This window comes from Pseudomonas sp. KBW05 (assembly GCF_003852405.1).
Classification (GTDB): domain Bacteria; phylum Pseudomonadota; class Gammaproteobacteria; order Pseudomonadales; family Pseudomonadaceae; genus Aquipseudomonas.
Window position 1 is genome coordinate 114,138 of record NZ_QAJM01000007.1, and the last position, 115,343, is coordinate 229,480.

The 115,343-nt window shown below is 62.3% G+C and carries 93 protein-coding genes (2 of these 93 cut by a window edge); 46 read left to right on the forward strand and 47 right to left on the reverse strand.

Features of this window, described 5'->3' with window-relative positions:
* From hslU to DBR46_RS06325, 5 genes are all read right to left on the reverse strand, one after another.
* On the reverse strand, positions 1 to 1,016 hold the 5' portion of the coding sequence (hslU, locus tag DBR46_RS06305; RefSeq protein WP_017738856.1) for an ATP-dependent protease ATPase subunit HslU. The gene continues 322 nt to the left of window position 1, outside the view; only the first 1,016 of its 1,338 coding nucleotides appear in the window; the start codon lies at positions 1,014 to 1,016; the stop codon falls past the left edge of the window.
* Positions 1,017 to 1,053: 37 nt separating this feature from the next.
* On the reverse strand, positions 1,054 to 1,584 hold the full coding sequence (gene hslV / locus DBR46_RS06310; protein WP_017738857.1) for an ATP-dependent protease subunit HslV: 531 nt from the start codon (positions 1,582 to 1,584) through the stop codon (positions 1,054 to 1,056).
* A gap of 257 nt (positions 1,585 to 1,841) precedes the next feature.
* A complete protein-coding gene (locus tag DBR46_RS06315; protein WP_017738858.1) occupies positions 1,842 to 2,543 on the reverse strand; it encodes an SPOR domain-containing protein in 702 nt (233 codons plus the stop codon).
* A 1-nt stretch (position 2,544) separates the two neighbouring features.
* Positions 2,545 to 4,281: an arginine--tRNA ligase gene (gene argS, locus DBR46_RS06320; protein ID WP_124525448.1), complete on the reverse strand. Its 1,737-nt coding sequence runs from the start codon at positions 4,279 to 4,281 to the stop codon at positions 2,545 to 2,547.
* A gap of 178 nt (positions 4,282 to 4,459) precedes the next feature.
* Positions 4,460 to 6,679, reverse strand: a complete 2,220-nt coding sequence (locus DBR46_RS06325) for a primosomal protein N' (RefSeq protein ID WP_124525449.1) — start codon at positions 6,677 to 6,679, stop codon at positions 4,460 to 4,462.
* Between the two features lie 218 nt (positions 6,680 to 6,897).
* Between DBR46_RS06325 and rpmE the strand changes: the two genes are divergently transcribed.
* Together rpmE and DBR46_RS06335 are read left to right on the forward strand one after the other, a co-directional pair.
* A complete protein-coding gene (gene rpmE / locus DBR46_RS06330) occupies positions 6,898 to 7,128 on the forward strand; it encodes a 50S ribosomal protein L31 (RefSeq protein ID WP_124525450.1) in 231 nt (76 codons plus the stop codon).
* 287 nt (positions 7,129 to 7,415) lie between these two features.
* The gene (locus DBR46_RS06335; protein ID WP_017738862.1) at positions 7,416 to 8,684 is read left to right on the forward strand and encodes a malic enzyme-like NAD(P)-binding protein; all 1,269 of its coding nucleotides are present in this window, start codon (positions 7,416 to 7,418) and stop codon (positions 8,682 to 8,684) included.
* A 286-nt stretch (positions 8,685 to 8,970) separates the two neighbouring features.
* On the opposite strand, the gene DBR46_RS06340 is transcribed toward DBR46_RS06335, so the two are convergent.
* Entirely contained in the window at positions 8,971 to 11,436 is a 2,466-nt protein-coding gene (locus DBR46_RS06340; protein WP_124525451.1) for a penicillin-binding protein 1A, read from the reverse strand.
* A 203-nt stretch (positions 11,437 to 11,639) separates the two neighbouring features.
* On the opposite strand from DBR46_RS06340, the gene pilM reads away from it, so the two are divergent.
* The 10 genes from pilM (at position 11,640) to hemE (ending at position 26,087) form a co-directional block, all read left to right on the forward strand.
* The gene (pilM, locus tag DBR46_RS06345) at positions 11,640 to 12,293 is read left to right on the forward strand and encodes a type IV pilus biogenesis protein PilM (protein WP_124525452.1); all 654 of its coding nucleotides are present in this window, start codon (positions 11,640 to 11,642) and stop codon (positions 12,291 to 12,293) included.
* Complete coding sequence (locus tag DBR46_RS06350) at positions 12,293 to 12,844, forward strand: PilN domain-containing protein (RefSeq protein ID WP_124525453.1); 552 nt, start codon at positions 12,293 to 12,295, stop codon at positions 12,842 to 12,844. The genes pilM and DBR46_RS06350 overlap by 1 nt, the downstream gene beginning before the upstream one ends.
* Positions 12,841 to 13,812, forward strand: a complete 972-nt coding sequence (locus DBR46_RS06355) for a pilus assembly protein PilP (protein WP_124525454.1) — start codon at positions 12,841 to 12,843, stop codon at positions 13,810 to 13,812. The genes DBR46_RS06350 and DBR46_RS06355 overlap by 4 nt, the downstream gene beginning before the upstream one ends.
* Positions 13,813 to 13,882: 70 nt before the next feature.
* On the forward strand, positions 13,883 to 15,193 hold the full coding sequence (locus tag DBR46_RS06360; protein WP_124525664.1) for a type IV pilus secretin PilQ: 1,311 nt from the start codon (positions 13,883 to 13,885) through the stop codon (positions 15,191 to 15,193).
* A 4-nt stretch (positions 15,194 to 15,197) separates the two neighbouring features.
* Entirely contained in the window at positions 15,198 to 15,716 is a 519-nt protein-coding gene (gene aroK, locus DBR46_RS06365; RefSeq protein ID WP_016979191.1) for a shikimate kinase AroK, read from the forward strand.
* A gap of 125 nt (positions 15,717 to 15,841) precedes the next feature.
* Positions 15,842 to 16,942 (forward strand): 3-dehydroquinate synthase, encoded by a 1,101-nt coding sequence (gene aroB, locus DBR46_RS06370; protein ID WP_017738869.1) that lies wholly within the window; start codon positions 15,842 to 15,844, stop codon positions 16,940 to 16,942.
* A 10-nt stretch (positions 16,943 to 16,952) separates the two neighbouring features.
* Positions 16,953 to 18,527 (forward strand): SPOR domain-containing protein, encoded by a 1,575-nt coding sequence (locus DBR46_RS06375; RefSeq protein ID WP_124525455.1) that lies wholly within the window; start codon positions 16,953 to 16,955, stop codon positions 18,525 to 18,527.
* 351 nt (positions 18,528 to 18,878) lie between these two features.
* Entirely contained in the window at positions 18,879 to 23,324 is a 4,446-nt protein-coding gene (gene gltB, locus DBR46_RS06385) for a glutamate synthase large subunit (protein WP_124525456.1), read from the forward strand.
* 32 nt (positions 23,325 to 23,356) lie between these two features.
* A complete protein-coding gene (locus DBR46_RS06390; RefSeq protein WP_088423072.1) occupies positions 23,357 to 24,775 on the forward strand; it encodes an FAD-dependent oxidoreductase in 1,419 nt (472 codons plus the stop codon).
* A gap of 244 nt (positions 24,776 to 25,019) precedes the next feature.
* Positions 25,020 to 26,087, forward strand: coding sequence for a uroporphyrinogen decarboxylase (gene hemE, locus DBR46_RS06395; RefSeq protein WP_124525457.1), 1,068 nt, complete (start codon positions 25,020 to 25,022; stop codon positions 26,085 to 26,087).
* A gap of 139 nt (positions 26,088 to 26,226) precedes the next feature.
* Here hemE and DBR46_RS06400 read toward each other — a convergent pair whose 3' ends face one another.
* Positions 26,227 to 27,501 (reverse strand): MFS transporter, encoded by a 1,275-nt coding sequence (locus DBR46_RS06400; protein WP_124525458.1) that lies wholly within the window; start codon positions 27,499 to 27,501, stop codon positions 26,227 to 26,229.
* A gap of 124 nt (positions 27,502 to 27,625) precedes the next feature.
* Between DBR46_RS06400 and DBR46_RS06405 the strand changes: the two genes are divergently transcribed.
* Complete coding sequence (locus DBR46_RS06405) at positions 27,626 to 28,519, forward strand: LysR family transcriptional regulator (RefSeq protein WP_124525459.1); 894 nt, start codon at positions 27,626 to 27,628, stop codon at positions 28,517 to 28,519.
* Positions 28,520 to 28,810: 291 nt separating this feature from the next.
* On the opposite strand, the gene DBR46_RS06410 is transcribed toward DBR46_RS06405, so the two are convergent.
* From DBR46_RS06410 to DBR46_RS06505, 20 genes are read right to left on the reverse strand one after another with little or no spacing between them, the layout of a single operon-like run.
* Positions 28,811 to 29,254 (reverse strand): hypothetical protein, encoded by a 444-nt coding sequence (locus tag DBR46_RS06410; RefSeq protein WP_124525460.1) that lies wholly within the window; start codon positions 29,252 to 29,254, stop codon positions 28,811 to 28,813.
* 27 nt (positions 29,255 to 29,281) lie between these two features.
* Positions 29,282 to 30,508, reverse strand: coding sequence for a beta-ketoacyl-ACP synthase (locus DBR46_RS06415; protein ID WP_124525461.1), 1,227 nt, complete (start codon positions 30,506 to 30,508; stop codon positions 29,282 to 29,284).
* Positions 30,508 to 31,236 carry a 3-oxoacyl-ACP reductase FabG gene (fabG, locus tag DBR46_RS06420; protein ID WP_124525462.1) on the reverse strand — a complete coding sequence of 243 codons (729 nt, stop codon included), beginning with the start codon at positions 31,234 to 31,236 and terminating at the stop codon, positions 30,508 to 30,510. The genes DBR46_RS06415 and fabG overlap by 1 nt, the downstream gene beginning before the upstream one ends.
* Positions 31,233 to 31,694, reverse strand: a complete 462-nt coding sequence (locus tag DBR46_RS06425) for a hotdog family protein (protein ID WP_124525463.1) — start codon at positions 31,692 to 31,694, stop codon at positions 31,233 to 31,235. Before DBR46_RS06425 ends, fabG begins: the two co-directional genes overlap by 4 nt.
* Positions 31,691 to 32,857 (reverse strand): beta-ketoacyl-[acyl-carrier-protein] synthase family protein, encoded by a 1,167-nt coding sequence (locus tag DBR46_RS06430; protein WP_124525464.1) that lies wholly within the window; start codon positions 32,855 to 32,857, stop codon positions 31,691 to 31,693. The genes DBR46_RS06425 and DBR46_RS06430 overlap by 4 nt, the downstream gene beginning before the upstream one ends.
* Positions 32,854 to 33,336 carry a hypothetical protein gene (locus tag DBR46_RS06435; RefSeq protein WP_124525465.1) on the reverse strand — a complete coding sequence of 161 codons (483 nt, stop codon included), beginning with the start codon at positions 33,334 to 33,336 and terminating at the stop codon, positions 32,854 to 32,856. Before DBR46_RS06435 ends, DBR46_RS06430 begins: the two co-directional genes overlap by 4 nt.
* Entirely contained in the window at positions 33,333 to 34,067 is a 735-nt protein-coding gene (locus DBR46_RS06440) for a class I SAM-dependent methyltransferase (protein ID WP_124525466.1), read from the reverse strand. Before DBR46_RS06440 ends, DBR46_RS06435 begins: the two co-directional genes overlap by 4 nt.
* Positions 34,064 to 35,311 (reverse strand): NAD(P)/FAD-dependent oxidoreductase, encoded by a 1,248-nt coding sequence (locus tag DBR46_RS06445; RefSeq protein WP_256659241.1) that lies wholly within the window; start codon positions 35,309 to 35,311, stop codon positions 34,064 to 34,066. The genes DBR46_RS06440 and DBR46_RS06445 overlap by 4 nt, the downstream gene beginning before the upstream one ends.
* Before the next feature lie 33 nt (positions 35,312 to 35,344).
* Positions 35,345 to 37,657, reverse strand: coding sequence for an MMPL family transporter (locus DBR46_RS06450; protein WP_124525467.1), 2,313 nt, complete (start codon positions 37,655 to 37,657; stop codon positions 35,345 to 35,347).
* Complete coding sequence (locus DBR46_RS06455) at positions 37,647 to 38,342, reverse strand: outer membrane lipoprotein carrier protein LolA (RefSeq protein WP_124525468.1); 696 nt, start codon at positions 38,340 to 38,342, stop codon at positions 37,647 to 37,649. The genes DBR46_RS06450 and DBR46_RS06455 overlap by 11 nt, the downstream gene beginning before the upstream one ends.
* Positions 38,339 to 38,764: a thioesterase family protein gene (locus tag DBR46_RS06460; protein ID WP_124525469.1), complete on the reverse strand. Its 426-nt coding sequence runs from the start codon at positions 38,762 to 38,764 to the stop codon at positions 38,339 to 38,341. The genes DBR46_RS06455 and DBR46_RS06460 overlap by 4 nt, the downstream gene beginning before the upstream one ends.
* Positions 38,757 to 40,298: a histidine ammonia-lyase gene (hutH, locus tag DBR46_RS06465; protein WP_124525470.1), complete on the reverse strand. Its 1,542-nt coding sequence runs from the start codon at positions 40,296 to 40,298 to the stop codon at positions 38,757 to 38,759. The genes DBR46_RS06460 and hutH overlap by 8 nt, the downstream gene beginning before the upstream one ends.
* Positions 40,282 to 41,217: a glycosyl transferase gene (locus DBR46_RS06470; protein ID WP_124525471.1), complete on the reverse strand. Its 936-nt coding sequence runs from the start codon at positions 41,215 to 41,217 to the stop codon at positions 40,282 to 40,284. The genes hutH and DBR46_RS06470 overlap by 17 nt, the downstream gene beginning before the upstream one ends.
* Positions 41,214 to 41,948 carry a glycosyltransferase family 2 protein gene (locus DBR46_RS06475; protein ID WP_124525472.1) on the reverse strand — a complete coding sequence of 245 codons (735 nt, stop codon included), beginning with the start codon at positions 41,946 to 41,948 and terminating at the stop codon, positions 41,214 to 41,216. The genes DBR46_RS06470 and DBR46_RS06475 overlap by 4 nt, the downstream gene beginning before the upstream one ends.
* Positions 41,941 to 43,611, reverse strand: coding sequence for an acyl-CoA synthetase family protein (locus DBR46_RS06480; RefSeq protein ID WP_124525473.1), 1,671 nt, complete (start codon positions 43,609 to 43,611; stop codon positions 41,941 to 41,943). Before DBR46_RS06480 ends, DBR46_RS06475 begins: the two co-directional genes overlap by 8 nt.
* Positions 43,608 to 44,153, reverse strand: a complete 546-nt coding sequence (locus tag DBR46_RS06485) for a hypothetical protein (RefSeq protein ID WP_124525474.1) — start codon at positions 44,151 to 44,153, stop codon at positions 43,608 to 43,610. The genes DBR46_RS06480 and DBR46_RS06485 overlap by 4 nt, the downstream gene beginning before the upstream one ends.
* Positions 44,150 to 44,404 (reverse strand): acyl carrier protein, encoded by a 255-nt coding sequence (locus DBR46_RS06490; RefSeq protein ID WP_017738894.1) that lies wholly within the window; start codon positions 44,402 to 44,404, stop codon positions 44,150 to 44,152. The genes DBR46_RS06485 and DBR46_RS06490 overlap by 4 nt, the downstream gene beginning before the upstream one ends.
* Positions 44,405 to 44,413: 9 nt before the next feature.
* Positions 44,414 to 44,683, reverse strand: a complete 270-nt coding sequence (locus tag DBR46_RS06495) for a phosphopantetheine-binding protein (protein WP_017738895.1) — start codon at positions 44,681 to 44,683, stop codon at positions 44,414 to 44,416.
* On the reverse strand, positions 44,661 to 45,473 hold the full coding sequence (locus DBR46_RS06500) for a 1-acyl-sn-glycerol-3-phosphate acyltransferase (RefSeq protein WP_124525475.1): 813 nt from the start codon (positions 45,471 to 45,473) through the stop codon (positions 44,661 to 44,663). Before DBR46_RS06500 ends, DBR46_RS06495 begins: the two co-directional genes overlap by 23 nt.
* A complete protein-coding gene (locus tag DBR46_RS06505; protein WP_124525476.1) occupies positions 45,452 to 46,168 on the reverse strand; it encodes a beta-ketoacyl synthase chain length factor in 717 nt (238 codons plus the stop codon). The genes DBR46_RS06500 and DBR46_RS06505 overlap by 22 nt, the downstream gene beginning before the upstream one ends.
* A 348-nt stretch (positions 46,169 to 46,516) precedes the next feature.
* Between DBR46_RS06505 and DBR46_RS06510 the strand changes: the two genes are divergently transcribed.
* Together DBR46_RS06510 and DBR46_RS06515 are read left to right on the forward strand one after the other, a co-directional pair.
* Complete coding sequence (locus DBR46_RS06510; protein WP_124525477.1) at positions 46,517 to 47,287, forward strand: ParA family protein; 771 nt, start codon at positions 46,517 to 46,519, stop codon at positions 47,285 to 47,287.
* A 465-nt stretch (positions 47,288 to 47,752) separates the two neighbouring features.
* Positions 47,753 to 47,962 carry a DUF6124 family protein gene (locus DBR46_RS06515; RefSeq protein ID WP_124525478.1) on the forward strand — a complete coding sequence of 70 codons (210 nt, stop codon included), beginning with the start codon at positions 47,753 to 47,755 and terminating at the stop codon, positions 47,960 to 47,962.
* 99 nt (positions 47,963 to 48,061) lie between these two features.
* Here the strand turns inward: DBR46_RS06515 and trxC are convergent, their stop codons facing one another.
* From trxC to DBR46_RS06540, 5 genes are all read right to left on the reverse strand, one after another.
* A complete protein-coding gene (trxC, locus tag DBR46_RS06520; protein ID WP_124525479.1) occupies positions 48,062 to 48,496 on the reverse strand; it encodes a thioredoxin TrxC in 435 nt (144 codons plus the stop codon).
* Between the two features lie 25 nt (positions 48,497 to 48,521).
* The gene (gene selO / locus DBR46_RS06525; RefSeq protein WP_124525480.1) at positions 48,522 to 49,985 is read right to left on the reverse strand and encodes a protein adenylyltransferase SelO; all 1,464 of its coding nucleotides are present in this window, start codon (positions 49,983 to 49,985) and stop codon (positions 48,522 to 48,524) included.
* A gap of 48 nt (positions 49,986 to 50,033) precedes the next feature.
* A complete protein-coding gene (gene mscK / locus DBR46_RS06530; protein ID WP_124525481.1) occupies positions 50,034 to 53,372 on the reverse strand; it encodes a mechanosensitive channel MscK in 3,339 nt (1,112 codons plus the stop codon).
* A gap of 49 nt (positions 53,373 to 53,421) precedes the next feature.
* Positions 53,422 to 55,164, reverse strand: coding sequence for a potassium/proton antiporter (locus DBR46_RS06535; RefSeq protein WP_124525482.1), 1,743 nt, complete (start codon positions 55,162 to 55,164; stop codon positions 53,422 to 53,424).
* A 234-nt stretch (positions 55,165 to 55,398) separates the two neighbouring features.
* Positions 55,399 to 57,024 (reverse strand): methyl-accepting chemotaxis protein, encoded by a 1,626-nt coding sequence (locus DBR46_RS06540; RefSeq protein WP_124525483.1) that lies wholly within the window; start codon positions 57,022 to 57,024, stop codon positions 55,399 to 55,401.
* Positions 57,025 to 57,290: 266 nt separating this feature from the next.
* Here DBR46_RS06540 and DBR46_RS06545 point away from each other — a divergent pair, with 266 nt between their 5' ends.
* Together DBR46_RS06545 and DBR46_RS06550 are read left to right on the forward strand one after the other, a co-directional pair.
* A complete protein-coding gene (locus tag DBR46_RS06545) occupies positions 57,291 to 57,521 on the forward strand; it encodes a hypothetical protein (RefSeq protein ID WP_124525484.1) in 231 nt (76 codons plus the stop codon).
* The gene (locus DBR46_RS06550) at positions 57,518 to 57,811 is read left to right on the forward strand and encodes a cell division protein ZapA (RefSeq protein ID WP_124525485.1); all 294 of its coding nucleotides are present in this window, start codon (positions 57,518 to 57,520) and stop codon (positions 57,809 to 57,811) included. The genes DBR46_RS06545 and DBR46_RS06550 overlap by 4 nt, the downstream gene beginning before the upstream one ends.
* On the opposite strand, the gene DBR46_RS06555 is transcribed toward DBR46_RS06550, so the two are convergent.
* Together DBR46_RS06555 and putA are read right to left on the reverse strand one after the other, a co-directional pair.
* A complete protein-coding gene (locus DBR46_RS06555; RefSeq protein ID WP_124525486.1) occupies positions 57,808 to 59,610 on the reverse strand; it encodes an acyl-CoA dehydrogenase in 1,803 nt (600 codons plus the stop codon). The genes DBR46_RS06550 and DBR46_RS06555 overlap by 4 nt on opposite strands.
* Positions 59,611 to 59,840: 230 nt before the next feature.
* Positions 59,841 to 63,794, reverse strand: coding sequence for a trifunctional transcriptional regulator/proline dehydrogenase/L-glutamate gamma-semialdehyde dehydrogenase (gene putA / locus DBR46_RS06560; RefSeq protein ID WP_124525487.1), 3,954 nt, complete (start codon positions 63,792 to 63,794; stop codon positions 59,841 to 59,843).
* A gap of 120 nt (positions 63,795 to 63,914) precedes the next feature.
* On the opposite strand from putA, the gene DBR46_RS06565 reads away from it, so the two are divergent.
* Together DBR46_RS06565 and putP are read left to right on the forward strand one after the other, a co-directional pair.
* Positions 63,915 to 64,133, forward strand: a complete 219-nt coding sequence (locus DBR46_RS06565; RefSeq protein WP_124525488.1) for a hypothetical protein — start codon at positions 63,915 to 63,917, stop codon at positions 64,131 to 64,133.
* 121 nt (positions 64,134 to 64,254) lie between these two features.
* The gene (gene putP, locus DBR46_RS06570; RefSeq protein WP_124525489.1) at positions 64,255 to 65,739 is read left to right on the forward strand and encodes a sodium/proline symporter PutP; all 1,485 of its coding nucleotides are present in this window, start codon (positions 64,255 to 64,257) and stop codon (positions 65,737 to 65,739) included.
* 91 nt (positions 65,740 to 65,830) lie between these two features.
* Here putP and DBR46_RS06575 read toward each other — a convergent pair whose 3' ends face one another.
* Positions 65,831 to 66,220: a hypothetical protein gene (locus DBR46_RS06575; protein WP_124525490.1), complete on the reverse strand. Its 390-nt coding sequence runs from the start codon at positions 66,218 to 66,220 to the stop codon at positions 65,831 to 65,833.
* The gene (locus DBR46_RS06580; protein ID WP_124525491.1) at positions 66,210 to 67,157 is read right to left on the reverse strand and encodes a hypothetical protein; all 948 of its coding nucleotides are present in this window, start codon (positions 67,155 to 67,157) and stop codon (positions 66,210 to 66,212) included. The genes DBR46_RS06575 and DBR46_RS06580 overlap by 11 nt, the downstream gene beginning before the upstream one ends.
* 334 nt (positions 67,158 to 67,491) lie before the next feature.
* On the opposite strand from DBR46_RS06580, the gene DBR46_RS06585 reads away from it, so the two are divergent.
* Entirely contained in the window at positions 67,492 to 69,495 is a 2,004-nt protein-coding gene (locus DBR46_RS06585) for a type VI secretion system tip protein VgrG (protein WP_124525492.1), read from the forward strand.
* Positions 69,496 to 69,500: 5 nt separating this feature from the next.
* Positions 69,501 to 70,184: a DUF4123 domain-containing protein gene (locus DBR46_RS06590; RefSeq protein ID WP_124525493.1), complete on the forward strand. Its 684-nt coding sequence runs from the start codon at positions 69,501 to 69,503 to the stop codon at positions 70,182 to 70,184.
* On the opposite strand, the gene DBR46_RS06595 is transcribed toward DBR46_RS06590, so the two are convergent.
* Positions 70,170 to 71,447: an O-acetylhomoserine aminocarboxypropyltransferase/cysteine synthase family protein gene (locus tag DBR46_RS06595; protein WP_124525494.1), complete on the reverse strand. Its 1,278-nt coding sequence runs from the start codon at positions 71,445 to 71,447 to the stop codon at positions 70,170 to 70,172. The two genes, DBR46_RS06590 and DBR46_RS06595, sit on opposite strands and share 15 nt — an antisense overlap.
* Positions 71,448 to 71,667: 220 nt before the next feature.
* Between DBR46_RS06595 and DBR46_RS06600 the strand changes: the two genes are divergently transcribed.
* Complete coding sequence (locus DBR46_RS06600) at positions 71,668 to 72,504, forward strand: 23S rRNA (adenine(2030)-N(6))-methyltransferase RlmJ (RefSeq protein ID WP_124525495.1); 837 nt, start codon at positions 71,668 to 71,670, stop codon at positions 72,502 to 72,504.
* Between the two features lie 136 nt (positions 72,505 to 72,640).
* On the opposite strand, the gene msrA is transcribed toward DBR46_RS06600, so the two are convergent.
* From msrA to aceE, 4 genes are all read right to left on the reverse strand, one after another.
* Positions 72,641 to 73,288 (reverse strand): peptide-methionine (S)-S-oxide reductase MsrA, encoded by a 648-nt coding sequence (msrA, locus tag DBR46_RS06610; protein WP_124525496.1) that lies wholly within the window; start codon positions 73,286 to 73,288, stop codon positions 72,641 to 72,643.
* 73 nt (positions 73,289 to 73,361) lie between these two features.
* Positions 73,362 to 76,055 (reverse strand): bifunctional diguanylate cyclase/phosphodiesterase, encoded by a 2,694-nt coding sequence (locus DBR46_RS06615; RefSeq protein WP_124525497.1) that lies wholly within the window; start codon positions 76,053 to 76,055, stop codon positions 73,362 to 73,364.
* 318 nt (positions 76,056 to 76,373) lie between these two features.
* Positions 76,374 to 78,014 carry a dihydrolipoyllysine-residue acetyltransferase gene (aceF, locus tag DBR46_RS06620; RefSeq protein ID WP_124525498.1) on the reverse strand — a complete coding sequence of 547 codons (1,641 nt, stop codon included), beginning with the start codon at positions 78,012 to 78,014 and terminating at the stop codon, positions 76,374 to 76,376.
* A gap of 11 nt (positions 78,015 to 78,025) precedes the next feature.
* On the reverse strand, positions 78,026 to 80,671 hold the full coding sequence (aceE, locus tag DBR46_RS06625; RefSeq protein WP_124525499.1) for a pyruvate dehydrogenase (acetyl-transferring), homodimeric type: 2,646 nt from the start codon (positions 80,669 to 80,671) through the stop codon (positions 78,026 to 78,028).
* 383 nt (positions 80,672 to 81,054) lie between these two features.
* On the opposite strand from aceE, the gene glnE reads away from it, so the two are divergent.
* From glnE to DBR46_RS06670, 8 genes are all read left to right on the forward strand, one after another.
* Entirely contained in the window at positions 81,055 to 83,994 is a 2,940-nt protein-coding gene (gene glnE / locus DBR46_RS06630; protein ID WP_124525500.1) for a bifunctional [glutamate--ammonia ligase]-adenylyl-L-tyrosine phosphorylase/[glutamate--ammonia-ligase] adenylyltransferase, read from the forward strand.
* Between the two features lie 197 nt (positions 83,995 to 84,191).
* A complete protein-coding gene (gene waaF, locus DBR46_RS06640) occupies positions 84,192 to 85,226 on the forward strand; it encodes a lipopolysaccharide heptosyltransferase II (RefSeq protein ID WP_124525502.1) in 1,035 nt (344 codons plus the stop codon).
* A 1-nt stretch (position 85,227) separates the two neighbouring features.
* On the forward strand, positions 85,228 to 86,289 hold the full coding sequence (waaC, locus tag DBR46_RS06645) for a lipopolysaccharide heptosyltransferase I (protein ID WP_124525503.1): 1,062 nt from the start codon (positions 85,228 to 85,230) through the stop codon (positions 86,287 to 86,289).
* Positions 86,289 to 87,413: a glycosyltransferase family 4 protein gene (locus DBR46_RS06650; RefSeq protein WP_124525504.1), complete on the forward strand. Its 1,125-nt coding sequence runs from the start codon at positions 86,289 to 86,291 to the stop codon at positions 87,411 to 87,413. Before waaC ends, DBR46_RS06650 begins: the two co-directional genes overlap by 1 nt.
* Complete coding sequence (rfaP, locus tag DBR46_RS06655; RefSeq protein ID WP_124525505.1) at positions 87,410 to 88,216, forward strand: lipopolysaccharide core heptose(I) kinase RfaP; 807 nt, start codon at positions 87,410 to 87,412, stop codon at positions 88,214 to 88,216. Before DBR46_RS06650 ends, rfaP begins: the two co-directional genes overlap by 4 nt.
* Positions 88,216 to 88,950 (forward strand): lipopolysaccharide kinase InaA family protein, encoded by a 735-nt coding sequence (locus DBR46_RS06660; protein ID WP_124525506.1) that lies wholly within the window; start codon positions 88,216 to 88,218, stop codon positions 88,948 to 88,950. The genes rfaP and DBR46_RS06660 overlap by 1 nt, the downstream gene beginning before the upstream one ends.
* Positions 88,947 to 89,699: a lipopolysaccharide kinase InaA family protein gene (locus tag DBR46_RS06665; RefSeq protein WP_124525507.1), complete on the forward strand. Its 753-nt coding sequence runs from the start codon at positions 88,947 to 88,949 to the stop codon at positions 89,697 to 89,699. Before DBR46_RS06660 ends, DBR46_RS06665 begins: the two co-directional genes overlap by 4 nt.
* On the forward strand, positions 89,699 to 91,138 hold the full coding sequence (locus DBR46_RS06670) for a lipopolysaccharide kinase InaA family protein (protein WP_124525508.1): 1,440 nt from the start codon (positions 89,699 to 89,701) through the stop codon (positions 91,136 to 91,138). The genes DBR46_RS06665 and DBR46_RS06670 overlap by 1 nt, the downstream gene beginning before the upstream one ends.
* Before the next feature lie 128 nt (positions 91,139 to 91,266).
* Here DBR46_RS06670 and DBR46_RS06675 read toward each other — a convergent pair whose 3' ends face one another.
* Complete coding sequence (locus DBR46_RS06675; protein WP_124525509.1) at positions 91,267 to 93,372, reverse strand: TonB-dependent receptor; 2,106 nt, start codon at positions 93,370 to 93,372, stop codon at positions 91,267 to 91,269.
* Between the two features lie 196 nt (positions 93,373 to 93,568).
* On the opposite strand from DBR46_RS06675, the gene DBR46_RS06680 reads away from it, so the two are divergent.
* The 8 genes from DBR46_RS06680 to DBR46_RS06715 all read left to right on the forward strand — a co-directional run bounded on the left by DBR46_RS06680 (position 93,569) and on the right by DBR46_RS06715 (position 102,120).
* The gene (locus tag DBR46_RS06680; RefSeq protein ID WP_124525510.1) at positions 93,569 to 93,925 is read left to right on the forward strand and encodes a YceK/YidQ family lipoprotein; all 357 of its coding nucleotides are present in this window, start codon (positions 93,569 to 93,571) and stop codon (positions 93,923 to 93,925) included.
* Positions 93,926 to 94,067: 142 nt separating this feature from the next.
* Positions 94,068 to 95,825: a carbamoyltransferase gene (locus tag DBR46_RS06685; RefSeq protein ID WP_124525511.1), complete on the forward strand. Its 1,758-nt coding sequence runs from the start codon at positions 94,068 to 94,070 to the stop codon at positions 95,823 to 95,825.
* Entirely contained in the window at positions 95,809 to 96,939 is a 1,131-nt protein-coding gene (locus DBR46_RS06690) for a glycosyltransferase (RefSeq protein WP_124525512.1), read from the forward strand. The genes DBR46_RS06685 and DBR46_RS06690 overlap by 17 nt, the downstream gene beginning before the upstream one ends.
* Positions 96,939 to 97,835, forward strand: a complete 897-nt coding sequence (locus DBR46_RS06695; RefSeq protein WP_124525513.1) for a GNAT family N-acetyltransferase — start codon at positions 96,939 to 96,941, stop codon at positions 97,833 to 97,835. Before DBR46_RS06690 ends, DBR46_RS06695 begins: the two co-directional genes overlap by 1 nt.
* Positions 97,832 to 99,205 (forward strand): PIG-L deacetylase family protein, encoded by a 1,374-nt coding sequence (locus DBR46_RS06700; RefSeq protein WP_124525514.1) that lies wholly within the window; start codon positions 97,832 to 97,834, stop codon positions 99,203 to 99,205. The genes DBR46_RS06695 and DBR46_RS06700 overlap by 4 nt, the downstream gene beginning before the upstream one ends.
* Positions 99,206 to 99,222: 17 nt before the next feature.
* Positions 99,223 to 100,179: a glycosyltransferase gene (locus tag DBR46_RS06705; protein ID WP_124525515.1), complete on the forward strand. Its 957-nt coding sequence runs from the start codon at positions 99,223 to 99,225 to the stop codon at positions 100,177 to 100,179.
* A 46-nt stretch (positions 100,180 to 100,225) separates the two neighbouring features.
* Entirely contained in the window at positions 100,226 to 100,987 is a 762-nt protein-coding gene (locus tag DBR46_RS06710; protein WP_124525516.1) for a glycosyltransferase family 2 protein, read from the forward strand.
* A 47-nt stretch (positions 100,988 to 101,034) separates the two neighbouring features.
* Positions 101,035 to 102,120 carry a glycosyltransferase gene (locus DBR46_RS06715; protein ID WP_124525517.1) on the forward strand — a complete coding sequence of 362 codons (1,086 nt, stop codon included), beginning with the start codon at positions 101,035 to 101,037 and terminating at the stop codon, positions 102,118 to 102,120.
* On the opposite strand, the gene DBR46_RS06720 is transcribed toward DBR46_RS06715, so the two are convergent.
* The gene (locus tag DBR46_RS06720; RefSeq protein WP_177414004.1) at positions 102,109 to 102,675 is read right to left on the reverse strand and encodes a toluene tolerance protein; all 567 of its coding nucleotides are present in this window, start codon (positions 102,673 to 102,675) and stop codon (positions 102,109 to 102,111) included. The two genes, DBR46_RS06715 and DBR46_RS06720, sit on opposite strands and share 12 nt — an antisense overlap.
* A gap of 146 nt (positions 102,676 to 102,821) precedes the next feature.
* Here DBR46_RS06720 and DBR46_RS06725 point away from each other — a divergent pair, with 146 nt between their 5' ends.
* The 6 genes from DBR46_RS06725 to DBR46_RS06750 all read left to right on the forward strand — a co-directional run bounded on the left by DBR46_RS06725 (position 102,822) and on the right by DBR46_RS06750 (position 109,721).
* On the forward strand, positions 102,822 to 104,000 hold the full coding sequence (locus DBR46_RS06725) for an O-antigen ligase family protein (protein ID WP_124525519.1): 1,179 nt from the start codon (positions 102,822 to 102,824) through the stop codon (positions 103,998 to 104,000).
* 8 nt (positions 104,001 to 104,008) lie between these two features.
* The gene (gene msbA / locus DBR46_RS06730) at positions 104,009 to 105,817 is read left to right on the forward strand and encodes a lipid A export permease/ATP-binding protein MsbA (protein WP_124525520.1); all 1,809 of its coding nucleotides are present in this window, start codon (positions 104,009 to 104,011) and stop codon (positions 105,815 to 105,817) included.
* Between the two features lie 151 nt (positions 105,818 to 105,968).
* Positions 105,969 to 106,673 carry a sulfotransferase family 2 domain-containing protein gene (locus DBR46_RS06735; protein WP_124525521.1) on the forward strand — a complete coding sequence of 235 codons (705 nt, stop codon included), beginning with the start codon at positions 105,969 to 105,971 and terminating at the stop codon, positions 106,671 to 106,673.
* The gene (cysC, locus tag DBR46_RS06740; RefSeq protein WP_124525522.1) at positions 106,666 to 107,274 is read left to right on the forward strand and encodes an adenylyl-sulfate kinase; all 609 of its coding nucleotides are present in this window, start codon (positions 106,666 to 106,668) and stop codon (positions 107,272 to 107,274) included. Before DBR46_RS06735 ends, cysC begins: the two co-directional genes overlap by 8 nt.
* A 103-nt stretch (positions 107,275 to 107,377) precedes the next feature.
* On the forward strand, positions 107,378 to 108,802 hold the full coding sequence (gene hldE / locus DBR46_RS06745) for a bifunctional D-glycero-beta-D-manno-heptose-7-phosphate kinase/D-glycero-beta-D-manno-heptose 1-phosphate adenylyltransferase HldE (protein ID WP_124525523.1): 1,425 nt from the start codon (positions 107,378 to 107,380) through the stop codon (positions 108,800 to 108,802).
* The gene (locus tag DBR46_RS06750) at positions 108,795 to 109,721 is read left to right on the forward strand and encodes an NAD-dependent epimerase/dehydratase family protein (protein ID WP_124525524.1); all 927 of its coding nucleotides are present in this window, start codon (positions 108,795 to 108,797) and stop codon (positions 109,719 to 109,721) included. Before hldE ends, DBR46_RS06750 begins: the two co-directional genes overlap by 8 nt.
* Before the next feature lie 140 nt (positions 109,722 to 109,861).
* Here DBR46_RS06750 and DBR46_RS06755 read toward each other — a convergent pair whose 3' ends face one another.
* From DBR46_RS06755 to DBR46_RS06770, 4 genes are read right to left on the reverse strand one after another with little or no spacing between them, the layout of a single operon-like run.
* Entirely contained in the window at positions 109,862 to 110,821 is a 960-nt protein-coding gene (locus DBR46_RS06755; protein ID WP_124525525.1) for a metal ABC transporter ATPase, read from the reverse strand.
* A 41-nt stretch (positions 110,822 to 110,862) separates the two neighbouring features.
* Positions 110,863 to 111,675, reverse strand: a complete 813-nt coding sequence (locus DBR46_RS06760; RefSeq protein WP_124525526.1) for an aldo/keto reductase — start codon at positions 111,673 to 111,675, stop codon at positions 110,863 to 110,865.
* Positions 111,672 to 112,847, reverse strand: a complete 1,176-nt coding sequence (locus DBR46_RS06765) for an FAD-binding oxidoreductase (protein ID WP_124525527.1) — start codon at positions 112,845 to 112,847, stop codon at positions 111,672 to 111,674. The genes DBR46_RS06760 and DBR46_RS06765 overlap by 4 nt, the downstream gene beginning before the upstream one ends.
* A gap of 55 nt (positions 112,848 to 112,902) precedes the next feature.
* Positions 112,903 to 113,238: a multidrug efflux SMR transporter gene (locus DBR46_RS06770; RefSeq protein ID WP_017734929.1), complete on the reverse strand. Its 336-nt coding sequence runs from the start codon at positions 113,236 to 113,238 to the stop codon at positions 112,903 to 112,905.
* 103 nt (positions 113,239 to 113,341) lie between these two features.
* Here DBR46_RS06770 and DBR46_RS06775 point away from each other — a divergent pair, with 103 nt between their 5' ends.
* Both DBR46_RS06775 and waaA read left to right on the forward strand, forming a co-directional pair.
* Positions 113,342 to 114,232, forward strand: a complete 891-nt coding sequence (locus DBR46_RS06775) for a LysR family transcriptional regulator (RefSeq protein WP_124525528.1) — start codon at positions 113,342 to 113,344, stop codon at positions 114,230 to 114,232.
* A gap of 23 nt (positions 114,233 to 114,255) precedes the next feature.
* Positions 114,256 to 115,343, forward strand: partial view of a lipid IV(A) 3-deoxy-D-manno-octulosonic acid transferase gene (gene waaA / locus DBR46_RS06780; RefSeq protein WP_124525529.1) — the 5' portion only. 190 nt of this gene lie beyond the right edge of the window; 1,088 of the gene's 1,278 nt are visible here — the first part of the coding sequence; its start codon is at positions 114,256 to 114,258; the stop codon falls past the right edge of the window.

Here is a 115,343-nt window from a genome sequence, read left to right on the forward strand (position 1 = left end):
TCGAAGTCGCCCGGGGTCAGCGCCTTGAGCTCCACACGAATCGGCAGGCGGCCTTGCAGCTCCGGCACCAGGTCGCTTGGCTTGCTCAGGTGGAACGCACCCGAGGCGATAAACAGGATGTGGTCGGTCTTGACCATGCCCAGCTTGGTGTTCACGGTGCAGCCTTCGATCAGCGGCAGCAGGTCGCGCTGTACGCCTTCGCGGGAGACATCGACGCCACCGGAGTTGCCGCGCTTGGCCACCTTGTCGATCTCATCGATAAACACGATACCGTGCTGCTCGACGGCTTCCAGGGCCTTGGCCTTGAGCTCTTCCTCATTCACCAGGCGCCCGGCTTCTTCGTCGCGCACCAGTTTCAGCGCTTCCTTCACCTTGAGCTTGCGGCTTTTCTTCTTGCCCTTGCCCATGTTGGCGAACAGGTTCTGCAACTGGCTGGTCATTTCTTCCATGCCAGGCGGCGCAGAGATATCGACGCCGGAGACTTCGGCGACTTCGATCTCGATTTCCTTGTCGTCCAACTGGCCTTCACGCAGGCGCTTGCGGAACAGCTGACGGGTGTTGGAATCCGAGCTCGGCGCCGGGTCTTCGTTGAAACCCATGCGCGCTGGCGGCAGCAGGGCGTCGAGGATGCGTTCTTCAGCGGCGTCTTCGGCGCGGTGGCTGACCTTGGTCATTTCCTGTTCGCGCAGCAGTTTCAGCGCAGCGTCGGCGAGGTCACGAATGATCGACTCAACGTCGCGGCCCACATAGCCCACTTCGGTGAACTTGGTGGCTTCGACCTTGATGAACGGCGCGTTGGCCAGCTTGGCCAGGCGACGGGCGATTTCGGTTTTACCGACGCCGGTAGGACCGATCATCAGGATGTTCTTTGGCGTTACTTCAACGCGCAGTTCTTCGGGCAGTTGCATCCGGCGCCAGCGGTTACGCAGCGCGATGGCAACGGCGCGCTTGGCATCGTCCTGGCCGATGATATGGCGGTTGAGTTCGTGGACGATTTCGCGGGGAGTCATGGACATAGTGTTTGGCGGCCTCAAGCGGGAATAAGCCTAGGGCTTATTCGGCGAGGTCCTGCTCCTCAATGGTCAGGTTGTGGTTGGTGAACACGCAGATATCGCCGGCGATGCCCAAGGCGGTCTCGACGATTTCACGGGCCGACAGGTCGGTTTTCTTCAACAGTGCGCTGGCCGCAGCCTGGGCGTAGCCGCCACCGGAGCCCATGGCGATCAAGCCGTTTTCTGGCTCGACCACGTCACCGTTGCCGGTGATGATCAGCGATGCGTCTTTGTTGGCAACGGCCAGCATGGCTTCCAGGCGGCTGAGGGAGCGGTCGGTGCGCCATTCTTTGGCGAGTTCGACCGCAGCGCGCACGAGGTGGCCCTGGTGTTTTTCCAGCTGGCCTTCGAAACGTTCGAACAGGGTGAAGGCGTCGGCGGTGGCACCGGCAAAACCGGCGAGCACTTGGCCGTGGTACAGGCGGCGCACTTTCTTGGCGTTGCCTTTCATCACGGTGTTGCCGAGGGAAACCTGGCCGTCGCCGCCCATGACGACTTTGCCGTGGCGACGTACTGAAACGATGGTGGTCAAGGGGAGAGTCTCCACGCAGCGGGGCGAAAATGCCCTGGTGAAAACTGATATGGGGATGGTGGGGGGGATTTCAACCGTGGGGGCGGTGTGCGGACGAGTGGTGTCTATTGGTCTGACACACTCTTGAGAACGCTATAGATCAAATGTGGGAGCGGGCTTGCTCGCGAAAGCGGTGTGTCAGTCGCCGAAAATACTGACTGATCTACCGCATTCGCGAGCAAGCCCGCTCCCACATGGGGCCAGCTGTGTTCTTGGGGTCAGCGGCTCTGGCGTTGTTGTAACAACAGGTTGCTAAACCCTGCGCCGGCCAGTTGCTTCTGTGCCACGGTCAGCTGTTCACGGTTGCTGAACGGCCCCACCAGCACGCGATACCAGGTCGCATCCTTCACCGTGCCTGATTCCACCGTCACTGCCTGGCCCAGCAGAATGATCTGTGCCCGTACACGATCCGCATCCGCCTGCTTGGGGAACGAGCCCGCTTGCAGGAAGAACTTGGTCACCGGCGCTGCCTTGGTTTCGGCAACCGGCGGCGGTGGCGGCGGGGTGATCCCGGCCAAGGCGGCCTGGGCGCGCGCCGTGTCGATTTTCGCCGCTTCCGCTGGCGTCACCGGAGTGGTCGGTACTTGAGGCGTCGGCAGGGTTTTCTCCGGCACGGCGTCAGGCGGCACGATCACTTCCGATTCCGGCAGCAGCGTGTAGAAGTCGTACTTCGGCTTCACCGGTGCCGTAGGGCTCGGCGCAGTCTTGTTGGCTTCGGCCATTTTCGTGGCCTTCTGCTGTTCCTGCTTGACCCGTTTGACGTCGTCGCCCTTGCCCGGGTCCAGTTTCATCAGGAACACGATAAACGCGCCCACCGTAAGACCGATGGCCATCCACAGCCAGCCCGGAATCGGCTTCTTCGCCGGGGCCTGGTAGCGGCTGGCGCCGCGCTTGGGTGCAGGTTTTTTCTTGGCAGCCAACTTACATGCGCTCCAGGGTTTCCAGGCCCAACAGCTCCAGGCCTTGCTTGAGGGTGCGTCCAGCCAGGGCGGCGAGGCGCAGGCGGCTTTGCTTCTGGGCTTCGTCGTCGGCGCTGAGGATCGGGCAGTTCTCGTAGAAGCTGGAGAACAGGCCGGCGACTTCGTACAGATAGGTGCAGAGGATGTGCGGTGTGCCTTTCTCGCCGACGCTGTTCAGCACTTCGCCGAATTGTGCCAGCTTGGCCGCCAGCTCCTGTTCGTGCGGGGCATCCAGCACGATCTGGCCTTCAACTTCGCTGAAATCCTTGCCCAGCTTGCGGAACACGCCGGCAACGCGGGTGTAGGCGTAAAGCAGGTACGGCGCGGTGTTGCCTTCGAAGTTGAGCATCAGCTCGAAGTTGAAGCTGTAGTCGCTGGTGCGGTGCTTGGACAGGTCGGCGTATTTCACCGCGCCAATGCCCACCACGCGGGCGATGTTGCGCAGGTCGGCCTCGGCCAGCTCCGGGTTCTTTTCCTTCACCAGGTTGTAGGCGCGTTCCTGGGCTTCGTTGAGCAGGTCGATCAGCTTCACGGTGCCGCCGTCGCGGGTCTTGAACGGGCGGCCATCGGCGCCGTTCATGGTGCCAAAACCCATGTGTTCCATGTGCATCGGGTGCGTCACGAAGCCTGCGCGACGCGCCACTTCGAACACCTGCTGGAAGTGCAGGGCCTGGCGCTGGTCGACGAAGTACAGGGCACGATCAGCCTTGAGCACGCCGCTGCGGTAGCGCACGGCCGCCAGGTCAGTGGTGGCATACAGATAGCCGCCATCGGCCTTGACGATGATCACCGGCAGCGGCTCGCCTTCGGCGGTCTTGAATTCTTCAAGGAACACGCACTGCGCGCCGTTGCTTTCCACCAGCAGGCCCTTGGCCTTGAGGTCGTTGACCACGTTGATCAGGTCGTCGTTGTAGGCGCTTTCGCCCATCACGTCGGCCATGGTCAGTTTGACGTTGAGCAGCTCGTAGATTTCCTGGCAGTGGGACAGGGAAATCTCACGGAAGCGGCCCCACAGCTCCAGGCATTCCGGGTCGCCGGCTTGCAGCTTGACCACCAGGCCACGGGCGCGGTCGGCGAACTCTTCGGATTCGTCGAAGCGCTTCTTCGCGGCGCGGTAGAAGTTTTCCAGGTCCGACAGCTCGTTGCTGGTGATCGGGTTTTCTTGCAGGTACGCCATCAGCATGCCGAACTGGGTGCCCCAGTCGCCCACGTGGTTCTGGCGGATCACGGTGTCGCCGAGGAACTCCAGCACCCGTGCCACGCCGTCACCGATGATGGTGGAGCGCAGGTGGCCCACGTGCATCTCTTTGGCCAGGTTCGGTGCCGACAGGTCGATGGCCACGCGTTGCAGCGGGCCAGCCTTGCGCACGCCGATCTTGGCGTCGGCCAGGGCGGCGTCCAGGCGCGAAGCCAGGGCCTGGGTGTTCTGGAAGAAGTTGATAAAGCCCGGGCCGGCGATTTCGGCCTTGGTCACGCTTTCGTCGGCCGGCAGGGCGGCGATGATCTTTTCCGCGAGGTCGCGCGGCTTCATGCCTGCGGGCTTGGACAGCATCATCGCGATGTTGCTGGCGAAGTCGCCGTGGGTCTTGTCGCGGGTGTTTTCCACCTGGATCGCCGGCGTCAGGCCTTCAGGCAACACACCTTCGTTGACGAGTTGGGTGAGGGCTTGTTGGATCAGCTGGCGAATGGTGTCTTTCATGGTGTTCTCTTTGTGCCGCAAGCGACAGCGCGCGATGCGCGGGTGGAAAAACTGGGCATTATCCGTGGGGAGGGCGGGCTTGCCAACCGTTCAGACGGGTTGGCGGACCTGCGGGCCTCATCGCGGGCAAGCCCGCTCCCACATTTAAGGGGGTTCACAATTCAAACTGTGGAGTGGATCAATACAAATCCACGGGGTCCACATCCATCGACCATCGCACTTGCCGGCCGCTGGGCATTTGCTCCAGGGCAAGCAACAGGCTACTTAACAGCCGATGCAGGGGCGCGCGGGACGTTGCCTGCAAGAGTAGCTGAGCGCGATAACGCCCGGCTCGGCGCTCCATGGGCGCAGGCACCGGGCCGAGCAGTTCGATGCCGGTCAGACCCAGTTCGCCGAGCAAACGTTCGGCGGCGCTGCATGCTTCGTCGAGGAAACCTTCGGCCTGCCCCGGTTTATGCGCTTCGGCGCGCAGCAGGGCCAAATGGGAAAACGGCGGCAGGCCGGCGGAGCGGCGTTCGCTCAGCGCCTGCTCGGCGAAGGCAAAGTAGCCTTGTTCTGTCAGCTGGATCAGCAGCGGGTGGTCGGCCAGGTGGGTCTGGATAATCACTCTACCGGGCTCTTCAGCGCGGCCCGCACGGCCCGCGACCTGCACGATCAGTTGCGCCATGCGCTCGCTGGCGCGGAAGTCGCCGGAGAACAGGCCGCCGTCGGCGTCCAGGATCGACACCAGCGTCACCCGTGGAAAGTGGTGCCCTTTGGCTAGCATCTGCGTGCCGATCAGGATGCACGGCTGGCCTTTCTGGATGGTGGCGAACAGCTGGTTCATCGCGTCTTTGCGCGAGGTGCTGTCGCGGTCGACCCGCAGCACCGGGAAGTCCGGGAACAGAATGCCCAGGCGTTCCTCGGCGCGCTCGGTGCCCGCGCCGACCGGGCGCAGGTCCACTTTGCCGCACTGCGGGCAGTGGCGCGGCACCCGTTCCACATGGCCGCAGTGGTGGCAGCGCAACTCACCGTGGCGCTGGTGCACGGTCATGCGCGCGTCGCAACGCTCGCACTCGGACATCCAGCCGCAGTCATGGCACAACAGCGTCGGCGCAAAGCCGCGACGGTTCAGGAACACCAGCACTTGCTGGCCGGCGGCGAGGGTCTGGCCGATGGCTTGTTGCATCGGCCCGGAAATCCCACTGTCCAGCGGGCGGCTTTTTACATCCAGGCGCAGGAAACGTGGCTGTTTGGCGCCACCCGCGCGCTCGTTGAGGCGTAGGAGGCCGTAACGACCGGTGTAGGCGTTGTGCAAACTCTCCAGGGATGGCGTGGCCGAGCCGAGCACAATCGGGATGTCTTCCTGGCGTGCGCGCACCAGCGCCAGGTCGCGGGCGTGGTAGCGCAGGCCTTCTTGCTGTTTATAGGAGCCGTCGTGCTCTTCGTCGATGATGATCAGCCCGGGGTTTTTCATCGGGGTGAACAGCGCCGAACGGGTGCCGATAATAATGTCGGCCTCGCCATCCCGCGCCGCCAGCCACGACTCCAGGCGCTCGCGGTCATTGACCGCCGAGTGCACCAGGGCGATGCGTGCGTTGAAGCGTTGTTCGAAACGCGCCAGGGTCTGCGGGCCGAGGTTGATCTCCGGGATCAACACCAGCGCCTGTTTGCCGGCTTGCAGGGTTTCGCGGATCAGTTGCAAATACACTTCGGTCTTGCCGCTACCGGTGACGCCGGCCAGCAGGAACGCGTGGAAGCTGTCGAAGCCTGCGCGGATCGCCTCGTAGGCGGCGCGCTGTTCGGGGTTCAGCGGCAATTCCGGCTGGGCCAGCCAGTGTTCGTGGCGCGGATCGGGGGCGTGCTTGCGGATTTCCACCTGCACCAGATCCTTGGCGAGCAGCAGGTCGAGACTGTCTTTGCTCAGCATCAGCTTGCTTAACAGTTGATGCGCCACGCCGTGGGGATGTTGGGCCAGGGTTGCCAGGGCTTCACGCTGGCGCGGGGCGCGGGCGATGCGTGGGTCGTCGAGGCGCGCGCCGGGTGCCGCCGACCAGAAGCGTTCCTGGCGTGCTTCGGCCAGTTCGCCCTGGCGCAGCAATACCGGCAGCGCCCAGCTCAGGGTGTCGCCCAGGCTGTGTTGGTAATACTGGGCGGTCCACAGGCACAGCTTGAACAGGGCGGGCGGCAGCGGCGGCGTGGCGTCGAGGATCGCCAAGGCGGGCTTGAGCTTTTCGGCGGGCACTTCGCTGTGGTCGGCGACTTCCACCAGGATGCCGATCATTTCCCGCCGGCCAAACGGCACGCGCACGCGCATGCCCGGCTGCAACTGCGCCCGCAGCACGCCGGCCGGGGCACGATAATCGAACAGGCGGCGCAGGGGCGAGGGCAGGGCGAGGCGCAAAATGGCGTCGGGCACGCGGGGGTCTCATCTATAAAGGCAGGCGGTGGCGCAAGGGGCGGGAGCCTAGCAGACAGGGGAGGGCTTGGGGTAGCCGATGGTTTTCTGATGAAAGGGAGTTTCATGCCCTCAGCGCCGCTTGCGCGATTAAAAAGGTCTGGTAGAATCCGCGGCCTAATTACGTGCGGTATTCGACAATAGTGTCGAGTGGCGGCACGCTAGCCCGAGGAAGTGCCATGAAAGCCGATATCCATCCAGCGTACGAAACCATCGCAGTAACTTGCAGCTGCGGCAACAAGTTCGAAACTCGTTCGAACCTGTGCAAGCCACTGGGTACTGACGTATGCAACGAGTGCCACCCGTTCTACACCGGTAAGCAGAAGACTCTGGACACCGGCGGCCGCGTACAGCGCTTTGCTGACCGTTTCGGCGCTTTCGGCAAGAAGCCTGCTGCTGCAGCAGAGTAAGCCTGAAAAATCCCTTGGGTTTTTCCCGCTGAAAAAAGAGGCGTCCCCAGTGGACGCCTTTTTTGTGCCTGAAATTTGATAAAAACCGCTTGAAAGGACTTTTTAATAAAAAATTGTAGACATTTTTTTATTCGATTGTGAACAGTTGAGCCCTTGTATCCCGTGGCCTTAGACCAAAGTACGGCGCTCTGGGGCCTTGACACCGGTGACTACCCAGTCTTGTAGGGACTTTACGACACGCGTATCCTCGGCGGTCCGTCGACCAACAGTAAAAGCGGAATGCCGATATGTCTGATTTGAAAACTGCCGCTCTCGAATATCATGCCAATCCTCGTCCAGGAAAGCTGAGTGTAGAGCTCACCAAAGCCACCGCCACCGCCCGCGACCTGTCGCTGGCCTACAGCCCTGGCGTGGCCGAGCCCGTACGTGAAATCGCCCGCGATCCTGAGTTGGCGTACAAGTACACCGGCAAGGGCAACCTGGTTGCAGTGATTTCCGATGGCACCGCGATTCTGGGCCTGGGTAACCTCGGCCCATTGGCTTCCAAGCCAGTCATGGAAGGTAAAGGCGTGCTGTTCAAGCGCTTCGCCGGCATTGACGTTTTCGACATCGAAGTCGATTCCGAGAGCCCACAGGCTTTCATCGACACCGTAAAGCGCATTTCCATCACCTTCGGTGGCATCAACCTGGAAGACATCAAGGCACCTGAGTGCTTCGAGATCGAAAAGGCCCTGATCGAACAGTGCGACATCCCGGTATTCCACGATGACCAGCACGGCACCGCGATCGTTACCGCGGCTGGCATGATCAACGCCCTGGAAATCGCTGGCAAAACCCTGGCTGACGCGAAGATCGTCTGCCTGGGCGCTGGTGCAGCGGCTATCTCGTGCATGAAGCTGATCGTGAGCATGGGCGCCAAGCTGGAAAACATCTACATGGTCGACAGCAAGGGCGTGATCCAGTCCGAGCGCACCGACCTGAACCAGTACAAGGCGATGTTTGCCCACCCGTCCTCCAAGCGCACCCTGGCTGACGCCCTTGACGGTGCAGACGTGTTCGTTGGCCTGTCCGGCCCGAACCTGCTGAGCGCTGAAGGCCTGAAGTCCATGGCAGCCAACCCGATCGTGTTCGCCTGCTCCAACCCGGACCCGGAGATCTCGCCAGAGCTGGCTCACGCCACTCGTAACGACGTGATCATGGCCACCGGCCGTTCGGACTACCCGAACCAGGTCAACAACGTGCTGGGCTTCCCGTTCATCTTCCGTGGTGCCCTGGACGTTCGCGCCAAGCGCATCAACGAAGAAATGAAAGTAGCCGCCGCCAACGCCCTGCGTGAACTGGCCAAGCTGCCTGTGCCTCAGGACGTGTGCGACGCCTACGGTGGTGCCAAGCTGGAATTCGGCCGTGAGTACATCATTCCGAAGCCAATGGACAAGCGCCTGATCACCCTGATCTCCGATGCCGTGGCCAAAGCCGCGATCGAGACCGGTGTGGCCACCCTGCCGTATCCGAAGAACTACCCGCTGCAAAGCGTGGATGATGTGTTCAACGGCTAAGCCGTTGTAGCGCACCAACAAAAAGCCCCGGCTCGTGAGAGTCGGGGCTTTTTGCTGTGTGGCGCTTAACTTGAGCCTTGCACAGAACCAAGTGTGGGGCTTGGCTTCTGTGGGAGCTGGCTTGCCTGCGATAGCATCACCGCAGTGTCACTGGAAGACCGAGTTGCCTGCATCGCAGGCAAGCCAGCTCCCACACAAGCCAGCTCCCACACAAGCCAGCTCCCACACAAGCCAGCTCCCACACAAGCCAGCTCTCACAGAAGCCAGGCCCCGCACTGGATCTGCATCAGAACAGATCGATTGGCGCCGCCTCATCCGCCGGTAGCGGGCTACCCGGTGCCACACCATTGCCCAGCTCGTTGACCGACGGCGGCGTGTCTTCGCTCTTGAACAGTTCGAAGTAGGCATTCGGCGTGCTTGGCGATGCTACGCGGCCACTCACCGGGTCGATCCGCAGGCTGAGGATGCCTTCCGGTTCCGGTTGGGTGTGCAGAGGCTTGTCCTTCAAGGCAGCGCCCATGTAGCTCATCCAGATCGGCAGCGCGACGGTGCCACCGAACTCACGACGGCCCAGGCTTTCCGGCTGGTCATAGCCGGTCCACACGGTAGTCACGTAGTCGCCGTTGTAACCAGAGAACCAGGCGTCCTTGGAGTCGTTGGTGGTACCGGTCTTGCCGGCGATGTCGGCGCGGCCGAGGGCCAGGGCGCGACGGCCGGTGCCTTTCTTGATCACGTCTTGCAGGATGCTGTTGAGGATGTAGGTGGTGCGGCCATCCACAATGCGCTCGGCAACGGCAGGCGCCTGCGGCTCGGTGGGCGTAGCGGCGTTCGCAGCGGGCGCGGCGCCTGGGGTCGGCTCGATGGTGATGCCGCCGTTGCTCGGGGCTGCCAGGCCATCGGTAGCGGCCACGCCGTTGACCACGTCACCCGGCACACGCGGTGGGTTGGCAGTGAACAGGGTGTCGCCATTGCGGCTTTCGATCTTGTCGATCAGGTACGGCGCGATCTTGTAGCCGCCGTTGGCAAAGGTGCTCCAGCCGGTGGCGATTTCCATCGGCGTGAGGGTCGCAGTGCCCAGGGCCAGGGACAGGTTCGGCGGCAGGTCCGACTTGTTGAAGCCGAAGCGCGTCATGTAGTCGATGGTCTTGCCCACGCCCATCGCCTGCAACAGGCGGATCGACACCAGGTTGCGCGACTTGTACAGCGCCTCGCGGATACGGATAGGGCCAAGGAAGGTATTGGTGTCGTTTTTCGGACGCCAGACCTTGTCCAGGTATTCGTCGACAAACACGATCGGTGCATCGTTGACCAGGCTGGCAGCGGTATAGCCGTTATCCAGCGCGGCGCTGTAGATGAAGGGCTTGAAGCTTGAACCCGGCTGGCGCTTGGCCTGCACGGCACGATTGTAGTTGCTCTGCTCGAAGGCGAACCCACCCACCAGGGCGCGGATGGCACCGTTCTGCGGGTCGAGGGAAACCAGGGCGCCCTGGGCCAGCGGCACCTGGCTGAATTTGAGGCTGTCATCCTTCTGGCGTTGCACGCGGATCAGGTCACCCACCTGCGCCACATCGGACGGCTGCTTGGGCATCGGGCCCATGCTATTGGTGTTCAGGAAGGGGCGCGCCCACTTCATGCTGTCCCAGGCCACATGGGCTTCGCCGGTGCGGGTCAGCACCTGTACGCCGTCTTTTTGCACCTGGGTCACGATGGCCGGTTCCAGGCCGCTGATGGCGCGCTGCTTGCCCAGTTCGGTGGTCCAGGCGCTGAGGGTCTTGCCCGGCAGGCGCGACTCAGGCCCACGGTAGCCGTGGCGCTGGTCGTAGGTAATCAGCCCGGAATGCACCGCGTTGTTGGCGATTTCCTGGGTGTCGCTAGGCACCGTCGTGGTCACACGGAAACCTTCGGTGTAGGCCTCGCTGCCATAACGACCGACCATCTCGGCGCGGGCCATTTCAGCGATATACGGTGCGTTCACTTCTGGCGTAGGCACGTGGTAACTGGCGTTCAACGGCTCGGCCACCGCGCTTTCATAGGCGGCCTGGTCGATCTTGCCCAGCTTGTACATGCGCCCCAGGATCCAGTCGCGACGCTCTTTGCTGCGCGCCGGATTGGCCAGTGGGTTGAAGCGCGACGGCGCCTTGGGCAGGCCGGCGATCATCGCCATCTGCGCCAGGCTCGCGTCACGGATCGACTTGCCGTAGTAGACCTGCGATGCCGCCTCGATGCCGTAGGCACGGTTGCCCAGGTAGATCTTGTTGACGTACAGCTCAAGGATCTCGTCCTTGGTCAGCTGGCGTTCAATCTGCAGTGCCAGCAGGATCTCGGTGGCCTTGCGCGAAAAGCTGCGCTCGCTGGTGAGGAAGAAGTTCTTCGCCACCTGCATCGTGATGGTGCTGCCGCCGGATTGAATGTGTCCGCTTTTTACCAATTGCGTGGCGGCACGTACCAGGCTGCTGGGGTCAACGCCGTAGTGGTTGGCGAAATTATCGTCTTCGGCCGACAGCAATGCACTGATGAAATTGGGTGGAATATCGGCGAAACGGATCGGGGTGCGGCGCATTTCGCCGAACTCCGCGATCAGTTTTTCATCGCTGCTGTAGACCCGCAAAGGAATCTGCAACTGGATACTTCTGAGGGCCTCTACGGAGGGCAAACCCGGACTAAGGTAGAGGTAGGCCCCGCTGAGTACGAGCAGCAGCCCGCAGACGATCGCGACAATGGAGTACCCGAAAAACTTCAGCAGACGAATCAAGGCTTTTGGATTTCCAGAGAAAAGAATGGGTTAGGCGTCGGGGCATGCATGGCTAACGATGGATCGACCCGGGCTGTAGGTAAATAGCGGGGAAAAACGCTGGGCATTAAAGCATTTTTCGGCTTGGGGCGTCATTCGCGCCTGCTCAGCGGCCAACCGGCGGTAGGACCGCCGTTATGACAGGGAAAGTTTTGGGGAGTTTTATGAGAAAGGGATTTTTCAGGCGAAAAGTTGATGCCGTCCTCGGCGTCGATATCAGCGACACGGCGATCCGGCTGGTCGAACTGGGCCATTCAAGCAGCGGTTACACCGTCAGAGGCTACGCCACACAGGCGCTGCCGTTGCGTGCGGTGGTTGATGGCAACTTGCTAGACCTTGAGTCGGTAGGGCTTGCACTGCAGCAGGCAGTGGCCCGATTGCACACGTCAGCCAGGTACGCGGCAATTGCTGTGGCAGGCCCGTCGGTCATTACCCAGGTGATCGACATGGAGGCCGGGCTCAGCGACGAAGAGGTGGGCTGGCGGATTCAGATGGAGGCCGACCAATACATTCCCTATCCATTGGATGACGTGGCCATCGACTATCAAGTGCAGGGCCCATGCGCCCAGGACCCGGCGCGGGTCGAGGTGTTGTTGGCGGCCTGTCTCAGGGAACAGGTCGAGGCGCGTGAGGCCGTTTTGGCCCAGGCCGGGCTGGTGGCGCGGGTGGTGGATGTCGAAGGGTTTGCATTGGCGCGTGCTTGCAGTCAGGATTTCGCCAGCTTCACGCCGGGCCGTCGAGTCGATGGCGCACAATGGGCCGTGGATGCCCAGGGAATGGGAGTTGCTTGCGGGTTGGCCCTGAGGAGTTTCGCTTGATGACACGAATCAATCTTTTACCTTGGCGTCAGGCGCTGGCAGAACGGCGGCGCAAGTTTTTCCTGATGTTGCTGCTGGCGTTCGCCGGTGTGGCGCTCGCCGCAGTATGGCTGGCGGACCAAGTGATCGACCAGGCGATCGATCGGCAAGTCACGCGCAACAACCACCTGGATAAGGACGTCGCCGTCCTCGATTCACGCATCAAGACCATCGACGACCTGCACGTGCAAAGCCAGCAATTGGCGCAGCGCATGAAGGTCGTCGAGGACTTGCACGATGGGCGTTCGGCCGGTGCCCAGCTGCTGGATCAGTTGGCGCGCGCCGTGCCGGATGGGGTGCACCTGCATGAAGTGGTGGCCAAGGGCGATACGGTGAGCATTCGCGGCAGTGCTGAATCCAGCCAGGACATCGCCCAGTTGATGCGTCGCCTGGAGGCTACTGAAGGCGCCCATGCCGCTCGTTTGCAGCATGTGCGAACGGAAGGCGCGCGCGGCGCCAATGAATTTCAGTTGATGGTGCGCCAGGGAGAATCCGGCGAGGTGCAACCTTGAGCCTGCCCAGGCTCGATCTTTCTGCGCTCACTCACAACGCTGCACATTGGCCCCTGCCTGGCAAAGTCTTGCTGGGTGGCGCGTTGACAGGCCTGTTGTTTGTAGTGGGTGACCTTGTGTACCTGAGCCCTGCGCGGGAACGGTTGCACCAGACCGAGGTGCAGGAAGTGGTCCTGAAACAGCAAATTGCGCAAAAAACTGCCTTGGCTGCCGGTCTGGAGGGGCGGGCCCGTCAGATGGAACTGATGCAGGTGAAGGTTGATCGGCTTTTTCAAGCGCTGCCCGCTGAATCCGAAATGGCCGGCCTGCTGGAAGACATTGCGCGGTTGGCATTGGCCAATGGCTTGTTGATTGAAAGCGTCACGCCGCTGGATGAGCAGCCACAGGCTTTTTATGTCGAGCAACCGGTGGCGGTTGGCGTCAGTGGCGCCTATCACGACCTGGCGATGTTCGTCAGCGCATTGGGTGGCCTGTCCCGATTCGCCACGGCCCATGAGGTTGCCCTGCGCCCGGAGGGCAGGCTGCTGCGTCTTGAGCTGCTGGTGAAGAGCTATTGGCGTATGCCTGCGGGCGGCCGGCAGGCTGGGGTCACCACGCCGGACGCGCGCTTTGTCTATGATTCATCCGGCCTGCGCGACCCGTTCGCGCCACTTGCCGTTCAGACTGACCACGCGCGTGGGCGGCCGGCCCGGGCGCCGGACCTCACGCGCCCGCGTGGTGCCCTGGAAGCGTATGCGGTCGACCAGTTCGAAATGGTCGGCACCCTGTCTCGTGGCGTGCAGGCTTTCGTTCTGCTGCGCATGGCCTCTACGGTGCACCGGCTGGCGGTCGGTGATTACCTGGGGCCGGATCACGGTCGGGTCACCGCCATTTACGCTGGGCATGTCGAGCTGGTCGAGTTGTTCCCCGATGAACAGGGTGCATGGCTGGAACGCCCGCGAACCCTCGTGTTAAACGTCAACTCATAACGGAATCAACCCAATGAAAAGGACTTTCTTGTCCTTCGGTGTGGCGCTATGGATAGCGTTCACGGCACCGATGGCTGCTGCTGTGCCCAATCGCGTCGACCTGATCCAACTGCCGCCGCCGCAGGCGTTGGCAGGGGACAGGCTCAACCTCAACTTCCAGAACATCGAATTGCGCGCCGTGTTGCAGCAAATCGCCGACGTGGCCGGCCTCAATCTGGTGGCCAGCGACGATGTGCAAGGCTCGATCACCCTGCGTCTCAAGGATGTGCCCTGGGACCAGGCGCTCGACCTGGTGCTGCAAGCCAAGGGCCTGGATAAGCGGATCAAGGCCGGTGTATTGCTGGTGGCGCCTGCCGAGGAGTTGGCCGCCCGCGAACTGCTTGTGCTGGAATCCCGCCGGCAAATGGCCGAGCTGGCGCCGCTGCGTCGCGAGCTGTTGCAGGTCAATTACGCCAAGGCGGCGGACCTGGCCAAGCTCTTCCAATCGGTGACGGGCCTGGAAGGCAGCACCGATGAGCGCGGCTCGGTGGCGGTGGATGACCGCACCAACAACATCATTGCCTACCAGACCGGCGAGCGGCTGGAGGAGCTGCGGCGGATCGTGGCGCAACTGGATATCCCGGTGCGCCAGGTGATGATCGAGGCGCGGATTGTCGAGGCCAATGTGGATTACGACAAAAGCCTGGGCGCGCGCTGGGGTGGGCGGCTCAATCGCGGGAACTGGGGCGCTGGCGGAATCCCCAAACCGTTAGCGGAGGGCGCAGAACCGCCGGAAAATCCGCCCAGCTCGCCGTTTGTCGATTTGGGGGCGATTACCGGCACGTCGGGCCTGGGCATCGCCTATATCACCGACAACCTGCTGCTGGACCTGGAACTGACCGCCATGGAGAAAACCGGTAACGGTGAAATCGTCTCACAGCCCAAGGTGGTCACGTCCGACAAGGAAACTGCACGTATCCTCAAGGGCACCGAGATCCCCTACCAGGAATCCAGCTCCAGCGGCGCCACCTCGGTGTCGTTCAAGGAGGCCTCGCTGTCCCTGGAAGTCACCCCGCAAATAACCCCCGACGGCCACGTGATCATGGAGGTCAAGGTCACCAAGGACGAGCCCGACTACCTGAACAAGCTCAACGACGTGCCGCCGATCAAGAAGAACGAAGTCAACGCCAAGGTGCTGGTCAAGGATGGCGAGACCATCGTTATCGGCGGGGTTTTCTCCAATACCCAAAGCAAAGTGGTAGATAAAGTGCCATTTTTGGGCGATGTGCCGTATCTTGGCCGCCTTTTCCGGCGCGATGTGCTGGCGGAGAAAAAATCCGAGCTGCTGGTATTCCTGACTCCGCGTATTATGAATAACCAGGCGATTGCTGTGAGTCGTTGATTCTGTGCGAAATTTGATTCTTGTAGGACCGATGGGGGCTGGAAAAAGCACCATCGGCCGTTTGCTGGCCAAAGAGCTGCGCCTGCCATTCAAAGATTCCGACAAGGAAATTGAATTGCGCACGGGTGCCAATATCCCATGGATCTTCGATAAGGAAGGCGAGCTGGGCTTTCGTGACCGCGAGCAGGCGATGATCGCCGAGCTGTGCGGCCTCGATGGCGTGGTATTGGCCACCGGCGGCGGCGCAGTCATGCGCGAAGAAAACCGTCGGGCGCTGCATGCCGGTGGTCGGGTGGTCTATCTGCATGCCTCGGTCGAGCAGCAGGTGGGCCGTACCGCCCGCGATCGCAATCGCCCGCTGCTGCGCACGGCCAACCCGGAGAAAACCTTGCGGGACCTGCTCACGCTGCGCGACCCGCTGTATCGGGAAATCGCCGATCTGGTGGTGGAAACCGATGAGCGGCCGCCGCGGATGGTGGTTCTCGATATTCTTGAGCGCCTGCAACGGCTGCCACCCCGTTAAAGCCAGGCCCGAAATGCGCTATTCTCGGCGGCGCGCCATCACCTACTGAGGTGTGGCGTAGAGCCATCAGGCAATGCCCTATCTCGACGTTGCCGGTCGTCACACCATCTCTAACGCGGGGACACATGCAGACACTTAAGGTCGATCTAGGCGAGCGCAGCTACCCGATCCATATTGGCGAGGGTCTGCTGGACCAGCCCGAGTTGCTCGCCCCGCACATTGCTGGGCGGCAAGTGGCGATCATCTCCAACGAAACGGTCGCGCCGCTGTATCTAGAGCGTCTGAGCCGCAGCCTTGCGGCGTATTCGGTGATCTCGGTGATCCTGCCAGACGGCGAAGCCCACAAAAACTGGGAAACCCTGCAACTGATCTTTGATGGCCTGCTGACTGCACGCCATGACCGCCGCACCACCGTGATCGCCCTTGGCGGCGGTGTGATCGGCGACATGGCCGGCTTTGCGGCGGCCTGCTACCAGCGTGGCGTGGACTTTATCCAGGTGCCGACCACCTTGCTGTCCCAGGTCGATTCGTCGGTGGGCGGCAAGACCGGTATCAACCACCCGTTGGGCAAGAACATGGTCGGCGCGTTCTACCAGCCTCAGGCTGTACTGATCGACACCGCCACACTCAATACCTTGCCACCGCGCGAGTTGTCGGCGGGCCTGGCGGAAGTCATCAAGTACGGGCTGATCTGCGACGAGCCGTTCCTGGCCTGGCTGGAAGAACACGTCGACGCCTTGCGCAACCTTGACCAGGTGGCACTCACCGAAGCGATTTCCCGCTCCTGCGCCGCCAAGGCGCTGGTGGTGAATGCCGACGAACGGGAGTCCGGCGTACGGGCCACCTTGAACCTCGGCCACACCTTCGGCCATGCGATCGAAACGCACATGGGCTATGGTGTGTGGTTGCATGGGGAGGCCGTAGCGGCTGGCACAGTGATGGCATTGGAGATGTCGCAACGCCTGGGCTGGATCAGCGCCCAAGAGCGTGATCGTGGTATCCGCCTGTTCCAGCGCGCCGGTTTGCCGGTCATCCCGCCTGAAGAGATGACCGAGGCGGACTTCCTCGAACATATGGCGATAGACAAGAAAGTGATCGACGGTCGACTGCGACTGGTGCTGCTGCGCCACATGGGCGAAGCCGTGGTAACCGACGATTATCCAAAAGAGATTTTACAAGCCACGCTGGGAGCGGATTACCGCGCCCTGGCTCAGCTGAAAGGTTAATCAGATCCCGATGACTAGTTTGCATGCCGACGAGGCGTTCCTCGGCCATTACCAGTTAAGCCACGACCCTTTTGCTCCACGGGTGCCTGGTTTCAAATTCTTCCCGGCCCAGCGCAAGCCAGTGCTGGGGCAACTGCACCATCTGGCGCGCTACAGCCAGTTGCTGCTGGTGGTGACCGGCCCGTTGGGCAGCGGCAAGACCTTGCTGCGCCAGGCGTTGGTGGCGAGCACCAACAAGCAATCGGTACAGAGCGTGGTGGTCTCCGCTCGCGGTGCCGGTGATGCGGCTGGCGTGCTGCGCCAGGTGGCCCAGGCGCTGGACGTGTCCACGGCCGAGCCGAACGCGATCCTCAAGCAAGTGGTGCAACTGGGCCTGACCGGTCAGGAAGTCTATTTGCTGGTGGATGACGCCGAGCAGCTCGACGAATCCGCTCTTGAGGCGCTGCTGGCGCTGGCCGCCGGTACGCCGGAAGGCCGCCCGCATGTGTTCCTGTTTGGTGAGTCGTCGTTGATCGCCGATCTGGAGCAGATCAGCGGTGATCAAGAGCTGTTCCACGTGATCGAATTGCAGCCGTACGAAGAAGAAGAAACCCGCGAATACCTGGCTCAACGCCTGGAAGGCGCAGGCGCTGGTATCGAACTTTTCACGGCAAATCAGATCTCTGATATTCACGAAAGCTCCGACGGCTGGCCTGGCACCATCAACCAGGTTGCCCGCGATGCGATGATCGAAGCCATGATTGCCAGCCGCTCTGCGGTCAAGCGTCCAAAGATGGGGTTCACTATGCCTAAGAAGCACGTATTGGCTATTTCCGCAGTTGTTGTGGTTGCTGTTGCCGCCGCCTGGTTGATCCCGGGTCGCAGCAAGGCACCGACCACTGCCGGCGCGCCAACCGAACAGGCGCAGTTGCCACTGGGCAAGCCTACTCCGAACGTTGAATTCGCCAACTCCGGCCAGCCGACCAACCTGCCGATGGTCGGTCAGCCGGTGATGCGCGGCCCGCTCGCTGAAGAAGCCGGTGGCATCTCCGAAGGCGACGACGGCGTGCCGGTGGAAGGCTCCAGCGCCACACCGCCAACCGTCACCACCACCGCGCCACCTGCAGGCGTGCCAGCAGGCCAGCCAGCCGCAGTGGCCAAGCCGACGCCGACGCCGGCACCGACTGTCGCCACTGCCAAGCCGGCGCCAGTGACCAAGCCGGTTGTCGCCGCGCCTGCGCCTGCTGCCAAGCCAGCCCCGGTTCCGGCCGCCAAGCCGGCTGAAAAGCCTGTCACCGTCGCTAAAGCGGGCGCTGCGGGCAGCGGTTGGTACGGCAGCCAGCCTGCCAGCAACTTCGTCGTGCAGATCCTCGGCACCAGCTCCGAAGCCAACGCCCAGGCGTTCGTGAAAGAGCAGGGCGGCGAGTACCGTTATTTCAAGAAAGTGCTCAACGGCAAGCCTCTCTACGTGATCACCTACGGCAACTTCTCCAGCCGTGCAGCCGCTGATTCTGCGATCAAATCCTTGCCAGCGAAGGTCCAGGCTGGTAAACCTTGGCCTCGCACTGTCGCCAGCGTTCAACAAGAACTGGCAGCAACTCGCTGAAGATCCGGCGGCCTTACCCAGGCCGCCCTCCCGGCACCTCAAAAAAAATCGCATGGCGTGCAGTCTCTAGAGACCGCGCGCTTTGTGGTGTCTGCGTCACAGTGGCTTTTGAGTCGTAGCGGTCAGAATTAAAAAAGTTTTGACTAGCACAGCATATCGCTTTAAACCTTTCATAAATGCGACATAGATTTGCGACATTTCGTCGCTAAATTTGTGAGCGTCTGTGTCGGTGTGTACAATGACCTCCCTTTTGCCCCCGCTAAGCCGGCGTACGTTCGGCGTGGAAGGTAACCGGTTGAATTGAAAAGAAATTTGCCTCGATATAAGAGGCAGCCTGGTGAGAAAGTGTCTATGAAAGCAGGTCTGTACCAACCCGATGAATTCAAGGATAACTGCGGTTTCGGCCTGATAGCCCATATGCAGGGCGAGCCCAGTCATACCCTTTTGCAAACGGCCATCGAGGCCCTGACCTGCATGACCCACCGCGGTGGGATCAACGCCGACGGCAAGACCGGTGACGGTTGTGGCTTGCTGATTCAAAAGCCCGACCTGTTCCTGCGCGCTGTCGCCAAAGAGCAATTTGCGGTCGACCTGTCCAAGCAATACGCCGTGGGCATGGTGTTCTTCAACCAGGACCCGGTCAAAGCCCAAGCCGCTCGCGAAAACATGAACCGCGAAATCGTCGCCGCCGGCCTGCAACTCGTCGGCTGGCGCAAAGTGCCGATCGACACCAGCGTCCTCGGCCGCCTCGCGCTTGAGCGCCTGCCGCAGATCGAACAAGTGTTCATCGCCGGTGATGGCCTGAGCGACCAGGACATGGCGATCAAGCTGTTCACCTCCCGCCGTCGTTCGTCGGTTGCCAACGCCGCCGACACCGAGCACTACATCTGCAGCTTTTCCCACAAGACCATCATTTACAAAGGCCTGATGATGCCGGCGGACCTCACCGCCTTCTATCCAGACCTGAGCGATGAGCGCCTGCAAACCGCAATCTGCGTGTTCCACCAGCGCTTCTCCACCAACACCCTGCCGAAATGGCCGCTGGCCCAGCCATTCCGCTTCCTCGCCCACAACGGCGAGATCAACACCATCACCGGCAACCGCAACTGGGCCGTGGCCCGTCGCACCAAGTTCGCCAACGACTTGATGGACCTGGAAGAGCTCGGCCCGCTGGTCAACCGCGTCGGCTCCGACTCCTCCAGCATGGACAACATGCTCGAACTAATGGTCACCGGCGGCATCGACCTGTTCCGTGGCGTGCGCATGATCATTCCGCCAGCGTGGCAGAACGTCGAAACCATGGACCCGGACCTGCGTGCATTCTACGAGTACAACTCGATGCACATGGAACCGTGGGACGGCCCGGCCGGCGTGGTAATGACCGACGGCCGCTACGCGGTGTGCCTGCTTGACCGTAACGGCCTGCGCCCGGCGCGTTGGGTGACCACCACCAACGGTTTCATCACCCTCGCGTCGGAAATCGGCGTGTGGAACTACCAGCCCGAAGACGTGATTGCCAAAGGCCGCGTCGGCCCTGGGCAGATCCTCGCCGTGGACACCGAAACCGGGCAGATCCTCGACACCGACGCGATCGACAACCGCTTGAAGTCCCGTCACCCGTACAAGCAATGGCTGCGCAAGAACGCCCTGCGCATCCAGGCGACCATGGAAGACAACGACCACGGTTCGGCGTTCTATGACGTCGACCAGCTCAAGCAATACATGAAGATGTACCAGGTCACGTTCGAAGAGCGTGACCAGGTGCTGCGTCCGCTCGGCGAGCAAGGCTACGAAGCCGTGGGCTCGATGGGCGATGACACGCCGATGGCCGTGCTGTCCCAGCGCGTGCGCACGCCGTACGACTATTTCCGCCAGCAGTTCGCCCAGGTGACCAACCCGCCGATCGATCCGCTGCGCGAAGCCATCGTGATGTCGCTGGAAGTGTGCCTCGGTGCCGAGCGCAACATCTTCCAGGAATCCCCTGAGCACGCCTCCCGCGTGATCCTCAGCTCGCCAGTGATTTCCCCGGCCAAATGGCGTTCGTTGATGACCCTGGACCGCCCAGGCTTTGATCGCCAGATCATCGACCTGAACTACGACGAGAGCCTCGGCCTTGAAGCCGCTGTGCGCAACGTCGCCGACCAGGCCGAAGAAGCCGTGCGCGCCGGTCGTACCCAGATCGTGCTGACCGACCGTCACATCGCTCCGGGCAAGCTGCCGATCCACGCATCCCTGGCCACTGGCGCGGTGCACCACCGCCTGACCGAAAAAGGCCTGCGCTGCGACTCCAACATCCTCGTCGAAACCGCCACCGCCCGCGACCCGCATCACTTTGCGGTGTTGATCGGCTTCGGCGCATCGGCGGTGTATCCGTTCCTTGCGTACGAAGTACTCGGCGACCTGATCCGTACCGGTGAAGTGCTGGGCGACCTCTACGAGGTGTTCAAGAACTACCGTAAAGGCATCACCAAGGGCCTGCTGAAGATCCTGTCGAAGATGGGCATCTCCACCGTCACGTCCTATCGCGGTGCGCAACTGTTCGAAGCCATCGGCCTGTCCGAAGAGGTGTGCGACCTGAGCTTCCGTGGCGTGCCAAGCCGCATCAAGGGTGCGCGTTTCGTCGACATCGAAGCCGAGCAGAAAGCCCTGGCAGCCGAAGCCTGGAGCGCGCGCAAGCCGATCCAGCAAGGTGGCCTGCTGAAGTTCGTACACGGTGGCGAATACCACGCGTACAACCCGGACGTGGTCAACACCCTGCAAGCCGCCGTGCAGCAGGGCGACTACGCCAAGTTCAAGGAATACACGAGCCTGGTGGACAACCGCCCGGTGTCGATGATCCGCGACCTGTTCAAGGTGAAGACCCTGGACACGCCGATGGACATCAGCGAAGTCGAGCCGCTGGAATCGATCCTCAAGCGCTTCGACTCCGCCGGTATCTCCCTGGGCGCCTTGTCGCCTGAGGCCCACGAAGCCCTGGCCGAAGCCATGAACCGCCTGGGTGCGCGTTCCAACTCCGGCGAAGGCGGCGAAGACCCGGCGCGCTACGGCACCATCAAGAGCTCGAAAATCAAGCAGGTGGCCACTGGCCGTTTTGGCGTGACCCCGGAATACCTGGTCAACGCCGAAGTGCTGCAGATCAAGGTAGCCCAAGGCGCCAAGCCTGGCGAAGGCGGCCAACTGCCAGGCGGCAAGGTCAACGGCCTGATCGCCAAGCTGCGTTACGCTGTGCCGGGCGTGACCTTGATCTCGCCACCGCCGCACCACGACATCTACTCGATTGAAGACTTGTCGCAGCTGATTTTCGACTTGAAACAAGTCAACCCGCAGGCCCTGGTCTCGGTGAAGCTGGTGGCAGAAGCCGGCGTGGGCACCATCGCCGCTGGCGTGGCCAAGGCCTATGCCGACCTGATCACCATCTCCGGCTACGACGGCGGCACCGGCGCTTCGCCGCTGACCTCCATCAAGTACGCCGGTGCACCGTGGGAACTGGGCCTGGCTGAAACCCACCAGACCCTGCGCGGCAACGACCTGCGCGGCAAGGTCCGTGTGCAAACCGACGGCGGCCTGAAAACCGGCCTCGACGTGATCAAGGCCGCGATCCTCGGCGCCGAAAGCTTCGGCTTCGGCACCGCGCCAATGATCGCCCTGGGCTGCAAATACCTGCGCATCTGCCACTTGAACAACTGCGCCACCGGCGTCGCTACTCAGAACGAGAAGCTGCGCAAGGATCACTACATCGGCACCGTCGACATGGTGGTGAACTTCTTCACCTACGTTGCCGAAGAAACCCGTGAGTGGCTGGCCAAGCTGGGCGTGCGCTCCCTTGAAGAGCTGATCGGTCGCACCGATCTGCTGGAAATCCTCGAAGGTCAGACCGCCAAGCAACATCACCTGGACCTGACGCCGCTGTTGGGCAGCGATCACATTCCGGCCGACAAACCGCAGTTCTGCGGCGTCGAGCGCAACCCGCCCTTCGACAAAGGCCTGCTGGCCGAGAAGATGGTGGAAATCGCCGGTTCGTCGATCAACGACGCCAGCGGTGGCGACTTCGCCCTGGATATCTGCAACTGCGACCGTTCCATCGGCGCGCGCATCTCCGGCGAAATCGCGCGCAAGCACGGCAACCAGGGCATGGCGAAAGCGCCGATCACCTTCCGCTTCAAAGGCACTGCGGGCCAGAGCTTCGGCGTGTGGAACGCCGGTGGCCTGCACATGTACCTGGAAGGCGACGCCAACGACTACGTGGGCAAGGGCATGACCGGCGGCAAGCTGGTGATCGTTCCGCCGAAAGGCAGCGTCTACAAGACCCAGGACAGTGCCATCATCGGCAACACCTGCTTGTACGGCGCCACCGGTGGCAAGCTGTTCGCCGCCGGTACTGCCGGTGAGCGTTTCGCCGTGCGCAACTCCGGTGCCCACACCGTGGTGGAAGGCACTGGCGATCACTGCTGCGAGTACATGACCGGGGGCTTTGTCGCGGTACTGGGCAAGACCGGTTACAACTTCGGCTCGGGCATGACCGGCGGTTTCGCCTACGTGCTCGACCAGGACAACACCTTCGTCGACAAGGTCAACCACGAGTTGGTCGAGATCCAGCGGATCAGCGGCGAAGCCATGGAGTCCTACCGGAACCACTTGCAGCACGTGCTGGACGAGTACGTCGAGGAGACCGGCAGCGAATGGGGCCGCAACCTCGCCGAAAACCTCGATGATTACCTGCGTCGTTTCTGGCTGGTCAAGCCCAAGGCTGCCAACCTGAAATCGTTGCTTTCCAGCATCCGTGCCAACCCGCAGTGATATGCGCCTGAAGAGTTTGATGAGGTTTTAACATGGCTGAACGTCTGAATAACGACTTCCAGTTCATCGATGTCGGGCGCAAAGATCCGAAGAAGAAACTGTTGCGTCAACGCAAGAAAGAGTTCGTGGAAATCTACGAGCCCTTCAAACCCCAGCACTCGGCCGACCAGGCCCACCGCTGCCTGGGTTGTGGTAACCCGTATTGCGAATGGAAGTGCCCGGTGCACAACTTCATTCCCAACTGGCTGAAGCTGGTGGCCGAGGGCAACATCCTCGCCGCCGCCGAACTGTCGCACCAGACCAACACCCTGCCGGAAGTGTGCGGCCGGGTGTGCCCGCAGGATCGTCTGTGCGAGGGTGCGTGCACCCTCAACGACGGCTTCGGCGCGGTGACCATCGGCTCGGTGGAGAAGTACATCACCGACACCGCGTTCGCCATGGGCTGGCGCCCGGACATGTCCAAGGTCAAGCCGACCGGCAAGCGCGTCGCCATCATCGGCGCCGGCCCTGCCGGCCTGGGCTGCGCCGACGTATTGGTGCGTGGCGGTGTGACCCCGGTGGTGTTCGACAAGAACCCGGAAATCGGCGGCCTGCTGACCTTCGGCATCCCCGAGTTCAAGCTGGAAAAAACCGTACTGAGCCACCGTCGTGAAGTGTTCACCGGCATGGGCATCGAGTTCCGCCTGAACACCGAGATCGGCAAAGACGTGACCATGGAGCAACTGCTCGAAGAATACGATGCCGTGTTCATGGGCATGGGCACCTACACCTACATGAAAGGTGGCTTTGCCGGTGAGGACCTGCCAGGCGTTTACGACGCGTTGGACTTCCTGATCGCCAACGTCAATCGCAACCTGGGCTTTGAAAAGTCGCCGGAAGATTTCGTCGACATGAAAGGCAAGAAGGTCGTGGTGCTCGGCGGTGGTGACACCGCGATGGACTGCAACCGTACGTCGATCCGCCAGGGCGCCAAGTCGGTGACCTGTGCTTATCGCCGTGACGAAGCCAACATGCCCGGCTCGCGCAAAGAGGTGAAGAACGCCAAGGAAGAAGGCGTGAAGTTCCTCTACAACCGCCAGCCGATTGCGATTGTTGGTGAAGACCGCGTTGAAGGCGTGAAGGTGGTCGAGACCCGTCTCGGCGAACCGGACGCCCGTGGCCGTCGCAGCCCTGAGCCGATCCCGGGTTCCGAAGAAATCATCCCGGCCGACGCCGTGGTCATCGCTTTCGGTTTCCGTCCAAGCCCGGCGCCGTGGTTCGAACAGTTCCAGATCCAGACCGACAGCCAGGGCCGCGTTGTTGCCCCGGAACAAGGCCAGTACAAGCACCAGACCAGCAACCCGAAGATCTTCGCCGGTGGCGATATGGTGCGTGGCTCTGACCTGGTGGTAACCGCGATCTTCGAAGGCCGCAATGCCGCCGAAGGGATCCTGGATTACCTGCAAGTCTGACCCCTGATCCCGAGCTGAAATGGGCTCAAACTGTGGGAGCGGGCTTGCTCGCGAATGCGGAGTATCAGTCACCAAATGTGTCGACTGACCCACCGCTTTCGCGAGCAAGCCCGCTCCCACATTTGGTTTCAGCGTGTTCAAGACATTGCTTCAAATCAACCCGATAGACAAAAGGCACGGCGCACTCCGTGCCTTTTGCGTCCGGCTCTGAGAAAATGCCCGCACTTTTTTTGCGGATGCCGACATGACTGCCCTCAAGAACGACCGTTTCCTTCGTGCCCTGCTCAAGCAACCCGTGGACGTCACCCCTGTGTGGATGATGCGCCAGGCTGGTCGCTACCTGCCGGAATACCGCGCCAGCCGCGCCAACGCCGGCGACTTCATGAGCCTGTGCATGAACCCGGAGTTCGCCTGCGAAGTCACCCTGCAGCCGCTGGACCGCTACCCGCAACTGGACGCGGCCATCCTCTTCTCCGACATCCTCACCATTCCTGATGCCATGGGCCAAGGCCTGTACTTCGAAACCGGCGAAGGCCCGCGTTTCAAGAAAGTCGTCAGCACCCTGGCCGACATCGAAGCCCTGCCGATCCCTGATCCGCACAAGGACCTCGGCTACGTGATGGACGCCGTCAGCACCATCCGCCGCGAGCTCAACGGCCGCGTGCCGCTGATCGGCTTCTCCGGTAGCCCCTGGACCCTGGCCACCTACATGGTCGAAGGCGGCTCGTCGAAAGACTTCCGCAAGACCAAGGCCATGCTCTACGACAACCCGCAAGCCATGCACCTGCTGCTGGACAAGCTGGCCCAGTCGGTCACCTCCTACCTCAACGCGCAGATCATGGCCGGCGCGCAAGCCGTGCAGATCTTCGACACCTGGGGCGGCAACCTGTCGGCGGCGGCGTACCAGGAATTCTCCCTGGCCTACATGCGCAAGATCGTCAGCGGCCTGATCCGTGAACACGAAGGCCGCAAAGTGCCGGTGATCATGTTCACCAAAGGCGGCGGCCTGTGGCTGGAAAGTATCGCCGACGCCGGTGCCGACGCACTCGGCCTGGACTGGACCTGCGACCTCGGCGAAGCCCGCCAGCGCGTGGGCAACCGCGTCGCGCTGCAAGGCAACATGGACCCGACCGTGCTGTACGCCAAGCCGGAAGCGATCCGCACCGAAGTCGGCCGCATCCTCGCCAGCTACGGCAAGGGCAGTGGGCATGTGTTCAACCTGGGGCATGGCATTACGCCGGAAGTGAACCCGGAGCATGCGGGTGCGTTCTTGCGGGCGGTGCATGAACTGTCCGCGCAGTACCACGAATAAAAAAAGCCCGGTTTGATACCGGGCTTTTTCATGGCTGAACACAAGTCAAAATGTGGGAGCTGGCTTGCCTGCAATGACGGCGTTGGATTCACCACCGCCATCGCAGGCAAGCCAGCTCCCACATAAAAGCAGAACCGCTTCAGGTCTTCGCTGCCCCCAACGGCGGCAACTTCGCCAGCTTCAACGCCACCAGCAACGCCCCAATCAACAACGCCACGATAAACCCACCAATCCCATTCCACTCGGCGTAATGCCAGAAGAACCCGCCCGCCGTCCCCGCCACACTCGACCCCGCGTAATAGCAGAACAGATACAACGACGACGCCTGCCCCTTGGCCTTCACCGCGCGGCGGCCGATCCAGCTGCTGGCCACCGAGTGCGCGCCGAAGAAGCCGAAGGTGAAGATCAGCATGCCCGGCACCACCAGCCACAGCGGGGTGAACAGGGTCAGGGCGATGCCGGCGAGCATCAACACGATGGTGGCCCACAGCACGCGGCGGCGGCCGAGGCGGTCGGCGAGGGAGCCGATTTTCGCCGAGCTGTAGATGCCCGAGAGGTACACCAGCGACAACAGGCCGACCACGGCCTGGCTGAGGTCATACGGATCGCCCAGCAGGCGATAGCCGATGTAGTTGAACATCGTCACGAACGCGCCCATCAGCAGGAAGGCTTCGAGGAACAGCCACGGCAGGCCGGCGTCCTTGAAGTGCATGACAAACCCATCCAGCAGGCTGCGCGGCTTGAGGCTGCTGGCGCGGAAGTTGCGCGATTCGGGGAGGATTTTCCAGAACACCGTGGCGGCGATCAGCGCCAGGGCACCGATGATCAAGGTGGCGGTGTGCCAACTGACGAAATCGATCAGCACGCCCATGATCAAGCGCCCGCTCATGCCGCCAATCGCGTTGCCACCGATGTACAAGCCCATGGCCAGGCCGATGTGTTGCGGGTGGATTTCCTCGCTCAAGTAGGTCATCGCTACGGCGGCCAGGCCGCTCAATGACAAGCCCACCAACGCACGCATCATCAGAATCCCTTCCCACGTCGGCATCAACCCACTGGCAATGGTTGCCAGCGCGGCGCAGAACAGGGCTGACACCATGACCGGCTTGCGGCCCAAGCGGTCGGAAATCGGCCCGGTGATCAGCAGGCCACAGGCGAGCATTGCGGTGGCGACCGACAAGATCAGGCTGCTTTGCGCCGCATTGATGGAAAACTCGTGGGACAGTGCCGGCATCATCGGCTGTACGCAATACAGCAGGGCAAAGGTGGCAAAACCGCCGGAGAACAGCGCCAGCACCGTGCGCATGAACATCGGCGTGCCTTTTTCGATGTACGCGTCATTGAGCTGGGCCACCACCTCATCCAGGGCAGTGGGCGGGACTTCTTGAGCGAGTGGAGCGACAGCAGAATTCACGGGGACCTCGGGGAGGGAAAGCGTGCCAGGACCGGCCATGCAAAAAAGAATATAGCTGGCTAATGATTCTTTCCAATATATTGTTCGACCTGTTTGAGAGCTTTTACGACCTAATGAGGCTGGCATGGAATTACGACATCTGCGGTACTTCATCGCCGTCGCCGAAGAACTGCATTTCGGCCGCGCCGCGCAGGTGCTGGGCATCTCGCAACCGCCGCTGAGCCAGCAGATCCAGGCGCTGGAGCAGGAGGTGGGGGCGCGCTTGTTCGAACGTACCAATCGTCGGGTCGAGCTGAGCGAAGCGGGGCGCTTGTTCCTGCATGAGGCGCGGTTGGTGCTGGCCCAGGTGGACAAGGCGGCGGACGTGGCACGCCGCGCGCAGTTGGGTGAGCTGGGGGAACTGAAGATCGGTTTCACCTCGTCGGCGCCCTTCAACGCCAGCATTCCCCAGGCGATCTTTGCGTTTCGCCAGGCGTTCCCGGCGGTTCACCTCAACTTGCAGGAGATGAGCAGCACCCAGGTGGCCGAGTCGCTGGTGGACGAGTCGATCCAGGTCGGCCTGATGCGCCCGCTGCCGTTGCCGGACTCGTTGAGTGTGGTCGAGTTGATGCGCGAACCGCTGGTGGCCGTGTTGAACGCCGACCACCCGTTGGTGGACGGCAGCGAGCGTGGTTTGCACCTGGCGCAATTGGCCGAGGAACCGTTCGTGTTTTTCCCGCGCAGCTACGGCAGTGGGCTCTATGCGCAGTTGATCAACCTGGCCCGTGACGCCGGTTTCAGCCCGCACTTCGCCCAGGAAGCGGGGGAGGCGATGACCATCATCGGCCTGGTGGCAGCGGGGTTGGGCGTGTCGGTGCTGCCAGCGTCTTACCAGCGGATTCGCATTGATGGCGTGGTCTATCGCACGTTGTTGGATGAGGAAGCGGTGACGGCGGTGTGGCTGGTGCAACGCAAGGGCGTGCAAACGCCGATGGCGGAGGGGTTTGTGGAGTTGTTGACGCGTAAGGCCGTTCAGTAAGAAAAACGCACTTCAAAACGAAGCAGATCCAGGTGGGAGCTGGCTTGCCTGCGATGGCGGCGGCACAGGCGACATCTTAGTTGCCAGACCCACCGCCTTCGCAGCCTCGCTAAAGCTCGACAGCTCCCACAGGGGACTGGGTTTGCAGGTTGTGTCAGGCGTACACCGTTCAAAATGTGGGAGCTGGCTTGCCTGCGAAGACGGCGGCACAGGCGAAATCTCTATTGCCAGCCCCACCACCATCGCAGCCTCGATAAAGTTCGACAGCTCCACAAGGGAGCAGCCCCGGTTTTACTTGGTAGTGCCCGTCTGCTCAAACAACTGCGCCGCCGAGCCGGCCTCGTTTGCGCCATTGCTGCGCAGCCCGGCCATGATGTCGCTGTCCAGGTTGTTCACCCAACGGTTGTAGTTGCGGTGGATCTTGCCGTCCTTGTAGCCCAGGTCGCGGCTGTCGCGGTAGGTGATGGCGTAGCTGTTGCGGGTGTAGCGGATGTCGATGGCGGCGTAATACTGGTTACGTATGGTGATCTCGGCCTGGACCAGTTGCGGGCTCAGGCGCTGCACGTTCCACTCGCGCTTTTTCAGGGCGTTGACGATGATCTGCTTCATTTTCTCTTCGCCCACCTGAACATCGGCCGGTATTTCGTGCTGTGGGTTAAGCACGGGCTTGTTGGTGCAGCCAGCGGTGGTCAGCAGGGCCAGGGTGATCAGGGTGGCGCGTAGCAAGGAAGACATTCCGTATTCTCCAATCGATTAAAAAAGTCAGGACCAGCGGCGGAAGATCAGCGACGTGTTGACGCCGCCAAAGGCAAAGTTGTTGTTCATCACGTAGTCGTGGTGCATCTCGCGGAACTCACCTTGCAGGTAATCCAGCTCGCCGCATTGCGGGTCGACGGCGTCCAGGTTGAAGGTGTGCACATACTGGTTGCGGTTCATCATCTCGATGCTGAACCACGACTCCAGCGCGCCGCACGCACCCAGGGTGTGACCGAGGAAGCTCTTCTGTGAACTGATGGGCATGCGGCTGCCGAACAGGGCGTGGGTGGCCAGGGTTTCGGCGACGTCACCTTGATCGGTGGCGGTGCCATGGCCGTTGACGTAGCCGATGGCGGACGGCTCCAGGCCTGCATCCTCAAGCGCTAGCTCCATCGCACGGCGCATGGTTTTCTGCTCCGGGCGCGTGGTGTGCTGGCCGTCGGCGTTGCTGCCGAAGCCGACCAGTTCCGCGTGGATATGCGCACCGCGCGCCAACGCATGTTCCAGTTCTTCCAGCACCAGCATCCCGCCGCCTTCGCCGATCACCAGGCCATCGCGGCCGCTGTCGTAGGGCCGTGGGCTGGTCTGCGGCGCATCGTTTTTCAGGCTGGTGGCGTAGAGCGCGTCGAACACCATGGCCTCGGTGGGGCACAGCTCTTCGGCGCCGCCGGCGAGCATCAACGGCAGGCGGCCGAACTTGATCGCCTCATAGGCATAGCCGATGCCCTGGCTGCCGCTGGTGCAGGCGCTGGACGTGGGGATCAGCCGCCCGGTCAGGCCAAAGAAGATGCTGATATTCGCCGCCGTGGTGTGGGGCATCATGCGCACATAGGAGTTGGCATTCAGCCCCTCGGCCACCGAGTTCAGCAGCATATTGCCGAACGCCTTGATCTCGTCGGTGCTGCCGGTGGACGAACCACAGGCCACGCCCATGCGCCCATCCTTGATCGACTCGTCACCCAGCAAGCCGGCGTCCTGCAACGCCTGCTCCGCCGCCCACACGGCCAGGCGCGAGACGCGGCCCATGCTGCGCAGTTGCTTGCGCGTCCAGTGGGCCGGCACGACGAAATCGTCAATCGGCCCGGCCAGGCGCGTGTTCAGTTCGGTGAACCGGTCCCACTCGTCCATGCGCCGGATACCGCTGCGGTTGGCGCGGAAGTTGGCCGAGATGGTGGCCCAATCGCCGCCCAGGGAGGTCATGCCGGCCATGCCGGTGACGACGACGCGCTTCATCAGCACAGGCCTCCATTCACGGCCAGGACCTGGCGGGTGATATAGCCGGCTTCGGCCGACATCAGGAAATTCACCGCGCCGGCCACCTCTTCCGGGGTGCCCATGCGTTGCGCCGGGATCATTTTCATCAGCTCTTCTACCGGTACGTTTTCATCCAGCATCGCGGTGTCGATCAACCCCGGCGCGACGCAGTTGACGGTAATCTTGCGCTTGCCCAGCTCAATCGCCAAGGCTTTGGCCGCACCGATCAGGCCGGCTTTCGAGGCGCTGTAATTGACCTGGCCACGGTTGCCGATCAACCCCGACACCGAGGTAATGCACACGATACGCCCGGCGGCGCGACGACGAATCATCGGCATCATCACCGGGTGCAGCACGTTGTAGAAACCGTCCAGGTTGGTGCGTATCACCACGTCCCAATCGTCTTCCGACAACGCCGGAAACGCGCCGTCGCGGGTCAGGCCGGCATTGAGCACCACGCCGTAATAGGCACCATGCTGCTCCACATCGGCTTCGAGGATTTCCTTGCACGCAGCCCGGTCCGCCACATCGAATTGCAGCACGCGCGCCTTGCGGCCCAACGCTTCGATTTCGACCTGCACCGCGTCGGCTTCGGCTCGCCCGCTGCGGCAGTGCAGCACGAGGTCATGCCCGGCCTGGGCCAGGCGCAGGGCGATGGCGCGGCCGATGCCACGGCTGGAGCCGGTGACCAGTACGGATTCAGTCATGGCGTTACGTCCTTCGATTCATCTAAATAGGTGGCCGCCTGGGGCGGTCGGAATACGTTCAAGCGCGCACTGGCCTGGATGCCCTCGCCGGTGAGGTGGCATTCGAACACACCCATGCCGTTGTCGTCTTCCAGGGAGCGCAGGCCGTGGATGGTCAACTCGGCGCCGGCCGGGAAGTGCTCCACGTTGCACTCGAATTTACGTGTGCCCAACAGGAAGCCCAGTTCCACCGCTTCGCCTTTGTGGCGCGCACGGCAACCGGCGTAGGCGGCGACGCTTTGCGCCATCAATTCAATGCCGACCCACGCCGGCAGGCTGCCGTCGGGGCGGTTGAACAGGCCGCCGGGGGTGACGGTGACGCGGGTGCGAATCTGCTCTTCATCGTACGACAGCACCTGGTCGATCAGGATCATGTCGCCGGCATGGGGCAGCAGTTCGGCGAGTGGCCAAGGGGTCATGGGGCCTCTCCGATAATCAGGCTGACGTTGTTGCCGCCGAAGGCAAACGAGTTGCTCATCAGGCAGCGTTTTTCCAGGGTGTCGCCGCGCCGTGCCCAGTGCAAGGCTGGCAGCGCCGGATCAGCCACGCCGTCCCAGACGTGGGGCGGCAGTTGGCCGTGGGTCAGGCTCAACCAACAGAAGGCGGCTTCCAGCGCGCCAGCCGCACCGAGGGTGTGGCCGCTCATGGGCTTGGTCGATGAGCAGGCCACGCCGTGCGGGAACAGGTTGGCGACGGCCAGGCTTTCCATGGCGTCGTTGTGCTGGGTGGCGGTGCCGTGCAGGTTCAGGTAACCGATCTGCCCGGGCTGCAATTTTGCGCTGGCCAACGCCTTGCGCATCGACTGCAACGCGCCTTTGCCGCTGGGTTCGGGCGCGGAGATATGGTGCGCGTCGCAACTGGCGCCGCTGCCCAGCAGGGCGATGGGCGCCGGTGCCTTGCTCATCACAAACAGCACTGCCGCCTCACCGATATTGATGCCGTTGCGGTTCACCGAAAACGGGTTGCAGCGCTCGTTCGACACCGCTTCCAACGAGCTGAAGCCGTTGAGCGTGAGCTTGCATAAGCTGTCCACGCCACCACAGATCACCGCATCGCAGACGCCCAGGTCCAGCAGGCGCTGGGCACTCATCAGCGCGCGGGCACTGGAGGTGCAGGCGGTGGAAATCACATAGGCCGGGCCGCTCAGTTGCAGCCAGTCGGCGAGGAAGTTCGCCGGGGCGCTGAGTTCCTGCTGCTGGTAGTCATAATCGCCGGGGAACTGGTTTTCCCGCAGGAAATGGGCGATGCCACGACTGGCCTCGTCGATGCCGGAAGTGCTGGTGCCCAGCACAACGCCGACCCGCGACGCGCCGTAGGTGCGGATCGCCTGGCGAATCTCGCCCTCGATCTGCAACGCCGCTTCCAGCAGCAGCTGGTTATTGCGGCTGCTCTGCTGGCCGAGTTCCGCGGGGATAGTCGCCAGCTCGCCGTGCACAGCGCCTACCGGCAACACACGCTCCGGCACCCAACCGCTTTCGGCGGCCATGCCCGAGCAGTCGCCGGCAAACAGGCTGCGGCTGACCTCGGCCTGGCCACGGCCGAGGGCGCAGATCACGCCGAGGGCGTTGAGGTAGGCCGTCATTGCGCGGCCCCCAGCGGCGTGATGCGGTAGCTCAGGGGCTGGCCGCTGATGTTCACGCTGAACACCTCGGACGACTGATACACAATCTGCCAATGGCCCGGCAGGGTGCGCGTCAGGTCCATCGCCTGGGCGCTTGGATACAGCGCGCGCAGATCATCGGCCGAGGTCAGCGCAAACAGCAGCGCGGCAAACAGCTCGCGCGCCTGGGGATTGGGCGGCAGCAAGCCGTCGGCCTGCCACTGTCCATCGATCAGCTTTTGCCGGGCCTGGGGAATGCCCAGCGGGTCCATCATCGACCAGCGAATGCCGTTGCCTTCGCGTTGGATCACCAGCAGCCAGTCCTGGCTTTGGCCGTCGGCCAGGCGTTGCACGTGCAATTGCAGGGGCAACGCCAGGCTCGGGGTTTTCTCCGGCAACGGTGGCTGGCTGGCGCAGGCGCTCAGCAACAACAGGCAGCCGATCAGCAACACACGGATCATGTGGCCGCGCTCGCCAGGGGCTTGCGTGCCACGCAGTTGACCAGGGTTTCTTCGCGCTGCCCCACTGGCGGCGCCTTGCGCAGGCCCCAGCGTTCCAGCAGGCCGAAATCGCTGGAACGGCTCCACCACAGATACGGGTACGAGACGTTCTGCGGGCCGAATTCAAAGCCCTGTTCGCGGATCATCTCCAAGTATTGCTCGGCGCTTTTCTGCACGTGCATCGGGTGGCGGAACAGCCAGCGGATCACCCAGGTGTCGATATAGGCTTCGGTGGACTCGGCAAACAGCAGATACCCGCCCGGCTTGAGCACGCGGTAGAACTCTTTCAGCGCGCGATGCTGTTCGACCAAGTGATGGAAGGTCTGGTGGCAGAACAGGATATCGACGCTTTCATCCGGCACATCGAGCGTGGCGCAATCGCTGCCGATCAGCTCCACGGCCATGCCCTGGCGCGCCGCTTCAGCCTGGCTCAGTGTCAGGCTGTGGGGATCGGCGTCGAGGCCGATCAGGCGTGCGGGGGCGAACACCTGCCGCAGGTATTGGAACGACTTGCCCTGGCCGCAACCGGCATCCAGCAGCACCGGCGCCTCTGGCAGCGGGTCAGTGAACAGGCTGCGCAGGTCGTTGATCGCCACGCGCAACACATGGTGCTGCCAGGTGTGGCTGCGCAAAAACCAGAAGCCGAACTTGGTTTCCTCGACGTAGTTTTTACTTAAATACTGACTGCTCATACCGGCTCACCCGCACAGATTTCCGACAACATCCGCAAGCGTCGCTTGGGCTCGCTGACAAACGGGTTGCGCTCATCCCACGCGTAACCGGCGAGGATCGAGCAGATCATCCGGCGGATCTCCGGCGAGCTGTCCGGGTGGTAGATCACATCCTGGAACGTCCCTGCATACCAGCCTTCGACGTAGCAGCGGAAGGTGTCCACGCCACGCTTCAATGGCTCGGCAAACTCGGTTTGCCAGTCCACGGTTTCGCCTTTGAGCTGGCGATGCAGCAGGGCGGCGGCCATGCTCGCCGAGCGCATGGCGATGGTCACGCCAGACGAGAACACCGGGTCGAGGAATTCTGCCGCATTGCCCAGCAGCGCAAAGCCCGGCCCGTGCAAGGTTTTGACGTTGGCCGAGTAGCCGCCGATGGTGCGCGCGGGCGTGTCCCAGACGGCGTTTTGCAGGACGCCGGACAAGCTTGGGGTTTCGTCGATAAACCCGCGCAGGCAGGCGTCGAGGTCGCCGTCGCGGCCGTCGAAATGCTCCTTGGCCGCGACCACGCCCACCGAGCAGCGACCGTTGCTGAACGGGATGCTCCAGAACCAGATGTCACGCTGGGTCGGGTGGGTGGTGATGAGGATTTTGGTTCGGTCGAAACCGGGGTGTTCGATGCGGTCTTCGATATGGGTGAACACCGCCTGGCGCACCGGGAAATCCGACGGCGCTTCGAGGTCCAGCAGGCGCGGCAGCACACGGCCGTAGCCACTGGCGTCGAGCACGAACTTGGCCTTGAGGTGGTACTCGCTGCCGTTCTCGCGGCGCACGTGAAGGTAGTGGGTTTCACCTTTGAAATCGACGCCGACGATGGTTTCTCCGTAGCGGATTTCCACGCCCTGCCGCGCCGCCTGATCGGCCAGCAACTTGTCGAACTCGCCGCGCTGCACCTGGAAGGTGGTCGGCTTGCCCTGGCTGAACGTATCGCTGAAATCAAACGCGCTGTAGCGCTCGCCCCAGGCGAACGCGGCGCCGGTTTTCACCTGGAAACCGGCGGCCTGCACGGCGTCGAGCATGCCGGCTTCTTCGATGAAGTCGATGCAGTGAGACAGCAGGCTTTCGCCGATCGAGAACCGTGGAAAATGCTGGCGCTCGATAATCAGTACATCATGCCCTTTGCGCTTTAACAGCGCGGCGGCGATGGCCCCGGACGGACCGGCACCGATCACCACCACCTGGCGACGTTCCATTTCAACTATGGGCACGAGGGCTCCTTGCCGCATTGGCGATAATCACATTCATAAGGCGTGTTTCTGTTTCCCGGCCCAGGGCGCCAGCATAAAGCTGAATGCCAGGCCGAGGCTGACCGATAAGCCGAAATTACTCACCGCCGGTGTGCTGGACACCGCCAGCAGGCCGAACGACAACCAGGTCGTCAGCGCCGCCAGCAGCGTGCCCAGCAGGCTGACCGCCGGGCCGCCGATCTGTTCGCGCATGAGGATCGCGTAATCGACGCTGATGGCCGTGACCAGCAGCAGGCCGAACAGGCTGAACAAGGTCAGCGGCTGGCCCAGCCAACCGAGGCTGGCCAGGCTGCACAGTGCGGCGAGCAACGGCAGGGCGACGATGCGCAGGGCACCGCCGAAGCCGAACGGCAGGATCAGCAACAGCACGATCAGCACGCACGACATCAATTTCAATTCAGCGGCGCTGATCTGCGTATCGGCAAACACCCGGTTCAGGTCGCCGAGGCGATCCACCAGTTGCACCCCGGGCAAGTCCAAGGCCTGCACCCGCAGTAGCGCCGGGTTGTTCAGGCCTTGCAGGCTGACCATCGCTGCCACGCCGCCGTCTACCGGGCCGAGCCACAAGGTACGCCAGGGTTCGGCCAGCGGGCCTTGCAGCGCGGCGTCGATGTCTTGGGTGGGCAGCGCTTGCAGTTGCGCGACTTCGCCTTGCAGGGCGCTGGCGGGGACGCCGAGATCCAGCAGCGGTTGCCAGTGTTGCGGCAGATTGTTCAGTGCCTCGCGCAGCGTTTGTTGCTCGGCGGGCAGGCTGACCAGTTGGCTGAGCGCCATATAGCCTTGGAGCTTGCCCATGTTCACCAGTTGGTCGAGGCGCTGGCCCAGGGCGCTTTCCCGTTCCAGCAACTGCTGTTGGTTCTCGGCGCGCACCAGAAAGAACTGGCTAGTGGGTTGGAACCCGGTAATCCGCGCCACGGCTTGTGCTTCTTGCAGCAATTGCGGCGGCGCGCCGATCCATTGGCGAATGTCGTTTTTGCTGTTGAGCTGCCACAGGCCACCGGCGCAAAACAGCAGCAGCAGGACCAGCAGCGCCGCGCTCGGCACGCGCTTGAGCAACGATTCGCGCACCAGCCACAGGCATTCGGCAATGCGCAGCGGCCATTGCGCCGGGCGCAGTTCGACGCCCTTGAGCAGCGCCGGCAACAGGCACACCGCAGACAGGTACGCGCCGACCAGGCCGGCCGCCGAGAACACCGCGATTTGCGTCAGCGCCGGGAATGGCGTCCAGGCCAGCGCCAGGTAACCGATGCAACTGGTCGCCAGGCTCAGGCTCAGCCCCGGCAGCGTCAGGCGCAGCGCCGGCCAGCTGCGCCAGGGGTTCAGGCTCCAGCTTTTCGACAGGTAGTGCAGCGGGTAATCCACCGCCACGCCGATCAGGCTGGAGCCCAGCACCAGGGTCATCACATGCATATGGCCGAACAGCGCCACACAGGCCACCGCGCCAAACAGCATGCCCACCAGCACCGGCACAAACGCCAGCAACACGCGCCAGCGGCGGAAGGCGAGCAGCAGCAACAACAGGATACCGACGGTGGCGCCGCCGCCGACCCATGTGATTTCCCGCGTGGCTTGCTGCTGACCATTGGCCGCATACAGCAGCCCGCTGGCGGCGAGCAACTGCGCGCCTTGCTCGCCGGCCTGTGCACGGCTAGCCTGGAGCAGGTCCGCCACTTGCAGCGGCAGTTTCATATCGAAGGCATTGCCGGTGGTGCGCGCACGCAGCAGCACCCAGCTCTTGCCGTCGGCATCGGCAATCAACGCGCCGCTGCCGATATCCAGCTGTACCGAGCCATGTTGCGGCTGGCTGTTCTGGATGCGTCCGGTCAGGCCCAGCCAGTCATCCTGGCTCGGCACCAGGCTGAAGCCGGTGAAGGGGTCGAACAGCGCTTGCACACGCTGCTGGATGAATGCGTCGGGTTGTTCGATCAGTTGCTCGCGGTCCTTGGCCGAGAGCATCGCCAGGCGCCCGCGCAGCAATTGCTCGCGCAGCGCCGGCAAGTCGGCTTGCAGGTTCCACTGGACCTTTTCAAACAGGCCGCTGGCTTGCCAGCGCTCGCCCAATTGTTGCGCCACGGCCACCGCTTGCTGGCGGTCGGCATGCCCCACCAGTACCAGCATTTCGCGGTTCAACGGCTCTTGCATGCGCTGTTCGGCTTGCAGCTCCAGGGCGTCCGGCGTGTTGCCCGGCACCAGCTCCATCAGGTTCGCCGACAACGGCGCGCCATGGCGCCACTGCCAGCCGGCCAGGGCCAGCACGGCCACCAGCAGGATCAGGAACAGGCGCGGTAACAGACACTCACTGCGCAAAGTCGTGTCTCTCCGCGTCGCTCAAGGGCAGGGCTGCGGTGCTGTCCTGCATCCGCAGCAGGGTGCTGTCGCCCTGGGTTTCCAGCAGCTCGATTTTTTGCACCAGCTCGCCACCGTCGATATTGATCTGGGTGAAGACCTGTTTTAACAGCAGGGAGCGTGGGATCAGCGTCAGCTTCCAGTCGTTGGCCTCGCCTTTCAATTGCAGTTCGAAGTCACGCTGCAAGCCGCTGCTGTCGCCCTGGAGCACGGCAAGGAACAGGCGATTCTGCTCGGCACCGGCGCTCTTGTTCGGCAAGGGCTGCCAACCGCTGGCGTCACGGCGGGCGATGCCTTGGGCGCTGATGCGGTAGTCCTGTTGCAGCGGGGTTTTCAGCAGCCACAGCAGGCCGTGGTCCTTGGCGAGGACGAAGGTGCCTTTGCTGACCAGCGGTTGGGGCAGGGCACGCAGGTGTTTTTCCTGGGTGAAGTTGCCGTGGATGACCGAGGGTTTGGCCAGTTGGTCGCTGAGTTGCTGCAAGTCAAAAGCATGGGCCATGCCTGAAACGCTCAACAACAGGATGAACGCGGTCCATGTGGGAGCGGGCTTGCTCGCGAAGGACCTGAGGGCGCCGCGGCGTGTCAGGTACCCAGTGATATCGTTGACGACCTTCGCGAGCAAGCCCGCTCCCACAGGGGATTTCATTTCAAGGCTCTCTCTACGGCGTCGGTGAATATCTTGGGGGAGGCCAATTGCATCTCGCGACTGGCGATTTCCACCGCCACTTGCACCGTGCTCGCTCGGGTCAACCGCTCGCCGCTGGCCAAATCGGTAATCAGGTAATTAACCTTCAAACGGTTCTCCCACTCCACCAGGCTCGCGCGTACGTTGATCGTCTGGCCAAATACCGCACCACGCACGTAGCGCAGCTGCATGTCGATCACCGGCCAGGCGTAGCCCGACTCCAGCATCTGCGTGTAGTTGTGGCCGAGTTTGTCCAGTAGCGCGCAGCGCGCCACTTCCAGGTACTTCACGTAATGCCCGTGCCAGACGACGTTCATGGTGTCGACGTCGAAAAACGGCACGAGGATCTCGGTGTCGCAGTGCAACACGCCGGGGCTACGCATGCAGCCTCCAGTGTTGCGCGGCGATGCGTTGCAGGCACAGGCGCAGTTCGCCTTCGAGGGCGCGGTCTTCGATCACTGGCGGGAAGTCTTGGGCCAGTTGTTCGTGCATCGCGGCCAAGGCTGGCGGCAATGGGCGTGCATCTGCGGCCTGGGCGCGCAGCCACACGCCCTGGTTGGCGGCGAGCAAGGTGGCGGCGGCGACCTGTTCGGTCAGCTCCAGCACGCGGATCGCATCGCGGGCGGCGATGGTGCCCATGCTCACTTTGTCCTGGTTGTGGCATTCGGTGGAGCGCGAGAACACGCTGGCCGGCATGGTATTTTTCAGCGCTTCGGCGGTCCAGGCGCTGGTGCCGATCTGCACGGCCTTGAAGCCGTGGTTGATCATCGTGCGATCCGCCGGGGCGCCGGACAGGTTGCTCGGCAGGCCGTGGTTGTAGCGCACGTCCACCAGCAGCGCGAGTTGGCGGTCGAGCAGGTCGGCGACGTTGGCCACCAGGGTCTTGAGGCTGTCCATGGCGAAGGCGATGTGGCCGCCGTAGAAGTGCCCGCCGTGGAGCACGCGTTCTTCTTCGGCGTCGATGATCGGGTTGTCGTTGGCGCTGTTCAGTTCGATCTCGATGAACGAGCGCAGCCAGTTCAAGCTGTCGGCCAGCACGCCGAGGACGTGGGGCGCGCAGCGCAGCGAGTAGCGGTCCTGCAAGCGGTGCAACGGCGCAGTCGGAGCGTCAATCGCCAGGTCCTTGCGCAGCCAGGCGGCAACTTGCATCTGCCCCGGGTGCGGCTTGGCGGCGAACAGGCGTTCGTCGAAGTGTTCCGGGTTGCCTTGCAGCGCCACCACGTTCAGCGCGGTGATGCGCGTGGCCAGTTGCAGCAGGTAGTCGGCGCGGGCGAAGGCCAGGCACGCGAGGCCGGTCATAACGGCGGTGCCGTTCATCAGCGCGAGGGCTTCTTTGGGGCGCAGCACCAGCGGGTCCCAGCCCAGTTCGCGGTGCACATCGGCAGCCTGGCGGCGTTCGCCACGGAACATCACTTCACGTTCGCCGGACAAGGTCGCGGCCACGTAGGACAGCGGCGTCAGGTCACCGCTGGCGCCCACCGAGCCTTCTTCCGGGATCAGCGGCAGCACGTCGTGTTCCAGGAACGCATGCAGGCGTTCCAGCAGCTCCACGCGCACGCCGGACACGCCGTGGCACAGCGACTGCAAACGCGCGGCCAGCACGGCGCGGGTGGCTTGCGCATCGAGCAACTTGCCCAGGCCGCAACCGTGGAAGGTGTAGAGGTGACGCGGCAACGCTTCGACGTGCTGCAACGGCACGGCCACCACGCACGAGTCGCCGTAGCCGGTGGTCACGCCGTAGATCACGCCTTCCTTGTCCAGCAGCGAGTCGAGGAACTGCGCGCCTTTGGCGATGCGCTGGCGGTAGGCGGCATCGCTCTGCAATTGGGTGGGCGCCTGACGGTTGGCCAGGGCCAGCACGTCTTCGATGCGCAAAGCGCGTTCGCCAAAGGTTACCGGCTCAAGATGCGTCGTCATCGGTCTTCCAGAAAGGGTAAAAGTTGAACCATTGTTGGGGCGCTTCCAGGCAGAACTGGCCCAGGCGTGCGGCGTAGCGCGCGGTCCACAGGGCTATGACCTGCTCGCGGGTATTACGTTTCCATTCGATCAATTCGGCGAAAGGCTCGATGGTCAGGCGGTAGCGGTTGTTGTGCTTGAGGCACATCAGCAGGTTCACCGGGCATTTGAGCAAGCCAGCCAGCAGCCATGGGCCTTGGGGGAAAGCGGCGTCATGGCCGAGGAAGTCCACGCGCACCGTGCGCCCGCCGTGCAGCGGCACGCGGTCGCCAGCGATGGCCAGCCATTCACCGTCGTCCAGGCGCTGGCTGAGCAGCAGCATGGTGGCCGGGTCCAGCTCGCTGACCTGGATCAGGCGCAAGTGCGTCGCCCCGGCTTCGCCCAGCAGGCGGTTGAATTGTTCGGCGTGCTTGGTGTGCACCAGCACGTTCATGGTCACTTGCTCGCCAATCTCGGCGAGGGCGCGGCACACTTCAAGGTTGCCCAGGTGTGCGCCCACCAGCATTTGCCCGCGTTCGCCGCGCAGTTGCCCGCGCAATTGCGCCGGGTCGTTGATCTCGATCTGTTCCAGGCGCAGTTTGCCGTTCCATACGTCGAGCTTGTCGAGCAAGGAGTCGGCGAAGGCCATGAACTGGCCGAAGACGCGCTTGTGGGTGGGGCGCAGGTCATCGCGCCCGCTCCAGTCGGCCAGGCGCTGCTGGTATTGCCAGGCGCTGTGGCGTGCGGTGCGGCCGAACAGGAAGAAGTACAAGACGATGGCGTACAGCAGCGGGCTCAGCACGCGGCGGCCAAGGACCTTGGCGGCGAAGGCGGTGAGTTTCATCAGCAGGAAGCTGCCGCGCTCCTCGCGATCGGCCCAGTGCTTGGTGCTGTCGCTCATGCCTGCCACCGCCGCCACAGGATCATCGGTGAGCGCACCAACATGCCGAAGAACAAGCGGGTGTGCATCGCCGAGATGCGCACGTTGTCGCGGAACAGGCGGAAGTGCGACAGGCCGTCCGCCGGGTAGTGCACGCGGGTCGGCAGCCAGCGCATCGGCTGGTTGCGCCAGGCCAGGCGCACGAGGATGTCGGAGTCGAAATCCATGCGCGTGCCGATGTAGGCCGAGTCCATCAGCGCCAGCGTAGGGGCCAGTGGGTACACGCGAAAGCCGCACATGGAGTCGCGGATCTGTAGCGACAGGGTGTTGATCCACACCCACACGTGGGTCAGGTAGCGCGCGTACAGGCGGCCTTTGGGCACGCTGTCGTCGTATTCGGGGTAGCCGCAGATGATTGCGCTGGGGTGGGTGCGCGAGGCGTCGAGGAAGGTCTCGACTTCGCGCAGGTCGTGCTGGCCGTCGGCGTCCACCTGAAGCGCGTGGCTGAAACCCAGGCGCGCGGCTTCGCGGAAACCGGCCATGACCGCGCCGCCCTTGCCCTGGTTGTTCGGCAGGGTCAGCAAGGTGACGTTGTCCAGGGTCGCCAGTTGTGCCAGCACCGCGGCACAGGCCGGGCTGCTGCCGTCGTCTACCAGCAGGCAGGGCAGGCCGCTGTCCAACAGGCTCTGGACCACGGCGGGCACGGCGGCTTCGTGGTTGTAGACCGGGATCAGGGCGCAGGGGTTATGCATCGACGGTCTCCAGCAAAATCCGCCCACTGGAACAGGCCGCGTCGCCATTGCGATAGGTGAAGTACAGCTTGCTGCGCTCCTGATCAAAGCGCAGGTGTAGTTCGACCGCGTCGCCCGGGCGCATCAGTTGCTGGAACTTGAGCACTTCCATCCCGGCAAAGGTCGTAGGCAGTTCAAGCAACTGCTGGCCGAGGTTGAACGCCCATTCGATCTGCACTACGCCCGGCAGCACCGGCGTGACCGGGAAATGGCCGCTGAAGTAGGCCAGGTCCGGCGGAATGCTCAACTGCAAGGTCCACTCGCCATTGGCTTCGGCTTGCTCCAATACTTCTGGCGCCTTTGGTCTTGGCGCCAGCAGCAACGCTTCGACGTGGGCCTGGGGCAGTTTGCCTTGGCTGGTCAGCGGCAATTGGCGCAGTAAGCGCCAACGACGCGGCAACGCCAGGGCTTCGCAGTGTTGGCTCAAGTGCTGGCGCAGGGTTTGGGTCAGCGTGCGACGGCCTTGATTGCGCAGGGCATGCAGGCCCTCGGCGCTCAGCACCACCAGCGCACCGAGTGACGCGCGGTTTTCCTGCACCACGCCCAGGCGCGTTTCGACGACCCACGGGTGAGCCATCAGCGCCTGTTCAAGCATGGGCAGGGAGATGCGTTTTTCTTCCAGCTTGACGATGCGGTCCAGGCGCCCGAGCAGTTCGAAGCGGCCATCGGCGTGGATACGCGCGGCGTCGGCGGTTTGTTCGATATGCCCGACGGGCAGGTAGGGCGAGGCGATGCGCAGGGCGCCGTCGGCGTCCTGGCTCAGTTCCACGTCGGCGAACGGCTGCCAAGGCTGTGCGCCCTGGCGCCAGGCGATGCCGCCGGTTTCCGAGCTGCCGAGGATTTCCGTCGGCCATTGCTGCAAGCGGTCGTACAGCTCGCCAGCGGCCTCGATGGGCAACGCGCCGCCGGAGGAAAACACCCGCGACACCTGGCTCAGCGCCGGCCAGTCGAGGTTGTCGCCCATGCGCTTGAGCAGCGCCGGGCTGGCGACCCAGGCAAATTGTGGGTGTTCGCGGCTGGCGCGCTGCAAGTCCTCGGGAAAGGCCAGTTGCTTGCGCACAAAGGTGCGCCCGGCGCACAGCGGCCACAGCACGCGGAACAACAAACCGTAGATGTGTTGGGTGGCGACGCTGCCGATGATGCAGGCGCCTTTCAAGTCTGCGCCCCACAGGGTTTCCAGGGCGTCGACTTCGTTGGCCAGTTGGCGCAGGGACTTGTCGATGCGCTTGGGCTCGCCGCTGGAGCCGGAGGTGCACAGGCTCAGTTGGCAGGCGTCGAGGTCCAGCGCCGCGGCGCTCAACGGCGCCTCATACAGAGCGTCGAGATCCGCCGCTTCGGTCAACCAGGCGTCGACAGCCGCGTCCCAGCGTTGGCGGGTTTGCGCTTGCAGGTCGGCCGGCAGCAGCACGCTGACCCCGGCGCGCCAGGCACCCAGCAGGGCAATCGCCAAGAGGCCGGCGTCTTCCAGGTGCACGGCGACGCGCTGGATACTGCGCTCGCGCAGCCCCGCCGCCAGGCTCAGGGATTGCTCCCACAGCTGGGCGTGATTCATGGCAGGTTCGGTGGTGACCGGACGCTGTTCCAGCGGCTCAAGCAGCAAGTGCTCAAGTTTCAACCCATTCATACGCGGCCTCGAACCCTTTGTCGTACCAGCCATTCCACGGCAAACAACAGCCCCATCAGCCCGTAGGCGATCAGGCCGTTGTACAACGTCCACCAGCTCAACGGCGCCCACAGGGTGAGGGCGGCGGCGAGCAGGCCATTACACAGAAAAAACGCGCTCCAGACCACGGTGACCTGGCGCGTATACACAATCGCGTGGGGCGGCAGTTCTGGGTCGGTCATGCGCGCCAGGCGTTCCACCATCGGCGGGCCGTATTTCAGGCTCAGGCCAAACAGCGCCAGCATGAACGCGCTGACCAGGCTCGGGTACCAGCGCAGCAGGTGCGGGTTGTCGAACCAGGCCAGCAGCAGGCAGAACACGATCACCGCCAGTGCCATCCAGCGGCTGCCGGGGCGCCGGGCGCCGGTAAACGCGCGCAACAGCCACAGGCTGCCCAGCAGCAAACCGAATTGCCACGGCGCAAAGTGCTCGGTGCCGTAATACACCGCAAAGGGGTACAGCAGCCCCGCCAACAACAGGCCAAGGCCGATCAGCCGGCTCATGCGGCGGGTTGCACCAGGCGGTACACCGCCTCAACCACGTCGTCCACGGTACGCACCGCCTTGAACTCCTCGGCGGCGATCTTCTTGCCGGTCTGGCGCTTGATATGGTCGATCAAGTCCACGGCGTCGATGCTGTCGATTTCCAGGTCCTGGTACAGGTTGGCGTCAAGGGTGACGCGTTCCGGCGCCAGTTCAAACAGTTCCACCAGGGCGTCGCGCAAGGTGTTGAAAATATCGTCACGAGTTTGCATGGTACGGTCTCAAGCTGCCTGTCGGGCCGTGACGAACGCCGCAAGGCTGGCCACGTTGGTGAAGTGATTGCGGGTGTCCTTGGCGTCGGCATCGATCTTGATGCCGTACTTTTTCTGGATCGCCAGGCCCAATTCCAGGGCGTCTACCGAATCCAGGCCCAGGCCTTCGCCGAACAGGGTTTGGTCGCTACCAATATCGTCGACACTGATGTCCTCAAGGCCCAGAGCCTCGATGATCAGGGTCTTTATGTCGTACTCAAGGCTGTTGCTGTCGCTCATCTTCGGCGAGCTCCTTAATAAAATAGTCATGCAGGTAATCGTTGAGCTTGCGTGAAGCCTGGGGTGCGGGCCCCAGTGTGGCGAACGCCTGTGGTTCTATATCGGCACCCACGCGCAAACTGAAGTGAAAGCGACGTTTGGGGATGCGATACCAGGGCTCGGCCTTGGTCAATGTGGTGGGGTTGACCTTGATCACCACCGGGGTGACGATTGTCGCACCGCGCAGTGCAATGGCGGCGCCCCCGCGATGAAAGGCGGGCGCAGCGCCGGGTGTGGTGCGGGTGCCCTCGGGGAAGATGATCAGGGTCTGGCCTTCGCGCAGGGCGTCGGCGGCGGCGTCGAGCATGTCGGCGCTGCCGTCATTGCTGATATAGCCGGCGTCGCGTACCGGGCCACGCATGAACGGGTTCTGGAACAGGCTCTGCTTGACCACGCAGTTGGTCTGGCGCATCAGACCGATGAGGAACACCACGTCGATCAGCGACGGGTGGTTGGCCACGATCATCTGCCCCGGGCGACCGAGTTTTTCCGCACCTTCGACGCTGTAGGTGAGGATGCCCAGGCGGTACATCAGACGGATGAAAAACCAGAACAGGCAGCTGATGGTGTGGCGCGCACGCCGCTGATGCTGCTTGGCATCCCCCGGCAGGCAACTGAGCAGCGGGAACACCAGCACGCGCAGGCCCAGGCCGCCGATGCCAAACACCAGGAAGCTGATGGCCGTGGCGAACAGGCGCCAGTAGTAGGCCTGCCGTGGCTTGTCGGTGGTTACTTGCGTTGCCAGTTCCATACGCGGTTCTTCCAGGCATGTTGGCAGGCGCCCTGCTCGTTGAGCAGGGTGCGCAGCAGGTTCAGGGCGTGGGGCCACTGGGCTTGAGTGGGTTGGACCGTGGCGGTGTGCAGTTCCAGTTGCCACTCGTCGCCCGGCGTCAGCAGCAGGCCGAGGGCGTAGGGAAACGGCACATCTGTGATCCAGCTGGCGTAGGCCTCGGGCGGCTGTTCTTCGGTGATCACCAGCAACACGGCCGGGGCGCCTTCGTTGAGCAGCGCGGCGGCTTCCAGCAGGCCGTGCTCCAGGCCGTCGCCGGCGGCGGCGAGGGCGGTCATTTCGCTGGTTTCATTGCGCAGGATCGACCACAGGCCAATCACCGCGTTATGCACCGACAGGCTGAACTGGGTCGGCGACAGGGGCTGGTCGTTGGCCAGGTCGCTGAGGATGTCGAGAGTGCGCGGGGTTTCGCCATGCCGGGAGATGAACACCAGCGGCAAATCCTGCAGGCCTTCGGCCAATGGCCAGCCGACGCTGAAGGCCATGCGTGCCAGGCGGCTCAGGCGGCGGCGCTGCATGGCTGGCAGAAATGACACGTCGGGGCAGGCGTCGCTGGCGGGAATGACCACTGGGGCCTTGCTCCAGGCCAGCCAGTCTTGCGCGCTGTCGAGCCCTGGAGCCCAGGCGCGCCATTGGGTGATGTTGAAATTGATCACTGAGAGGTTATCCCGCCCCTGCGGGCTTCCATGTGCGGCCGTTGGCCCCGAATACCGGGACAGGGAACAATGGCCGAATGGCGCGCATTATCCCGGTGCTGCGGGCTTCTAGCAAACTTTGGTAATGAATTGTTCAAGGTTGATTACAAATGACTGGTAAAGATTTACAGATTGTCCGCTACCCGGGATCAGATTGGATTGTCAGATCGTTCTGTTTAATTTGTCGGTGGCAGATGACAGTCAGCGCTTCAATCGCCTGCGATGCGGTAGTGCATGGATGAACAAGGTAGCTAACAGGCGCTTTTGCCCTCTACACTCGGGCATTCATTGATACACGGAGGTTTTTCCATGCGGCGTGTGGTGTTCAATCAGAAAGGCGGCGTTGGCAAGTCCAGCATTGCCTGCAACCTGGCGGCGGTCAGCGCCAGCGAAGGCTATCGAACCCTGTTGGTGGACCTCGATGCACAAGCCAACTCAACCCAGTACCTCACCGGGCTGACGGGCGACGACATCCCCATGGGGATCGCGGATTTTTTCAAGCAAACCCTGTCTTCCGGGCCGTTTTCGAAGAAGAACAAGGTGGATATCTACGAAACGCCCTTCGACAACCTGCACGTGGTCACCGCCACCGCCGAGCTAGCGGACTTGCAGCCCAAGCTTGAGGCCAAGCACAAGATCAACAAGCTGCGAAAACTGTTGGACGAGTTGAGCGAAGATTACGACCGAATCTACCTGGATACCCCGCCGGCGTTGAACTTCTACGCGGTTTCGGCGTTGATTGCCGCTGATCGCGTGCTGATCCCCTTCGATTGCGACAGCTTCTCGCGCCAGGCGCTGTACGGCCTGTTGGCGGAGATCGAAGAATTGAAGGAAGACCACAACGAAGGCCTTGAAGTGGAAGGCATCGTGGTCAACCAGTTCCAGGCCCGCGCGACGCTGCCGCAGCAGATGCTCGACGAGTTGATTGCAGAGGGTTTGCCGGTGCTGCCGGTGTATCTGGCCAGCTCCGTGCGCATGCGTGAGTCGCACCAGGAGAGCAAGCCGCTGATCCACCTGGACCCACGGCACAAGCTGACCCAGCAGTTTGTGGAGTTGCATAACTTGCTGGAAAGCGCCTGATCTGACAGATCACTGAGAATCCCTGTGGGAGCGGGCTTGCTCGCGAATGCGGTGTATCAGTCACAGATATGTTGACTGGCCCACCGCATTCGCGAGCAAGCCCGCTCCCACATTTTTTATTGCATTCCAGCAGGGGATTTGGATATGTCCTACTGATGCTGTAGGACGGGTCTGGCAATAGGGGTTGAGCCTTGTATCGCTGCCTACGCGTACGCCAGAATCCGCCGGCTTGTGCGTCTGGAGGGGTGTCTCTTAAGGTTCTCGGGCCGCTGAATTCTCAGTGGTCGGGTTTAGTAGCCCAATCAAACGACAGCATGTGCAAGGCTCCAAAATCTTATGGTAGCTGTGCGCAGGGCACCTTCGGGTGCGCCGGTTTTGCTTTCGTTCCCGGTCTACTAACCTGCGTACAGCTGCCGCCCTCGTTTAGTAGCGAACAGGTGGTGGCCCTATCAGAGAACGAAAAGCATGTTATTCACCATAACCCCCAATCTGCCCACCGAAACCCTCGTCCTCAACAGCTACGAAACCTTCTCTTCCGTGCGCACCCTGCTGCTCAATCTGTCCAACGACCTCACCGGCGAACACCGCGACGTGGCCCTGGCGATCCATCAATTAAGCGAGCTAGGTGTCCTGCTGGTCGGCCAGATGATGGACCGCGAAGCCCCACTGCCCTAAACCTGCAATGCGATCAGTGTGGGAGCTGGCTTGCCTGCGATAGCTTTGGTGAATTCAACACCGTCATCGCAGGCAAGCCAGCTCCCACATTTGACCGAGTTACACGCCCTGGCTGCGCAACCAGGCCATCAACTGCGGCAACGGAAACGCCCCGCTCTGGCGCGCCACTTCGCGGCCGTTCTTGAACAGGATCAAGCTAGGAATCGAACGAATCCCCAACTGTGCCGACAGCTGTTGATTGGCCTCACTGTCCAGCTTGGCCAACCGGCATTTACCCACCAGTTGCCCGGCCGCCTGCTCAAACACCGGCGCAAACGATTTGCACGGCCCGCACCAGTCGGCCCATACATCCACCAGCAACGGCAAATCGCCTTTGATCTGGCTGGCATAGTCGCCTTGCTTCAGTTCGAAAGGCTTGTTCAACAACACCGGTTGCTTGCAGCGCCCGCACTTGGGCGTGTCGCCCAGGCGTTCGCCGGGGATGCGGTTGAGGCCGTTGCAATGCGGGCAAGGGATGACGAGAGGGTCGGACATGAGGGCTCCTACAGTAATTGAAAGGTTACGACGAACAACTAATCTCCAAATGCTTACCCCAATCCGGCGGCCGCTGCGCGTACTGCTCCATCCCCGGTTGTTCTTCAAACGGTTTGCTCAGCACCTCATGCAGTCGCCGCACTTCACTGTAGTCCCCGGACTCGGCAGCGGTGATGGCGTTCTGCGCCAGGTAGTTGCGCAGGATGTACAGCGGGTTCACCGCGTGCATCCGCTCGCGGCGTTGTTCTTCGCTGGAATCCCCGTCTCGCTCTACGCGGGCCTTGTACAGTTCGGCCCAGGCATCAAACCCGGCCATGTCGACAAAATCATCGCGTAGCTTCGCCACGGCCAGCGCCGCCGACTCATTCCCCAGGCGGCGGAAGAACAGCGTGTAATCCACGGCGCTGTTCTGCATCAGCTTCAACAGGCGCTCCACCAGTTTCTGGTCGTCTTCTTCGGCGGTAGTCAGGCCCAGGCGGCGGCGCATCAAGTCCAGGTAGTTCGCCTGGTACAACGGCAGGTACAGCCCAAGCGCTTCCTTCAACGCATCCACGCTGATGAACGGCGTCAATGCCTGCGCCAGTGCGCTCAGGTTCCACTGCCCGATCGGCACCTGGTTGCTGAAGGAATAGCGCCCTTCATGATCGGAATGGTTGCAGATGAAGTGGGCGTCAAAGTCATCGAGGAATGCAAACGGCCCGAAGTCGAAGGTGATGCCCAGGATCGACATGTTGTCGGTGTTCATCACCCCATGGCAGAAGCCGTAAGCCTGCCATTTGGCGATCAACTCGGCGTTGCGCTCGACGATTTCGCGGAACATGGCCAGATACGGTTCAGGCTGCTCACGACATTCCGGGTAGTGCAGGTTCAGCACGTGCTCAGCCAGCAGCGCCTGCTGCTCGGGCTTTTTGGTGTAGTAGAAATATTCGAAATGCCCGAAGCGGATATGGCTCGGCGCCATGCGCAATACCATCGCGCCACGTTCCTGCTTCTCACGCCACACCGGGGTGTCGGAGCCGATCACGCACAGGGCACGGCTGCTGGGGATGCCCAGCGCGTGCAGGGCTTCGGATGCGAGGAACTCGCGGATCGAAGAGCGCAGCACCGCGCGCCCATCGCCCATGCGCGAGTAAGGCGTTTGCCCGGCGCCCTTGAGGTGCAAGTCCCAATGCTCGCCGGCCGCGTTGTACACCTCGGCCAGCAACAAGCCACGGCCATCACCCAGTTGCGGGGTATAGCCACCGAACTGATGCCCGGAATAGACCATCGCCCGTGGCTCCGCTTCTGCCCACAGCTTGTGCCCGCCAAACAGCTCGGCGAATACCGGCGTCTCGGTCACGGCCGGGTCGAGGTCGAGCAGGGCCATGGCGGCAGTGCTCGCTGCGACCAGGCGCGGGGCGTCGAGGGGTTCGGGCAGTACGTGGGTTGAGAACGCGTCGCCCAAGCGTGCGAAACGGTTGTCGAAGGTCAGTTCGTCGAGGGCTTTCACCGGCCATCTCCAGCAGAATGTCCGAGCATTCTGCTGGGGATAGCGCGGTTAGTCGAGTTTGCTCGGCGGTGGTTCGGTGACGCCGCCGTCGTTGGCGGGCTTGGCCGGGCTGTCGACTTCCACCAGTTTGTATTCCTGGCCGTGAAGGTTCTTGAGGTAGACCTCCATCTGGCGGAACGAGATGTTGATGTGGTGGTTCTTGAACTCGCGGTTGATAAAGCGGTTCACCTCGTCGATCACCGGGTTGCGGTCACCGAGGTCGCGCACGTGCATGCGCAGTTCGTGGTCGAGGGTGCTTTCGCCGAAATTGAGGAAGTACACATGGGGTTCGGGTTCTTTGAGGACGCGCGGGTTTTCCCTGGCGGCCTTGAGTAAGAGTTCCTTCACCAGATCCAGGTCAGAGCCGTAGTCCACGCCCAGTTTCAGGGTGACGCGGGTGATCGTGTCGGTCAGCGACCAGTTGATCAGTTGCCCGGTAATGAACGTCTTGTTGGGGACGATAATGTCCTTGCGGTCAAAGTCGGTGATCGTCGTCGCACGGATGCGGATCTTGCTCACCGTGCCCGACAGGTTGCCGATGGTGATGGTGTCGCCAATCCGCACCGGGCGTTCGAACAGGATCATGATGCCGGAGATAAAGTTGGCGAAGATCTCCTGCATGCCGAAACCCAACCCCACCGACAGCGCTGCCACAAGCCATTGCAACTTGTCCCAGCTCACGCCGAGGGTGGACAGCGTCGACACAAAGCCGACGCCGGCAATCACGTAGGATAGCAACGTGGTGGTCGCGTACGCGCTGCCCTGGGCCAGGTCCAGCTTGGACAGCACCAGCACTTCCAGCAAACCGGGCAGGTTGCGCGCCAGGGCGAAGGTGATGCCGATGATGATCAGGGCGCCGAGCAGGTCGCCGATGCTGATCGGCACCATGCTGATATTGGCGCCCGTGCCGCTGGTGTATTCGTACAACGTGACGTTATCCAGATACGAAAACACCGAGATCAGGTCCGACCACACCCAGTACAGCGCCGCGATAAAGCCGCCGAGCAGGGCCAGGCGGATCAGGCGCATGGACTGTTCGTTGACCTGCTCGATGTCCAGGGTGGGCTCCTCGATCACCGTTTCGCCGTCACCGGCTTCCTTGGCCGCCTGGCGTTTGGCCAGGGCGCGCGCATAGGCCAGGCGCCGTGCGGCAACGCCCAGGCCACGCACGAAGGTGGCTTCGATCACCAGCCAGAACATCAGCAAGTACAGGGTGTTAATCAACCGGTCGCTGAGCTTGAGCGCGGTGTAGTAGTAGCCAAAGCACACGGCGATAAACAGCGCGATGGGCAGGGCGGTAAACAGCACACCGACGGCTTTGCGGAACAGCGAGGCCTTTTCGTGGGCGGGGCTGTGCAGCAACAGGCGGCCCAGCAGCCAGGCCATCAGCGCGTAGCACAGCAGCACCACGCCGATGCCCAGCACGTCGTCGGCCAGCGCTGCCGGTTGGTGCTCGGCGATGGCCACCACGGCCACCAGTGCCAGCACCACCAGGCCGAGCTTGCGCACCCAGCCTTGGAGGAATTCGACCTGGGGCTTTTCCCAGCGGAAGTGCAGTTCGGCCACGCCGCCCGGCGCGAGGATGCGGTAGGCGGTGTAGAACACCATCCACGCCTGGGCGATCTGCAACAGCGCCGCGCCGAGGTTGGCGTTTTGCCCGCGGGCGTCGATCTGTAGCGCATAGCCGCACAGCGCCAGGCCCAGGGACACCGGCATCGCCAGCAGGATATTGATCAGGATGGCCTGGGGCGTGTGCCACTGGCTGTCGCGCTTGAAGTGGCCGATGTCCTGGTGGACTTTGTTCAGGCGCTGATAGAGATTTTTTCGCCGCCACAGCAGCGCGCCGATCAACAACAGCAGCGGCAGGAACAGCAGCGGGCGCTGGGTCAGGCCGTCGTACAACTCGCTGACGCTGGACGCCCAGGGCAGGGTGGTGACCTGCTTGCTCAGGTGCGCCGGTACGGTTTCCAGCCACTCGGTGTCCAGCGGCTTGTTGCTGGGAATCCAGAACATCTGCTCGTCGAGCGTCGCGCGCAGCGTGGTGGCGGTGCTCAGCAGTTGCTTCTGGTTGAGTTGCAGGGTGATCGATTCATTCAGCAGCGCGCTCAGCTCACGGCTCAGGCGTTCCAGCAGGTCGCTGCGGGTGATCGCCAGTTCCAGCAAGGTACGGCGCAGTTGAGGGGTGACGTCTTCCGGCGCCTGGTTTGCCAGGAGGTTATCCACATAGGTGCTCGGCGAGCTGATCAGTTCGCGCTGCTGGTTGACCTCGAACTGGTACAGGCGAATGTTGGCGATGTCGTCCGCCAGGTCGCGGTCCACGGTGAGGCGCGGCAGGGCCTGTTTCTGTTTATAGAGGATCTTCGACAGCAGCAGGCTGCCCTTGAGCACGTTGATCTGCTCGTCCAGGGCGGCGTCGCTCTGGGTCACGGTGTCCAGTTGCTGCTTGGTTTGCAGGTTCTTCTGGGTCAGGTCGTTGAGGCGGTCGGTGCTTTTAAGCAGGTAGTCGGACAGTTTCAGGTTGGCCGCGCTTTCGGTGGCGAGCAGGCTGCTGCCGCCGGCCTTTTGCGCTTCGATGGATTGTTGCGTCACCGTTTGCTGCGACTGCGCCAGGCGTTTCTGGTTGATCAGGGTTTGCAGGTCCTGGATTTCTTGCTCCAGGCGCGCGGTTTTTTCCACCACCAGGTCGTGCTGGCTGTTGCCCAAATCCTGCAGTTGGCTGTTGCCGGCCAGTTCCTGGCGGCGCAGCGGGATCAGCGCGTTGAGGGCGGCGAGTTCGGCGTTCAGTTGGTTGCGCTGGTCGCTGCTGAGGGTTTTACCGTTGTCTTTGCCGGCCTTGAGGATCGAATTGATCTGCAGGATGCGCGTCTGGCTGCTGCTGATTTCGGTCTGGGCGCGCTCGGGGCGGGTCTGGGCGGCGATGGTCAGGCTGTTGGCGTCGGCCAGGTCTTTTTGCAGGTCGCCTTGCTGGGTGGTGCGCTGCACCAGCAGTTGCTCCAGCTGCGGCACCGGCAGGCTGGCGTAGCGTTGTGCCACTGGGATGACTTTGGTGGCCTTGAGCCGGGTCAGTTCGCGCTGGTTTTCGACGGTCTGGCGCGGCGCGTCTTCGAGCTGGCGCTTGAGGTCCACCAGGCGCTGCTCGTAATCCTGCTTGTTGCCCAGGTAGGTCAGGGTCTGTTGCAGGACGTTCTGCAACGCCTTCATGTCGGCGTCGGGCAGCTTGCGGTCGGGCAGCTTGTCCAAAGATTGCTGGATAGCGTCGGCGCTGGGCGGGTCGGCCGCGTGGACGGTGCCGACACAAAGGGTCAGGCCCAGCAGGGCAGTGGCGAGGAACGTGCGCAGGATTGGCATAGAGACCGGTCGTGCAAGGTGAAGAATCGGGGCGTTGTCGCCCCGCAGTTTAGAGGAAGAGTCCGGGGCCCGGGCGACTTCCTTCGGGGAATCTGACGCCCACTTTGCCGATCTTGTTCCCGTCCATGACCGCGACGGTCCAGATGGTGTTGTTCCATTCCACCTGGTCGCCGACGATGGGCGCGCCGCCGACTTTCTGGGTGATGAAGCTGCTCAGTGGCATATCCGGGTCGATGCCTTCGAGCTTCAGGCCGTACAGGGCGGAGACCGCGCCCAGCTGGGCGTCGCCTTCCAGTACGAAGTCACCGAAGAAGCGCAGGTCGAGGCCGCGTTGCGGTGCCTGGCTGAACAGTTTGCCCAGGGCCGGCAGGTTGTGTTCGTGGCCGATCACACAGAGCAGGTCGCCGACTTCCAGCACCGTACTACCCGACGGATGGAGCAGTTGCTGGCCGCGGAACAGCGCGGCGATCCGCGTGCCTTCGGGCATTTTCAGTTCGCGCAGGGCGGCGCCGATGCACCATTTTTCGGCGCCGAGGCGGTACACGAACAGCTCCCACTCGCTGGTGACGTGCACTTCCAGGGCCGCGCGGGAGATTGGCGCCGGGTCAGGCGGGACGGTCACCTTGAGCAGCTTGGCCACCCACGGCAGGCTGGTGCCCTGTACCAGCAGCGAGACCAGCACGATAAAGAACGCCAGGTTGAAGTACAGCTGCGCATGGGGCAGCCCGGCCATCAGCGGGAACACCGCGAGAATGATCGGCACCGCGCCGCGCAAGCCCACCCAGGCGATAAAGCCTTTTTCCCGGCCGTGGAACGCCTTGAACGGCAGCAGGCCGACCATCACCGACAGCGGCCGTGCAAACAGGATCATCCACAGCGCCAGGCCCAGGGCCGGCAGGGCAATCGGCAGCAAATCATGGGGCGTGACCAAAAGGCCCAGCACCAGGAACATGCCGATCTGCGCCAGCCAGGCCATGCCGTCGAGCATATGCAAGATGCCATGCCGGCTGCGCACCGGGCGGTTGCCGATCACCAGGCCGCACAGGTACACGGCGAGGAAGCCGCTGCCGTGCAGGGCGTTGGTCACGGCGAAGACGAACAGGCCGCCGGCGATCACCAGGATCGGGTACAGGCCGGTGGCCAGGTTGATGCGGTTGACCATTTGCAGCATCAACCAGCCGCCGCCCAGGCCGACGACGCCGCCGATACCGAATTCGCGCACCAGGTGCGTCAGCAGGCTCCAGTGCAGGCCGGTCTGGCCGCTGGCGAGCATGTCGATCAGGGTCACGGTGAGGAACACCGCCATCGGGTCGTTGCTGCCGGATTCGATTTCCAGGGTGGCGGTCACCCGTTCGTTGAGGCCCTTGCCACCCAGTAGCGAGAATACGGCTGCGGCGTCGGTTGAGCCGACAATGGCACCGATCAGCAAGCCCTGGATGATATTCAGGTCAAACAGCCACGCCGCCGCCATGCCGGTGAGGCCGGTGGTGATCAACACCCCCATCGTGGCCAGCGACAACGCCGGCCAGAGTGCCACGCGGAAACTCGCCACCCGTGTACGCAAACCACCATCGAGCAGGATCACCGCCAGGGCGAGGTTGCCCACCAGGTAGGCGGTCGGGTAATTGTCAAAGATGATGCCGCCGCCATCGACGCCGGCGACCATGCCCACGGCCAGGATGATCACCAGGATCGGGATGCCCAGGCGGGACGAAAGAGAACTCACCAGAATGCTCGCACTCACCAGCAACGCGCCGATCAAGAACAGGCTGTTGATGGTCGTCGCATTCAAAGGCAGTACTCCATGGGCAAACAAGACGGGGCGCAAACTGACCATGCAGTCTGCGTGCCAGCGATTCTAACCTGTTGAATTGCTGCGCTGTCAAAAAGCTTTTGCAGGTTGGCGAAGATCCAATGTGGGAGCGGGCTTGCTCGCGAAAGCGGTGTGCCAGTCAATGCATCTGGCGACTGATACACCGCATTCGCGAGCAAGCCCGCTCCCACATTTTTGACTCAGGTGTGTCAGTCAGAGGCGGAAACGGCCCACCATCCCATTCAAATCCACCGCCAATCGCGACAACTCACTACTCGCCGCGCTGGTCTGGCTGGCACCCGTCGCCGATTGCACCGACAGATCGCGGATGTTCACCAGGTTACGGTCCACTTCTCGCGCCACTTGCGCCTGTTCTTCCGCTGCGCTGGCGATCACCAGGTTGCGTTCGTTGATCTCGACAATCGCCGTATTGATGGTATCCAGCGACAACCCCGCACCTTTGGCGATATTCAGCGTCGATTCCGCACGTTCGGTGCTGTTGCGCATCGAATCCACGGCGTGCTCGGTGCCGGCCTGGATGCTGCCGATCATTCGCTCGATCTCGCTGGTGGACTGCTGGGTGCGGTGGGCCAGTGCGCGCACTTCGTCGGCGACCACGGCAAAACCACGGCCGGCTTCACCAGCGCGGGCAGCTTCGATGGCGGCGTTGAGGGCCAGCAGGTTGGTCTGGTCGGCTAGGCCGCGAATCACGTCCAGCACCTTGCCGATATCCCGCGACTCATTGGCCAGGTCGCCAATCAGTGTGGCGGTGGCCTGCACATCACCGCTCATGCGTTCGATGGCGCTGACGGTCTCTTGCACCAAATCGCGGCCGTCACCGGCGGAGGTGGTGGCGTTGCGCGAGGCTTCGGACGTGCTCACGGCATTGCGTGCCACTTCTTCCACGGCACTGGTCATCTCGTTGACGGCAGTGGCGGCCTGTTCGATCTCGTTGTTTTGCTGGGTCAGGCCACGGGCGCTTTCGTCGGTGACGGCGTTCAGCTCTTCGGCGGCCGAGGCCAGCTGGGTGGCGGAACCGGCGATGCGTTGCAGGGTGTCGCGCAGTTTGTCCTGCATCTTGGCCATGGCGGCGAGCAGGCGCCCGGCTTCGTCGTTGCCATCGACTTTGATCGGGCGGGTCAGGTTGCCTTCGGCCACTTCTTCGGCCGCTTCCAGCGCTTGGGCGATGGGCACGGTGATGCTGCGGGTCAGCAGCCAGGCGAACAGCACCGTCAGTGCGGTGGCGAGTGCCAGCAGGCCGACAACCAGGTTGAAGGCCAGGTCGTATTGATCCTTGGCCTCTTGGTTGGTGACTAGCGCCATCTTGTTGTTGATATCCAAGAGGCGCGCCAGCACTGCGTTGACCTGCTCGGAGTTGCTCAGCAGCTCGCTGTTGATCAGGGTGCGCAGGGCTTCCACCTGATTGGTCTGGGACAGGCTCTTCATGCGCGTTTCAATCTGGCGGTACTGGCCGAGCAGGGTGACGTACTCGTCGTAGGCCGCGCGCTCTTCACGGCTGTCGATGAGTTTTTCGTAGATGGCCTGGGCGGCGCGAATCTGCTGGTCGCGCAGTTCGAAGGTGTCCAGGGTCTTTTGCTGTACATCCGGCTCGCGGTTGGTCAGCAGGCGGTATGACAGCACGCGCAGGCGCAGGGTCAGCTGGGTGAACTCGTCGAGGGCGCGAATGCTCGGCACGCTGGACAGGGTGATGTCTTCGGCGGCGCCGCGGATCTTGCTCATCTGGTTCAAGGCGAACACACCGAGAAACAACATGAGCGCGCCGATAAACGCGAAGCCGAGAAAGGCACGCGGCGCGATATTCATATTACGAAGGGACATGCTGGAATCCTGGGGAGAAGCGCGATCCGTGCGGCCATGAGAAGGGGGATGCTTCTCTATCGGTCGTACGACTAAAGTCTAAAGGGGGGCGTGCGTTTTTGTCGCATCCGATGAGCTTCAGGAACCAGATCGGCGAATTGCAGTCACTAAGGCTCGAAAGTGCGGCCCGGCCCATAAAAATCGGGCTGCGCGCCGGGGATAACCCTGGCATCCGAGGTGAATTTTCTTTATCGTCACCGCCCTTTGAAAAAGCCCGAGAAATCAAAATGTTAGAAGCATCCCTCAGCCAATTGGAACAACTGGTCAGCGACCTGGTACAGCAGAACCAGGATCTGCTGGGCAGCAACGAATCCCTCAAGGCCGAACTGGCCCGCGCCAAGGATGAGAACGACAGCCTGCAATTGAGCCTGATGGAGCAGGAAGAAAAACAAGGCGCGACCGCTGCCCGTATCCAGGCGCTGGTTGAGCGCGTGAGCGCAGGTCCTGTCGGCGCATGAATGAAGGGATAAAGGTCGTTTCGATTCTCGGAGAGGATTACTCGATCAAGGCGCCAGCCGGGGAAGACAAAACCCTGATGCACGCCGTGACCATGCTCAAGGCCTCCCTGGCCACCACCAAGAAGAAGTATCCGACGCTGATCGGCGACAAATTACTGGTGCTGGCGGCGCTGAACCTGTGCGCCGAGCAGATCGAAATGCAGCAGGCGCACCAAGAGGAACTCGACCGTTACCAAGAGCAAGTCAGCGCCACGGTCGATGTGATTTCCAAGGCGATCGGACAGCCTTAGAACCATTCGTCCTGCATCGCGAGGCACGTATCATCGCGTGCCTCCAGAATCGCCAGTTCATGATGGCAGCCCGGTACTTCCCAGGTCAGGAAGTAGCGGGCGGCCTGGAGCTTGCCTTTATAGAAGGCCGCGTCGGCCGCATTGCCCCTGGCCAGCCCTTCTTCGGCGCGAATCGCTTGTTCCAGCCAGCGCCAGCCAATCACCGTGTGCCCAAACACCTTCAAGTACAGCGCCGAGTTCGCCAGGCTGCTGTTGACCTTGCCCTGGGCGAGATCCGTGAGCAGGCCGAGGGTGACGCTTTGCAGGCGGTTGACCAGGTGTTCCAACGGTTCCCGTAGCGCGGTCAGCGTCGGGTATTCCTGCGCCCGGGCGCCGGTTTCGGCGATCAGTCTGATGAGTTGCTTCAAGCCTGCACCGCCGTTCTGCGCCAGCTTGCGCCCCAGCAAGTCCAGGGACTGGATGCCGTGGGTGCCTTCGTGGATCGGGTTCAGGCGGTTGTCGCGGTAGTACTGCTCCACCGGGTATTCGCGGGTGTAGCCGTGGCCGCCGAGGATCTGGATCGCCAGTTCGTTGGCCTTGAGGCAGAACTCCGACGGCCAGGATTTGACGATGGGGGTGAGCAGGTCGAGCAGTTCGTGGGCCTGCTTGCGCTCGGCTTCGGCGGCCAGGGTGGTGGTGTCGTCGAACAGGCGCGCGGCGTACAGGCCGAGGTCAAAGGCGCCTTCGACGTAGGCTTTTTGTGTGAGCAGCATGCGTTTTATATCGGCGTGCTGAATGATCGATACCGGTGCAGTCGTAGGATCTTTGCTATCCGGAAGGCGGCCCTGGGGACGCTCGCGGGCGTATTCCAAGGAGTACAGGTAGCCGGCGTAACCCAGCATCACCGCGCCCATGCCCACGCCGATACGCGCTTCGTTCATCATCTGGAACATGCAACTCAAACCCTGGTGCGGCTTGCCCACCAGATAGCCGACACAGTTGCCGTTATCGCCGAAGTTCAGCGCAGTAGACGTGGTGCCGCGCCAACCCATCTTGTGGAAAAGCCCAGCCAGCAACACATCGTTGCGCTCGCCCAGGCTGCCGTCGTCGTTGACCAGGAACTTGGGCACGATAAACAGCGAAATGCCCTTCACCCCGGCGGGGGCGTCCGGCAGCTTGGCCAGCACCATGTGCACGATATTTTCCGACAGCGGATGGTCGCCGCCGGAGATGAAGATCTTATTACCCTTGAGTCGATAGCTGCCGTCAGCCGCAGGTTCTGCGCGTGTACGAATATCCGACAACGATGAGCCTGCATGGGGTTCGGTCAGGGCCATGGTGCCGAAGAAACGCCCGTCGATCATCGGTTGCAGGAAGCGTTGCTTCTGCTCCTCGGTGCCGAAGCTTTCGATCAGGTTGGCGGCGCCCATGGTCAGGAACGGGTAGGACGTGGACGCGGCGTTGGCCGATTGGAAGTGCGCAAAGCATGCCTGGGAGAGCAGGGTAGGCAACTGCATGCCACCGGCTTCGAAGCTGCGCGCGGCGTTGAGGAAGCCGGCTTCCAGGAAGGCATCGACGGCCGGCTTGACCTCGGGAATCAGGATGGCTGCGCCGTTTTCGTAGCGCGGTTCGTTTTCGTCGTTCTTGCGGTTATGGGGGGCGAAGTGCTTTTCGGCGATGCTGCGCGCGGTGCTGATGGCCGCATCGAAGGTTTCCCGATTGTGCTCGGCAAACCGCTCGCGCTGGGTCAGGCCCTCGGCATCGAGGACTTCGTACAGCTCGAAAGCCAGATTGCGGGAACTGAGCAGCGTCTCGGACATGGCGGCTTACCTATGTGGGAATAGGGCCGAGTCTAAGTGCGCAAATGGAGGGTGGATAGCAAGATTGATTTGGGTGATGGAGGGGCAAAACGCGAATAGGGGAGAGAAACGCGGTCCAAATGTGGGAGCGGGCTTGCTCGCGAATGCAGAGTGTCAGTCACTGAATTATTGACTGACCCACCGCATTCGCGAGCAAGCCCGCTCCCACATTTTTTACCGCGTTTCTTCAGTTAGCCGATGGTCATCAGGCTGGCGTTACCGCCCGCTGCCGCGGTGTTAACGCTCAACGCCCGCTCGATCACCAGGCGCTCCAGCGCAATCGCCGTCTCGCCTTGGGACAAACCATGCACCCCGACAATCGCACCACTGCGCTGCGCCACTTGCTGGCACACCGCACGCAGTTGGTCGGAATCACCGTGGTGCAGGACCGCATCAAACACCACCTCGTCCTTGGTCCAGTCAGCCACACGCTTGATCTTCGCCTGAATCTCTTTAGGCAGGCGTGGGAACACGGCCTTGGTCAAGTCAGTCTCTGGCCATACCGCCGAACCGCCTACCGCCAGTACGGCGGCCAGTTGGGTCAGCAGGTCGCTTTCCACGTCTGCCAGGCACAATACGTGCTCGCGGGGCAGGATGGCGTAGCTGTTGCGCTCGCCGGTCGGGCCAGCCAGTTGGCGAGTGATACCGCTTTGGGATTGCGCGGCGAACTGGTCGCACAGAGCGCTCAGGTCGCTGAGTTTATGGCTGTCGGCCCAGGTTTTCAGGGCGGTCAGCGGTTGGCTCATGGCGTCACGCAGGCGCAGATCCGGTGCGGCCAGTTTGTCGCCCCGTGCGAAGGATTGCTCGATGGCATCCGTAGGACGAGTCGAGAGCAGGCGGTACAGGTACAACGGACCACCGGCTTTCGGGCCAGTGCCCGACAGGCCTTCGCCGCCGAACGGCTGCACACCGACCACGGCGCCGACGATGTTGCGGTTCACATAGACGTTACCGGCATGGACGTTGTCGATCACCTTGGCGATAGTCTCGTCGATACGGGTGTGCACGCCCAGGGTCAAGCCGTAGCCCGACGCGTTGATCTGGCCGATGAGTTGGTCGATCTCTTTGCGCTTGTAGCGCACCACGTGCAGGACCGGGCCGAAGATCTCCCGTTGCAGTTCGTCGAAGCTTTCCAGTTCGATCAGGGTCGGCATCACGAAGGTGCCGCGCTTGATCTCTTCGCCGTCGGCAATTGCCACCTGGTACACATTGCGGCCTTTGTCGCGCATGGCCTGGATGTGCTTCTCGATGCCGGCCTTGGCTTCGGCGTCGATCACCGGGCCGATGTCGACCGACAGGCGCTCCGGGTTGCCCAGGCGGCATTCCGCCATGGCGCCCTTGAGCATTTCGATGACGCGGTCTGCAGAATCTTCCTGCAAGCACAGTACACGCAGGGCCGAGCAACGTTGGCCGGCACTGTCGAAGGCCGAGGACACCACATCGATGACCACTTGTTCGGTCAACGCGGAGGAGTCGACGATCATTGCGTTCTGGCCGCCGGTTTCGGCGATCAGCGGGATCGGTCGGCCCTGGGCATCCAGGCGTCCGGCGACATTGCGTTGCAGCAGGCGCGCCACTTCGGTGGAGCCGGTGAACATCACACCTTTGACGCGATCATCACCCACCAGGCGCGCACCCACGGTTTCGCCCTGGCCCGGCAGCAATTGCAGCACGCCTTCCGGGATGCCCGCTTCCAGCAGGATGCGCACGGCTTGTGCAGCGACCAGCGGGGTTTGCTCGGCAGGCTTGGCCAGTACCGGGTTGCCGGCGGCCAGTGCAGCGGCAACCTGGCCGCTGAAGATGGCCAGCGGGAAGTTCCACGGGCTGATGCAGACCACCGGGCCCAGTGGGCGGTGGGCGTCGTTGGTGAAATCGTTGCGTGCCTGCACCGCGTAGTAGCGCAGGAAGTCCACGGCTTCGCGCACTTCGGCAATGGCGTTGGCGAAGGTCTTGCCGGCTTCACGGGCCAGCAGGCCCATCAGCGGTTGGATCTCGCCTTCCATCAGGTCGGCGGCGCGCTCCAGGATCGCCGCACGTTCGGCGGGCGGGGTCGCCTGCCAGATCGGGCCGGCGTTGATGGCGCATTGGATCGCGTTATCCACGTCTTCGACGGTGGCTTCTTGCACATGGCCGACCACATCACGCAGGTCGGACGGGTTCAGCACCGGTGCGGCGGGTTGGTTGCTGGCGGCGCAACCGAGCATCGGCGCGGCTTTCCAGTTGTTGTGCGCCGTTGCCAGCAGGGCGCAGGACAGCGATGCCAGGCGGTGTTCGTTGGCCAGGTCGATACCGGCCGAGTTGGCGCGCTCGCTGCCGTACAGGTCGCGCGGCAATGGAATACGCGGGTGCGGCAGGCCGAAGCCGCCTTCCAGCGTGGCCATTTGCTCGATGCTGGCCACTGGATCGGCCACCAGCTCCTGAATCGAGATGGACTGGTCGGCGATGCGATTGACGAACGAGGTGTTGGCGCCGTTTTCCAGCAGGCGACGCACCAGGTAAGCCAGCAGTGTTTCGTGGGTGCCGACCGGAGCGTACACACGGCACGGACGGTTCAGCTTGCCATCGGAGACCTTGCCTACAACCTGCTCGTACAGCGGTTCACCCATGCCGTGCAGGCATTGGAACTCGTACTGGCCGGGGTAGTAGTTCTGACCGGCGATATGGTAGATGGCCGACAAGGTGTGGGCATTGTGCGTGGCGAACTGCGGGTAGATGACTTCCGGCACCGACAGCAGTTTGCGTGCGCAGGCGATGTAGGAAACGTCGGTGTACACCTTGCGGGTGTACACCGGGTAGCCTTCCAGGCCTTCGACTTGGGCGCGCTTGATCTCGCTGTCCCAGTACGCGCCTTTTACCAGGCGGATCATCAGGCGGTGGCGGCTGCGGCGCGCCAGGTCGATGACGTAGTCGATCACATACGGGCAACGCTTCTGGTAAGCCTGGATGACGAAACCGATGCCATTCCAGCCGGTCAGTTGCGGCTCGAAGCACAGGCGTTCAAGCAGGTCCAGGGACAGTTCCAGGCGGTCGGCTTCTTCGGCGTCGATGTTCAAGCCGATGTCGTATTGCTTGGCCAGCAGGGTCAGCGACAGCAGGCGCGGGTACAACTCGTCCATTACGCGTTCGTACTGCGCACGGCTGTAACGCGGGTGCAGTGCCGAAAGCTTGATGGAGATGCCCGGGCCTTCATAAATCCCACGGCCGTGAGAGGCTTTGCCGATGGAGTGAATAGCTTGTTCGTACGAGGCCAGGTACTTCTGCGCATCGTGTTCGGTGAGTGCGGCTTCACCGAGCATGTCGTAGGAATAACGGAAACCCTTGGCTTCGAATTTGCTCGCGTTGGCCAGGGCTTCGGCGATGGTTTCGCCGGTGACGAACTGCTCGCCCATCAGGCGCATGGCCATGTCGACGCCCTTGCGGATCATCGGCTCGCCGCTCTTGCCGATGATGCGGCTCAGGGACGAGGTCAGGCCCGCTTCATTGTGGGTGGCGACCAGTTTGCCGGTCAGCAACAAGCCCCAGGTCGCAGCATTGACGAACAGGGACGGGCTGTTGCCCAGGTGCGGCTGCCAGTTGCCGGTGCTGATCTTGTCGCGGATCAGCGCGTCGCGAGTGCCTTTGTCCGGGATGCGCAGCAGCGCTTCGGCCAGGCACATCAGCGCCACGCCTTCCTGGGACGACAGGGAAAATTCTTGCAGCAGGCCCTGAACAATACCGGCACGGCCGCCAGCACTCTTCTGGTTACGTAGTTTTTCGGCAATCGAGGCGGCCAGCTTGTTGGTGGCTTCAGCCATCGGTGCCGGCAGGCGAGCCTGTTCGATCAGCATTGGCACCACTTCCGGCTCAGGGCGGCGGTAAGCGGCGGTGATCGAGGCGCGCAGCACGGATTGCGGCAGGATGCTCTCGGCGAACTCCAGGAAGCACTGGTGGGCGTGGTCGGTCTGCACCTCGCCTGCGTCATCCGCGTCCTTGCTGCTCAAACCATTGAGTTCGGTCAGGGTTGCACCACCCTCCAGTTTCTCCAGGTAATTGAAAATCGCCTGCTTGATCAGCCAGTGCGGCGTGCGATCAATGGAGGTCGCGGCAGCCTTCAGGCGTTCGCGGGTCGGGTCGTCGAGTTTGACCCCAAGGGTGGTCGTAGCCATTTTCTTATCCTCATGGGTGCCACTACCGAGTGGCATCAGCTGGCGGCAAGATTAGCTTTGCCCATGCAGAGGTGCAACCGGGTGCAACCCTTTTTATGCATGAAATTTTCAGGGGTGGGCATGAAAAAAACCGACCCTCAGCGGAATCCGCTTCACGCTGGTGCATTTACTTCTGAGATCGGCTGTTCTTGCTCCGAAAAGGAGCAAAAACGAGGTGTTTTCCGTAATTGGTACCTGGGTGCAACTTATTCTCAAGAAACTGGTTGCACCTTATTTGCTTTGTTGAATAGCATTCGCGCCCAAGGTGCAACCACCTCCACGAGTCGGTTCATCGGCTGACGGCTTTCCTGGGGAAACGTCAGTCATAAATGCGCGGCACGCAGTTATGTCTACCTACTTGCAGTGGGTGGCCGTCTGACAGACCGCCGCTACATAAAAACAAAGCCAGGGCGTCACTCATATGAGCGTAAGTAATCCAACCCTGATCACGTTTGTGATCTACATCGCAGCAATGGTGCTGATTGGCTTCATGGCCTATCGCTCCACCAACAACCTTTCCGATTACATCCTCGGCGGTCGCAGCCTCGGTAGCGTGGTCACGGCGTTGTCGGCCGGTGCTTCGGACATGAGCGGCTGGTTGTTGATGGGCTTGCCCGGCGCGATCTACATGTCCGGCCTGTCGGAAAGCTGGATCGCCATCGGCCTGATCGTCGGTGCTTACCTCAACTGGCTGTTCGTGGCCGGTCGCCTGCGGGTACAGACCGAACACAACGGCGACGCCCTGACCCTGCCGGATTACTTCTCCAGCCGTTTCGAAGATAAAAGCGGCCTGCTGCGGATCATCTCCGCCGTGGTAATCCTGGTGTTCTTCACCATCTACTGCGCCTCCGGCATCGTCGCCGGTGCCCGCCTGTTCGAAAGCACCTTCGGCATGTCCTACGAGACTGCGTTGTGGGCCGGCGCTGCCGCGACTATTGCCTACACCTTCGTTGGTGGTTTCCTGGCAGTGAGCTGGACAGATACCGTACAAGCCACGCTGATGATCTTCGCGCTGATCCTCACGCCGATCATCGTGCTGCTGGCCACCGGTGGCGTTGATACCACCTTCCTCGCCATCGAAGCGAAGAACCCTGACAACTTCAACATGCTGAAAAACACCACCTTCATCGGCATCATCTCGCTGATGGGCTGGGGCCTGGGTTACTTCGGCCAGCCGCACATCCTCGCGCGTTTCATGGCGGCGGATTCGGTGAAGTCGATTGCCAAGGCGCGTCGCATCTCCATGACGTGGATGATCCTGTGCCTGGGCGGCACCGTGGCGGTGGGTTTCTTTGGTATTGCTTACTTCTCGGCGCACCCGGAAGTGGCGGGTCCTGTGACCGAGAACCACGAGCGTGTGTTCATCGAACTGGCCAAGCTGCTGTTCAACCCGTGGATTGCTGGCGTGCTGCTGTCGGCCATCCTGGCGGCGGTAATGAGCACCTTGAGCTGCCAGTTGCTGGTGTGCTCCAGCGCGCTGACCGAAGACTTCTACAAGACCTTCCTGCGCAAAAACGCCTCCCAGCTTGAGCTGGTATGGGTCGGGCGCCTGATGGTGTTGCTGGTTGCGCTGATCGCCATCGCCATGGCCGCCAACCCGGAAAACCGCGTACTGGGCCTGGTGAGCTACGCCTGGGCCGGTTTCGGCGCAGCGTTCGGCCCTGTGGTGCTGATCTCGGTGATCTGGAAAGGCATGACCCGCGACGGCGCCCTGGCCGGCATCCTGGTCGGCGCGATCACCGTGATCGTGTGGAAACACTTCGAACTGCTGGGCCTGTACGAAATCATCCCGGGCTTCATCTTCGCCAGCCTGGCGATCTACTTCGTGAGCAAGCTGGGCGCACCGACTGCGGGTATGGTCGAGCGTTTTGATGCGGCGGAGAAGGACTACAACCTCAACAAGTAAAAATCGCCTGTTGAGTTGAGAAAACGGCCCGCGTCCTTTGGATGGCGGGCCGTTTTTTTTTGGGGTGGTCTGGAGGTGAAAATGCGCCGGGTTACAGGCTCAGTTGATCGCTGAAATGAAAGATCATCGCACTCGCTGCGCCGATTAACCCGATAAGAGCTGTTCCGTGAAGGGCGAATTTCAGGCTGCGGGGAAACTCTGCGACTTGTTTTACGTTGATGACACCTCGTCTTGCATTCCATCTCGGTAGCGCAATTGCTACATAGACCACACACAGTCTGGATAATCTTCCTCGTAGGCTGTTGCCCAAAAGACGTTTGTAATTAGTCAGGAGGCTGCATTGGTCCAAGCGCCGCTCCATCGACTCCAATTTTCGATAGGCCAGAAAGATGTCAAGCGAGACAGCTAGAAGCATTGAGGCTGCCGAGCCCAATGCTATTTGGTCTTTGGTAGGGAGGTTGAGTATGTACTCAATACTCATACAGTACCTCTCCGGCGGCTGCGCCAATCTCGCTGCCCCAATTGCCGAAAGCCGCGCCCATTGCGCCGCCTGCTATCAAAAGACAGCTCAGGGCGAGTGGCCCGGTTGTCGGAGCCATTACCGCTATACACAAGCCCATTCCCATCTGGCCTCCAATGATTCCTCCTGCTACACCAACGGTTAATTTACCGGCTTCCACATACTTCGCTTTTCGGCATTGCTCCCCTCTCCCGGTAGAACACGCTTCCTTGATCTCCAGTGCCGTCGACGTCGTACTAAGCGCTATTCCCAACGGCGTGCCGTGTTTAAGCAGCTTCGCCGTCTTCGAAATTTTGGCAATCGTTTCTGCGTATCGATTTATCTCCCCGGTGTGCAAATAGCTCCTGGCCGAGATCCCCAGCATCTTCTTGATTGAACCTTCATTGCGCAGGCCCGTGCCATACCGCGCAAAGCTGCGCATTTGCGCTTCCAGTTTGGCAAACAGCACTTGGCGGCGCGCCAGGAAGTCATCGCGCGCAGCGCCACCGCCCCGGCGCAGCGATTGTTTATGCAGGGCCTCAATCTCATCGAGAGTTTTCACGATTTCCTGCAAATGCCGACTCCCGGCATCCCCTGCAGTACCGATTCCCAGCGACGCGTATCCCAGCAACTTTTGCAGCAAATCATAATTCTGTAGCGCAAAGGCATCCCCGCCATGAGCCATCACGCTATGGCGAATATCCCAAGCCGCGCACATCAGCCGTGACTCCTCCGAGGTGCGGGCGGCAACCGTCTCGTCACCCATGATCACGAGTTGTCCCGGTAGCACCACCACATTGCGGATATGGGTATTCAGCGCGTCAAACTTGGCTTCGGCGTGCTTGCTTAATCGCAAGCTAGCCTTGAGCTCCACGGACGTTTGTTGATGGTAATTAAGAAAGGCGTAGGGCTGAGGCATCACAAGCACCCCAGCGATTCGATGTAGAGACGACTGGCCATGAACACATTCCTTTTGCATGAACATGGCTGCGAAATTTAATCAGTCGTCAGGACGGCGTCGTGGTTATGCGGGAGGGAATTTGGGGTGTTTTTTTGAGTTTGGGAAACGGGCTACGCAGCAATGAAAGGCTTCCGTCAGACGCCTGCATTTTCAGGCTGAAAACCCACGCAAAAGTGCAGAGGCGAAAAGCAAACCCATGCCGTAAGGATTTACTGATTTGTTCGCGCCGTGATCAGCAGGGCAAATGCCTGAGGCACTATCCCCCGCCCACTCCTTCGCAGAGAAACACCGGATGTTCGCTCCTGCCAATCAAAGTGCCTTTAACCTGACCCTGGACGGGGTCGCCAGCGACTTCAAGGTCTACCGCTTCAACGGTACCGAAGCACTCAGCCAGCCCTATCGCTTTGACCTTGAACTGGTCAGCGAACAGCCCGACCTCGACCTCGAAGGCCTGCTGCATCGCCCGGTGTATATGGGGTTTGACGATCAGGGCCATGGCGTCCATGGCCTGGTCTACCGAGTGGCGCAAGGTGATTCCGGGCGGCGCCTGACGCGTTATCAGATCAGCCTCGTGCCACAACTGGCCTATCTGGCACACAGCAGCCAGCAGCGTATTTTCCAGCACCAGACGGTGCCGCAGATCGTGGCGCAGGTGCTGGTGGGGCAGGGCATCCAGAGTGACCGCTTTGCGTTCCAGTTGAGTGGTACTTACCCCGAGCGCGAGTACTGCGTGCAGTTTGGCGAGACCGATCTGGCGTTCGTCCAGCGCCTGTGTGCCGAGGCGGGCATCCACTATCACTTCCAGCATGCGGCGGAGCGGCACCTGCTGGTGTTTGGCGATGACCAGACGGTCTTTGCCCAGGCTGACCAGCCCACGCCTTATACCCCCGGCTCCGGGATGGTCGCCGACACGCCGGCGATCAAACGCTTTGCCGTGCAACTGGAGACCCGCGCCACGGCGCTGAACCTGCGTGATTACGAATGGCGCAAGCCGCGCCTGGCGCTGGAAAGCGTGGCGGCTGGCGAGCAAGCTCCGCGCCTTGAGGTGCAGGATTATCCCGGCCACTTCAGCGACCGCGCCCATGGCAAGTACCTAGCGCAACGTGGCCTGGAGCGCAGCCGCTGCGACTATCAGATCGCCCGAGGCAGTGGCGACGAACCGGCGCTGGCCAGCGGCCGTTTCATGCGGCTCGCCGGCCACCCGCGTGAGGCCTGGAATGACCTGTGGCTGATGACCCAGGTTGTCCACGAGGGCAAGCAGCCCCAAGTGCTGGAGGAAGCGGTCACCGAAGCGGCAGGTGGGGATTTTCGCCAGGGTTATCGCAACACCTTTGTCGCGGCGCCCTGGGATGTGATCTTTCGCCCGCCGTTGCCTGAGCGCCCGAGCATTTCCGGCTATCAGAACGCGGTGGTCACTGGCCCCGCCGACAGCGAAATCCATTGCGACGAATACGGCCGGGTCAAAGTGCAGTTGGCCTGGGACCGCAACGGCGAGCACAACGACCATTCCAGTTGCTGGTTGCGGGTGGCCAGCGGCTGGGCCCATGACCGCTATGGCGCGGTGCTGATCCCGCGAGTGGGCATGGAAGTGCTGGTGGGTTTCGTCAATGGCGATATGGACATGCCGTTGGTAATGGGCTGCCTGCCCAACGCGGCAACACCCGTGCCCCTCGACCTGCCGGCAGACAAGACCCGCAGCACGTTCCGCAGCCAAAGCAGCCCCGGTGGCGGCGGCTACAACGAGCTGCGCATCGAAGACCGCAAGGGCGCTGAGGAAATCTACTTGCGCGCCCAGCGCGACTGGACCCAGCACGTACTGCATGACCAGCAGGTGCAGGTCGATAACCGGCGTCGAATCCGAGTAGGCGGTGAATCCCATCATGAGCTGCAAGGTGAAGAACAGCGCATCACCCACGGCAACCGCCTGACCGAACTCAAGCAGGATGATCATCTGGTGGTCGGCGGTTCGCAGCAGATGCGTGCCGGGCGCTCCATTCAGATCGGTGCCGGGCACAGTGTGGTCATCGATGCGGGCGCGTCCGTGACGATTCAAGCGGGCGGGCAGTCGATCACGTTGTCGGCGGGCGGGATTTTCAGCAGCGTACCGATCCAGCTTGGCGGTGCGCCCGCTGCGGCCGCTGCACCGCTGATCCCGGGATTGAAAGAGACACTGCTGGCGGTCATACCCGCGCCGTTGAGCCGCGCGCAAGTGGCCAGCCTCAAGCGCAGCGCGCCGTTTTGCGAAGAGTGTGAGCGCTGCAAGAACGGCCTGTGCGCCAACCCAGAACGGATTTAACGACGATGCATCAAACCTTGCTTCCCGGTGAACAACTCTTCGCCATCGTGAGCGCGGCCAGCGACGCCAAGCCGCTGACGGCGTGGCGAACCCATGCAGGCGCAACGGCGCTGCACCCCGTTTGGGCCGGCACGGCCTATGCGTCATGGGAGGAGGTCATGCCCTACGTCGCCATCGTCGAGCGTGGCAGTGCGTTCCTTGATTGGGTGGCCTCCACCGCATCCACCGATTGGGGTTGGCTGGCCGTCTCGTCCAGCCCGTTGGACGTGGTGATCGCGCACCTGCAAAGCCTGACCAAAGTGTACCTGCCGGAGGGACAGGCGGTGTTCCTGCGCTTCTGGGACGGTGCCCAGATGCTGCCGATCATTCAGCAATCGGGTGGGGAGATATTGCCGGTGTTCCAGCGTTACCTGATCAATGGCCAGGCGCTGAGCGTGGCAGCAGGCGCGGTGACGGCCGCCAAAGCCAGCCCATGGTGGCAAGTGCCTGCACCACTGATGGCGCTGCTGGCAGAGCAATCACCGCAGACGCTGATCGACAACCTGCTGCAATGGCTGGAAGAACAGCGCCCCGACCTCTGCGCGGCCTTCACGCCGACGACCTTGCGGCACAAGGTCGCCCGCTTCGTGCGGATTTCGCCCATCAGCCATGCAGCGCTGGCCGACTACATCGCCTCAGAGCTGGGTTGAACCCAGGGCCTGTTGCAAGTCTTCGATCAGGTCTTCAATCGCTTCGATGCCCACCGACAGGCGGATCATTTCCGGTTTCACCCCGGCCTTGGCCTGCTCTTGTTCGTTCATCTGCCGGTGGGTGGTGGAGGCCGGGTGGCAGGCCAGGGACTTGGCATCGCCGATATTCACCAGGCGCTTGAAGATTTGCAGCGCGTCGTAGAAGCGCACACCGGCTTCATAGCCGCCCTTCAAGCCAAACGACAGGATCGCCGAGGGTTTGCCCTGCAGGTATTTCTGCGCCAGGGCGTGGTGCGGATGATCCGGCAGGCCGGCGTAGCTGACCCATTCCACTTCGCGATGGCCTTGCAGGAACTGCGCGACCTTCAACGCGTTTTCGGTGTGGCGCTCCATGCGCAGCGCGAGGGTTTCCAGGCCTTGCAACAGCAGGAATGCGTTCATCGGCGCCAGCGCCGCGCCGGTATTGCGCAGCGGCACGGTGCGGGCGCGGGCGATAAAGGCCGCAGGGCCGAATTTTTCTGTGTAGACCACGCCGTGATAGGCCGGCTCGGGGTTGTTGAGGCCGGGGAATTTTTCCGGGTAATCGGTCCAGGGGAAGGTGCCGCTGTCGACAATCATGCCGCCCAGGGAGTTGCCATGGCCGCCGATATATTTGGTCAGCGAATGCACGACGATGTCGGCGCCGAACTGGATCGGCTTGCACAGGATCGGCGTGGCCACGGTGTTGTCCACCATCAGCGGCACGCCACGGGCATGGGCGACGTCGGCCAGGGCTTGCAGGTCGATGATATTGCCTGCCGGGTTGCCGATGCTTTCGCAGTACACCAGTTTGGTGTTGTCGTCGATCAGTTCGGCGATGGCTTGCGCGGAGTCGTCACGGGCGAAGCGCACGTCCACGCCAAAGCTGGGCAGCAAGTGCGCGAACAGGGTGTAGGTGCCGCCGTAGAGCTGCGGCGTGGTGACGATATTGTCGCCGGCGCGCGTCAGCGTTTGGATCGCATAGTGGATCGCCGCGCTGCCGGCCGACACGGCCAGGGCCGCGATCCCGCCTTCCAGGGCCGCGATGCGCTGTTCCAGCACGTCGTTGGTGGGGTTCATGATGCGCGTGTAGATATTGCCGGGCACGTCCAGGTTGAACAGGTCGGCACCGTGCTGGGCGTTATCGAATTCGAAGGCGACGTTCTGGTAGATCGGCACGGCGACGGCCTTGGTGGTGGGGTCCGACTTGAAGCCGTGGTGCAGTGCGAGGGTGGCGTCTTTCATGATTGTTATTGACCTCCTTGGACAGTGTGGGAGCTGGCTTGCCTGCGATAGCTTCACCGCGGTGTGCAGGTAATACCGCGTCGCCTGCATCGCGGGCAAGCCCGCTCCCACATAACCGGCTAGATCATTTTCAGCGAAGTTCCTGCGCTTTAAGCATAAGCACCGCACTGCACCTGAGCACGCGTAAAAGGTAAACTTCGCCCCCTGCGCAGGAGCAACCATGAATTATCGTCACGCCTTTCACGCCGGCAACCACGCCGATGTCTTCAAACACCTGACCTTGACCCGCCTCATCGCCCTGATGTCGCGCAAGGAGCAGCCGTTCACCTACCTCGATACCCACGCCGGGATCGGCCTGTACGACTTGCAGGGCGACCAGGCCAACCGTACCGGTGAATACCTGGAAGGCATCGCGCGCCTGTGGGGCCAAAGTGACCTGCCGCCGCTGACCGCTGATTACATGCGCGTGTTGCACGAGATGAACCCGGATGGCCAGTTGCGCTACTACCCGGGCTCGCCGGAGCTGGCACGCCGCCTCACGCGGCCGCAGGACCGCGTGTTGCTCAATGAAAAGCACCCTGAAGACGGTGTGCTGCTCAAAGACAACATGAAGGGTGATCGCCGCGTCAAAGTGCATCTGGGTGAAGGCTGGCATGTGCCGCGTGCCCTGCTGCCAGTGCCGGAAAAACGCGCGTTGATGCTGATCGACCCGCCGTTCGAGAAGCTCGACGAGATGCAGCGCTGTGCCTCCTCCCTCAAGGAGGCCGTGAGCCGCATGCGCCAGACCGTCGCGGCCATCTGGTACCCGGTGAAGGACCAGCGCATGTTGCGCCGCTTCTATCAGGACCTGGCCGGTACGGGTGCGCCAAAGCTGCTGCGTGTGGAGTTGTTGGTGCATCCATTGGATACGCCGAACACCCTGACGGGCTCGGGCCTGGCGATTGCCAACCCGCCGTGGGGTTTGGAAGAGGAATTGCGTGAGCTGCTGCCGTGGTTGTCCAAGCAACTGGGGCAGACTCAGGGTGGGTGGCAGATGGATTGGTTGATTGCTGAGTAACTGGATCCCAAGCCTGGCATAGGACCCAATGTGGGAGCGGGCTTGCTCGCGAATGCGGAGTGTCAGTCACAGAATCAGTTGACTGATCCACCGCTTTCGCGAGCAAGCCCGCTCCCACATTTGAACTGCGTTAGCCTCAGATCGGGCAGGTCACGCCCGTGCCGCCAATCCCGCAATAACCCTGCGGATTCTTCGCCAGGTACTGCTGGTGATACGCCTCGGCGAAGTACACCGTCGGCGCTTCATCGATCTCGGTGGTGATCTCACCCAGCCCGGCCTTGGTCAGCTCTTGCTGGTAAGCCTGTGCGCTGGCTTTGGCCGCCTCCAATTGCTCCGGCGTGGTCGCATAGATCACCGAGCGGTACTGGCTGCCGATGTCGTTGCCCTGGCGCATGCCCTGGGTCGGGTTGTGCAGTTCCCAGAACATCTTCAGCAGGTCTTCGTATTTCACTTTGGCCTGGTCATACACCACCAGCACCACTTCGCTGTGGCCGGTCAGGCCCGAGCAGACTTCTTCGTAAGTCGGGTTCGGCGTGAAGCCGCCGGCGTAGCCGACCACGCTGCTGACCACGCCGTCGCGCTGCCAGAACTTGCGCTCGGCGCCCCAGAAGCAACCCAGGCCGAAGATCGCGAAACCGACGTCATCCAGGAAGGGCCCCAGCAGCGGGTTGCCGTTGACGAAGTGGGTTTCAGGCAGGGCCATCGGGGTTTCGCGGCCAGGCAAAGCTTGTTCTGCAGTAGGAAGCACGTTTTTATTCACCAGAATTTCCGAGCGCAAGACCATGATCAGTCCTCTCGTCAGGTTGAGTTAGCGGTAAAAGGTCAGACAGCCAGTGTGCCCGAGTGTTACCACGCTGTCAGGCGACAGGTCCGCGTGGATAGCGCTTGAGCATAGCAAACAGCTCTGCGCCGGGGATTGGCCGGTCGAACAGGTAGCCCTGGCCGACGTCACAGCGATGCCGGCGCAGGAACGCCAGCTGTTCAGCGGTCTCGATGCCTTCGGCCACGACCTTGAGCTTGAGGTTGTGGGCCATGGCGATCACCGCCGAGGTGATTTCCATATCGTCCTGGTTGTCCGGGATTTCATGGATGAAGCTGCGATCAATCTTGATGATGTCGATCGGGAATTTTTTCAAGTAGCTCAGCGACGAATAGCCGGTGCCGAAATCGTCCATGGCCAGGGTCAGGCCAAAGCTTTTCAGCTGGTCCAGTTGCAGGCGCGTGTCCTCGGTGGCTTCCAGCAGCAAACCTTCGGTCAGTTCCAGCTCCAGCAGGTTGGCCGGCAGGTCTTCTTCTTTGAGGATGGTGGCAATCGAGGCCACCAGGTCCGGGTCGGAGAACTGTTTGGGCGACAGGTTGATCGCCACTTGCAAGTTGCCCATGCCGGCGGCGCTCAGTTGCTTGCTCATGCGGCAGGCCTGGCGCGCGATCCACTTGCCGATGGGGATGATCAAGCCCGTCTCTTCCGCCACGCTGATGAACTGGTCGGGGCGGATCATGCCTTTTTCCGGGTGGTTCCAGCGCAGCAGCGCTTCCATGCCCAGCAAGCGGCCGCTGCGCAGGCACAGCTTGGGCTGGTAGAACACGTCCAGCTCGTTCTGGGTGAGGGCGCGGCGCAGGTTGTTTTCCACGAACAGCTTGTAGCTGGCTTCGGCGTTGAGCGCTTCGGTGAACACTTGCACCTGGTGTTTGCCGTTGGCCTTGGCCTTGTGCAGGGCCAGGCCGGCGTTGCGCATCAGGGTTTGCGGGTCACGGCCGTGCAAGGGTGCGCAGGCCAGGCCCACGGAGCCGGTGACGCTGATCAACTGGTTGTCGACGAACATCGGCTTGTCGAGGGTCGCCAACAGCTGGCTGGCGACTTGCTGGCCGGTTTCCAGGTCGGTGTCGTCGAGCAGCACGGCGAATTCGTTACTGGCAAACCGCGCCAGGCTGCCGCCGGCGCTGAGACTGTTGCGCAGGCGCCGGGCCAGGCTGATCAGCAGTTTGTCGCCGGTCTGGTGGCCGAGGCTGTCGTTGATCCGTTTGAAGTTGTCGATGTCCACCAGCAACAGGCTGATCGGGCTGTCGCTGTCGCGGGCAAACCGTTCGTCGAGATTGCGGATAAACGCCGGGCGGTTGCCCAGGTTCGTCAGGTTGTCGGTGTAGGCCAGGCGTTCGATGCGCTGCTGGGCCAGCTTGGTCTGGGTGATGTCTTCGTAGATGCCGATGTAGTGCGTCAGCTCACGGTTGTCGCCGTACACCTTGGAGATCGACAGCTGGCCCCAGTAGGGTTCGAGGTTTTTGCGCCGGCTCTTGAATTCGCCCTGCCAGCTGTTGCTCTTGGCCAGGCTGGAAGGCGCGTCGAACAGCAGCTCGCTGAGGTTCTCCAGCGCCGGCAGTTGCGCCAGGCGGTGGCCGTGGACTTCTTCGGCGCTGTACTGGGTGATCGCGGTAAAGCTCGGGTTGACGTACTCCACCACGCCGTCGCAATTGACCAGCAGAAAGGCGTTGGCGCTTTGCTCCACCGCACGCTGGAACAGGTGCAGGGCGCTGGTGGCGGTGCGCCGGTTGTGATTGTTGATAACCTGGGCGAACTGGTCGGCCAGCTCGCCGGCGAAGGCAATCTCATCGGCCTGCCAGATACGCGGGCTGCGGCCTTGCTCCAGGCATAACACGCCGACCACCTGACCATCCACGCGGATACTGGCGTCGAGCAGGGCCTGGATGTCCTTGGCGCGCAGCTCTTCGGCCAGCTCGCGGGTGCGCGGGTCGCGCAGGGCGTTGGTGGCGTCGATCGCGCGGCTGCTGTGCAGGGCTTCCAGGTAATCCGGGAAGCAACTGGCATCGATGGGCTCGGGCAGGTAGTGCTGCTGATCGGCGCGCAGGTAGGCGGCAATCGGTACCAGGCGCTGGTCTTCGAGGTGCCAGATGCGCGCGCTGTCGACCTGGTAGATTTCACAGGCGCTGCGGGTGATCAGCTCGGCCGCTTCCTGCAGCGAATTGTTCGCGGTGTAGCGCTGGCGGGCCAGCAGCAGGATCAGCTCCTGTTGGGCGCGCACACGTTCCAGGTGTTGCAGTTGTTCTTGCTGCGCGCGCTGGTTGAGCTCCAGGGCGATCTGCAGGCGGCTGTTCTGGCTTTCCAGGTCGGCCGTCGGGGCCGTCGTCGGGACTTCGCTGAACAGGCCGTCCACCACCATCAGGTAGCCGCGTAGCAGGTGGCGATTGTGTTGTTTGTAGGCTTCGCCCATTTCCAGCAGGCTCAGCGGGCCGTCGCTGGTGTGCAGGGTGTAGCGCACCAGGTAGTGGGGGCTGTGGCTCAGTTGTTGCTGGATCGCATCATGCAGCTGATAGCGCGCTTGGGGCTCCATCAGGCTGGCGTAGGGGGTGCCGAGCAGGGCACACAACTCGACCGCCGGCAGGCCGAATTGGCGTTCGCAATTGGGGTCGAGGTAGAGCAGGGCCCAGCTTGCCTCATTCAGCCGCTCGAAACGCAGCATACCGAGGCGCGAAGGCACCGGTAATTGCGTCACTACCTCGGCCGCCATACGGGCGACATCGGGTTGGCTTTTCATGGGGGAAACTCGCTTGGGAAAATGCGCACGGCGCTGGGCTCACGCCCTCTTTTCTGTCGCCTGCGGCAAGGTTGCATCATGCAGCACGCACTGACAAGAGAGGATGAAGGCTAAGTGCTATATGGGGGTTATCGGCCGCGCGAGGGATTTCTGAAATGGCGGTGATAGAAGGTGTACAAACCTGTTTTGCCTGTCCAGTTTTTACCTGCAGAACAGGCAAAAAAAGCCCCGCCAAGTGGCGGGGTTGAGGTACGAGCGTGTGGCGCTCGGAAATCGGTGCAACCAGGCCCCCCCGATGAAAGGGAGGCCCGTTGAGGCTTACAGCAGAATGGTGCGGATGTCGCCGAGCAGTTGGCCCAGGCGCTGCGTGAAGCGTGCAGCCGCGGCGCCGTTGATCACACGGTGATCGTAGGACAACGACAGCGGCAGCATCAGCTTCGGCTGGAACGCTTTGCCGTCCCACACTGGCTGGATAGTTGCCTTGGACACACCCAGGATCGCCACTTCCGGCGCGTTGACGATTGGCGTGAAGCCAGTGCCGCCAATGTGCCCGAGGCTGGAGATGGTGAAGCACGCGCCCTGCATGTCGTCCGGGGTGAGCTTCTTGTCGCGGGCCTTGGCAGCCAGCGCAGCAGCCTCGGCAGCGAGTTGCAGCAGGCTCTTCTGGTCGACGTTCTTGATGACCGGTACCAGCAGGCCATCTGGAGTGTCTACCGCGAAGCCGATGTTCACGTACTTCTTGCGGATGATCGCCTTGCCGCTTGGTGCCAGCGAAGCGTTGAAGTCCGGCAGTTCCTTGAGCAGGTGCGCGCAGGCCTTGAGCAGCAGCGGCAGCACGGTCAGTTTCACGCCGGCCTTCTCGGCCACGGCTTTCTGCGCAACGCGGAAAGCTTCCAGGTCAGTGATGTCGGCCTGGTCGAACTGGGTCACGTGCGGGATGTTCAGGTAGCTGGCGTGCAGGCCGGCCGCACCGATTTGCATCAGGCGGGTCATCGGCACTTCTTCGATCTCGCCGAAGCGGCTGAAGTCCACGGTGCGGATCGGCGGAATGCCCGAGCCACCCGTAGCGCCGCCAGCAGCCGGAGCTTCCTTGGCTTTGTGCATCATCGCCTTGACGTAAACCTGCACGTCTTCCTTCAGCACACGGCCGTGGGGGCCGGTGGCCGCGACGGCGTTCAGCTCAACGCCGAACTCGCGAGCCAGCTGACGCACAGCAGGGCCGGCGTGAACCTTGGCACCGCTTGGCGCAGGTGCAGCAGCAACCGGCGCCGGAGCGGCCTCGGCTTTTGCAGCAGGCGCAGGTGCGGCGGCAGGTGCAGCTTCAGCCTTGGCAGCCGGAGCCGCCGCAGGTGCTGGAGCAGCAGCAGGCGCAGCGCCTTGAACTTTCAGCTTGAGGATGAAATCGCCAGTGCCGACTTCGTCTTCCAGCTTGACCGCGATGCTTTCCACGACGCCGGCAGCCGGCGAAGGGATTTCCATGGAGGCCTTGTCGGACTCCAGGGTAATCAGCGACTGGTCGGCTTCGACGGTGTCGCCGACTTTAACCAGCAGCTCGATGATCTTGGCCTTGCCCGACGAACCGATATCCGGCACGTGGATGTCCTGCACCGAAGCGGCGGCAGGAGCAGCAGCCGGGGCCGCAGGGGCCTCGGCTGGCTTCTCGGCAGGCGCCGGTGCAGCAGCGGCAGCCGGAGCGGCCGCAGGTGCAGGGGCCGCATCAGCGGCACCTTCGATTTCCAGTTCCAGCAGTTCGTCGCCTTCTTTCAGGCGGTCGCCCAGCTTCACTTTCAGGCTTTTGACCACGCCGGCCTTGGGAGCAGGGATTTCCATGCTCGCCTTGTCCGATTCAAGGGTCAGGATGCTCTGGTCGGCTTCGACTTTGTCGCCGACTTTCACAAACAGCTCGATTACTTCACCTTCACCGCTGCCGATGTCAGGTACGCGAATGAGTTCGCTCACAAAAAGTCTCCTCAGCAGTCCAGTGGGTTGCGTTTGTCCGGGTTGATACCGAACTTGACGATAGCGTCTGCTACCACCTTGGGTTCGATCTCACCACGGTCAGCCAAGGCTTCCAGGGCTGCCAACACCACGAAGTGACGGTCGACTTCGAAGAAGTGACGCAGCTTCTTGCGGCTGTCACTGCGGCCGAAACCGTCGGTGCCCAGGACTTTGAATTCCTTGGACGGGACCCACTGGCGAATTTGTTCGGCGAACAGCTTCATGTAGTCGGTAGAGGCAATGACTGGACCCTTACGGCCGGCCAGGCACTCTTCGACGTAGCTCTTCGCTGGTTTTTGACCAGGCTTGAGGCGGTTGCTGCGCTCTACGGCCAGGCCGTCGCGACGCAGTTCGTTGAAGCTGGTGACGCTCCACACGTCGGCGCCGACGTTGAACTCTTCACGCAGGATCTTCGCCGCTTCACGCACTTCGCGCAGGATGGTGCCGGAGCCCATCAGCTGTACGTGGTGCGCTGCTTCCTTGGTGTCTTCTTCGAGCAGGTACATGCCCTTGATGATGCCTTCTTCCACGCCAGCCGGCATGGCAGGCTGCTGGTAGGACTCGTTCATCACGGTGATGTAGTAGAAAACGTCCTGCTGCTCTTCGGTCATCTTCTTCATGCCGTCCTGGATGATCACCGCCAGCTCATAGCCGTAGGTTGGATCAAAGGTGCGGCAGTTCGGGATGGTGGCAGCCAGGATGTGGCTGTGACCGTCTTCGTGTTGCAGGCCTTCGCCGTTCAGGGTGGTCCGGCCAGCGGTACCGCCGATCAGGAAGCCACGGGTACGGCTGTCGCCTGCTGCCCAAGCCAGGTCGCCAATACGCTGGAAGCCGAACATCGAGTAGAAGATGTAGAACGGCAGCATCGGCTGGTTGTGGCTGGAGTACGAAGTACCGGCAGCGATGAAGGAGCTCATGGCGCCCGCTTCGTTGATGCCTTCTTCGAGGATCTGGCCCTTCTTGTCTTCCTTGTAGAACATCACCTGGTCTTTATCGACTGGCTCGTAGAGCTGGCCGACGGAGGAGTAGATGCCCAACTGACGGAACATGCCTTCCATACCGAAGGTACGGGCTTCGTCCGGGATGATCGGAACGATGCGCGGGCCGATGTCCTTGTCCTTGACCAGCTGCGCCAAAATACGCACGAAAGCCATGGTGGTGGAGATTTCACGGTCGCCCGAACCGTCCAGGATCGCCTTGAGGGTGCTCAAGTCTGGAGTCGGTACGCTGAAGCTGTTGGCGCGGCGCTGTGGGACGAAACCGCCCAGTGCAGTGCGACGCTCGCTCAGGTAGCGGGCTTCGGCGCTGTTTGGCTCTGGCTTGAAGAACGGCAGGTCTTCCAGCTCTTCGTCTTTTACCGGGATGTCGAAACGGTCGCGGAACAACTTCAGGCTGTCAACATCAACTTTCTTGGTGTTGTGCGCAGTGTTCTTCGCTTCGCCGGCACCGGTGCCATAACCCTTGATGGTCTTGGCCAGGATGACGGTCGGTTGTTCTTTGTGGTTGACCGCTTCGTGGTACGCCGCGTAGACCTTGTACGGGTCGTGGCCGCCACGGTTGAGTTTCCAGATCTCGTCGTCGGACAGGTCTGCAACCATCGCCTTGAGTTCTGGCGTGTTGAAGAAGTGTTCACGGACGAACGCGCCGTCTTTGGCTTTGTAGTTCTGGTACTCGCCGTCGATGACTTCGTCCATGCGACGTTGCAGGATGCCGTCGACGTCCTTGGCCAGCAGTGGGTCCCAGAAACGGCCCCAGATGACTTTGGTCACGTTCCACTGAGCACCACGGAACACGCCTTCGAGTTCCTGGATGATCTTGCCGTTGCCGCGAACCGGGCCGTCGAGGCGCTGCAGGTTGCAGTTGATGACGAAGATCAGGTTGTCCAGCTTCTCGCGGCCAGCCAGGGAGATGGCACCCAGGGATTCCGGCTCGTCACACTCGCCGTCGCCCAGGAAGCACCAGACTTTCTGCTTGCCTTCAGGGATGAAGCCACGGGCTTCCAGGTACTTCATGAAACGTGCCTGGTAGATCGCCTGGATCGGACCCAGACCCATGGAAACGGTCGGGAACTGCCAGAAATCAGGCATCAGCCAAGGGTGCGGGTACGACGACAGGCCGCCACCGTCCACTTCCTGGCGGAAATTGTTCATCTGGTCTTCGGTGATGCGACCTTCCATGAACGCGCGGGCATAAACGCCTGGCGAGGTGTGGCCCTGGAAGTAGATCAGGTCGCCGCCGTGTTCGTCGGTCGGGGCCTGGAAGAAGTAGTTGAAGCCGATGTCATACAGGGTTGCGCTGGAAGCGAAGCTGGAGATGTGACCGCCCAGGTCCGAATCTTTCAGATTCGTGCGCATTACCATCGCCATGGCGTTCCAGCGTACCAGCGAGCGAATGCGGCGTTCCATGAACAGGTCGCCAGGCATGCGTGCTTCGTGGGTAACGGGGATGGTGTTGCGGTATGGCGTGGTGATGGCGTAAGGCAACTGCGAACCGCTGCGGGTTGCGAGTTCGCCCATACGGGTCATCAGGTAGTGAGCACGGTCTTCGCCTTCTTTGTCGAGAACCGATTCCAGGGCGTCCAGCCATTCCTGGGTTTCGACGGGATCGAGGTCTTGCATGGCTTGCTCCAGGGCGGAAAGGCTACCAGAATCGGTTGCCTGAAGTTTGCGACTGGCCTTGTGGGCAGACGACATAAATTCTTGGATGGCCGAAGGTTGCTTCGGCGTCCTGTAGTTTTACTACAAATCGTCGGCCATTTCAGCCTTTCGAATGTATATACGAGTAGTAAAACTACACAAGACTGAGCGTATGGCTCGGTCTGGCTGGTGAGCATAATCGTTAATGTTGATCTTTTGCAGACAAGAAAAGGTAGAAGTTTAATGTTGCCTGCCAAGAAGTACGAATTTTCAGCTATTTATAACCTTTGTTCGACAGTCCATCGCCGCGCCGGGTTCTTGCCGTCATCACAACAAGCCAAATACGCGCCGATCAAGGATAGACCATGAGCCTTCCAACGCTGGCCAAACTACCGGCCATCCTCCTGCCTTACGCCAGCCGGGCCGAGCAGTCATTTCGTGACGCCGTAGCCACGCTGGGCGACGATCATGGCCTTTCTGCGTGGTCGCCGCAACGGTGGGCCGACTTCGCCCGCGTGTGTGCGGCCAGTGATTTTGTCATTCAACAGAGCGTTCGTGACCCTTTGATGTTGCTGGAGCTCGTGGCCTGGGGCGAGCTGGACCGGGGTTTCGCCCCCGGCGAGCTGTGCGGGCAGATTGCTGGCGCGGTGCAACAGGTCGAAACAGAAGATGAGCTGGGCCGCGTGCTGCGCCGCCAGCGCACTCGCCAGCAAGTGCGCATTATCTGGCGCGACCTGACCCGCCAGGCTGACCTGGTGCAAACCTGCCGCGACCTGTCCGACATGGCCGACGCCAGCATCGACCAGGCTTACCAGTGGCTGTACCAGCGCCACTGCGCCCAGTTCGGCACGCCCACCGGCCGGCGCAGCGGCGAGCCGCAGCAGATGGTCATCCTCGGCATGGGCAAGCTCGGCGCGGTGGAGCTGAACCTGTCGTCGGATATCGACCTGATCTTCGCTTACCCCGAAGGCGGCGAAACCGTGGGTGTGAAGCGGGCGCTGGATAACCAGGAATTTTTCATTCGTCTTGGTCAAAAATTGATCAAGGCCCTCGATCCCATGACCGTCGATGGGTTTGTGTTCCGCGTCGATATGCGCCTGCGGCCTTACGGTTCGTCCGGCTCGCTGGTGCTCAGCTTCAATGCGCTGGAACAGTATTACCAGGATCAGGGCCGCGACTGGGAACGCTACGCCATGATCAAGGCGCGGGTGGTCGCGGGTGACCAGGTCGCCGGTGCGCAACTGCTCGACATGCTGCGCCCGTTTGTCTACCGCCGTTACCTGGACTTCTCCGCCATCGAAGCGCTGCGCACCATGAAGCAGTTGATCCAGCAGGAAGTGCGGCGCAAAGGCATGGCCGACAATATCAAGCTGGGCTCGGGTGGCATCCGCGAGGTGGAATTTATCGCTCAGGCGTTCCAGTTGATCCACGGCGGCCGCGACCTCAGCCTGCAACAACGTCCGCTGCTCAAGGTGCTCGGCACCCTGGAAGGCCAGGGCTACTTGCCACCGGCGGTGATCGCAGAGTTGCGCGATGGCTACGAATTCCTGCGATACACCGAACATGCCATCCAGGCGATTGCCGACCGCCAGACGCAAATGCTCCCGGACACCCCGGAAGACCAGGCACGCATTGCCTTTATGCTGGGCTTTGATGACTGGGCCGCGTTCCACGAGCGCTTGATGTACTGGCGCGGCCGGGTGGATTGGCACTTCCGCCAGGTTATCGCCGACCCAGATGAAGAAGAGGGCGAAGAAAGCGAATTGGTCGTGGGGGGCGAGTGGTTGCCGCTGTGGGAAGAATCCCAAGATGAAGAGGCCGCCTGTCGGCAGCTGGCCGAAGGCGGTTTCAGTGACGCCGCCAAGGCCCTCAAAGCCCTGGCTGGCCTGCGCAACAGCCCGCAATTACGTGCCATGCAACGCCTCGGTCGCGAGCGCCTGGATGCGTTTATCCCGCGCCTGCTGGCCCAGGCGGTCGAACACGCCAATCCGGACCTGGTCCTGGAGCGTGTATTGCCGCTGGTGGAGGCCGTCGCGCGGCGTTCCGCTTATCTGGTGCTGCTCACGGAAAACCCCGACGCCCTGCGTCGCCTGTTGACCCTGTGCGCCGCCAGCCCGTGGATCGCCGAGCAAATCACCCGCTTCCCGCTGCTGCTCGATGAATTGCTCAACGAAGGCCGCCTGTTCAAGCCGCCTCTGGCGCCGGAACTCGCCGCCGAACTGCGCGAGCGCCTCACGCGTATCCCCGAGGACGACCTTGAGCAGCAGATGGAAGCCCTGCGCCACTTCAAACTGGCTCACCGCCTGCGCGTCGCCGCCTCGGAAATCGCCGGCAGCCTGCCGTTGATGAAAGTCAGCGATTACCTGACCTGGCTCGCCGAAGCCATCCTTGAGCAAGTGCTGGCCCTGGCCTGGCGCCAGACCGTGGCCCGCCATGGCTCGCCGCAGCGTGTGGATGGCACCCTGTGCGATCCTGGGTTCATCATTGTCGGTTATGGCAAAGTCGGCGGCATCGAGCTGGGGCATGGTTCGGACCTGGACCTGGTGTTTATCCACGACGGCGATCCGCAGGCCGAGACCGACGGCGCCAAGCCGATTGATGGCGCGCAGTTCTTCACGCGCCTGGGCCAGCGCATCATTCACCTGCTGACCACCCAGACCAACTCCGGGCAGTTATATGAAGTGGACATGCGCCTGCGACCTTCCGGCGCCTCCGGGCTGTTGGTCAGTTCACTGGGAGCCTTCGAGCGCTATCAGGAAAATGAAGCCTGGACCTGGGAACATCAGGCCCTGATCCGCGCGCGGGTGTTGGTGGGCAGCCAGGATGTGGGCCATGCGTTCGAACAGGTACGGGCCAAAGTGCTCGGGCGTGATCGCGACCTGGCCACGCTGCGCCAGGAGGTCAGCGAGATGCGCGCCAAGATGCGTGACAACCTCGGCACCAAGGGCACGACGGCCGGCACCGGCGCCAATGCCTTCGAAGCCACGGTGCTGTTCGACCTCAAGCAGGACGCCGGAGGTATCGTCGATATTGAATTTATGGTGCAATACGCGGCTTTGGCGTGGTCTGCGCAACATCCATCGTTGCTGCGCTACACCGACAATATCCGCATTCTGGAAGGCCTGGAGCAGGTGGGCTTGATGCCCGCGGCCGATGCCCATCTGCTGCGCGAGGTGTATAAGGCCTACCGTTCCGCCGCGCACCGCCAGGCCTTGCAAAACGAGGCCGGCACGGTTGCCGGGGATCAGTTCGCCGACGAACGGCGCCAGGTGATGCGAATCTGGAAAGAACTGGGGTTAAGCTGATTAATCGAGTGACGCCAATCTAATGTGGAAATCGGCTTTATGTGGGAGCGGGCTTGCTCGCGAAGCAGGCGCTGCGGTCTGTCTGCCAGACCGCGGTGATGCTTTCGCGAGCAAGCCCGCTCCCACAAAAAGCGCGACCTACAGTAATTATCGAGGCGGGGAGGCATAAGCCTCCCCGCATCGTTTGTGGAAACTACATGAATATTCTGATCGTTGGGCCCAGTTGGGTCGGTGACATGGTGATGGCGCAGACACTGTTCCAGTGCCTGAAACAACGTCATCCCGACTGCCAGATCGACGTGCTCGCCCCTGAGTGGAGCCGTCCGATCCTCGAACGCATGCCCGAAGTGCGCGCGGCCTTGAGCTTTCCGCTCGGCCACGGTGCCCTGGAGCTGGCGACCCGTCGGCGCATCGGCAAATCCCTGGCCGGCCAGTATGACCAGGCCATCCTGCTGCCCAACTCGCTGAAGTCGGCGCTGGTGCCGTATTTTGCCGGCATCCCCAAGCGCACTGGCTGGCGCGGCGAGTTCCGCTACGTGCTGCTCAATGACGTGCGCACGCTGGACAAGGCCCGTTACCCGCTGATGATCGAACGCTTCATGGCCCTGGCGTATGAGCCGGGGGCCGAGTTGCCCAAGCCGTATCCGCGCCCGAGCCTGCAGATCGACCCGGTGAGCCGCGATGCCGCCCTGGCCAAGTTCGGCCTGAGCCTGGATCGCCCGGTCCTGGCCCTGTGCCCTGGCGCCGAGTTTGGCGAGTCCAAGCGCTGGCCGTCGGAGCATTACGCCAAGGTCGCCGAGATGAAAATCCGCGAAGGCTGGCAGGTGTGGCTGTTTGGTTCGAAGAAGGATCACCCGGTGGGCGAAGACATTCGCCAGCGCCTGATCCCCGGCCTGCGCGAAGAGGCGGTGAACCTCAGTGGCGATACGTCGCTGGCCGAGGCCATCGACCTGTTGTCCTGCGCTGATTCGGTGGTGTCCAACGACTCTGGTCTGATGCACGTCGCGGCGGCGCTGAACCGCCCGTTGGTGGCGGTGTATGGCTCCACGTCGCCGGGTTTCACCCCGCCGCTGGCCGACAAGGTTGAAGTGGTGCGCCTGGGTCTGGATTGCAGCCCATGTTTTGATCGTACTTGCCGTTTCGGCCACTACAACTGCATGCGCCAGTTGCTGCCGCAGCCGGTCAACGAAGCCTTGCAGCGGTTGCAAGGCTCTGTGGTCGAGGTCCGATAGTTTGCGCGTCCTGGTAATCAAGACCTCATCCCTGGGCGACGTGATCCACGCCTTGCCGGCACTCACTGATGCCGCGCGGGCGATCCCCGGCATTCAATTCGACTGGGTGGTAGAAGAAGGCTTCGCCGAGATTCCCACCTGGCACCCGGCGGTCGACAAGGTGATCCCGGTGGCGATTCGCCGCTGGCGCAAAAACATCTGGCAGACCATCAAGAGTGGCGAGTGGCGGCGCTTCAAGCAGCGTGTCCAAGCGACCAAATATGACCTGGTAATCGACGCCCAAGGCCTGCTGAAAAGCGCCTGGCTGACTCGCTACGTGCGCGCGCCCGTGGCCGGGTTCGACAAAAACTCCGCCCGTGAGCCGATGGCCGCGCGCTTCTACTCCCGACGTCTGGCCGTGGCCCGTGGCCAACACGCGGTGGAGCGCCTGCGCCAACTGTTTGCCGTGGCCCTCGGTTATGACCTGCCCAAGGGCCTGGGAGACTATGGCCTGAGCGTTGAAAAACTGCTTGGCCTGCCGCCGAAAAAGCCCTTCGTCCTGCTGCTGCACGGCACCACCTGGGACACCAAGCATTGGCCCGAAGCTTACTGGCGCGAGCTGGCCGAGCGCATGGGCCGCTTGGGTGTGGACGTGAAGCTGCCGTGGGGCAACGCCGCTGAAAAAGCCCGCGCCGACCGCCTGGCCCACGGCTTGACGAACGCCGAAGTGCTGCCCAAGCTGAACCTGGCCGGCGTCGCCCGCGTGCTGGCCGGCGCTCGCGCCTGTGTGGCGGTGGACACCGGCCTCGGTCACCTGGCCGCCGCGCTGGATGTGCCGACCATTTCCCTGTTCGGCCCCACCAACCCGGGCCTGACCGGCGCTTATGGCAAGGGCCAGATTCACCTGGGCAGCGACTTCCCCTGCGCGCCCTGCCTGCAAAAGCAATGTACCTATCAACCGACGGCCGACGACCTGCGTCGGTTCGACCTCAAGCGCGAGTCGCCCCTGTGCTTCACGCGCCTGAACCCTGAGCGTGTGGCCAGCCGACTGAGCACGTTGTTATTGGCTGAGGAGCTGCACTGATGCAACTGGCTTTCGTTTTGTACAAATACTTCCCCTTCGGTGGCTTGCAGCGCGACTTTATGCGCATCGCCCTGGAGTGCCAGCAGCGCGGCCATAAAATCCGCGTGTACACGCTGATCTGGGAAGGCGACATCCCGCCCGGCTTCGAAGTGCTGGTGGCGCCGGTCAAGGCGTTCTTCAACCATCGGCGCAACGAGAAACTCAGCGCCTGGATGGAAGCGGACCTGGCCAAGCGCCCGGTGGATCGCCTGATCGGCTTCAACAAAATGCCCGGCCTGGACGTGTACTACGCCGCCGACGGCTGCTTCGAAGACAAGGCACAAAACCTGCGCCATTCGCTGTACCGCTATTTTGGCCGCTACAAGCACTTCGCCGAGTACGAGCGTGCAGTGTTTGCCAAGGACGCCAAGACCGAAATCCTGATGATTTCCGAAGTGCAGCAGCCGCTGTTCATCAAACATTACGACACGCCGCTGGAACGCTTCCACCTGCTGCCGCCGGGCATTGCCCAGGACCGTCGTGCACCGCCGAATGCGGCTGAAATCCGCGAAGGCTTTCGCAAGGAATTCAACCTCGGTGACGACGACCTGCTGCTGGTGCAGATCGGTTCCGGCTTCAAGACCAAGGGCGTTGATCGCAGCCTCAAGGCTGTGGCCGCACTGCCGGCAGAGCTGAAAAAACGCACGCGCCTGTTTGTAATCGGCCAGGACGACCCCAAGGTATTCCAACTGCAAAGCGCCACGCTGGGGCTGGGGGACAACGTGCAGTTCCTCAAGGGCCGCAGCGACATCCCGCGCTTCCTGCTGGGCGCCGATCTGTTGATCCACCCGGCGTACAACGAAAACACCGGCACCGTATTGCTCGAAGCCCTGGTGGCCGGGCTGCCGGTGCTGGTCTCGGCGGTATGTGGTTATGCCCATTACATCGCCGAAGCCGATTGCGGCCTGGTGCTGGATGAGCCGTTCGAACAAGCACAGCTCAACCGCTACCTGACGCAAATGATCAGCGACACTGCACAGCGCGCGGCCTGGGGCCGCAATGGGTTGGCCTTTGCCGAGACGGCCGACCTCTACAGCATGCCGCAGCACGCTGCGGATGTGATTCTGGCGGAGCCGAAACGATGAAGTTGATTCTTGCCGAACCGTTCAAGACGTTGTGGGCCGGGCGTGACGCCTTTGCCGAAGTCGAGAAGCTGCAAGGCGAAGTATTCCGTGAGCTGGCGGCGCGGCGCACATTGCGCACCGTGGTTGAGGGCCGTCCGTATTTCGTGAAGATCCACCGTGGCATCGGCTGGGGTGAGATCTTCAAGAACCTGATCACCGCCAAGCTGCCAGTGCTCGGCGCGGGCCTGGAGTGGGCGGCGATCCATCGCCTGCAAGCCCTCGGCGTGCCTACCATGACCGGCGTGGCGTTTGGCGAGAAGGGCAGCAATCCGGCGGACCAGCACTCGTTCATCATCACCGAAGAGCTGGCGCCCACCGTCAGCCTGGAAGACCTGACAGTCAACTGGGTGGCCGAACCGCCGGCACCGGCGCTGCGCCATGCGCTCACCGCCGAGCTGGCGCGCATGGTCGGCGATATGCACCGGGGCGGCGTGAACCATCGCGACTGCTACCTGTGCCACTTCCTGCTGGACACTGCAAAACCCATCGACGCAAAAGACATCAAGCTGTCGGTGATCGACCTGCACCGCGCCCAATTGCGTAACCACTTGCCGCTGCGCTGGCGCGACAAGGACTTGTCCGCGCTGTATTACTCGGCGCTGGAAATCGGCCTGACCCGGCGTGACAAGTTGCGCTTCCTCAAGGGCTACTTCCGCCAGCCGCTGCGCCAGATCCTCGCCGAGCAATCGGCGTCCCTGAGCCTGATGCAGCGCAAGGCCGACAAGCTCTACGCGCGCAAGCAACGTTACGGGGATGCGATCTGATGGCGGGTTGGAACCTGGAACCGGCCTACGCCAACCTGGCGGATGATTTTGGCAGCCTTGAGGCGGTATTCGCCCTGCAAGGCGAGCAACTGACCCACGACCCGCTGTCGGAAGTGATCCGCGTCGAGCGCGGCGGGGTCAATTACTACGTCAAGCGCTACACCGGTGCCGGCAAGGGCTTGCGCCGCTACCTGGGCAAGCCGCGGGTCAAGTCCGAATGGCAGAACCTCAAGCGCTTCGCCAAGTGGGGCATTCCCACCGCCGACGTGATCGCCTGGGGCCTGGAGCGCAACGGCCTGGCGTACGACCGGGGCGCGATGATCACCCGTGAGCTGCCGCGCACCGAAGACCTGTCGGTGCTCGCCGAGCGCGACGATGCACGCCTGCACGATCCGAAGTGGGTCGACGCGGTCAGCCGCCAGCTCGCCGAATACACGCGCACCATGCACGATCACCGCTTCACCCATAACGACTTGAAGTGGCGCAACCTGCTGATCGACGACCAGCAGACCCTGTACCTGATCGATTGCCCGAACGGCGATTTCTGGCGCGGGTTCTGGCTCAAGTACCGCATCACCAAGGACCTGGCCTGTCTCGACAAGGTGGCCAAATATCACCTGTCGGCCACCCAGCGCCTGCGTTTCTACATGCAATACCGCCAGCGGCGTCACCTGAGCGCCTCGGACAAACGGCGGATTCGCCACGTGGTGAAGTTTTTTGAGGGGCGCGAATGACTGACTTCCTGGCGGCTGAAGACCGTGCGCTGCTGGAGCGCCACGGCCTGGCCACATTCGATGCGCTGTGGGCCAAGCAGCTGGACGCGGTGGACGAACCAAACACCAGTCGCGGCGGCTGGAGCAGCGTGTTTCGCCTGGAGCTCGACGGCCATGGTTATTGCCTCAAGCGCCAGAGCAACTACCTGACGCGTAGCCTGCACCGACCGTTTGGCGAACCGAGTTTCTCCCGCGAATTCCGCAATATCAGCCGTTACCGCAAGCTCGGCATCCCGGCGTTGCAGGCCGCGTTCTACGGCGAGCGCAAGGTGGCTGGTGAGCATCGCGCGATGCTGCTGACCCGCGCGCTCGACGGCTGGAATGACCTGGATTCATTGCTCGACGAGTGGCCGCAACTGAGCGATGCCCAGCACGCTGCGATCCTGCTGGCTTGCGGCCAACTGGCGCGTCGGTTGCACAGTGTCGGCCAGGTGCACGGCTGTTTTTATCCGAAGCATATTTTCCTGCAGGCCACCGGCGACGGTTACGCCGCGCAGTTGATCGACCTGGAAAAAACCCGCCCGCTGCTGTTCGGCTGGCGTGATCGGGTCAAGGATTTGGAGCCGCTGTTGCGCCGCGCACCACAATGGTCTGATGCGCAGGTGCGCCAATTGTTGGCGGCGTACCTCGATCAACCCGAGGACAGTGCGCTGGTTGCCACGTGGTACCAGCGCCTGAGCGCCCGTCGTAGCCACAAGGAAAACCGTTGATGCGTTTGTCCGAGCTGAAAACTGCCGGCCGTACCCCCGACTTGCCCCTGACCATTGAACTGGCTGACGCGGCCGGCCCGGGCCAGTTGCAACTGCTCAGCCTGTTGCGTGTGTTGCCGGGCGAGCGCTACGTGGGCGCGGCGGTATGGCGCGGGCGCCCGGTGCTGGCCAAGTTGTTGGTGGGCAGCAAGGCGGCGCGGCATTTTCAGCGTGAACTGAGCGGCGTGCGCCTGCTCGCCGAGCAAGGCCTGACCACGCCGCAGTTGCTGGCCGATGGCTTGCAGGACGGCGAGGGCGGCTGGCTGCTCTTTGAGTTCATCGACGGTGCTGAAAGCCTGGCGGATGCCTGGCAGACCGTCGAAAGTTTGCCGCCGCTGGCCGACGAACAAACCGCCGTACTCGCCGAAGCCCTGGGCGCGATTGCGCAGATGCACGCCAAGGGCCTGTGGCAGGAAGACCTGCACCTGGACAACCTGCTGCGCCGGGACGGTAAGTTGTATTTGATCGACGGCGCGGGGATTCGCGTCGAAGAGGCGGGCAAGCCGCTGTCGCGCAATCGCGTGCTGGAAAACCTCGGGGTGTTTTTTGCCCAGTTGCCGAAAAACCTCGCGCCGTTTACCGAAGAGTTGCTGGTGTACTACCTGCTGAGCAACGGCGAACATGCCTTGCCGCTGGAGGCCCTGGAAAAACAGGTGCGCAAAGTCAGTGCGTGGCGGTTGAAGGACTTCTTGAGCAAGGTTGGCCGCGAGTGCACGCTGTTCAGCGTGTTGCGCGGGCCGTTTGCCTTGCGAGCGTTCCGTCGCGAAGAAGAGACTGCGATGCTGCCGGTCTTGGAGCGGGCCGATGCTTTGCTCGACCAGGGCCATCTGTTCAAGACTGGCGGCGCGGCCACCGTGGCCAAGGTCGACGTGGCGGGCCGCCCGTTGGTGATCAAGCGCTACAACATCAAGGGCTTTGCCCATTGGCTCAAACGCTTCTGGCGTCCGAGCCGGGCCTGGCACTCCTGGCGCGAAGGCAATCGCCTGGCATTCCTTGGCATCGCCACACCCAAGCCGCTGGCGGTGCTGGAAAAGCGTTTTTTCTGGCTGCGCAGCCGGGCTTACCTGATCACCGAGCACCTGGCTGGGCCGGACATCATCGAACGTTTTGCGCCTTACGTTGAGCAGGGCGACGCGCCGGAAAACGAACTGCTGGCCCTCGACAACCTGTTCGCCGAGCTGATCCGCGAGCGCATCAGCCATGGCGATTTCAAGGGGCACAACCTGTTTTGGGACAAGGACCGCTGGTCGCTGATCGACCTGGACGCCATGCGCCAACACAGCAGCGACGCCAGCTTCGCTCCGGCGTATGCCAAGGACCGTGCTCGGTTTATGCGGAACTGGGCGCAGGACTCGGCGTTGTACAAGCTGATTGATCAGCGGTTGCCCAAGCAGGTCTGATCCGGGCGGTCTTGCTCGGTCAAATGTGGGAGCGGGCTTGCTCGCGAAAGCGGAGTGTCAGTCACAGCAACTTTGACTGATCCACCGTATTCGCGAGCAAGCCCGCTCCCACATTTTTTTGTGCGTTTTCAGAAGGTGTATTCGGCACCGGCGCCGGCGTACCAAGAGCGGCCCGGTGCGGCTTCGTAGTAGCGGCTGTTGCCATCCCCGACGATCACCGAGCCGACGTACTGGCGGTCCAGCAGGTTGTCCAGGCGCAAGGTCTGGTGGAAGGTCCAGTGCTCGACCTTCTGCTCGAAACGCGCCCGCCAGTTGAACACGCTGTAGGCCGGTGCGGGGCGCTGGCTGTTGGTGTCTTCGACGTAGACCTTGCTGCGGTACATGCCTTCGATCGCGGTGCTGACCCAGTCGCGGGGCTTCCAGTTGAGTTCGGCGAACAGGGTGGTTTGCGGTACGCCGGGGAGGTAGTTGCCCTTCTCAATAGCCTTTCCGCTGTTGGTGAAGTCACTGTCGTAGGTGGCTTGCAGGCGGGTGTAGGCGAGGTTGGTGCTCCACTGTTCGCTGAGTTGGCTTTCGATGCCCAGTTCGAAGCCGCGGCGTAGGGTGCGGCCGGCGTTTTGGTAGGTGGTGCGACCGCCGCTGGATTGGCTGACTACCAATTCGTCTTCAGTAGTGATCTGGAATACTGCGGCATTGACGCGGGTGTCTTGGCCGACGCGGGCTTTCAAGCCCACTTCATATTGTGTGCTGACCGATGGCTTGAGCGCGAAGTTGAAACCGTTTGAGCTGTTGGAGTACGCCGATTCCGCTTGCGTCGGGGTCTCAAAGCCTTTGCCTGCGCTCACATACCCATGCAAGTCAGGCGTGAACGCGTACATCACGCTGACCGACGGGGTGTTCTTCTGGTAGGTCTTGCTGCCGCTGTCGTCGCCGTCGGTGCTGGTGACGAAGTGATCGTCTACGTCCATCTTCATGGTGCTGTGGCGCAGGCCGGCTTGCAGGGTCCAATCGCCCAGCAGCCAGTTGGCCTGCACGAACGGGTCGAGGCTGGTGGCGGTGTCGATTTCATCTCTGCCCAGAGCGCCTTTGATGCCGTGCACACCGTTGATGGTGTTGGAGTAGCCTTGGCGATCATCTTCGCTGCGGTCGTAGTCGAGGCCAGCGATCAAGGTCAGGTCGCCGGGAGCGCTGGTGATGGGTTGCAGCCAGTGGATGGAGCCGCCGTAGAACTTGCGATCAAAAGCCACCACGCCACCGCGAGCGTTGGCCGGGTTGGTTGCGCCGCTGGCAAACTTGTCTGGAATAGACAAGTACTGAATCACACTCCGCCGCCCCGTGTACGCATTCACTTGCAACGTCGCATCGCCGAAATAGCGCTCGTAATTTGTACCCAATTGCTGATGATCAATGCTTTTGCGCGTGTTGTACGTCAACGCGCCAGCAGCCACCGAGCGCGGATCTGCCTTGTACGCATCCCACGTCTGCCCCAGCGGATCCTGCGTCCCGTTCTGCTCCAGACTGCTGTAGATCAGCGCCAGCTTGCTGTCGTCGTCCGGCTGGAAGTTGAGCTTGGCAAACGTCTGGTCGCGCCGTGCGCTGCTATGGTCGCGGTAGCCGTCGGTGTCCATGCGCGAGGCGTCGAGCACGAAACCCGCGCCGTTGGCGGCGCCTTCGGCGGTCAGGTGGTTCTTGCTCATGCCATCGCTGCCCACCAGGGTTTCGGCGCCGATGCGCGGCGGGCCTTCGCCGTCGCGGGAGAACATCTGGATCACGCCGCCAGCATTGCTGCCGTACAGAGTGGCCGCCGGGCCGCGCAAGACTTCGATGCGCTCGGCGGTGTCGAGGTTGAACGTGGCCGCCTGGCCCTGGCCGTCGGGGGTGCTGGCGGGGATGCCGTCGGCGATCAGCTTGAGGCCGCGCACGCCAAACGCCGAGCGGGCGCCGAAGCCGCGAGAGGAAATTTGTAAGTCTTGTGCATAGTTCTGGCGGTTCTGCACCACCAGGCCGGGGACGCGGGACAGGACTTCGGAGGCATTGATACCGAGCTGGCCATCGCTGATCTGTTCGCGGCTGATGGCGTCCACTGAGTACGGCAGGTCAAACGTCGGGCTGGCGCTGCGCGAGCCGGTGACGACGCTGGGGTCGAGGACCAAGGCTGTGTCAGCTGCCTGGGCAATGTCGCACAGGGCGAACAGGCCGGGCAGCAGCAGGGCGAAAGGGGCGAGGGTTTTCATGAGTCGGCCGGAGTCCATGGCGTTTGGGAGTAAACGCGCAAAAAAGGCGCGAGTTTAATGACTCAAACGACTTTTATCATTTGAGATTCATCCTACGCTGCAAATCGACACCCGCACCCTGGGCTGCCGTGTTCGCCGATGTTAGCTTGGCAAGCTCCGTCGATGGTAATGGCCGAAGTATCAAAAGGAGTGGATCATGAGGATTGGGTCAAAAGTCTTGTGGTGCGTTGTGGCGTTGCTGCTTTCCGGTTGCGGGACGATCAACACCGTTTTTCGCCCTGACGCGGTCGCCAGTCAGAACCTCAAGGACTCGCGCAGCCACTGCGAGAGCGTGCCGCGCATTTATAGCGGGGTGGTCTATGGCTTTTGTACCCTCAATGGGGAGCCCAAACCTGAAAAAAGCCTGAGCGGTGTAAGCCTGTCGGACCATGCAGACGGGCTTCTGCCTGTTGTCGCCATCGAATTCGTCGCCTCCGGCGTACTGGATACGCTGGTCCTGCCCTATACGATCTACCGCCAGAACAAGGACGGCAGCATCGAAATCTTCCGTTGACCGGTCTTGCCGCTTGCCGCTAACAGCTCCCCACTGCTTTTAAGCTATAATCCCGCCCTTTAGCTGTTTCCTGCCCAGGCGGGAAGCACACTTTTTCGCGGCGTAACCCGCCTGCATGCAGACTAAAAGAGGCTAGACCCCTGTGGCATTGACGATTCTTGGCCTGTCCGGCGCCCTTAGCCATGATCCTTCCGCAGCCTTGTATATCGACGGCAAGCTGATCGCGGCCGCCGAAGAAGAGCGTTTCGTGCGCGACAAACATGCAAAGAACCGCATGCCCTACGAATCGGCGAAGTTCTGCCTGGAGCAAGCCGGCATCAAGCCTTCCGACGTTGACGTAGTGGCGATCCCGTTCGCCCCGATCAGCCTGTTCGGCGAGGCGCGCTGGCACTACGCCAAGCGTTACTGGTACGCCCCGGACCGCGCCCTTGACGCGATCCTGATGGGCAACCGTCGCTACAAACGCTATCGCAACAAGATCGTCTGGTGCCTGGAGCAACTGGGCTTCGATCCGAAGAAAATCAAGATCGAACCGGTTGAGCACCACCTGGCCCACGCTTCCAGTGCCTACCACTGCTCCGGCTTCCAGGAGAAAACCGCGATTCTCGGCATCGACGGTAAAGGTGAGTACGCCACCACGTTCTTCGGCTACGGCGAGAACGGCAAGATCCACAAGATCAAAGAATTCTACGACCCAGACTCCCTCGGCGGCCTGTACGGCGCGATCACCGAGTTCCTCGGTTTCGAGATGCTCGACGGTGAGTTCAAGGTGATGGGCATGGCGCCGTACGGCGACGCCAGCAAATACGACTTCTCGCGCCTGGCCTCTTTTGAAAATGGCGAGCTGGTGATCAACACCGACTACGCCAACGTCATCGGCCTGCGTCGCTACAAAGAGAAGGGCAAGGGGTTCTACTTCTCGCCAAAACTGATCGAGTGGCTGGGTCCCAAGCGCGAAGGCGACATCGCCGACGAGCCGTACATCCACTACGCGGCCAGCATGCAGGCGCTGTTCGAGAAGCTGGCCTTGCAGATGATCGACCACTACCTGGGCGACATCCTCAAGGACACCGGCAAGCTGGCCTTCGCCGGCGGTTGCGCGCTGAACGTGAAGCTGAACCAGAAGATCATTGCCCGCGACGACGTCAAGGAACTGTTTGTGCAGCCGGCGTCCGGCGATGCCGGCACCGCCGTTGGCGCGGCGGCCTACGTGTCCCACGCCCGTGGTGTACCGGTAGAGAAGATGGAACACGTCTACCTCGGCCCGTCCTACAGCAACGAAGACGTGATTGCCGCGTGCGCCAAGCACGAGAGCAAGCCGGTATGGCGCAAGATCGAGAACATGCCTAAACGCATCGCCAAGATCATGGTCGACGGCAACCCGGTGGCCTGGTTCCAGGGCCGCATGGAGTTTGGCCCGCGTGCCTTGGGCGGTCGTTCGATCATCGGTTGCCCAAGCGCCACCGGCGTGGCTGACCGCATCAACCACCAGATCAAGTTCCGCGAACGCTGGAGGCCTTTCTGCCCGTCGATGCTCGACACCGTGGCCCCGCAGATGATCAAGGTCGATCACCCGGCGCCGTTCATGACCTTCACCTTTGAAGTGTCGGAAGAGTGGAAGACCCGCGTGCCGGAAGTGGTCCATGAAGATGGCACCTCCCGCGCCCAGGTGCTCAAGCGCGAGTACAACCCGCGCTACTACGACATGATGAAAGAGCTGGAAGTGCTGACCGGCAACGGCGTGTCCCTGAACACCTCGCTCAACCGTCGTGGCGAAGCGATGATCTGCTCGCCGAAAGACGCGCTGGACATGTTCTTCGGTTCGGACCTGCAATACCTGATCATGGAAGACATCCTGGTGGTCAAGGACGGCGTGGACCCTTATGACACGCTCGGCTGATCGCCACGTCCTGCAGTTCTGCCACGGCTATGACGGGCCGTTCCTCGATTGTGCCCGTCAGTACGCCAGCCTGTTCGCAGGCTCTGGCTACAAGGTGACCACCGTGTTTCTCACCGGGGTCGCCGACCCTGAAGTCGCGGCCGGTTGCGCCTCCGATGAAGTGTTGTTCATGGAATTCAGCTCCAAGGCCATTCGTGGCCTCAAGCTGGGCGCCATCGCCGAGATGCGCAAGATTGCCGCCTCGCGCAATTTCAGCTTCTGCATCGCGCACCGCGCCAAGCCGATCTACGTCGCCTTGCTCGCCACGCGCTTGCAGGTGATTGGTGTGCACCACGCGTTTGGCGATTACCAGCGCCGTGGCCGCCGCCTGTTTGCGTCGATTTTCCGTAAGCGCTTGAGTCTGGTGGGGGTGTCCGACGCTGTGCGTGACGACATCCGCCGTTGCCTGCCGAGTTGGCCGGCGGCGCGTATCCAGACTTTGTACAACCGCATTGATGTCGAGGCCATGCAGGCCCTGCAAGTCTCGAAGGATGACGCGCGGGATGCCCTCGGGTTGTCGCCGGATGAATGGGTGGTCGGCAACGTCGGCCGCCTGCACCCGGACAAGGACCAGGCCACGCTGCTCAAGGGCTTCGCCCTGGCCTTGCCACAGTTGCCCGGCGAAAGCCGCCTGGCGATTCTCGGTACCGGCCGCCTGGAGCAGGACCTCAAGGAACTGGCCCGCGAGCTGGGGATTGCCGACAAGGTGCGGTTCCTCGGCCAGGTGCCGGATGCGCGCCGCTATTTCCGTGCATTTGACGTGTTTGCCCTGAGCTCCGACCACGAACCGTTCGGCATGGTGCTGCTGGAAGCCATGGCCGCTGGCGTACCGTTGCTGGCCACGGCCTGCGGTGGTGCCAAGGAAGTGGTCGAAGGCGTGGGCATCCTGTTTCCTTTCGGCGATGCCGAGCACCTGGCCCAAGGCCTGGGGCACCTGGCTGCGATGGATCAACAGCAGCAACGCCAGTGCGCCGAGATGATGCTGGAGCGCCTGCACGCGCGGTTCTCGGACCAGGCGGTGCGCGATGCTTTCTGGCAACTGCCACACGTTATTGAACTGACCGCGAGGGCTTGATGCTCAATCGATTCCAAGGCTGGCGCGAGCGTGGCTGGTCCGTCGTCGATGCGCCTGCCTACAGCGAGGCCTGGCAGCGTTTTGGCGGCAGCGTCGCGACGCATCCGCAGGTGATCGAACGCTTGGCCGGGCTGGCGGATATTCCGGTGCGTTACCTGGCGTGGGAACAGGCCGGTGAACTCAAGGCGTGCATTGCCACCTGGGGGCGCGACCTGGCCTTGTCCAAGGAAGTGCTCAAGCGCAGCGGCAAGAAAGGCCTGTTTGACCTAGGCAACGCCGAGGTGATCCTGCCGGCCGCCGCCGATGCGCAGGCGCCGCTGCGCCAGCGTGCGCGTTACCTGTCGACGCTCAACGAAGGCCGTTTCAGCGGCCTCAAGCCCCAGGCCGAGCAATTGGCCATGGCGCGTACCCCGGAAGAACTGTCGAAGAAATTTCGCTACAACCAGCGCCGCGAACTGCGCTTGCTGGAAGAGGCGGGCGGCGTGGTGCGGCCGGTCAGCGAGTTTTCCAGCGCTGAGCTGGCGCGTATCTACTGCGACCTGTTCCTGCGCCGCTGGGGCTTTACCGCCACGGGGGCCGAACGTCTGGCGGAAGTGATCGAGCTGCTGCGCGAGTGGCTGATCGGCTCGGTGATCTTCCTCAACGACGCGCCCATCGCGATCCAGTTGGTGTATCGCGTCGAATCGCCAGAGTGGATCAGCGTGGAATACGTCAACGGCGGGGTCGATCCTGAAACCCGCGCCTTCAGCCCTGGCAGCGTGCTGAGTTTTCTCAATACCCAAAGTGCCTGGGAACAGGCCCGTGAAGTCGGCAAGCCGCTGCGGTTTTCCTTCGGTCGCGCCGACCGTGAGTACAAGGACCGTTGGTGCAACCCTGTGCAGGTACTGTGCGTATGACCCGCAAACAGCAATTGCTCAAGCGCCATCGGCGCAACAAGCGCGTGGTGCTGATGGTCGGCGTATTGCTGCTGGTGGCGATCGGCGTCCTGGTGGCTTGGTGGTTGCCGTTGTTGTTGGCCGTGCTGGCCTGGGTCGCTCACGAAGCGTGGTTTGCCGACCACCTGTTTTACGCACCCAACGAAGACTATCAATACCGCTTCTCGGCCGATGCCGAGCTGGCCGGTGTGCGTCTGGAAAACGGGCGCTTGCTGCTCGACCAGCCGGTCGCCGCAGACGCCACGCTGGTGCTGGCGATCAACGTCAAAAGCACCTGGCTTGGGCGCTTTCTCGATCCGAGCATTGCACTGGGTGACGACCGCCAAACCTTCGAACGTGGCGTCAACGGTGTGCGTTACCTCAATCTCAGCGGTTTGGCGCTGAGCGAGTTGCAGCTGCGCGGTCGTCATTGTCGCCTGCTTGGCACGCCGCGCCTCTGGGCCTGGACCCAGCCGGATTACCGCACACAGCGCGTGATGGTCATCGCGCCCCACGCCGACGATGCCGAGCTGGCTGCTTTCGGGCTCTACAGCCAAGCCGAAAAACCCTGGATCGTTACCCTCACAGCGGGCGAAATCGAAGCCGAACACTATCAGCAGATGGGCCTGGACGCGGTCGAAGCCGCGCGTATCAAGGGCCGCCTGCGCGCCTGGGACAGCATCGCCGTGCCGCTGTGGGCCGGCGTGCCCCAAGCGCACTGCGTGCAACTGGGCTATTTTTGCCTGCAATTGCAGGCGATGCAGGCCGCGCCGGACCAGCCCTTCGCCTCCCGTGAAGCCGAGCTGAGCGATGTGCGGCCGTTCCGCCAATTCAACCCGTTCCCGCTGCCCGCGGATAGCGACGGCTTGCCGACCTGGAATAACCTGTTGGCCGACCTGCGAGCGGTGCTGTTGATGGCACGTCCGGAAGTGATCGTGCTGCCGTATTCGGCGCTGGACCCGCACCCCGATCACATCTGTGCGCAGAGCGCCGTCATGCAAGCCTTGCAAGGCCTGGAGTGGCAGCCGACCACGGTGTTGGGCTACGCCAACCATCTGCATGACAACGACCGCTGGCCCATGGGCGATGCGGGCAACGGCATTGCCTTGCCGCCGTTGTTCGATGCAACCCAGGAGCTGCATCCGTGCAGCCTGCCGCTGACGTTGGCGCAACAGCGCGACAAGGCCATGGCGTTGGGCATGATGCATGACCTGCAACCGGCACCGCCCTTCAAGCGGCGAGTCCGACGCCTCTTGCAGCGAGTACTGGCCGGGCGCGCGCGTTCGCCTTACGGGGAGAACGAGTTCTTCCGCAAGGCGGTGCGGCGACATGAGTTGTTCTGGCGTTTGTGACCTGTGAAAGGAAGAGCATGAAAGTTTTATTTCTGGTGCAGAAAGAACAGCGCGCCATCCTCGACCGTCTTTACGACGGCATCGCCGAGCATTGCGAATGCGATACCCGCTGGTTGAGCAGCGCCGAGCAGCGCAACCTGCGCGGTTACTTTCGCCGTGAAGTTGACGTGACCCGCTATGACCGCATCGTGTTCTTCCTGCGCTTCAAGCAGGAGATCCGCCAGGCCGGTTTTATCCGCACGATCCCCAATCTGGTGATCCTCGAGCACGACGCCTATCAGAACTACATTCCGTGCAAGTACACCGGAAAATTCAGCGCCCATTACCGCCGTTTGCCCTGGGCACGGGTGATCAGCTCGGGCTTTATGGTGTCGCAGCGTTTGCGTGAGGAAGGTTTTGACGCGGTGTTCGTGCCCAAGGGTTACGATCAGGCGTTGTTGCAGCCGCAGGAGCGTGAGCGCGACATCGAGCTGGCGTTTGTCGGCAGCACCAATAGCGTGGCCTACAGTGGGCGCAAGGCGTTGCTTGATGAGCTGGCGCAGGTCGAGCCCTTGGTGGTGACGCGCACCAAGTCGGGCGAGGAATATTGCGCGACACTCAACCGGATCCGCTTTTTCGTCAGTGCCGATGTGGGCATGGGCGAGTACATGATCAAGAACTTCGAGGCCATGGCCTGTGGCTGTGTGCTGCTGGCGTATGACCAGGGCGAGGCGGAAAACCAGGCCCTGGGTTTTGAAGACAAGGTCAACGTGGTGTTCTATAAAGACATCCCGCAGCTGCAGGAAAAACTCGCCGAGCTGCGCGCCAACCCTCAGTTGGCGGCAGAGATTGCGCGTAATGGCCAGGAGTTGGCTGTCCGCCAGTTCAGCTTTGCACGTATCGGCCAGCGTATTGTTGAAGTGCTGCAGCCGCCGTTGCGCCCGCGTGCGCCATTGAGTCTGCTGGAAAAGTTGCGCCTGAAACTGGGCGTGTAACATTCGTCTGGTCGTTGAAAGCGGCCATTTTATTGTTGGTGCCAACGTGCGATTTTCCGAACAGAGCGACATCACCCTTGTCGTGACCAGCTGCGGCCGCTTTGACCTGTTGAAGCGCACGCTTGAGAGCTTCGATGCCTTCAATACGGCGGATATCCGCGAGGTGTTCATTACCGAGGACTCCGGTGATGACGCCGTGCGCCAGGCCATTCCGGCCCATTGGCGGGAACACTGCACGTTCTTCGTCAACCGCCCGAAGCTGGGCCAGTTGGCCTCTATCGACTTGGCCTACACTTCGGTAAAGACGCCGTACATTTTCCACTGTGAAGATGACTGGGAGTTCTATCGCCCGGGGTTTGTCGAGGACTCCAAGACGATCCTGGAGCTGCGCCCGGACGTTCTCCAGGTGTGGCTGCGCAACTTTGTCTATGACTTGCAGGTACACAGCCCCTATATCCGCCTGGGGCCGCGTGAGTTGATCGGTGCAGTGCCGTGTTATCCGTTGATTTCCGACAAGCCGGAATGGCAGGCGTTTTCCCTGAACCCCGGTTTGCGTCGGATCAAGGAATATCTGTTGTGTGCGCCGTATGCAGGGTTTGAAGGGGAGAAGGGCTTGTCGCGGCGGTATGCCGAATTGAACTTGACGGCCGTGACCCTTGAGGGTGACGCGGTGCTGCACACCGGCTTCGGGTTACATGTATCGACCTCGGCCGAGCGCTTGAACAAGGCCCGGCGCAAGCGTCGCGAGCGGATCAAGTTGGGCGCAGTGCTGCTGCTGGGCCTCGCCGTCGGCTGGTTGCTCGGTTGAGCTACGAACACGCTTCCAGAACGCTTGCAGAAGGTCCGTATCAATCAATGAGCATTCTCAACGTCATGTGGGCTGGTGGTTCTGCATTCGCTTCCGTGCAGAAGGTGCATCAGCAAGTGCTTGGCAGTATCGATTGCGGTGCATCCATCCACACCTGGTTGCTCCAGGGCGGCGCGCAGCCGGGCGATGGGGCGGTTGAGTGGAACCTCTCGTCTGCCCAGCTCAAGGGGCGGCACGTTTGGAAACTGCTGGTGCCGCTTATGCAGGCGCGTTTCCGGCGGGCATTGCCTGGGGACGTAAAGGTGGTGCTGCTCGATGGCGTCGGCGTGGCGCGGGTGCTGTTGCCGGTGCTCAAGAGCCTGCCCGAGGTACGTGCCGTGGTGCTGTTCCATGGTATGACACGGCTGCGCGGCTCCGATCGCACGCTGTTCGAGCAGTTCCCTGAATCGCGGCTGACGGTGGCGGCGGTGTCACAGACCCTGGCCGACTCGCTCCAGTGTGATTTGCAGCGGCCTGTGGCGGTCCTGCGCAGTGCCTTCGACCCTGACGCCTTTCGGGCGGCGACGCTGCCGCGTGAGCAGGCGCGTGCGCGTCTGGGTTTGTCGCCGGGCAATGCGCCGGTGCTGGGCGCCGTTGGCCGATTGGTGGGCAGCAAGGGCTTCGCTTGCTTGTTGGAAGCGTTTGCTGGCGTGACCACGCATCAACCCGAAGCGCGCTTGGTGATTGTTGGCGAAGGCGCTGCGCGGGCGGACCTTGAAGCGCTGGTCGAACGCCTTGGCTTGCGCGGCAAAGTCTATATGCCGGGGCACCTGGCAGAAGCGGCCACCCTGTACCGCGCGTTTGACTGGGTCGCGATACCCTCGTCGGCGGAGGGCTTGGGGCTGATCGTGCAAGAGGCGGTGATGGCCGGTGTGCCGGTATTGACCAGTGAGCTGGCGGTGTTCCGCGAGCAATTGGCTGGCGCCGGTTGGTATGCACCGTCTGACGATGCTGATGCCTGGGCGCGCCTGCTGGAGCAGGCCTTTGCCGCGGGCCCTGAGGCGGCGGTGCAGGCTCAGTTGCAGGCGCTTGCGCCGGAGCAGGCCTGGCAGGACTTCACTGCCACGGCCCGGCGTTTGCTTTCACCGCGCTAGCACGGCCTGTTCGAGCGCTTGCATCGGAAAGCGCTCGTTCAGCTTCTCCCGTGCAATATAACGGGCGAAGTGCTGCAGGTTGCGCTTGACCAGCGCCGGGCTCAGCGGAGCACGCAGGAAGCGCAGGTCGGCCACGTCGATCAGACCCATCTGGTTGTCCGGCGTCACGACGATATTGCCCAGGTGCAGCGAGCGGAAGTAGATGCCGGCAGCGTGCAGCCGGCGAATCAGCGCCACCAGCGGTTCCAGGTTCTGCTCCCAGTCGAAGCCTTCCTGGTTGGCGATCTGGCGCAAGGTCTCGCCCGGCAGGGGCCGGTACAACACGGCAGTCATGCCCGGCGCGTCGAGTTGAAAGCTGTCGAGCACGGTGAGGGTGGGAATACCGCGTTTTTGCAGCCCGAGCGCGTTATCGATGAAGCGCTTGGAGTACGGACGAAACATCGCAGAAGAAAAAAACCGCTTACGGCGAAACAGTTTAAGGATGTTCCCGTCTGCCAGCAGGTAGACTTTGGGGCCGTAGCTGTCCTTCTCGAGGATTTTGGCGCCGGCAATCATCGTATTTAAAGTGGCTTGGGGAAGCCTTGAACATTGCATCGTCAAAAAGCCTTGTAGGAGTCGCGGGCACAATAATCGGTAATGATGCCGAAAGTTTTGGGTTTTAACCATGCCGGGTTGGCAGGTTGGCCGTTTTAGGAGCGGGCATGCAAGCAAGTCGTTGGGCGCGAGGGTGGATGTGTTTCGGGTTGCTGTGGTTTTTGCTGGGGATCGCCTTCGCGCCGACCAATAAGATCTATCAACAAGGGCTGACACTGTTTCTATGGCTGCCGGCCATGGTGTTTGCCTGGTCTGCCCGTGAACAGCTCAAGCACGTCTGGCGCACTCAGCGCTGGACGATCGTAGCGCTTGGGCTGCTGGCGGCCTGGGGCTTGATCAGCCTGTTCTGGACCAATGCCCAGGACGGCTCCCGTGAAGCCAAGCGTCTGCTCTATATCGGTGTGTTCCTGCTGTTCTTCCCGGTACTTGCCCAAGGCCAGACCCAGCAGGTGATTCGCCTGATGCAGTGGGGTGGCTTTGGTCTGGCCTTGTCGTCGCTGCTGGCGATGATCAAGTTCTATGGCCTTGAAGGCAACGTCTGGCACGCCCGCATTGAGGGCCTGGGGCAGCTGTCGCACCCGATCCTCGGCGCGTACGTCATTGGCTTGGCGGCCGTGTGGATGTTGCATTGGGTGCCGCGTGGCCGCTGGACGCAGGTGGCTTGCCTGGTGGCAGTCGCTTTGCTCGGCCTGTTTGTGGTGGCGAGCCAGAGCCGTGGTGCCGTGCTGGCCTTGCTGCTGAGCGTGGTGGCAATGCCGCTGTGGTGCCGCGACCGACGCAGCAGCGTGATTGCCATCGCGGCGACGTTGGCGGCAATCGTGGTGTTTGTGTCCCTGCAGTCGTTGATGCTGTCCCGCGGCGCGTCCTTCCGCCCGCAGATTTTCATGGCTGCGATGCAGATGATCAGCGAGCGCCCCTGGACCGGCCTGGGCCTGGGCGGTGATTACTTCCTGCAATGGGAAGATCACCGCTTTGACCATTCCCATAACCTGTTCACCCACGTGGCCATCGAGCTCGGCCTGCCGGGTCTGCTCCTGTGGTGCGCGGTGTGGCTCGGTGTGCTGTGGCAAGCCTGGAAGGTGCGCGACACCCGGTACGGCAAAGGCATCATCGGCATGTGGGTGTTTTCCACGCTGGCGATGCAATTCGATGCGGCAAGCCTCACCGGTACGCCTCGGGCCGAATGGTTCATCACCTGGCTGCCGGTGGCGCTGGCCAGTGTTTTGGTCTGGGCTCGGGCCAAACCCGATGCTTGTGATAAAGTTGCCGCCCTACCTAATCAGTGAGCTCGACAATGAGTGACGCACCGCCCAAAGCGGAACAGGAATCCAGCCTGAAAATCTATTTCAGGCTGCTGGGCTATGTGAAACCCTACATCGGCATGTTCCTGGTGAGCATCGTCGGTTTCGTGATTTTCGCGTCCACCCAGCCGATGCTGGCCGGGATCCTCAAATACTTTGTTGACGGCTTGAGCAACCCGGACGTGGTGTTTTTCCCCAACGTGCCGTACCTCAAGGACCTGAAACTGCTGATGGCCGTGCCGCTGCTGATCGTCCTGATCGCTGCGTGGCAGGGCCTCGGCTCGTTCCTGGGCAACTACTACCTGGCCAAGGTATCCCTGGGCCTGGTCCACGACCTGCGGGTGCAGTTGTTCAATAAACTGCTGGTATTGCCTAACCGTTATTTCGATACCCACAGTTCCGGGCACCTGATCTCGCGCATCACCTTTAACGTGACCATGGTCACTGGCGCTGCCACGGATGCGATCAAGGTCGTGATCCGCGAAGGCCTGACGGTGGTGTTCCTGTTCGGCTACCTCCTGTGGATGAACTGGAAGCTGACCCTGGTGATGCTGGCGATCCTGCCGATCATCGCCACGATGGTCGGCAGCACCAGCAAGAAATTTCGCAAGCAGAGCAAGAAAATCCAGGTGGCGATGGGTGATGTGACCCATGTGGCCTCGGAGACGATCCAGGGCTACCGCGTGGTGCGCAGCTTCGGTGGGGAAACCTACGAAGAGCAGCGCTTTGCCAAGGCGAGCATGAGCAACACCGAAAAGCAGATGCGCATGACCAAGACCGGCGCGGTCTACACGCCCATGCTGCAACTGGTGATCTACACCGCAATGGCGGCGCTGATGTTCCTGGTGCTGTTCCTGCGGGGCGATGCGACAGCCGGCGACCTGGTGGCCTACATCACCGCGGCGGGCCTGCTGCCCAAGCCGATCCGCCAATTGTCGGAAGTCAGTTCGACCATCCAGAAGGGCGTCGCGGGTGCCGAAAGCATCTTTGAGCAATTGGATGTCGAGCCTGAAGTGGACACCGGCACCGTCGAGAAAGAACGGGTCAGCGGCCGTCTGGACGTGCGCAACCTGAGCTTCACCTACCCCGGCACCGAGCGCGAAGTACTGAAGAACATCAGCTTCACCGCCGCGCCAGGCCAGATGGTCGCGCTGGTCGGGCGTTCGGGCAGTGGCAAGTCCACGCTCGCCGCGCTGATCCCGCGCTTCTATCACCACGAGACCGGCGAGATCCTCCTCGACGAAGTGGAAATCGAAGACTACCGCCTGCGCAACCTGCGCCGCCACGTGGCCCAGGTGACCCAGCACGTGACGCTGTTCAACGACACCGTGGCCAACAACATTGCCTACGGCGACCTGGCTGGCGCGCCGCGTGAAGACGTCGAGAAAGCGGCGCGGGATGCCTACGCCATGGACTTCATCGCCGAGCTGCCCAAGGGCCTCGACACCGAAGTCGGTGAAAACGGCGTGCTGCTCTCCGGTGGCCAGCGCCAGCGTTTGGCGATTGCCCGCGCGCTGCTGAAAAACGCGCCGCTGCTGATCCTCGATGAAGCCACTTCGGCGCTGGATACCGAGTCCGAACGGCATATCCAGGCCGCGCTGGACAAGGTCATGAAGGGTCGCACCACCTTGGTGATTGCGCACCGTCTGTCTACCATCGAGAAAGCCGACCTGATTCTGGTCATGGATCACGGCGAAATTGTCGAGCGTGGTACACACCTTGAGCTGCTGGCGATGGGGGGCTACTACTCCCGCCTGCACGCCATGGGGCTGGACGAGCCGGCAACGGCCAACATCACCTGACAAGACGGGGCGCGCAATGCGCCCCGTTTTTGTATCAAGCCCCTTACAGGCTTGACCAAAGCCAAATAATTCGCCGCCTATCGTTTGTTATGTTGGCCTTCTCGATTCGAATGACGAACGAGAGGGTTAACCTTCTTGCGTGGGTAATGGAATGTTGCAACGTCTGTTCTGGAAACTGCTGCCCAAACAGCAGAGGGCTTTTTTGTTAGGGCGTTTGTCGGTGGTGGATCGGCAGGCGGTCAACAAGTCCATGTCGGCATTGACCGTCCTTCCGCCCGCTTTTGTAAAACATGCCTGTGTGTTCATCCACGTGCCCAAGTGCGCGGGCAGCAGTGTCTGCTCGGTACTGCTGGATGGGCGCTGGCCGGGGCATTTGCCGTACCACTGGTATGAGCAGCAATTCCCCGCGCATTGCGCCGACAGTTTCAAGTTTGCCTTCGTGCGTGACCCGCTGGAACGTGCCTACTCGGCGTACACCTATCTGCGCGGCAACAGCATGGGCAGCCGGGATCGGGAGGCCCAGGCGTTGGTGGGCAGCTACCGCGACTTTGATCACTTCGTCGCCGGCTGGCTGCACCCGGACAACCTGCGCCGGCAACTGCACTTTGCCCCGCAGACCGACTTCCTGGTGGATCACCTGGGGCGCATGTCCATGGATTTTCTTGGACGCCAGGAGCACCTGCAGCGGGATTTTCGCAGTGTCTGCGAACGCCTTGGACTGAACGCGGCCTTGCCTCATCTCAACGTTTCCCTTGGGCGCCGCAGCGAACCCGTCCGGGACTTTTGCTCCTTGCGTACGCGCCGTTTGGTCAGGCGTGCCTATCAGCGCGACTACGAGGTCTTGGGTTATGAATAACTCGTCGCTTTCCTGCAGCGTCGCCGACGTGCGCCCCTTCGCCCTGTCGCTGACGGTGGCCGCCCGCGCCGCGCTCAAGCACCAGCAACCTTGTTGTCTGTGGCTGACGGGGTTGTCCGGGTCGGGCAAGTCGACCCTGGCCAATGCGCTGGAAGTGCAGCTCAACGAGCAGGGCCGGCACACCTTCGTGCTTGATGGCGACAACGTGCGCGCCGGGTTGTGCAGCGACCTGGGCATGGGCGTGGTGGCGCGCAAGGAGAACATCCGGCGCATTGGCGAAGTGGCGCGGTTGATGGTGGATGCGGGGCTGATCGTGATCGTATCGGCGATCTCGCCGTTCAGTGCCGACCGCGAGACGGCGCGGGCACTGTTCGGGCCGGGGCAGTTTTTTGAGGTGTATGTCAGTACGCCGCTGGCGATCTGTGTGCGCCGCGATCCCAAGGGCCTGTACCGGGCGGCGCTGGACGGGCGCATCAAGGACTTCACCGGGCTGGACAGCCCCTATGAAGCCCCCCGGCAGGCCGACTGCGAAATCAACACCGACGAGGTCGAATTGGCCGAAGCCGTGGAGCACGTCCTGGCGGTTTTGTTTAAAAAGTGAGCAGTTGTGCGGCCGGATGTCTTACAGATAAAGCTCTCGGACAAGGCGGCGCTCACCCTGTGCTAATATCGCGCCCCTGTTCATTTTGTATGTGGGTTGCTCCATGAAGTTGTCCATGCCGCGATTCGATCAAGCCCCTGTCTTGGTGGTCGGCGATGTCATGCTCGACCGTTACTGGCATGGTGGTACCTCACGGATTTCCCCTGAGGCGCCGGTACCGGTAGTCAAGGTCGAGCAAATCGAAGACCGTCCAGGCGGGGCTGCCAACGTTGCCCTCAATATTGCCGCACTCGGCGCCCCGGCCTCCCTGGTGGGTGTGACCGGCGACGACGAAGCCGCCGACAGCCTGGCCAATAGCCTGCGCGGTGCCGGCGTGCGTGCGCAGTTCCAGCGCATCGCCCATCAGCCGACCATCGTCAAGCTGCGGGTCATGAGCCGTCACCAGCAATTGCTGCGCATCGATTTTGAAGAACCCTTCGCCACCGACGCCCTAGCCCTCAGCGGTCAGGTCGATGAGCTGCTCGAAGGCATCAAGGTGCTGGTGCTGTCCGACTACGGCAAAGGCGCGTTGAAGAACCATCAGGCGCTGATCCAGGCTGCCAAGGCCAAAGGCATTCCGGTGCTGGCCGATCCCAAGGGCAAGGACTTCTCGATTTATCGCGGTGCCAGCCTGATCACGCCGAACCTCAGCGAGTTCGAAGCCATCGTCGGCGGCTGTGCCGATGAACACGAACTGGTGAGCAAAGGCGCGGCGCTGATGGCCGACCTCGACCTCGGCGCCTTGCTGGTGACCCGTGGCGAACACGGCATGACCCTGTTGCGCCCGGATCATCCGGCGATGCACCTGCCGGCCCGTGCCCGTGAAGTGTTCGACGTCACTGGCGCCGGTGACACGGTGATTTCCACCCTGGCCGCCTCGATTGCGGCCGGCGAGGAACTGCCCCACGCCGTGGCCCTGGCCAACCTGGCCGCGGGCATCGTGGTGGGCAAGTTGGGTACCGCTGCCATCAGCGCGCCGGAACTGCGCCGCGCGATCCAGCGTTCCGAAGGCTCGGAGCGCGGGGTGCTGGGGATCGAGCAATTGCTGTTGGCAATTGACGATGCCCGTGCCCACAACGAAAGCATTGTGTTCACCAACGGCTGCTTCGACATCCTGCATGCCGGCCACGTGACGTACCTGGAACAGGCGCGCGCCCAAGGCGATCGCCTGATCGTGGCGGTCAACGACGACGCCTCGGTCAGCCGCCTGAAAGGCCCTGGCCGTCCGATCAACAGCGTTGACCGGCGCATGGCTGTATTGGCCGGTCTGGGCGCAGTGGACTGGGTGATCAGCTTCGCCGAAGGCACCCCGGAAAACCTGCTGGCCCAGGTCAAGCCCGACGTGCTGGTCAAGGGCGGGGACTATTCCGTCGACCAGGTGGTGGGGGCCGACATCGTCAGCGCCTACGGCGGCACAGTCAAAGTGTTGGGGCTGGTTGAAAACAGCTCGACCACGGCCATCGTCGAGAAGATCCGCAACAATGAGTAAGTGTGTCCTGATTACCGGGGGTGCGGGCTTTATCGGCTCGCACCTGGTCGATGCATTGTTGGCCAAGGGTTACGGCGTGCGCGTGTTGGACAACCTGTCCACCGGCAAGCGCAGTAACCTGGCGTTGGATAACCCGCGTGTCGAATTGCTGGAAGGCGATGTGGCCGACGCCGAGCTGGTGGCGCGTGCCGCTGTCGGCACGGCGGCGGTGGTTCATCTGGCGGCGGTGGCTTCGGTGCAGGCGTCGGTGGATGATCCGGTCAGCACGCACCAGAGCAATTTTGTCGGCACCCTGAATGTGTGCGAAGCGATGCGCAAGGCGGGCGTTAAGCGCGTGGTCTTTGCCTCGAGCGCAGCGGTGTACGGCAATAACGGCGAGGGCGCTTCGATTGACGAAGAGACCACCAAGGCGCCGTTGACGCCGTATGCGTCCGACAAGTTGGCCGGTGAGCACTACTTTGATTTCTACCGCCGCCAGCATGGCCTGGAGCCGGTGATTTTCCGCTTCTTCAATATCTTCGGCCCGCGCCAGGACCCGTCCTCGCCGTATTCCGGGGTGATCAGCATCTTCAGCGAGCGCGTGCAGCAGGGCGTGCCGATTGCCGTGTTTGGCGATGGCGAGCAGACCCGTGACTTCATGTACGTGGAAGACCTGGTTGACGTGCTGGTGCAAGCCATTGAAGCGCCGGACGCACCGTTGGGCGCGATCAATGTGGGCTGGAATCGCACGACTACGCTCAAGCAGGTGTTGCAGGCGCTGGAAGAAATTGTCGGCAAGTTGCCGGCGGTGACTTACGGGCCGGCGCGTTCCGGGGATATTCGCCACTCGCGGGCGAATAACCAGCGGTTGTTGGCGAGCTTCAAACTACCCGAGCCGACCCCGTTGAAGGTCGGCCTGGAACGCTTGCTCAAAGGCTGACGCAATCACAAATGTGGGAGCGGGCTTGCTCGCGAAGGCGGTGTACCAGTCTCTTCCTGTGCTGGCTGACCCACCGCTTTCGCGAGCAAGCCCGCTCCCACATTTGGATTTGTGCAGGGCTTGGCAATTGAATGAACCAGCTAGCTGCTGGCTTTCTTCTTCGGCGTTATCTTGCGCAACACTCGCTGTGCCAGGCGCTTCAATTTCGATTCCTTCTCCGGCTCCGCCAAGCCCTGCTGGCGCAGCCAATCCTTCCAGCGAATCCGTTCTTCACGTACCAGCCAACCTTCCTGCTGGGCGAAGCTTTCTGCCAGGTACAACCCGCGCGTACTGGCCGGGTACAGCTGATCTTTTTTGACGGTGTACAGCTCGGCCAGCGGCTGGCCGTCTTTCAGCGGCATCAGGTACAGATCGGGGCGCTGGCGGTCGAGACGTGCCACCAACTGGTCGCCTTCCAGGCGTTCGTCCACATGGAACAGGCTCAGGGACTTGGCCTCCTTCGGCACTTCCAGGCGCAAGTCATAGATCAGTTGCAGCGATGCGGTGGGCAGGTGCACGTAGGCCCGTGGACGTTCGATCAATTGGGTCGTGGCGCAGCGCACCGGGCGCGCGGCGCCGGACAGAGGGCTGAGGCGAAACGGCAGGGCTTCGCGATAGTGCAGCGCGGCGGAGTAGGGCGCCGGCAGCCAGGTGTCGTTGAAACGTCCGCCAAGCCAGCCTTCGGGTGTCTCCAGCAGGCACTCTTCGGCAATTTCCTGGATCGCGGTGTGCAGCGGCAGGTTCAGCTCGTGGGCCGGTACGTAACCGGAGATCAGCTTGAGCACCACGTCGCCACGGTCCTGGCGGCGCTGGCGCACCAGCACCCAGTAATCCTTGTTTTGCCAATGCAGGGTCAGGCGCACCGACACGCCCAGGTTTGCCAGTTCCAGCACGAAACGCTCGGGGTCGGCCACTTCCACCGGCTTGCGCCGTTGCAGGGTCTGGGCGAAGTTGAGCGGCATGCCGACGCTCTGGTAGTTCAGGCCTTCGGGGGTGGCTTCGACGTGCAGCGGCAGTGTCTTGAAGTTGCTGGGGTTTTTTCTAATGAGCGTGCGCGGCATGTCGGCTCCTTCTTGCGACGGGGTCGGCCGCGTCGGCGGCATCAGAGTTGACGGATGACCCGGGCAGCGGTCGCCACGTTATGGGCCAGGTGCAGCGGATTGATGGTCCCGACAATAGCACTGGCAACGCCGGTTTGCGCAAACAACAGCATGAAACTGGCGTGTATTGGATCCATTCCAGGCTCGAGGCAAACGTGGCCACTGGCCAGGGCTTTCTTCACCAGGATGCCCTTGCCATGGGCCGCCGCATAATCAATGACGGCTTTCTCGGCCTGTTCGTTCAAATTGTAGGTGACCATTGCGCAATCACCCTGTTCCAGAGCCTTCACGCCGCCTTCGACGGTCTTGCCGGAAAAGCCGAAACCGCGAATCTTGCCTTCCTGTTTCAGCTCGGCCAGGGTCTGGTAGACCTCGCAATCGTTGAGGATGTGCAGGTCGTTGCCGTCAGAATGCACCAGCACCAGGTCGATAAAATCCGTTTCCAGTCGTTTCAAGCTGCGCTCAATCGACAGGCGCGTATGGGCCGAGCTGAAGTCGTGGCGGGACACACCATTGTCGAACTCTTCGCCGACCTTGCTGACAATCACCCAGTCCTGGCGCTGGCCGCGCAACAGCGGGCCCAGACGCTCCTCGCTCATGCCATAGGCCGGCGCGGTGTCGATCAGGTTGATGCCCAGCTCGCGGGCCTGGCGCAGCAGCATGCGTGCGGCATCGTCATCGGGGATCTGGAAGCCATTGGGGTACTTCACCCCTTGGTCACGGCCCAGCTTGACGGTGCCCAGGCCCAGCGGAGAGACGAGCAGGCCGGTGCTGCCCAGCGGGCGATGCAAATCGTGCAGGGTCGGCAGGCTCATGGCAGCAGTTGCTCCCAGGCCGGTACGCCGATGGCGGGTTTTGGCAACTCAGGCAAGGGTTCGCTTGCAGTCGGGCGAATGCCGTCGCGTTCAAGGGCGTTGATCACCCGATCGGCGAAGTCCGGCGCCAAGGCAAGCTTGGTTGGCCAGCCCACCAGCAGGCGACCATCCTCAAAGACAAAGGCGTTGTCGGGGCGGCTCAGGCCGGTTTGCAGGGGCTCGGCGCGGTCCACCCGCAGCGTGGCCCATTGGGTCTGGCTCATGTCGATCCACGGTAGCAACTGCGTCAGCTCTTGCTGGGCAGTGGCGATCTGTTCTTGCGGCGTACGCGCCACACCATCGGCCTCGGCAATATCGCCGCCCATGTACCACACCCAGTTGCCATCGGCGGCCGGGTGCGTAGTGACGGTGATGCGCGGCTTGGTGCCGCCGCCCAGGCAATGGGCGTACAGCGGCTTCAGGCCGGGGCCTTTGGCAATGATCATGTGCAACGGGCGTTTTTGCATCGCCGGCTTGCTCAGGCCCAGGGCGGTCAGCAAGTCCGCAGTGCCGGCGCCGGCGCTCAAGACGATGCGTTGTGCACGGATCGCGCGGCCATCGACCGTCAAGCCCACCAGCTTGTTGCCTTCCAGCAGCGGGGCGATGTGTTGCCCGGCGAGCAGGCCGTCGCCGGCCAGTTGCGCGAGGCGTTCGATCAGGCTCGGCACGTCCACCACCAGTTCGGCCAGGCGATAGACCTTGCCTTTGAAACGGCGGTCTTGCAGGGCCGGCGGCAGGTCGTCGCCCTTGACCTGATCGACACGCCCGCGCACGGCCTTGCTGGCGAAGAAGCTGGTGAGGTTGCCGGCGAGGGTGCCGGGGGACCACAGGTAATGGGCTTCGGACAACAGGCGCACGCCCGTCAGGTCCAGCTCACCGTTGCCCGCCAAGGCTTCGCGCCAGCGGCGCGGCATGTCGGCGATGGCTTCGGAGGCGCCGGTGAGGGCGCCGTGCAGGGCGTATTTCGCACCGCCGTGAATGATCCCCTGGGACTTCACGCTTTGCCCGCCACCCAAGGTGGCGCTTTCCACCAACACCGTGGAAAACCCCTGGCGGCGCAGGCGCGCATTCAGCCAGAGGCCGGCAACCCCGGCGCCGACAATCAGAACGTCGGTGGAAATAACGGATGGCATGGGCGACCTCAGTGTTCAAGACAAGAGGCGCAGTATACAGGCTGTTGCGTGGCGGTCAGTGCCCGGCGGTTTTCGAGAACAACTGGATCACCACCACGCCCAGCACAATCAGGCCCATGCCGAGCATCGCCGGCAGGTCGAGTTTCTGCCCGTAGATAAACAGCGCGGCGATGCTCACCATCACGATACCCATCCCGGCCCACACCGCGTAGGCCACGCCCACCGGCACGGTGCGCACCACCAGGGTCAGCATCCAGAAGGCGACGCCGTAGCCGACGATCACCAGCGCCAGTGGAATCGGGGTGCTCCAGCCTTTGATGGCTTTCATGGAAACGGTGGCGATCACTTCCGAGCAGATGGCGATAGCCAAGTAGTAGTAGGCAGGGTTCATGGGGTAATCCTCGGTGTGAAGCGCTTTTGATAAGGCCGGCATTTTAGGGCTTTATCAGATGGGGTAAAGTCATTACCTATCCGAATTAAAGATGGGTTGAGCCATGAGCGTGCAATGGAACCTGGAACAGATGCGCCTGTTTGTCAGCGTCGCCGAGCAGCGTTCGTTTTCCGCGGTGGCGCGCGGGCAGCGCAAGGCGCAGTCGGCGGTGAGCAATGGCATTGCGCTGCTGGAAGCCGACTTGGGCGTGAGCCTGTTCGAGCGTAGCAGCGGCCGCCAGCCACGCCTGACCGCAGCCGGCACGGTGTTGCTGGAAGAAGCCCGGGAAGTGCTGCGCCAGTGCGAGCGCCTCAACGGCCGGGCGCTGTCTCTGATGCGCGGCGAAGAAGCCTGCCTGCGCCTGGCCCAGGATGAGGCGATGCTGTATCAGCCGGTGCTCGACAGCCTGGATGCACTGGCTGGGCAATTTCCCAATCTGGAAGTACAGATTTCCAGCGCCGCCCAAGGCGATGTCGCACGCAAGCTGGTGGAGCGCAAGGCGGACCTGGGCATGTTGTTCTATCACGATCAAATCCCCGAAGCGTTGGAGCGGCGGGTGGTGGGCAGCGTGGAGATGGTCACCGTCTGTGGACGCAATCATCCGCTGGCCCGGCAGAAAACCGTGGATTGCCAGGGCCTGGCGCAGTATCGCCAGTTGCTGATGTCGACCCAGACCAGTGTCTACCCCGGCAGCGAGGCCGCCAGCCCGCAGGTGTGGCGCGCCGATAGCTTTTACGTGCTGGCCGAATGGCTGACCCGTGGCCTGGGTTGGGCCTGGTTGCCGCGGCATGTGGTGCAGTACCCGACCTACCAGAACCAGATGGTCGAACTGGACAGCGAATGGACCCCGCCGGCGCTGGTGGTGGAGCTGGTGTGGCGGCGCGACGAACCCCTCGGCCCGGCCGCGCGTTTTCTGGCGGAACGTTTTGCCGAGTGCCTACGCGCGATTGACTGAAAAAGCCGATAAACTCCGCCGCCATGAATAGAACTCTCTATAGCTGTCTGTTTTATCTGGCGCTGCCGTTGGTGGCTTTACGTCTGTGGCTGCGTGCGCGCAAGGCGCCGGCCTATGCCAAGCGGGTCAGCGAGCGCTTCTCGTATGGCTTGCCGGTGTTGCAGCCGGGCGGGATCTGGGTGCATGCGGTGTCGGTGGGCGAGAGCATCGCCGCTGCGCCGATGGTGCGCGGGCTGCTGGAACGTTATCCGACGCTTGCGATCACCGTCACCTGCATGACGCCCACCGGGTCCGAGCGCATTCAGGCGTTGTTCGCCAATGAACCGCGCGTGCAGCACTGCTACCTGCCCTATGACTTGCCGTGCGCGGCCAAGCGGTTTCTTGATCGCGTGCAGCCGAAACTGGCGGTGATCATGGAGACCGAGCTGTGGCCCAACCATATCCACGCCTGCGCCCAGCGCGGTATTCCCGTGGCATTGGCCAACGGTCGGTTGTCGGCACGCTCGGCCAAGGGCTATGGGCGTTTCGCCAAGCTGACTGCGCCGATGCTGGCTGAGATGAGCCTGCTCGCGGTGCAGACCGAGACTGAGGCCGAGCGTTTCCGCAGCCTGGGTGCGCGACCTGAAACCGTCGATGTCACCGGCTCGATCAAGTTCGACCTGACCATCGACCCCGAACTGCCACGTCGCGCCGCCGCGTTGCGTGAGCAATGGGGTGCCACGGAGCGCCCGGTGTGGATCGCTGCCAGCACCCATGAAGGTGAAGATGAAGTGGTGCTGGCCGCTCATCGTCAGTTGCTCGACAGCTATCCCAATGCGTTATTGATTCTGGTGCCGCGCCACCAGGAGCGTTTCGGGCCGATGTTCGACCTGTGTGGGCAGCAGGGATTCGCCACGGTGCGCCGTTCCACAGGCGAACCCGTCACCGCGCAAACGTCGGTGTTGCTCGGCGATACCATGGGCGAATTGCTGTTTCTGTATGCCTTGGCCGACAGCGCCTTTGTCGGCGGCAGCCTGGTGGCGACCGGTGGGCACAATCCGCTGGAACCGGCGGCGTTGGCAAAACCGGTGATCATGGGGCCGCACGTGTTCAACTTCCTCGAAATCACCGC

Bases quoted from the DNA above. Each gene is read 5' to 3' on its own strand.
- argS (WP_124525448.1), bottom strand. From the start codon at position 4,281: ATGAAAGACACCATTCGCCAGCTGATCCAACAAGCCCTCACCCAACTC.
- rpmE (WP_124525450.1), top strand. From the start codon at position 6,898: ATGAAAGCCGATATCCATCCAGCGTACGAAACCATCGCAGTAACTTGC.
- DBR46_RS06335 (WP_017738862.1), top strand. From the start codon at position 7,416: ATGTCTGATTTGAAAACTGCCGCTCTCGAATATCATGCCAATCCTCGT.
- pilM (WP_124525452.1), top strand. From the start codon at position 11,640: ATGAGAAAGGGATTTTTCAGGCGAAAAGTTGATGCCGTCCTCGGCGTC.
- DBR46_RS06350 (WP_124525453.1), top strand. From the start codon at position 12,293: ATGACACGAATCAATCTTTTACCTTGGCGTCAGGCGCTGGCAGAACGG.
- DBR46_RS06360 (WP_124525664.1), top strand. From the start codon at position 13,883: ATGGCTGCTGCTGTGCCCAATCGCGTCGACCTGATCCAACTGCCGCCG.
- aroB (WP_017738869.1), top strand. From the start codon at position 15,842: ATGCAGACACTTAAGGTCGATCTAGGCGAGCGCAGCTACCCGATCCAT.
- DBR46_RS06375 (WP_124525455.1), top strand. From the start codon at position 16,953: ATGACTAGTTTGCATGCCGACGAGGCGTTCCTCGGCCATTACCAGTTA.
- gltB (WP_124525456.1), top strand. From the start codon at position 18,879: ATGAAAGCAGGTCTGTACCAACCCGATGAATTCAAGGATAACTGCGGT.
- DBR46_RS06390 (WP_088423072.1), top strand. From the start codon at position 23,357: ATGGCTGAACGTCTGAATAACGACTTCCAGTTCATCGATGTCGGGCGC.
- hemE (WP_124525457.1), top strand. From the start codon at position 25,020: ATGACTGCCCTCAAGAACGACCGTTTCCTTCGTGCCCTGCTCAAGCAA.
- DBR46_RS06405 (WP_124525459.1), top strand. From the start codon at position 27,626: ATGGAATTACGACATCTGCGGTACTTCATCGCCGTCGCCGAAGAACTG.
- DBR46_RS06410 (WP_124525460.1), bottom strand. From the start codon at position 29,254: ATGTCTTCCTTGCTACGCGCCACCCTGATCACCCTGGCCCTGCTGACC.
- DBR46_RS06415 (WP_124525461.1), bottom strand. From the start codon at position 30,508: ATGAAGCGCGTCGTCGTCACCGGCATGGCCGGCATGACCTCCCTGGGC.
- fabG (WP_124525462.1), bottom strand. From the start codon at position 31,236: ATGACTGAATCCGTACTGGTCACCGGCTCCAGCCGTGGCATCGGCCGC.
- DBR46_RS06425 (WP_124525463.1), bottom strand. From the start codon at position 31,694: ATGACCCCTTGGCCACTCGCCGAACTGCTGCCCCATGCCGGCGACATG.
- DBR46_RS06430 (WP_124525464.1), bottom strand. From the start codon at position 32,857: ATGACGGCCTACCTCAACGCCCTCGGCGTGATCTGCGCCCTCGGCCGT.
- DBR46_RS06435 (WP_124525465.1), bottom strand. From the start codon at position 33,336: ATGATCCGTGTGTTGCTGATCGGCTGCCTGTTGTTGCTGAGCGCCTGC.
- DBR46_RS06440 (WP_124525466.1), bottom strand. From the start codon at position 34,067: ATGAGCAGTCAGTATTTAAGTAAAAACTACGTCGAGGAAACCAAGTTC.
- DBR46_RS06455 (WP_124525468.1), bottom strand. From the start codon at position 38,342: ATGAAATCCCCTGTGGGAGCGGGCTTGCTCGCGAAGGTCGTCAACGAT.
- DBR46_RS06460 (WP_124525469.1), bottom strand. From the start codon at position 38,764: ATGCGTAGCCCCGGCGTGTTGCACTGCGACACCGAGATCCTCGTGCCG.
- hutH (WP_124525470.1), bottom strand. From the start codon at position 40,298: ATGACGACGCATCTTGAGCCGGTAACCTTTGGCGAACGCGCTTTGCGC.
- DBR46_RS06470 (WP_124525471.1), bottom strand. From the start codon at position 41,217: ATGAGCGACAGCACCAAGCACTGGGCCGATCGCGAGGAGCGCGGCAGC.
- DBR46_RS06475 (WP_124525472.1), bottom strand. From the start codon at position 41,948: ATGCATAACCCCTGCGCCCTGATCCCGGTCTACAACCACGAAGCCGCC.
- DBR46_RS06480 (WP_124525473.1), bottom strand. From the start codon at position 43,611: ATGAATGGGTTGAAACTTGAGCACTTGCTGCTTGAGCCGCTGGAACAG.
- DBR46_RS06485 (WP_124525474.1), bottom strand. From the start codon at position 44,153: ATGAGCCGGCTGATCGGCCTTGGCCTGTTGTTGGCGGGGCTGCTGTAC.
- DBR46_RS06490 (WP_017738894.1), bottom strand. From the start codon at position 44,404: ATGCAAACTCGTGACGATATTTTCAACACCTTGCGCGACGCCCTGGTG.
- DBR46_RS06495 (WP_017738895.1), bottom strand. From the start codon at position 44,683: ATGAGCGACAGCAACAGCCTTGAGTACGACATAAAGACCCTGATCATC.
- DBR46_RS06500 (WP_124525475.1), bottom strand. From the start codon at position 45,473: ATGGAACTGGCAACGCAAGTAACCACCGACAAGCCACGGCAGGCCTAC.
- DBR46_RS06510 (WP_124525477.1), top strand. From the start codon at position 46,517: ATGCGGCGTGTGGTGTTCAATCAGAAAGGCGGCGTTGGCAAGTCCAGC.
- DBR46_RS06515 (WP_124525478.1), top strand. From the start codon at position 47,753: ATGTTATTCACCATAACCCCCAATCTGCCCACCGAAACCCTCGTCCTC.
- trxC (WP_124525479.1), bottom strand. From the start codon at position 48,496: ATGTCCGACCCTCTCGTCATCCCTTGCCCGCATTGCAACGGCCTCAAC.
- mscK (WP_124525481.1), bottom strand. From the start codon at position 53,372: ATGCCAATCCTGCGCACGTTCCTCGCCACTGCCCTGCTGGGCCTGACC.
- DBR46_RS06540 (WP_124525483.1), bottom strand. From the start codon at position 57,024: ATGTCCCTTCGTAATATGAATATCGCGCCGCGTGCCTTTCTCGGCTTC.
- DBR46_RS06545 (WP_124525484.1), top strand. From the start codon at position 57,291: ATGTTAGAAGCATCCCTCAGCCAATTGGAACAACTGGTCAGCGACCTG.
- DBR46_RS06550 (WP_124525485.1), top strand. From the start codon at position 57,518: ATGAATGAAGGGATAAAGGTCGTTTCGATTCTCGGAGAGGATTACTCG.
- DBR46_RS06555 (WP_124525486.1), bottom strand. From the start codon at position 59,610: ATGTCCGAGACGCTGCTCAGTTCCCGCAATCTGGCTTTCGAGCTGTAC.
- putA (WP_124525487.1), bottom strand. From the start codon at position 63,794: ATGGCTACGACCACCCTTGGGGTCAAACTCGACGACCCGACCCGCGAA.
- DBR46_RS06565 (WP_124525488.1), top strand. From the start codon at position 63,915: ATGAAAAAAACCGACCCTCAGCGGAATCCGCTTCACGCTGGTGCATTT.
- putP (WP_124525489.1), top strand. From the start codon at position 64,255: ATGAGCGTAAGTAATCCAACCCTGATCACGTTTGTGATCTACATCGCA.
- DBR46_RS06575 (WP_124525490.1), bottom strand. From the start codon at position 66,220: ATGAGTATTGAGTACATACTCAACCTCCCTACCAAAGACCAAATAGCA.
- DBR46_RS06580 (WP_124525491.1), bottom strand. From the start codon at position 67,157: ATGCCTCAGCCCTACGCCTTTCTTAATTACCATCAACAAACGTCCGTG.
- DBR46_RS06585 (WP_124525492.1), top strand. From the start codon at position 67,492: ATGTTCGCTCCTGCCAATCAAAGTGCCTTTAACCTGACCCTGGACGGG.
- DBR46_RS06590 (WP_124525493.1), top strand. From the start codon at position 69,501: ATGCATCAAACCTTGCTTCCCGGTGAACAACTCTTCGCCATCGTGAGC.
- DBR46_RS06595 (WP_124525494.1), bottom strand. From the start codon at position 71,447: ATGAAAGACGCCACCCTCGCACTGCACCACGGCTTCAAGTCGGACCCC.
- DBR46_RS06600 (WP_124525495.1), top strand. From the start codon at position 71,668: ATGAATTATCGTCACGCCTTTCACGCCGGCAACCACGCCGATGTCTTC.
- msrA (WP_124525496.1), bottom strand. From the start codon at position 73,288: ATGGTCTTGCGCTCGGAAATTCTGGTGAATAAAAACGTGCTTCCTACT.
- DBR46_RS06615 (WP_124525497.1), bottom strand. From the start codon at position 76,055: ATGAAAAGCCAACCCGATGTCGCCCGTATGGCGGCCGAGGTAGTGACG.
- aceE (WP_124525499.1), bottom strand. From the start codon at position 80,671: ATGCAAGACCTCGATCCCGTCGAAACCCAGGAATGGCTGGACGCCCTG.
- glnE (WP_124525500.1), top strand. From the start codon at position 81,055: ATGAGCCTTCCAACGCTGGCCAAACTACCGGCCATCCTCCTGCCTTAC.
- waaF (WP_124525502.1), top strand. From the start codon at position 84,192: ATGAATATTCTGATCGTTGGGCCCAGTTGGGTCGGTGACATGGTGATG.
- DBR46_RS06650 (WP_124525504.1), top strand. From the start codon at position 86,289: ATGCAACTGGCTTTCGTTTTGTACAAATACTTCCCCTTCGGTGGCTTG.
- rfaP (WP_124525505.1), top strand. From the start codon at position 87,410: ATGAAGTTGATTCTTGCCGAACCGTTCAAGACGTTGTGGGCCGGGCGT.
- DBR46_RS06660 (WP_124525506.1), top strand. From the start codon at position 88,216: ATGGCGGGTTGGAACCTGGAACCGGCCTACGCCAACCTGGCGGATGAT.
- DBR46_RS06665 (WP_124525507.1), top strand. From the start codon at position 88,947: ATGACTGACTTCCTGGCGGCTGAAGACCGTGCGCTGCTGGAGCGCCAC.
- DBR46_RS06670 (WP_124525508.1), top strand. From the start codon at position 89,699: ATGCGTTTGTCCGAGCTGAAAACTGCCGGCCGTACCCCCGACTTGCCC.
- DBR46_RS06675 (WP_124525509.1), bottom strand. From the start codon at position 93,372: ATGAAAACCCTCGCCCCTTTCGCCCTGCTGCTGCCCGGCCTGTTCGCC.
- DBR46_RS06680 (WP_124525510.1), top strand. From the start codon at position 93,569: ATGAGGATTGGGTCAAAAGTCTTGTGGTGCGTTGTGGCGTTGCTGCTT.
- DBR46_RS06690 (WP_124525512.1), top strand. From the start codon at position 95,809: ATGACACGCTCGGCTGATCGCCACGTCCTGCAGTTCTGCCACGGCTAT.
- DBR46_RS06695 (WP_124525513.1), top strand. From the start codon at position 96,939: ATGCTCAATCGATTCCAAGGCTGGCGCGAGCGTGGCTGGTCCGTCGTC.
- DBR46_RS06700 (WP_124525514.1), top strand. From the start codon at position 97,832: ATGACCCGCAAACAGCAATTGCTCAAGCGCCATCGGCGCAACAAGCGC.
- DBR46_RS06705 (WP_124525515.1), top strand. From the start codon at position 99,223: ATGAAAGTTTTATTTCTGGTGCAGAAAGAACAGCGCGCCATCCTCGAC.
- DBR46_RS06715 (WP_124525517.1), top strand. From the start codon at position 101,035: ATGAGCATTCTCAACGTCATGTGGGCTGGTGGTTCTGCATTCGCTTCC.
- DBR46_RS06720 (WP_177414004.1), bottom strand. From the start codon at position 102,675: ATGATTGCCGGCGCCAAAATCCTCGAGAAGGACAGCTACGGCCCCAAA.
- DBR46_RS06725 (WP_124525519.1), top strand. From the start codon at position 102,822: ATGCAAGCAAGTCGTTGGGCGCGAGGGTGGATGTGTTTCGGGTTGCTG.
- msbA (WP_124525520.1), top strand. From the start codon at position 104,009: ATGAGTGACGCACCGCCCAAAGCGGAACAGGAATCCAGCCTGAAAATC.
- DBR46_RS06735 (WP_124525521.1), top strand. From the start codon at position 105,969: ATGTTGCAACGTCTGTTCTGGAAACTGCTGCCCAAACAGCAGAGGGCT.
- cysC (WP_124525522.1), top strand. From the start codon at position 106,666: ATGAATAACTCGTCGCTTTCCTGCAGCGTCGCCGACGTGCGCCCCTTC.
- hldE (WP_124525523.1), top strand. From the start codon at position 107,378: ATGAAGTTGTCCATGCCGCGATTCGATCAAGCCCCTGTCTTGGTGGTC.
- DBR46_RS06750 (WP_124525524.1), top strand. From the start codon at position 108,795: ATGAGTAAGTGTGTCCTGATTACCGGGGGTGCGGGCTTTATCGGCTCG.
- DBR46_RS06755 (WP_124525525.1), bottom strand. From the start codon at position 110,821: ATGCCGCGCACGCTCATTAGAAAAAACCCCAGCAACTTCAAGACACTG.
- DBR46_RS06760 (WP_124525526.1), bottom strand. From the start codon at position 111,675: ATGAGCCTGCCGACCCTGCACGATTTGCATCGCCCGCTGGGCAGCACC.
- DBR46_RS06765 (WP_124525527.1), bottom strand. From the start codon at position 112,847: ATGCCATCCGTTATTTCCACCGACGTTCTGATTGTCGGCGCCGGGGTT.
- DBR46_RS06770 (WP_017734929.1), bottom strand. From the start codon at position 113,238: ATGAACCCTGCCTACTACTACTTGGCTATCGCCATCTGCTCGGAAGTG.
- DBR46_RS06775 (WP_124525528.1), top strand. From the start codon at position 113,342: ATGAGCGTGCAATGGAACCTGGAACAGATGCGCCTGTTTGTCAGCGTC.